Source organism: uncultured Aquimarina sp. (genome assembly GCF_947492115.1).
Classification (GTDB): domain Bacteria; phylum Bacteroidota; class Bacteroidia; order Flavobacteriales; family Flavobacteriaceae; genus Aquimarina.
In genome coordinates this window covers 576,715-692,057 of the sequence record NZ_CANLMM010000001.1, presented here as the reverse complement: position 1 = coordinate 692,057, position 115,343 = coordinate 576,715, and the positions used below count along the sequence as shown (strand labels likewise).

The window sequence follows — 115,343 nt, the reverse complement described above, 5'->3', positions numbered from 1 at the left end:
AATAGGCATAGACCTTCTCAAGAAAGTTGGTTTGGGAGATCGTTTTCATCATTATCCATCACAACTTTCGGGTGGCGAACAGCAACGAGTAGCGTTAGCTAGAGCTTTTTCCACATCGCCATCTATATTATTTGCAGATGAACCTACTGGGAATCTAGATGAAGAAACTGGAGAGAAAGTAATAAAATTACTTTTTGAACTTAATAAAGAGGCTGGTACTACTTTAGTTATTATTTCTCATGATCTAGATCTGGCAAATAGAACTCAACAAATTTTGCGATTAAAAGGAGGAAAGATTATTAGCAACGAGAAAACAGCATCCTAATGAATAGAGAAAATATATATTCTAAAGCAGGAGTTTTGTGGTTGTTTAAAATGGCTTGGAGAGACGGAAGAGCAAGTATTTCTAGGTTATTATTGTTTATGGCTTCAATTATCTTGGGAATTGCTGCGGTGGTATCAATACAATTATTTAGTACCAATCTAAAGCAAAATATTCAAGGGCAATCGAAATCTTTGTTAGGGGCTGATTATATCATTGATAGTCGACAACAACCGAATGAAAAGGTAAAGGCCATCATCGATTCATTAGTGCCCGATGCTTATGAGGTTAATTTCCCGTCCATGGCGGCATTTCCTAAAAATGGAGCGGCTAAATTAGTTCGTGTGCGGGGAATGGAAGGTAGTTTTCCATTTTATGGAGATTTAGAAACAACACCAGAAAATGCCGCTACCACGTACCAACAAAAAGGAGGCGCTCTTGTAGATGCTACAGTATTATTACAATATGATCTTAAAGCAGGAGATTCTATCAAATTAGGAGTAGTTACATTTCCAATTATTGGAGCTATCAATTCAATGCCAGGTAGTTCTGGAATCGGAACAAGCGTAGCGCCAACAGTTTTGATTCCCTATAGATTCGTAGAGAAAACAGAATTATTACAGGTAGGAAGCAGAAAAGAATATCAATACTTTTTTGTAGATCCAGACAAAGATCTGGACGAATTAGAAAAAGTTTTAGATCCCATTTTAGATGATGAAAATGCAGATTTGGATACGCATACGAGTAGTAGTAGGCAGATTGGTCGTAGCTATGATAATTTAGGTAGATTCCTAAATCTAGCCGCTTTTATTGCATTATTGCTGGGTTGTATTGGTATTGCTAGTTCAGTTCATATTTATATCAAAGAAAAATTAACTGATGTAGCTGTACTAAAATGTATTGGAGCGAGCAGAAAACAGAGTTTTTTGATTTACTTGATACAAATTGCAGTAATGGGATTGATAGGAGGGCTCGTAGGGACAATAATAGGGATTGGTTTGCAGTATGCATTACCAGCATTATTACAAGAGTTTTTGCCATTTGATATTGAAATTACCACAGCGCCTCAACCGATTATCATGGGATTATTGCTGGGAATGTTTATGTCCGTATTATTTGCGCTCTTACCATTATTAGGTACATGGTATGTATCACCATTAGAAGTGTTACGAGTATCTGAAAAACCAGCGGTAAAATCTCGAAAAACCAGAATAGTTGCTTTTGGAGCGATCATTATATTCGTTTTGCTTTTTGGTATTTGGATTTTTGGAGATCTCAAATTTGCAGCTGCTTTTGTAATGGGTGTTTTTGTAACCTTTGCTATTCTAGCAGGTATTTCTGTATTATTCATAAAAGCTATAAAGCGTTATTTTCCATCTTCTTGGGGATTCACGGCCAGAACAAGCTTATTAAATCTTTTTAGACCTAATAATCAAACAATGGTTTTGATTTTAGCGATAGGGTTAGGAACATTTTTAATTAGTACGCTGTATTTTACCAAAGATATTTTATTAGCTAAAACTCAACTAGACAACAGTGCAGATCAGGCAAATCTTATTTTGGTAGATATACAACCAGAACAACGTGAAGCGGCTATAAATACCCTAAAAGATAATAACTCTGAAGTTTTAAATAATCTTTCGATCGTTACGATGCGAATGCAAAAGATTAAAGGAATAGCAACTAATGATATTCGGAAAGATACTACATCCACTATCAGAGAATGGGTTTTAAATCATGAGTTTCGAACTACCTTTCGGGATTCGTTAATAGCTTCTGAAACTGTGGTAGAAGGAGAATGGATAAAAGAAATTGAATCAGGTGAAGATGTTATGATATCTATTTCCGAAGGTTTGGCTAAAGATGCTCAAATAGGATTAGGTGATAAGGTTGTATTTAATATTCAGGGAGTCCTTATGGAAACGATTGTTGGTAGCATTAGAAAAGTTGATTGGACCCGACTACAACTAAATTTCATGGTCGTTTTTCCGAAAGGAGTCTTAGAACAAGCTCCACAGTTTCATGTATTAACGACCTACGTACCAGACACTAATAAGTCCGCTTCATTACAACAACAGTTGGTTAGTAAATTTCCGAATGTAACAGTGTTTGATCTCAGACAAATTTATACAGTGATTGAGGATATTTTACAAAAAATCTCTTGGGTCATTAATTTTATGGCATTTTTTAGCATTCTTACAGGGTTGATCGTACTAATTGGTTCTGTGCGGACCAGTAAATACCAACGTATTAAGGAAAGTGTATTATTACGTACACTAGGTGCTAAAAGTAGACAAATACTTCGTATCACTGCTTTAGAATATCTGTATTTAGGAATACTCGGTAGTTTAGCTGGGATCCTATTATCGCTAATTAGTAGTCAACTATTAGCTACTTTATTGTTCGAAGAACCCTTTGTACCTTCAGGAATTCCATTTATGATCTTTTTACCAGCAATCGTATTAGTAGTATTAGCTATTGGATTGAGCAATATAAGAAGTGTACTCCAAAGTCCACCATTAGCAGTATTACGAAAAGTTGGATAATTTTTATTTTGAAAACCAAAACCGACTATGAAAACATATCTTTTTTCAATAATTATATTTCTAATTAGTTTTAATATGATTGCCCAAGATAAATTGCAAAAGGATATAGATTTTGACGGAGTAGAAGATACTGTTTATATTGATTCTGATAAATCCACGATTGTATGTCTGTTATCGAGTATGCAATTTGAAAAAATAGAAAGTAAACCAATTGACATCTTAAATGAACAATCTTTTATAAAAGATGCAAGAAATGGATTTTACTTCGAAAATCATTGGATGCGTTCGGGTCATTCTAACCAATTTAGATTTGATAAAAAAACTAAAAGAATAAGATTGATCGGAATGAGTAGATATTCCTTTGGAAATGCTGCTAATGATGGAAGTGGTGAGTCTAGTGTTAATCTATTAACAAGTGATTATATAGGCAATTGGCATTATTATGATATGACAGCCAATAACAACGAAGGAGAACTCGTTAAAATTCCTTCGATAAAAACAAAAATGTACTTTGACAAAATATATCTAGAAGACTTTAATGATGAAGTGTATTTTGGATTTGGAGATCAATGTTCGGAGTTGTATTATCAACATAGAGAAAAGTTAAAAAAACAACGAGAATAAATATGTCTTATAACTATAATTGATTTACTGTGTCTTAAAGGAATATGAATAACTATACACCGCAAATATTAGAATATCAAGTTATAGATGGTGTGAAAACCAAGGTTAGAGAGTCCCGCTCTAACCTGGGAGATGCTTTATATCTAAATGATTCCTTAAGACTACATGCTAGTGGTAGAGAAATTAATCTTCATAATATTCATAGTGATGATCTTTGGGAGCAACCCATCATTTGTCCTGGTATTCCAAACAAAGCTTGGCAATCTAAAAACCGTATTCTTTTAACAACGAATACCAAACATTTTCATGCATGGGGATATTTAGGCCCTGCAATTATCATTGATATGGATTCAGGTAAAATTATAAGACAAATAAAAGGAAGTGAAGGAAAACCATTGTCCAATGGTATGTTTATTATTGGTTTAGAAGGTTATGGAATCTTCAAGTCATGGCTTTATAACCAGAATGGTGAGAAGGTACAAAAATGGAATAGTTATGGTCATTACGTAGTAGATGAATCCGATAATATTCGAGTAATTGAACAGGATCGGTCTATTCCAACACAATCTCATGTAGTGAAACTTCATATGGATGGATCCATTGAAAAAGGTGCTAAACTAACAACCTATGATGCTTCAGAACCTATTCTTATGCCAAATAATGACATCATTTTCGAAAACTCTGGCATTTTAAGAATTGTAGATTCAGATGTAAAAGAAATTACAAGATATCAACTCTTAAATATTGATCATGATAGGGCTTGGTTATTTACCAGTAATATTAAATTAATTGGCAAGAATCATTTATTAGTAAATATTTTCGAAAGAAGTAATGGAAATTCTTCACCAATCAGCTATAAAACGCATCAATGGTTGCTAAAACTAAAGTAAGTAGAAGAATTTCAAAATGGTTTAAATTGAAATGAGTAAAGAATTAGAACTATTACGAATTGAATTAAATAAATATCATCCTGAATTACTTCAGTTAGAAAAGAATTCACTTATACCAGATCCAGAACCAATGTTTTCAGAACTTAATCTTTTATTTGAAGATGATGAAAGAAGTTGTGTTATAATGCGATATGGTTATGAGAAAAAATATCGATGTGTTTTCGAATGGGATGATTGTACTATTTTCGAAATACTCAGTGACGATATAAAAAAGCTTGGAGAAATTCTTTTAAGTTGGGTATATAAAAAATCATTACCTTCTAAAATGAAAATTCAGTTCCCTGAAATAGCGTTTAGTATAGTTGCTGAATATTATGAAAAGGGAGAAGGAGTAAAAGGTGAATTTATTGAGAGTTGGAATTTGATGGAGAAATATTATGGTGATTTTTCTGATAGTTGGAGCGAAAAAGGGCAAGACGCTTTAAGATTAATTAAAGAAATGCGAAAATTAGGACTCGATCAAGAACTAAGGGCAGGACAATCTTTATGGTTTTTTATTTTGTCAAGATCTAGAAGACATGGCTTACAAAAATATACTCCATATATAGAAATTGCATTTATAGGTAATAATCAAATGGCTGTAAAATCTTATCTTAATGGTAAAGAAAAGAGAAAACAGTGTGAAGTAACCTATAAAGAATATCTTCAAAAAGAAGTAAAAGAATTATTAGCTAAAAAAATTCAGTAAATAACTATTTTAACATCTATACCATCAATTAATATATAAAACATTGAAAGCACAAAACACTATTACTTTGATTATAATTCTCATAGTGAGTATATCCTGTGGTAAGGATCAAAATAAGTTCTTTGAAAACGTTGATGTATCTTATAAAATAGAGGGTGATAATTGTTATGATAAATTGATCGCATCTATAAATGGAGAAGAAAGAACGTTGATTGATTATTCAGAAAAACTGAAGCTTACTATTGCTTTAATAGATGATTTTAATAACGATGGTAATTTAGATGTCCTATTAGAAAATGTAAAAGGGTGCGAAAATTCACAAAACGGATATTATTCAATAAACACACAAGGAAATTCATATTTTATATTTAGCACGAACGGTAAAGATTTTTTCAGAACTAAAGAAGTTGGGAATGATTGGGGAGGAGTAAAAATTGAAAAAATTAACGAGATATTACATTTTACTATTGATAGCACAGAACAGCATTTTTATAAAGATAAAGGAGATATACCAGAAACGGATATCGAAAATGTTTATGCATTAAATGATTATTCTTTACAACTAAAATCAACCAGATTTATTAAAAACAGGAATCCTAAAGAAGAAAATAACCAACACAGGGTTTTTGCTAAAAATGGATTAATCATTAGAGATAGTCCCAATGGAGAGCCTATTGGAAAGCTAGATTTTGGACAAATAATCACTGTAGATCGAAATACCAACATAGAATTGTCTTTAGAAGATGATGACTATCGTATTGATGGGAACTGGTATCAAATAACATACAATGGTCAAGTTGGATATGTTTTTAGTGGTTTTTTGATCAATACAGATTACTGTTGCTCTTTGTTTATGGACTGGGCGGATATTAATATCGGAGAAGAAGGTATTCTATTTAGAGTACACGGACAATGTTATATTTCGTATCCAATTAAAATTTTAAATAATAATCAAATAGAACTCATTTGGTCCCCTTCGGTTGATTGTAAGTTTTCCTCGGGATTGTGGGAAGATTATGGTGCCGATAGATCTCCAGAAATAGGGAAACCTTTTGCTAAATATACTTATAAGAATAATAAATTATTCGTAGAATATTATTATCCTGATTGGGTCAAAAAATATAGTAACTCAGAAATTTTCAGGAGTTCTTATGATATTAATTATCACTATTTAAATGGCAATTAATGATATCATTTTAAAGCTAATCAATTCGATATAAACTGTGGTAAATAATCTAAAAATCATAAAAGAATATTACCAACCAATTCAACCAGCAGTATCGGTTAATGATGATCAAATAAGTTATCAAGAAATCATGCCAAATAAAGGAATTGAAGATTTTGTTTATTGTTTCTGGCAGCTAAAGACTAAAAAAAAGCTACATCAAGATTATTTATATCGTGTGGTTTCTGATGGATGTATTGATATATTCTTTGACCATAAAGATCCAGAAGAAAACTTTGTAATGGGATTTTGCAGAAAGTATACACAGTTCCCAATCGGAAAAGAGTTTGATTATATCGGAATCCGTTTTTTACCATCTATGTTTTCAGTTTTATTTGATATAGATGCTAAAACTTTAAGTAATCAATCTCAAGAGCTTCATAGGGTTTTACCAGAATTTTCTCAATGGATTGATAAGACTATCCAATCTTCTCATTCATTCGAAATTATTATAGAAGCTCTTAATGAAAGAATTTTAAACTATCTACAAACTAGAGATATCCATTTTGATCAACGTTTCCTAAATGCGCTACATCTAATTTTTCAAAAAAGGGGATTTCTGGATACCGAAAAAGATTTGAATGTAGGCCTAAGTTCTAGACAATTACGCAGAATATTTAACTTTTATATAGGCACAACCGCTAAATCATTCAGTAATGTGGTTAGATTCCAGCATATCTTAAATGCAAAACCTTCTAAACAAAGTTTGAAAGAGAACAAATTGTATTTCGATCTAGGGTTTTTTGATCAGGCACATTTTATTAAAAATTTCAAAACATTTTATGGCGTAACTCCTTCAGAAGCATTTTCTTAAGGTTGTCCGATTTTTACAATGCAAGGTTTTGCTGCAGACCTAAATTTGTTGCAACATAATTATTAACGATGAAATTACTATTATCAACCGCATTGCTTCTAATGGTAAGTTGGACAAATGCACAAAAAGGAAACAATATGAAACTTAACGCTGGAATAATCACTGAAAAATTACAAGAAACGAAAACATTTTATACCGAAGTATTGGATTTTGGAGTAAGCTTTGAAAATGATTTTTACCTTTTACTTCATACTCCAAATCAATCTGCAGAAATAAGCTTTCTACAACCAAATCATCCGAGTCAAAAACCTATTTTTCAAACAGCATTTAATGGGAAAGGCGTTTATATAACGATTGAAGTTGAAAATGTCGATAAGGTATATAAACAATTGATTTCTAAAGAAGTACACATGGAAATTGACATTAGAGACGAACCATGGGGTGATAGGCATTTTGCAATCAAAGATCCAAATGGAATAGGAGTAGATATAGTAACCTATACAAAACCGGAATAATTGCATTATAGTTTATACATCTAAAAATTAAATCAGTTTGGAGCCTATCCAAACTGATTTTTTATTACAAAAAATCTATATTGTAATTTTATATGTATTACTATTCAAAAAAGATAATGACCAAGTACGTTATAATATTATTTTTATGTGCAAGCAGCTTTCAAGGTGTAGCTCAAGAAATTAACACAAATACCCAAAAAGAAGATACTATCATTTTTCCGGAAAAGTGCTTGGGAATATGGGAAGGAGTAATGAATATTTATCATAAAGGTCATTTAAGGGATAGTGTAAACGTAAGATTTACAGCTTCCAAGACAGCTAAAAAAGGAATTTATATATGGAAAACAGAGTATCTTTCATCCAAAAAACCAATGGTAAAAGATTATAAATTAGTGGTCGATGATATCAATGAAGGTCGTTATCTACTAGACGAAGGAGACGGTATCCAATTAACAGAATATGTTGTAGGCAATAAAATGCGTAGTTTATTTAAAGTAGAAGATATCTATTTAACATCAACTACAGAAGTAATAGGTAACCAACTAATTTTTGAAGTTACTTCTGGAAAAGAAATAGGAGAGGTGAAAGGTATTAAAAACTATTCTTTTATCAACGTACAACGTATGGTATTACATAAAATTGAATAGATAAGTTTAGATACAGAAAAAACAATAACTAACAATTGATTTAATTATAACCATTTACATGAAAGGGGAACTAAAGGGATTACTAAAAGAGATTATTTCCATTACCATTGGTATTTTAATTGCACTGTACATCAATAATTGGAATGAAGATAGAAAAGACAGCAATTATATTGAAAATATTTCAGCATCTATTCATCAGGAACTATCCGAAACTAGAGAGGATATTGATAAAAAAATAGTTCAACAACGAATGCTAATAGATACCCTTAACTTCTACCGAAAAGATGATCAAATGTCATTAGACAAAGTTATTAGTAAAGCAAAAGGGATATTCATTCCATCGATAAGAATCAATTCTTGGAAAGCTATTGCCAATTCTAAAATTGAATTAATGGACTATAGCACGGTTTCTACTTTAGCCGATATAGAAGAACAAAAAGAATTATTAAAAATAAAATCTGAAAAATTGCTGGATTATCTTTTTGCCAACTATCGAAAAACTGGAGAAGAACAAAAGGAATTTATGCAAATACTGATGTCTGAAATTATAAGTACCGAAACCTTTTTAAAACAATCGATTGATGAAATTATAAAAGAGGATAAAAGTTTGGAAAAATGATAATAAAAATTCAATATCTTATAAAGTTAAAGACTTTTAATTAATATAGTGTTTGTAAAGTTTAAAAATGAATTTGATTTTAAAACATATAATTTTCGGACTTCTAACATTTGGATTGATTGGTTGCAATTCAAATGAGAAGAAGAGTCAATCAAGTGAATCCCTAACTTATCCCGATATCAAAATTATTGGAGCAATGAGAAATGTGATGTGGAAGGGAGAATTAAGTGGTAAAATTGACCTTGATACAATTGCTAATAAAACTGGACTTTATGGAATTGGACCTGAAAGTCATTTGATTGGTGAATTACTTATTAACAATGGAATGAGTTATGTTTCTAAGGTTAACTCTGATTCAACAATGAATGTTATAAATACTTACAAAGTTTCCGCCCCATTTTTTGTATACGGGAATGTAACAGAATGGAAAGAATTTGAATTACCGTCGAATATAAAAACAATTAAACATTTAGAACAATTTATTTTTGATCTGACAGCTAGTTTTAAAAAACCTTTCGTTTTTAAATTAATAGGACGAACTTCTAAAGCTATTATTCATATTCAGAACTTACCGGAAAACACTAAAGTTACTTCACCAAAAGAAGCTCATCAGGGTCAAACTAATTACGAACTAACTAATGAAGAGGTGGAAATTGTGGGTTTCTTTTCAACCGAACATAAAGGAGTTTTTACACATCATGATACATTTTTACACATGCACCTGATAACAAAAGATGAAAGTAAAATGGGGCATTTAGATGAATTAGAAATTGAAAAAATGAAATTGTATCTACCAAAAAAATAAAATTTATCAAAAAATAATAAATAATGCGTTTAAAATATCATTTTAATCTTCCTCCAGAAAGTGATGTTATTTTGCGTAATAGAACGATTACCACATATTATGCTCAGTTATATCAAAGAGAACCTTCTTTGTATAAATGGGCAGGCATGGCTGCATTTGCTTCTTTTCATATTGGTGAAAAATTAAAGATTTGGGATTGGGAAGCGACTCCTATCAAAACTCTTTCTGAAACCTGTAAAAAGAAAAATAAATCTTTGGAAGATGATTTTCAGATCATTAGAATCATTAATAATAAAATATTTTCAGAAATAGGAACTGCATTATTAACATTTAGTCAAATGGAATACCAAGTATTTCGTAATCAGCTGGTCTTAGAACGAAAAAATGAACTTATTATAGAATCTTTTGATAAATTACAAGAGGCTAGAATAAAGATGCAAAATGATACTGTTGATCAAGAAACTCATGATTTAGTTTGGGAAGCAAATTTGCAAATATTATGGCATGAACAATACAAGGTAGTGCAACCATTATTTGATAAATTGAGTTTGGTTTTTTCTGGAGCAATGTCAATCATCGCAAGTTTTGATTATCGTATTCATCATAAACAAACGAATTGGAGATTAGCTTCTAGGTTTATTTTATTTATGTTTTCTAAAGGCTTTAAAGTTCTTTTACATAATGGAATACTACCCGATGTTACCAATATTAAACATCGATGGTTCTGGATATCTTCAGATTTATTTGTGAAATGGAAATCTGCTGAAAGCAACAAACAACTTATTACCGAAGAGATGCAAATATTATCTTCTTTAGAGCTTCGAAAACTTGACATTCTAACACACATCCATCAGAAAAATACATGATTTTGAGTACCCCAAATAACTAAAAAGAATTAAGGTTATTGGACTTATAAAACTTCACCAGAACAAAATAAAAAGTTTATCCAATTGGTCAATCATCTAAAAACAAGAGTCACAACTTAGTAACACTAAACTGAAAACGTAACAAATCCATAAGTAACTCGTCGACAGAATAAACGAGAAATTATGGGTTTCAATAGGTTTCAGAAATTAGGAGGAATTTGTGCAATAATACTTGGTATTATTTATATAGTAGCTTTTATAATCTATGGCGCAGTGCTAGAATTTCCAGATGCTGATGCGATTGCAATAGAAAAATTAAAGTTCTTATCTGATAATTACCATATCCTTTTTATTATCAATTTTATTAGTTATGTCTTATTTGGAATGCTATTAGCTGTATTAGTAGTTTCCACACATCAGCGTATAAAGGATCATTTTCCTAATTTTTCACAATTAACCTCAGTTTTTGGGATCATCTGGGTGGGATTGGTGATTGCGAGTGGTATGATTTCTAATATTGGTCTCGATTCAGTTATTACTTTAGGAAATACTGAACCAGAAAAGGCAATGTCAATATGGTCAAGCATAAGTATCGTTTCAGAAGGTCTTGGTGGTGGTAATGAGATAGTAGGAGGGATCTGGGTATTATTATTAAGTTTTTTGGGATCTAAAAAAGAAATATTTTCTAAACCTGTAAACATTCAAGGTTTTATAGTAGGGTTAGCGGGTGTTTTAACGGTAATTCCGGTAGATATATTTAAAGAAATCTTTGGTCTTAGTCAGATTATATGGTTTATAAGTATTGGTGTTTTTATGATACGTAAACCGTTGGAAGATTATAAGATTAGAACGAAAACCATTAAATAACTAAACTACTAAATCTCAATCGTTCTTCTGATTATAATTTTTATGATATGCCCTGATAACAAAAACTATCCAAATCAAAAAAATAGTGGTGACGATTATTGAATATATAATTACAGGATCCATTAGGGATTGTTTTTAAAATAGTTAAGAAAACCTAAGATGGTAGGAGCCCATAAACCTATAAATATAGCTTCCTGTTTTCTACCAGCACTAAAAGAATAATGTGACAAACAAATAACAAATATCACCGTTAGTAGCATTATCACATTCATTACACCTACCTTTTTTATAAAATTTTTGATCATGCTTGGATATCGTATTAAACCTTCTGGAAATAACTAACTAAAAAACACAATTTGTTTAAACTTTAGTTAAATTAGTTAAACAAATATACAATACGAATTATCTTTATAAAAATTTTCTAACCAAAAAATTACCTGTTAATACCACTAAAACAAATACAATGAATTTCATTACTAAAATAAAAACCAAATCCAAAGTATCTCAAAACAAAGGAAATACAAGTACTTCATCTATTTATGATATCAAGATAAATAGTCTAGAAGGTAAGGAAATTAATCTTGCTGATTTTAAAGGAAAAAAGATATTGTTTGTGAATGTTGCTTCTAAATGTGGATTTACAGGACAATATAAAGATTTACAAAAATTATACGATACATATCAGGATACATTGATGATTATTGCTTCGCCATGTAATCAATTCGGAAAACAAGAACCTGGAGATGCTTCTCAAATTCAATCGTTTTGTGAACGAAATTATGGAGTAACCTTTTTAGTTACTGAAAAAATTGATGTTAAAGGAACAAATCAACATAAGTTATATGAATGGCTTACTAACAAGGATTTAAATGGTAAGAAAAACTCTAGTGTAAAATGGAATTTTCAGAAGTATTTAGTAGATGAAGAAGGTGAATTTATTGATTTCTATTTTTCCATTACAAAACCTATGAGTTCATCTATCACTAAACATTTATAGAGATTATTAATAACATTTTGAACTTATAAAATGAGAGTTGTCAATTAAGTTTTAATATTTTGTTTAATATTTTTAACTAAAGTTTAAACAAAAATATAACAATTGATGCAATTACTTGATTACCTTTGAAATAAAACGTTAATTATGAAAAAACTTATTATCACAACATGTTTGTTCGGAGGGCTTTTAATTTTTGCATCATTCACTCATTTTTCAACCGAAAATACGTCTGAATATGCTACTAAAACAACTCCGACAGAGAAGGTAACTAAAGAAAAGAAACCAACTATTGTTGGTGTAGCAGCATCAAATGAGAATTTCACCACCCTAGTTGCAGCAGTAAAAGCCGCAAACTTGGTAGAAACTTTAAAAGGAGATGGACCGTTTACAGTATTTGCTCCTGTTAACGATGCTTTTGCAAAACTGCCTGATGGAACAGTAGATGGTTTGTTAAAACCAGAAAGTAAGAAAACATTAACCGCTATTTTAACGTATCATGTAGTTTCTGGAAAATTTGTAGCTGCTGATGTAATCAAAGCGATTAAAGATGGTAACGGTTCTTTTTCAATAACTACTGTCCAAGGAAATAAATTGGTAGCTTCTTTAGAAGGTGACGCTGTTGTTCTTACGGATGCAAAGGGAGGAACATCAAAAGTTGTTCTTACAGACGTAGAAGCTGCGAATGGAGTTATACACGCTATTGATACAGTAGTAATGCCATAAGGAATAGAACCATATCCTTAGAATCTAGTTAGATTCTGATATTATTTAAAGAGATCCTCGTAGTTTATAAACTATGAGGATTTTTTTAATAAGTTACAAATCAGTCAAAATCAATCGTGTTTTCAGACTATAATTAATGAATAGAGTAATGAATATGTAGACAAAGAGGAATTGAATCAGATTGCAATTACTTAAATAAAGTTTTTAGGTTGTTTTTATATACTTTGCCAATCGGTATTACAAAATCTCTTATTAAAATTCTATTTCCTTCAATTTCATTAATATGCTTTTTGGCTACGATAAAAGACTTGTGGGTTTGCAAGAATGCATTTGTAGGTAGTAAGTTTAGCATATCAGATATCTTTTCCCGTACCTGAATTTCATTCGTTGCTGTAACCACTTTGATATAGTTACCAGTAGCTTCAATAAATAAAATATCTTCGGTTTTTACCTGTATTAGTTTTTTATTATATCGCAGAAATAAGCTTTCGTCCTCTTTTTTAATGTTTGGAGTAGGAGCAATGCTTTCTTCCTTTTTAACTTCGATCTTATTAATGGCCTTGATAAAACGTTCGAAACTAAAGGGTTTTAAGAGGTAATCTACTATATTAAGTTCATAACCTTCTACAGCGTATTCCTGATAAGCAGTAGTTACAATTATATTTGGAGGATGTTTTAATGTCTTTAAGAATTCGAATCCTTTGAGTTTAGGCATATTTAAATCTAAGAAGATGACATCTATTTTATGCTTCGTAAGACATTCCATGGCTTCTATAGCATCATAACAATGCTGTACAAAGATAAGATTCGGCAATGAATCACAATATCCTTTTATAATATCATGAGCAATATGTTCATCATCCACTATAATATACTTCATTATATCTCTAATCTAAGTTTTGCAGTGTAAATATCGTGATTAATTGAATTCGTTAATTCATGTTTTTTAGGATACGCTAAGGTTAGTCTTCTGGTAAGATTTTGTAATCCAATACCTTTTTCTCCTTTTATTTCTTCATCAAAATTATTTTCAATTTCAAATACGATACTACTTTGTTTTGATGTAATGGAAATATTCGCAAATGCATTCGTACGTAATACTTCTAATCCATGTTTAAAAGCATTTTCTACCAAAATGATAAATAACAAAGGCATGATTTTAAGTTCTTCATTATCAATATCCACTTCAAAATTTATTGTTATATCCTTATGATAGCGCATCTTATGCAATTCTATATAGTTATATATAAAATCAATTTCTTGCTGTAGACTCACATATTCTTTTTGTCCTTCGTAGATACTATAACGCATCATATCTGATAACTTCAGAATAAGTGTTTTTGCCTTTTCACTGTCTTTATCTACTAATCCGTACAAATTGTTCAACATATTAAAGAAAAAATGAGGATTTACCTGAGATTGCAGGTGCATAAGCTCCGTTTTCTTCTTCTCATTTTTTAGGTTAATTAAAAACTTGATGTTAACAAATAGCCAATGAAAAACAGCAATACAGACTGCTACAAAATATAAGAAAAGGAATTCTATAAATCCTTCTAGCTTTCCAAACGAATCATTAAAAAAGACAATAATCAACCCTATAAAGACCAATAAGATTCTAATTACTCGAATAGAAAACACCTTTTTTATGGATGACCATTTAAAATTCATACTTCAATATTACCTAAATAAAGTACTGCTTGCAAATTAGTTGGCAAACGTATCAAAAATGTATCCGAACTAATGAAATAGTGAGACAAACGTCTCTTATCACGACTAAGGTTACGTACACAACATTCCATCATGAATACATCCCAATTTCTTTTTCGGGAAATGGATCACTACTAAGTTTGTCTATATCAATCTAAAAAACGAACAGTTATGCAACTGATAATCGATAACATTAGTAAAACCTATGATAATGGTGTACAAGCATTACAAGGTATATCATTAAAAATTCCAAAAGGAATGTTTGGTTTATTAGGACCAAACGGAGCAGGAAAGTCTACCTTAATGAGAACCATTGCTACCTTACAAGATGCGGATAGTGGTCATATCTTTTTTAATGATTTGAACATTTATAAGGATAAGAATGCGATTCGGAAAGTACTAGGATACTTACCACAACAATTTGGAGTATATCCAAAAATGTCGGCAGAAATACTACTTAATCATCTTGCTGTGTTAAAAGGGATCACCAACAAAAAAAAACGTAAAGAAGTTGTACATGTACTTTTGGATAGAACGAACTTGTATGAAGTTAGAAAACAGAATCTTGGTGGATTTTCTGGTGGAATGAAACAACGTTTTGGTATTGCTCAAGCACTTTTGAATAATCCAAAATTATTGATTGTAGATGAACCCACAGCTGGACTAGATCCAAAAGAACGTAATCGGTTTTACAATCTTCTTAGTGAAATAGCGGAAAATACCGTCGTTATATTATCTACCCATATTGTGGATGATATTAAGGAGTTATGTCACCAGATGGCCATCATCAATAGAGGAGAAGTGATCTTAAAAGGAAACCCATTAGAACTTATTGAACAAGTACAAGGAAAGGTTTATCAGAAAACTATTGATAGATCAGAATTCAAATTGTACAAAAGCCAATATCAGGTGATAAATGAAACCTTTTTTATGGGTAAACCTGTTGTTCAGATTATGAGTAATTCAAATCCGGGTAATGGATTTGAGCCTATAGACGCAGGTCTAGAAGAAGTGTATTTCTCACAAATCAATCAATCAAAATAGTATACTATGTGGTACGAAATATTCAAATTCGAATTAAAATATAGAATGCAACGCCCAGAAACCTATGTGTTTTTCGGATTTCTATTATTATTTTCCATAGTTGGTGTAGATTTTATTTTCCAAGGTGTAGAAACAGGTTTAATGAAAATGAATGCACCAATGATCATAGCAAAAACTATGGGTGCTATAACAGGTATTTTTATGATTATGGTATCCATGATTATGGGGGTTCCTGTACTGCGAGATTATCAGTATCATACCGAAGCTTTATTATTTACAAATCCGATTAAAAAATTGGATTATCTGTTAGGTAGATTTTTAGGCTCTTTATCTGTTTTACTATTCATATTTACAGGTGTATTAATCGGGATGATGATTGGTTCACAGATGCCTTGGCATAAAGAAGAAGAGATGCTAGCATTTCAGATCCTTCCTTACATTCAATCATTTGTAGTTATTGTAATACCCACTTTGTTTTTTGGTGCAGCTACATTTTTTGTTACCGGAATGCTTAGTAAAAAAATGCTGGTAGTGTATACCCAAGGGATTGTTGTGTTTGTATTGTTTTTGCTTACAAAAGCAATTAAAAATGAATATGTACAAGGTTTATTAGATCCTTTTTCTCTTACCACATTAACTCAGTACGCTAAAGAATATTCAGTTTCAGAACTCAATTCACTAGCCATTACGTTTAACGGAATATTATTACATAATAAATTGTTATGGATGGTTTTAGGAATTGGGATTTTAAGTTATGGATATTATAAATTTTCCTTTAGCTCTCTCACCAAGAAACCAAAAAGAATATTGAAAAAAACAGTTAAAAAGAGCAAAAATTACACAAATACTAGCCTTTTGATGCCAAATATGAGTATACACTTAGATTTTAGAGCACAGCTCATACAGCTGTACGAACTTTCTAAATTCTATATTCTTTCGTTAGTAAAGGAAACTTCGTTTTGGGCAATTGTATTGTGTGGTATGATCATAATCATGATCAATTCCGTGAATTTAGGTACTGTTTATGAAGTAAATAGTTATCCCGAGACACATTTTATCATTGCAGAATTGCAAGAAATGTCTATGTACTTTTTTATCATCATTTTATTATTCTATTCAGGTGAATTAATTTGGAAAGAAAGAAACAATAAACAATATCTCCTTAATGATGCCACACCAATTTCTGATGTAATTACGTTAGCCAGCAAGTTTATCGCATTACAAAGTATTTATGTTATCTTAATGCTAAGCTTAATAGGTATAGGTATTTTGTTTCAAGCATTTAGCGGGTATTACAAATTCGAATTAGAAGTTTATTTTTCAGGTTTTTTTATAGAAATATATCCGTTTTTTATGCTATACACATTCGTTACTTTTTTCTTTCAGGTAATTAGCAAAAATAAGTATCTGGGGATCTTTTTAACCTTAATCTTTTTTCTCTTAACTATTGGATTAGAAGTATTTGGTATCACTCATAGTTTATTCAAGTTTGGTGGTAAACCATTGGGTACATATTCTGTAATGAACGGGTATGGACATTTCCTAAAACCGTATGTATGGGTGAAAGCGTATTGGATCGTATTTGGTGTTATTATTTTTGTGATCAGTACTTTATTACTAAATAGAGGAGTGGCTATCTCGCTACCTAGTCGTATAAAAACTATCAGCAAGCGAATTACAAAACCAATCAAGTACACGAGTATGGCACTTTTATTGGTCTTTTTTATGTTAGGAGGTTATATTTTCTATAACACCAATATTCTAAATATCTATTGGACAGCTAATCAGCAACAAGCCTTTAGAGTAGAATATGAAAAAACACTAAAACCATTCGAATACATTCCGCAACCAAAGATTACAGCAGTTGATTTAAACGTGGAATTATATCCAGAAAACAGAAGTTATGAGATCAACGGAACCTATACGTTACAAAACACTACAAAAGAACCTATTCATGAAGTTCATATTCAGAAATTAATTGCATCGCATGTATCTTTAGATACCATTTCTTTTCAAGGTGGTGCCATTGCTAATACAGCATATCAAAAATTTGAATATACGATCTATACCTTGTCGAAACCTTTAGCGCCTTCAGATTCTATAGAAATGAAATTCACACAGTCTTTTGCTCCAAAAGGATTCGAAGAAGATCATTCAGATACTCAAATAGTACATAATGGAACTTTTTTTAACAATAGTATATTACCAACATTAGGCTATCATAAAAAGTATGAGTTGCGAGATCATGACGTACGCGAAGAATTTGGATTAGCTACTAAGACATCCAAAGCGGAAATTAGTGATACAAAAGAATTGGTGAATGCTCGTTCTGGGAGCGATTCTGATAGAATAGTATTACAAGTTCGTATTGGAACAAGCAAGGATCAAACGGCTATTGCACCAGGAAATCTAATGAAACAATGGAAAGAGGATGAGAGAAACTATTTTATGTATCAAACAGAACAACCAATTATCAATTTTTATGCTATTACCTCTGCAAAATATGAAGTTATAAAAGATCAATGGACATCTACAGAAACAACGACAAAACCAGTGGATTTAGAAATCTATTATGATAAGAATCACTTTTATAATTTAGATAGAATGATGAGCGCCATGAAAACCTCATTAAGTTATTTTAGTAAACACTTTAGTCCGTATCAATATGCGCAATTACGTATTATGGAGTTTCCTCGGTATGCTGAGTTTGCTCAATCTTTTCCCGGTACGGTTCCTTTTTCTGAAGGAATAGGATTTGTATTAGACATAGATGATAAAACGGATGTAGACATGGCGTTTTATGTGACTGCACATGAAGTAGCGCATCAATGGTTTGGGATGCAAATAGAAGCGGCTAATGTACAAGGACAGAATTTTGTATTAGAAACATTATCTCAATATGCCGCGCTTATGGTGTTACAGCAGCAGTATCCCAAGGAAAAAGTAACTCAATTTTTAGCATTACAAGAAGAATTGTATCATGAGAAACAACGGAAAGCTATTTCCGAACCATCACTTGCATTGGTGACGAACGAAGATTTTGTGTATTATCATAAAGGAGCTTTGGCCATGTACAAATTGCAACAAGAAGTGGGAGAGGAGTCAGTAAATCTAGCATTACATCGGTTTATCGCTGATTGGAATACCCATAATGGAAATATAAAGACCAAGACTAGTAGATATGCTACTTCACAAGATGTGTTAGACTACTTCAGAATGGTTACTCCAAAGGACAAACAGTATCTAATCCATGAACTATTTGAAACTACTAAAAATGTAAATGAGCTTCAATGAATATCAAAAGAGTAATTGATTATAGAACGTTATTTACAAAGCTACAACTTATTGTTTTGTAGATAACGTTTTAAATCTTCTCTATAAGTACTACCAACAGGTATATCATTAGATCCAATAGCAACACTCTTACCGTTATACTGTTTTATTTTGTCTAAGGGCACAATGTATGACTTGTGAATTCGTATAAAATTATACGGTTCTAGCGTATGCTCGATAGATTTTAAAGTTTTTAAAGCCAAGCAATAGGTGTTACCTGTAACAAGCTTCGCATAGTCCTTTAAGCCTTGGATGTAATCAATTTCGTGTATGAATACTTTAATAAAATCATCACCATCCTTTACAAAAAAAGAAGGTGCTAATCTATCTTGAATTGATATGTTTTTTAAATTTTCAAAACGAGAAATAGTCTTCGAAAATCGCTCAAAAGAAATAGGTTTCAATAGATAATCTAAAGCATTTAAATCAAAACTCTCTACAGCATATTCACTGAAAGAAGTAGTCATTACATAGGTTGTGGCATTTTGAGTAAGCTTTATTAATTCCATTCCAGAGATTTCGGGCATCGCAATATCCGTAAAAACAATATCTACTTGATCATTAAGCTTCAGATATTGAAAAGCACTAACAGCATCTGTAAATGTTTTGACGATTTCAAAGTTTGAAAAACGTTCTAAATAATATACAATCACATCAATAGCTAATTGTTCATCATCAATTATTACAGCTTTATATATCATGTAATATAATTTTAAGTTCTGCCTTAAATACTGTTTCAGTCTTGCTTATGGTTAACCAAGCATTCTTAGGATACAAAAGTTTTAATCTGTTTTTTAAATTCTCCAGACCTTTTCCTTTTCGCTGTGTTTCCTGAAAATGTTGTTTTTTAAATACACTATTTTCCACGGAGAATAATAGTTCATTCTCATCTAAAACTAATTTTATGTGTACGTAAGCATTTTTTACATTGGTATAAAATCCATGTTTGAATGCATTTTCTACAAGTGTAATTAATAAAAATGGCTCTATAAATAGTGGTTGCGATGTATCATTAGTAAGAGTAAATAGGATATTAGCGTCCTTGCCAAAACGTATCTTTTCGATTGCAATATATTGGTGTATAAAATCTATTTCTTTGCTTAAACTAACTTTTTCAGGATGTGATTCATCTGTCATATAACGCATCATACTCGATAGTTTTAAGATATACTCAGATGTTTCATGACTATTTTTTAGGGATAAACTGTACAAAGAATTAAATGCATTGAATAAAAAATGAGGATGTAATTGATTTCGTAAGAGTTGTTTTTTAGCTAGATGTAACTCCTTCTCCAGAGTTTTATATTTCGTTAGTGTTTCTAATTGATGAACGAAGTAAAAGAGTAAATAAAATAATAAGGATCTACCTAAGAAACTGGTAAAGTAGTCATAGATCTTTTCAAATCGATGTATGTTATAAATTCGATATTCCTTCAATGATGCTAATGCTACAAGAATAACTATAAAAAACACTACATATACAGTCTTTTTCCATAAACTTTCTATTTGTAGCACGTAGTGGTACAATATAAATGCAATCAAAACACATATAAAATTCTCTATCGCATCGCTAGTAAAGAAAAACAATATATTATTAGGCAAAAAGTAGTAGGCAGTTCTCAGTAACTGAAACGTAATAAAAGATGTCAATCCAACATAAAAAATACGTTGAATCGTTTGTATAGTTTTATTTGAAAGTTGTGCCATAATACATAAAAACTAAATCAAAGTAAATATATAAAAACGAATATCAGTTAAATAGAGTAGAAGCGAAGGGTTGTCGATTATAAAGCCATACTTGTCGATTTCATTTATAAACTCCTGCACGTGTAGCTAGTTTTGATACTATGATTCACTTAAAATATTGAAAAATGAAACACTACACACTATTCTTATTAGTTAGTTTTTACACATTAATATGTACTGCACAAAATTTACAGTTAGAAAAAGCTTCTCCTTTTACTGCTGTTATTTGGGAAGAAGATCATCCTATCGTAAAATTTGAAGGAAACTGGTACAAACTAGTACAAATAGAGGATTATAAAACCGATGAGATCCTATCTTTTTGCAAACAACAGTATAGCAGCAAATGGAAAAAACGTTTTTCTGAAGATCTGGTAGAAGTCCTAAAGTCCTGGGGAGTACAACCTATGGTTAAAGTGAAACTATTATTAGCTAACAAATCTAATGAAATCAAAGAGTTTGTTGGAACTTACACGTATGAAAACAGACAAAAAGTATTGCGATATAATCGAGATCGTCCTAAACAATTAAAAACCATAAAAACATCTCATGCAATTGACGATATTGATACATTTTATAAGATTCTTAAAGAACGTTCTTCCTATATACATCTATCAGATTATAACTATCATCTTGCTATAGAATCACTCAGAACTAAGATTGCTACTAGTAAAACGGATATTGATATCAATTATTTGACTCACGAACTGGCCAAAATACTAGCAACATTAGGAGATCGACATTCTTATGTGATTAATGAGGCTTTTGATATAAAAGATGTTCCCGATCATACACTACAATTACCATTTTCTTTGGCTGTTTTACAACAAAAAGTGGTGGCTTTAAAACTAATGAAGAAGTCTTCCAATTATACCTACCTATATCCCAACTATCCTTACTTAAAAGCTATTAATGATATACCTATATATAAGATAATAGATTCTTTTGCATATCGATCAAAAAAGGCACCCAAAGAGGCAAAACTAAGTCTAGGATCGTTACAAATTCAACAACTTGGAAAGTTATATTTCAGAAACAACCTATCATTACCAAAACAAACCCGAATAATATTTTCTGATGGTATTAAGGATACCACAGTAGTTGTAAAACTACAGAATACAGTTCATAAGTATGTTTCAAAACTTACCCAAAAAAACAAATCAATCTTAAAAGAAATTAAAAAAGGGAACTATAACAGTGTATCAAAAATCATTGAAGGTCATATAGCGTATATCAAAATTCCACAAATGCGGTCTTTTAAAGATACAGAAGGTTTTAAAGGGTATTTGGATAAGACGTTTAAAGCAATGCAAAACACAAAAGCCATGATCATCGATCTACGTCATAATCCAGGCGGAACCAGAGATATCATACAATTGGCCGCTAATTATCTGATTCCAAAATCCAAATCACCTTGGGTAGCTAACGTTGCATATTTGAGAACCAATCATAAAGATTCTACACACAAATCAATGACTAATCGATATTTATACACTTACGAAGCAGTAACTAAAACCGATAAAAAAGCGATTACAGAATTTAATGAGCAATTTTCATTACTACATACCTTTGATAAAACAGCTTTTAGTAACCCACATTATATGGTCTTACATGCAGGAGATCATCCATATACCAAACCTGTTTATATCTTGGTGGATGAATATACTTTTAGCGCAGCATCGGTATTTACAAGTGTTTTTAAGGGTTTACCAAACGTAAAAATAGTAGGAGTGACTACCGATGGCTCTAGTGGTAATTCCAAAAAGTTTACACTAAAACATTCCGATATCAAATTTAAAATTTCTACGATGTTATCATTTCAGCGAAATGGAAAAACATTAGATGGTAATGGAACCAAACCCGATATCGTCATAGAAAGAAACGAAAAGCAAGTATTAGAAGGAGAAGATTATCAGTTACAAACACTCATCGAAATGATTAATTTTCAGGTTACAAAAGATGATTAATATAAATACATATCGTGTACTTCATCATAAATACCAATAACAGAATTCAAATAACATTACAACCACAGGTATCACCATTCAAAAATAGAATACGACATTTCAACATATTCTCGTTTCATTATTACATACGTTCTAAGATATTTATGCTTAGTAAAAAACTAACAATGGTTCTTTTTTTAGTTTGTGTGCTATTCAAATAATTACGTTATTCGTGTATGTATGGTATCCAAGAAAAGAAAACTAGATGTTAGCACCTTTGAATTTGAATGTGTTTTAGAAAACACTCGTTTGTTTCCCTGCTTCAAAAAAAGGATATGTCTTTATTAAATTAGCATCTATGCCATTATTCAATAAACAGAAACGTATACAATATTTAGGATTTGATGATGTTCGATCTTGCCTGATTGGTATTGCTATCATAAGTTTTATCACCAATTATCTTTTTAACACTACACCAGAACGTAATACATTCGATCTAATATTTATTGGTTATGCAGTTAATGTGTTCTTTACTATTTGCTATTGGCTGTTGATACGTAACATCTTAATCTTTTTGAGAAAAAAATATCCCGATTTTAAAGATGATAAAAAGCGTATTAGTATTCTCTTCCTATCCGTAGTCTGTACTGTAGTTATTGTGGATTATGTAGGAGGTGAATTAACATCTCGTGTTATTAGGTTATTTGGATACTATTCTAATCATCGTGTAGAATTAAAAGTGCTAATTCCCATTATGATTATTACCATTATGGTCATGGCGATTTATGAGGCTATTTACCTCTATAATCGATTAAAAAGGTCTATACGAGAAGAAGAACAAGCCAAACAAGTAATGATTCAGGCACAATTGGATACATTAAGAAACCAAGCTCGTCCTCATTTCTTATTCAATAGTTTAAACACATTGCGAGATATTATCGATCAAGATTCTAAAGAAGATGCTAAGGGTTTTGTAGATAATCTATCAGATGTGTACCGTTTTATTATTGAATCTGGTAATTCTAACATCATATCGCTAGAAAAAGAACTAAAATTTGCTAAAGCTTATATTCATATACAATCCGAAAGATTTGGAGAAAACTTGCAAGTACACTGGGATATTCCAGAAGACAAGCTTTCGATTATGATTGTACCTATGAGTTTACAGTTATTACTAGAAAATGCAATCAAACACAATGTAGTTTCCAGATCCAAGCCATTGATTATAAACGTATCCGTAGAAGAAGATAGGTTAGTGGTACGTAATAAAATCCAGGTCAAGTCTACCCAAACTCCATCTACAAAAATTGGATTAAAGAATATTGAAAAGCGATATCAATTAATAGCTGACAAAACACCTATCATTACGAATGATGGTGAGCATTTTGTAGTTACATTACCCTTATTAAATGCATCAAATCAAAAGAAAAATCATGAAAATAGTAATCGTTGAAGATGAGCCACGTGCAGCACGTCAATTGGAAAATTTATTACACAAAACTACTTTTGATTTTGAAATACTGACTGTTATTGATTCTGTTGAAGATTCTGTTTCTTGGTTTCAAAAAAATATGTCTCCAGATTTAGTATTTATGGATATTCAACTAGCAGATGGTTTAAGTTTTGAGATTTTTCAGAAAACAGAAGTGACAGCACCTATTATTTTTACTACAGCTTTTGATCAATATGCTATTCAGGCGTTTAAAGTAAATAGCATTGATTATTTGCTCAAACCCATCAAGCAGAATGATTTAGACGCTGCGCTTCATAAATTCTCAAGATCCCAAAGCCCATCAAATCCTATTGAAGCCAATATTCTGAAAGAGTTACTGAGCAGTATGCAAACACCGCAAGAAAGATCGGGAATATTGGTGAAGGAGGGAAGTGGTTTTGTACAAATACGCATTTCTGAGCTTTTATATATGTATTCACAAGATAGTATCACTTTTGGTATTACCCATAACAAAAGATACATCATAGATGAAACGATGGACCAATTATTTGATTCTTTAGATCATGCTAAGTTTTACAGAATCAATAGAGGTCAAATCATTTCCAAAATAGCCATTCAAAAAATAGAACCTTATTTTAACCATCGTGTAAAGCTAAGTATATCAAATCCTCGTGATCAGGAATTCATTGTAAGCAGACAAAAAACAAGCGATTTTAAAGATTGGATGAACAAATAGAATATTGGTGACGTTTCAACCAACAATAACTACGTTTCAACATAAACTACTACTATATAGGATAGATTAGAACCATATTTGTGATGTAATTAATAATCAATCACTGAACGAATTCAGTTAAAAAAATGTCATCATGAAAAAAGTACTCATTATTATCCAATTACTATGCTGTTTACAATTATCAGCACAGCAAACAAGTGCGAAGCAATGGCAAGAAGACTTACGATTTCTTCAAAACACTATTCATAAAGACTATTCTTTTCTTTTTGTAAAAACGACCAAAGAAGATTTTGATACAAAGGTTGAAACATTATATAAAGAAATTCCCAACTTACAAGAACATGAAATCCGAGTAGGATTGTCTCGTATCGTATCTTCTTTTAAATATGGTCATACGCAGATTCCTTATGGTACAGTAACTAAGAGTGGAATTCTACCTATTAATATATATGATTTCAATGATGGAATTTATATTGAAGGGGTTCAAAAACAGTATAAAGAAGTATTAGGAGCAAAAATATTGAAGATAGGAGAGACGCCTATAGAAAAAGCAATAGAACTGGTATATCCAGTAGTTCCAGTAGAAAATGAGCAATATTTTAAAGCCTATGGAGTGCGATTTTTACTATCTGCAGAAGTATTACATGCGCAAGGAGTAATCCCTACATTATCTAATAAAGTGACATTAACACTTGAAAAAAATGGAAAAGTATTTACGCATGAGTTTACTACTATCGATAGAAAAGATAAACCAAGAACTTTTAATTTTACACTACCAACAGAAGATTGGCTTACTGCTAGAAACACTGATACAACACCTCTATATTTAAAAAATTTAGATGATAAAAAATATGATTTTGAATATTTAGAAGATAAAAAGACTTTGTATGTAAGACAAAGTTCAGTATTTAATGATCCCAAAGAAACCTTAGCACAATTCTACAAGCGCCTGTTTGAGTTTATTGATGCAAATAACGTGGAAAAATTAGTGTATGATGTACGTTTAAATGGTGGCGGGAACAATTACAACAATCTACCATTAATTAAAGGGTTAATGGCTAGACCAAATCTTAATAAAAAAGGAAACTTCTATTTCATCATTGGTCGCGATACATTTTCCGCTTGTCAGAATTTAACCAATGAAATTACCAGGTATACAGAAGCAATTTTAGTAGGAGAACCTACTGCAGAAAACATTAACTTTTATGGTGATGCTAGAGCTGTACAATTACCAAATAGCAAGATCAATGCATATATATCCTATTTATGGTGGCAAGATTATCCTGCTTTAGAAAATAAAGATGCGACAGTACCAAGTATTCCTGTTACCATGAGTTATAACGATTACGTACAGAACAAAGATGTAGTGTTAGAAGCTGCGTTGAACTTTAATGCAGAAGGTTTCCAGCCAAAACCTATGGAGTACATCACACAGTTATATATCACTGGGCAAGGAGCAAAATTAGCACAAGTATTACCACAAATGGTACAAGATCCACGATACGCTTTCTGCGATTTTGAAACTGAATTAAATAAAAAAGGAAACATTTTATTAGAAAGTGGTCGCATGCCAGAAGTTCAAGGATCGATACAGGTATTTTCTATGATTATGCAAATGTACCCTAATTCTGCTATGACATATAAAAACTTGGGTAGAGCATATTTAAAGGTTGGAGATACTAAAAAAGCAACCGAATTACTGAACAAAGCAATCACATTAGACACTGATGGCGAACATGCTAAAGCAGCCAAAAAAACACTCTTAACTATTTCTAATTAAGGAAGAGATTATCTAAAAAATAACATATCTCTGTCAAACTAAGCTTGTCGAAGTTTTTAATCAAATAATTTTAATTTGTCTTCGACAGGCTCAGACTGACAAACAGAAGTTTTAAATAATTTTTAGACTTCTTTTTAATGATTATTACAAAAAAAATCGTTACACTAAATGCTTATTAAAAAAGGCTATAGTACGTTCCCAAGATAAATTCGCTGCTTTTTTATCGTATCGTGGAGTCGTATTATTATGAAAACCATGATTTGCATTTGCATACATATGTGCTTTATACGGTATATTATGCTCCTTTAATACTTTCTCATAATCAGGCCATCCGGCATTTACTCTTTTATCCAATTCAGCATATTGCAATAATAAGGGAGCTTTTATTTTTTTAGCATCTTCAGCACTTGGTTGTCTACCGTAGTATGGAACGGCAGCTTTTAGTTCTGGCAGTCGAACAGCCATCATATTAGAAATCCATCCACCAAAACAGAATCCAACCACACCAACATTTCCATTGCAATCTTCATGATTTTTTAGATATTCATAGGCGGCGATAAAATCTTCTAACATCTCATTACGATCTCTTTTTTTCTGAAGCGCACGTCCATCATCATCATTTCCAGGATATCCTCCAAGTGGTGATAAGGCGTCTGGTGCCAGAGAAATAAATTTTTCTTTTGCAGCACGTCTTCCCACATCTTCTATATAAGGATTTAGTCCTCTATTTTCATGAACAACAATAACACCTGGCAACTTAGTTTCATGATTTTTTGGCTTCGATAAAAGCCCTTTTATAGTACCTCCACCTTTAGAAGAATCATACCTAATAAAGTTAGAATCAATTGTTGGATCCTTAGGGTTTACGAGTAGTGTATCTATATAATTAGGAGATACAAAACTTAATAAAGAGGAAACTGTAACACCACCCACTGCATATGCGGATAATTTTTCTATAAACTGTTTTCTATTAAGACCGTTGTGCGCATAATCATCATATAAGTCAAAAACTTCTTGTTGAATGTCTTCTTTTTTTAATTTTTCCATAAAAAGAGATGGTTTAGTTAGAACAAGAGGAAATTACATCTTTTATGATCAAATTTTATTAAGATTTCCCTAAAATGAAAATAGTGTTATGTTTTGGCTAAAGTGTAGCACATACGTACTATTTTTTTATTCCAACTACCAAAGTGTGATGAATCTATCTATTTTGTATGCCAAGATCATGATTTAAGTAGGAAACTGGTTGTAAACATTAGACTTTTACGGCATATTAATATTAAAAAAGTCGAAATGAAAAAGTACATCTTAGTAGTAGCCATGTTGCTAACAATTCAGTTTACAAATGCGCAATCTAAAATAGATGAAGATCGGAATACATCAGTTATCAGTTTAGTTATTCTTAATGATAACGGAGATGTTTTAATAAAAAAAGCAACAATTGGTTGGATAACCATAGGTGCATTTTATGAGAAAAGACACACGATCAATGAGGTAATCGATAGTATCTCTAATAAATATGGAGTGTCTATATTAAAACCAAACCTCAAAGGTGTTTTTACCTATAAATATGACTTTAATAATTCGTTAAGCGTACGACAGGTGTATGTGGCTAAATCTACTACGAATGATTTACCAACAAATAAAAATGTAGAATTCCGTTGGGCTCCAAAAGAAGAGGCTATAGAAAAATTTAAAAGTACTATTCCATCTTTAGGTGAAATGATAGCACAAGTTATTGAGTATCCGGAAGTAGTTTGGGGTGGATCTTTTTTAATAAAAAAGGAAAACGAGAAAAAGACTTCTATGATAACAGAGAATTTTTATCCGATAAGCGATGCTTCCACATACAGAGAATCATCATATGATCCTGCAGTAGTAAAAGCACTTCAAAAATATATGGAAGGTAGTTCTTATAACAAAAAAGAAATACTATTAAGTGCTTTTGCAGACAATGCAGTGTTATATCTAACAAATAGGGAAGGGGATTTCAAAAGATACACTCCAATCGAGTACGCTGGTTTCTTTAAAAATGCCGAAAAAGGAAAGTTCAATGGGAGAGAAGCTAAAATTTTAGATATTAAGGTTACAAAAGAAATAGCTACCGCAAAAGTTGAAATCGCAGGACCTAACAGAGCGTGGGTTTATATTGATTTATTCCTGCTTAAAAAGTTTAAAAACGATTGGAAAATTATTAGTAAAACGGCGGCAAGGGTTGATGATATAAATTAAAGAAATACATTATTTTTGTTGTATACAACGTATAGACCCTGAAAATTTGTTAGAGAAAAGACGACAATTACCACAACAAGAATCTATAGATACAGATTATTTCATTTACTGTTTAGAAGCAGTGAATGATATAGAAACGCACGAAATTACCGAAGCTCAAAAAAAATTAGAACAATTGACTTCCCAATATGGAGTGGCTAGTATTTATAAAACCTGTGATACTATTGAAGGTTTAGAGGATAGCTTAAATACATTGGTTATGGATGATCATCATTTTACAAATTATGAAATCATCTACTTGGTCATTACAGGTGAAGCCAATAGTATTTGTTTGAATGATTACTATTATAGTTTACAGGAGATTGCAGAAATTTTTGAAGGGAAATTGCAAGGAAAGATTTTACATTTTTCCAATGCTAAAGTGCTTGATTTAGATGAAGAAGAAGCACAGTATTTTTTGGATATCACGGGTGCAAGAGGGGTTTCTGGCTATGGCCATGAATTTAATGGTATAACGAGTTCAAATCTTGACATAGCATTCTTTAACCTATTTAAAGAAGATGATAATATGTTGGATGTGGTAGAAGAGTTGCATCAAAGACATTACAAAATCTGTAAACTACTTGATTTTAGATTGTATTATTAACTAAGATTTCACTCCTTTTCTATTTTACATAATATAAACGCTGAAAACCCCGTATTTGAAAAATAAGGAGGGGTAATGCAGAAATAAGTAAGTAATTAAGTTTTTACATATTTTAATCAATGGAGTAAACAAAAAGGTGCTTAAATTTTCATTAATAATCTATGAAAATATATTTTAATCGGTTTAAATACTTATTTTTTATATTTTTGGATAAAATTAACAAATGAAAAACAATATTTTTCTTACTATAATTTTTATTTCTGCTTTTAGTTATTCTCAAGAGATAAATTTTGTAGCGCATACCATAATCGATGCGAGTACTAAGACAGATCGAGCTAGTTCTATAAGTACTGCAGATTTTGATGGAGATGGTGATTTAGATGTGCTAGGTTCTTCGTATTGGGATGATAAAATTTTTTGGTACCAAAATGAAGGAGATGAACAACTTAGCAAACAACAACTAATAACTGATCAGGCCAATGGTGTAAGAAATGCAGTTCCTGTTGATATTGATAATGACGGTGATATAGATATAGTAGCGTCTTTACAATTAGATAATAAAGTGGTTTTGTATAAAAATATAGATGGTGAGAATTTTGAAGAACAAGCTTTAAGTTTAAGCCAAGAACAAATATTTGTTGTATATAGTGTTGATTTAGATAATGACAATGATTATGACTTAGTTTTTGGCTCTCCTGGCGAAGTTTCTTGGTCAGAAAACATAGATGGCGCTGGAAACTTTTCTGAAAAAAAAATTATTTCTGCTGGAGGATTTGTGAGAAGTGCAATTTTCTTCGCAGACATAGATGGTGATACCTATATTGATATTATTGAGTCTACATCAGGTTTTTCAAGTACTGTTAAATGGTATAGAAATAATTCTGATTTAAAAGAATTCGATAGCTCGATTGTTATTAACGCTGATGCCAGAGGTGTCTCTTCTTTATACATGGACGATATAGATAATGATGGTGATAATGACCTTATTTTAACTTCGGTTATTGATTATGAAATTATTTGGTATGAAAACCTGGATGGAATGGGAAATTTTTCGGGTCAAAACGTAATATCTTCAGATTTTGTAAATGCTGGAACTGTGAGACTTGATGATATTGATGGTGATAATGATCTTGATGTTGTAGCAGGTTCAGAATCCAGTTCAAAATTAGCTTGGTTTGAGAATGTGGATGGAAATGGAAACTTTAGTATTAAACATGAGGTTACAAATAGGTCTGTAAGGGTGCGATCTATATTTTCTGCAGATTTTGATGAAGACAATGACTTAGATCTTTTTTATGCTTCCTATGAGGATTCAAACCTAATTTGGCATGAAAATCTAAATGGAAACGGAGATTTTGGTCCGGAAATAATGATAAGTCGTGATGCTGAGAATGTAAAATCTGTATTTACAGTCGATATTGATGGAGATGGTGATAATGATGTGATTTCAGGCTCAAATGATCAACGAATTGCATGGTATGAAAATTTAGACGGTGATGGATCTTTTGGATTGCAAAAGGTTATTATCTCGGGATTACAAACAGTAAATTTTGTACATGCCGAGGATATAGATGCTGATGGTGATTACGACATCATAGCAGAAATTGCAGGATACCCAGGAAATAAGATTATATGGTTAGAAAATTTAGATGGGAAAGGAAATTTCAGTCAAGAAAAAACTATTGAAGAAGGTATAGAGGCTGTGATCAATATTTCAGTAAGTGATTTGGACAACGATAGTGATTTTGATATAATTGTTTCTTCATCTCAGGAGAAGATAATAGCTTGGTATGAAAACACAGATGGAAAGGGGAATTTTAGTTCTAGGCAAGTCATACTAAGTGATATAAATCGACCACTAGCAATGAGTATCTGTGATATTAACAATGATAGTCATCTAGATATAGTTTATGGGAATAATCTTTATGATAACGATGGATTTTATTGGATTAAAAATCAGGGTGGAGCAGATAGTTTTGAAGAACCTTCTAAAATTTCACGTTTTGCAGATCATACGAATTATGTGATATGCTCAGATATTGATAATGATGGTGATTTTGATGTATTTGGAGTAGCACCCAATATATTATTGTATAAAAATGTAGATGGTAATGGTAGTTTTGGCTTCAAAATTAATGTATCCAGCTTTGCCAACGTAGAGCAGGTCATCAGTGTTGATGTTGATTTGGATGGAGATTTGGATGTTGTAGAGAGCAGTACAAGAGATGATAGGATTGCTTGGTATGAGAATTTGGATGGTACAGGTGAAAATATGAGTGATGTAAAATTAATTTTAGGAGACATCGATTTTATAACATCTATGGCTACTAGTGATATTGATAATGATGGTGATATGGATTTTGTTATTTCTTCACAATATGAAGATAAGATTTATTGGATTGAGAATAAAGCTGAAGAAACTACCTTGTCAGTAGATCAATATCAATATGATACTATTAGTCTATTTCCTATCCCTACTAACGAAATGGTAAGTATAATTAACCCTAATAAATTAGAAATAGATAAGGCCGTAATTTATTCTTTAGACGGGACGGTAGTTTTAGAACAAAATCAAAAACTTTCTTCTATAAATGTAAGTAGACTTCCTAAAGGTATGTATGTAGTGAAAATTCACTCAGGCAACAATAAAATGGTTAAAAAGATTATCAAAATGTAACATCACGAGAATTACGATAGCATTCTTGAGCTCATCTAAAACGATATTTTATCAAATACACGTTTTCTATTTTACATAATATAAACGCTCAGAATCGCGTATTTAAAAAATTATGGGCGATGGTACAGAATATGGTCTAGTTTTTTAACTGTTTTTAACAAACTTTAAATCAATAGTTTACGGTAATGAGTTATAGCCACACAGCAAATTACGTATAAGCACAAGATAATTTAGATAAGTTGTGTATTTGTAGCTACTAATAATAAACTGACGTATTATAATACACCTATAAATACTCTAAAATCGAACCATTTCTATTTTACATAATATAAATGCTGAGAATGGCGTATTTGAGAAAATATGTAGGATAGTACAGAATATGGTCTAATTTTTTAGTTGTTTTTAATCTGCTTTAAATCAATTGTTTACGGTAATAAATTATAGCCACACAGAAAATTACGTATTTGGAGATTTTTGTACGATTGTACAGTATACACGATTTATAAGCTTCCAGATATTTTAGATAAGTATTGTATAATAGCTATAGATGTTGATTGTTGAGAAATGGACTAGCATTCTTGAGTACAAAAATTTAAAATAAAATGTCACGAAAAATCACGTATTTGAAAATTTCTGGAGGATTGTACAGAATATTGGATTTATAAGCTTCGAGATATTTTAAATAATAAGAAGTTTTACTTTGTTACTACGATTGTGGCGGGCGTGACGCAAAACGACTTTGACATAATATCTGTCGATATAATACGCTGGCGCGTAGTTATATCTGATATTATATCAAATACGTGGTATTCGCCGTTTTGCTTCAATAAATACATTTGTACTATAATTTATGTTATGTAAAATAGAATATTTTGAGTATTCTGGCCTATTATGATTCTTCACTTTTATTTCTCTTTATGTGTATCACAATTTTTAATTACACATGTATTAATGACTATATACTATTTTATTCAGCACTTCTATAAACTATAAACGATTATTAAAATCTAGCTCATTTATGTTAAATATTATTTGTAATACTGTTAATTAATTGATATCTAATACCATATATAGTAATTTCAATTTAGTTATTGAACCACCCTGTTTTTATAAGCCGAAACTTATTACTAACAATTCAATAACAACATGAGAAAAACAAACTCTAAAACCGAAGTTTTAGGTCGGATAATTTCCCGCCTAAGAAAAATTGCTGCACCTTTACTAATATGTGTAGCACTGATGTATCCTTATCTTCAAACACTCTTTTCACACGGAACGGTTACCAGTCCGCCTAGTCGTGTTTGGATATGTTTTCAAGAAAATCCTGAAAGTCCAGATTCTCCCGCATGTATCGATGCCGTTGCTATGTACGGTACGCAAGCGCTATATGATTGGAATGAAGTGGCGCGTATGGATGCAAATGGTATGCACCAAGCGATTATTGCAGATGGAAATCTTGCCAGCGCCGGTCGACCAGACAAATATGGCGGACTAGATCAAGTACGTGACGATTGGATCGCTACACCAGTAACTCCTGGTCCATTTACCGTTACCTGGACAAACTCGGCACCACACCAAACCCTATATTTTGATGTGTATATTACCAAAGCCGATTGGACTCCAGATCAACCACTTACCTGGGATAGTTTAGAACTTTTAGTACGTACTGGTCCCAGACCAGCTTCTGCCATTGATGATATTGATGTGGTACTTCCGGCAAGAACTGGAAAACACGTTATCTATAGTATTTGGCAACGATCACTTAGTGAAGAAGCTTTTTATTCTACCAGTGATGTAGATTTTGGTCAATCCACAGAGCCACAACCTCCTGTAGCAGCATTTACTAGTGATAATGGTCGATGTGGTGGTCCAAATGTTACCTTTGATGCTAGTGATTCCTATGATCCTAATGGTGATACACTTACATATTCTTGGGATTTTGGCGATGGTACTACTGCTCAAGGTGTTAATGTTTCTCATGTCTATGAGAATTTGGATGTTGCCACGGTTACACTTACGGTTAGTGATGGTGTTTTTAGCAGTGGTACCGTACAAACCATTGATTTAGTGGTTGATACCAATTGTGAAGAAGTTATTTGTCCGTTTGATACACCAAGAGCCACTCCTCTACCTTCTATAAATAATTCATATTCAAATATTTATGTATTTGGAGAAGGCGGTCCTGATTTAGATAACATCGGTAACTGTTCTATCAATTGGGATTTAGGAAATAATGGTTTATACCAATTCTCCCTAAGTACTAATAATGGTGTTCCGAACTGGTATAACGATCTAATTCCGGTATCAACGCAAAACTTTAATGCACCAGAACCACTAATTACTATTACAGGTTCTAGCTTTGTAGGATTAGATGGTAGTTATTATGTAACCTTAGATGGAGAGAATCTGGTACTTGTGTCTACCACTGGAGATTTTACCGTTTATTGTAGTAATTCTGATACCGCACCATCTTGTAGTGATACTACTGATCCTGGTAATATAGCTCCAATTGCAAGTCTTACTGCTACGCCAAGTACAGGAGTTACTCCATTAGATGTGGTATTGGACGCTTCGGGATCTACTGATGCTGATAATGATACACTTACCTATAGTATTGATTATGGAGATGGTACAATAGGTACAGAAGCGATATCCACACATACATATACCACAGGAGATTATATCGCTACGGTTACAGTAAGTGATGGAAATGGCGGAACCGATTCTGCTTCGGTAAATATTACCGTTACAGAAGATATTATTATAGATCCGCCAAATGGAGACTGTACGTTTGGAACACCTACAGATACTCCTCTAGTAAGTATCAATACATCTTATGAAAATGTATATGTATTAGGAACCGGTGGTCCTAATGTAGATAATATCACCTTATTTACACTTAATTGGGATTTAGCTAATAATGGTTTGTATCAATTTTCTTTTAATCTGGATATCGCACCATGGTATATAGATTTTTCAGATGCTACACAAAACTTCAATGGTACAGCACCACAAATCACATTGGTAAATACAGGTATTCCTGGATTGGATGGAGATTACTTGGTAACTAACGATGAACGTAACTTTGTACTGGTAGCGAAGGATTATTCGATATATTTCAGCAATTCGACCACAGCTCCCGATTGTACTACTGCTATAAATAGAGAGAATGATGCAGAAAATGCGTTCTTCGAATTATTTCCAAATCCGGCAACAGGAAGTGTTTTCATTAAAAATACTACAGATCTAAAAGATAGTATCATTACCATTTCTGATCTTAGTGGAAAACGATTACAATCTGTAACAGTACCTAACAATACTACTGAAATGAGAATTGATATTTCTGGAATTACTTCAGGATTATATCTGGTCCATATATTAGATCGTTCTGGTAATAAACGTAGTGTAAAACTGGTGATAAATGAATAGTATATTCTAATAACTTTATATAGCATTAAAGAAACAACCTTCTAGATTTTAGAAGGTTGTTTCTTTAATACAATTTAATCCACTTTTTCAAAACTATTGACTCCTCCAAGAGACATATATTTTATTTCTCCATTTTCATTTTCTACAAAACCCATCGTTCGCATACCATCGGTACTTTTAAACATTAAATAATCCACTTCTTCATAAGTTCGATTCATAATGGTAAATGTTCCATCATTATTTAAAACTAGTTCTTCTTGATTGGGTTTCCAACCACTTTCGCAGCTATGACAATGTGTTGTCCATATATAATGTCCCACTAATCTATTGAGATCAGTTTTTCGTTTTATAGATTCTGGTATAAAGGTTTGTTCATTCTTTTCTTTTGAAAACGTTGCTAAAATTAGGTCCATCACTGCATAACGCAATCGAGTTCCTTCATGATGATGTATTACAAAAACCCCCAGTTTTTCTTCCGGAATCATTGCCATATATGAAGCGTAGCCCAACATATCTCCTCCATGACTAATAGTTCTAAATCCATGCGCATCTTCTTCATAAAATCCATATGCAAATGCCTCAACGGTATCGTGAACTCTTAATTCAGCAGATTTCATTTTTTGAGATAAATTAGTACTCAAAATTCTTTGATCACCTAGAATACCATCGTTTAAATGCATATTTAGATACTTTCCCATATCTGCAACCGTACTATTAATTTCTGAAGCTGGATAGGTATGATAAAACTCCCAAGGTTGTGGTAGATTCACTCCATTTCGATATTCATATCCCCACGAAGCATACTGTTCTACCTGATCATTCAAAAACATAGATGTCATATGCATTCCTAAAGGTTCCCAAATGTGTTTTTTCATATATGTATCTAATTTTTGACCACTGACATCTTCTACTAATAGTCCTGCTAGTGCAATTCCAAAAGAAGAATAACTAGAAATAACACCTGGTTCTCGAACGCGAACAAGTCTATTTTTAAGAAAATCTGCTAGCGGAATGGATTGATTTTCTCGATACACTACTCTACCTCTTAATTCATCAAAACCAGCACTATGATTCAACAAATGTGCTGATGTTACTGATGTATTATAGGTATTGGGAACTTTTACAGATTTTAAATATTGGTTCACATCTGCATAAAGATCTACCTTTTTTTGATCTATTAATTGTAATAAAGCGGTTGCAGTAAAGGTTTTTGTAACAGACCCAATCCGAAATATGGTAGAATCTGGATCTACACGTCGTACATCTCCTCCTAAACTGGCATATCCATATCCTTTCTTCAATAGTGTTTTTCCATCTTTTACTATGATAAAAGCAGCTCCAGGAATATGCTCCTCTTCCATAGTTGTTTGCATCAATGAATCTAAGCTATTTTCAAGTTTTTTATAATCAATTTGCTGAGATTTCGAAGTATAAATAATACCAATACAAAGGAAACAAAGTATATAACATCTAACCATAGGATTCAGTTCTATTTATAAGGTACAAACGTATAGGATTTATGAATGATTTTCCATTCACCTTTTACTTTTAGTAACATCATATAATCGGTATATAACCTCTTCCCTTTTGGGAAATCTATTTCTACTTTGGCCATTGCGGCATTATTAACCACATCTATAGAAATAATCTTTCCGATACGGTTTCGTTTTTCTCCTTCTTTAAAATATCCGATATACTTTTTACCAGAAGTAATACTTAAGGTATCATTAGCTATTGAATATAAATTCAAGTCTTTATGAAATGCTTTATTAATTCTTTCTGGAGAACCATCAGCTGTTCCTTCAATATAATGTAGTAAAGTTTCTGTAATTTGTTCTTTATCAGATTGTGCAAAAGAAATGGTAACAGTAAATAGTGCTACCACTAAAATAAATAAATGTTTCATCGTTCGTTTTTTATATTGATTTGTATAGCTAAACTATAGGATAGCCTTATCAATCAAGTAAAAAACAAGCTCGTTATTCTACGGAATTATAAATCCGAAGAAAATAAATCACGAATTCAACGACTTTTTGTATTGCGAGGGTGTCATTCCCTCCTGCTTTTTAAAAGCAGTATAAAATGTAGAATTGGATTTAAAACCACACTCACTGCCAATAGCTTCTAGTGTTAATAGAGAATTGGTTCGTATCAATTGGGTAGCAGTTTGTATACGATACTGATTAACATAACTAGAAAAACTAAGTCCCAAATTATCATTCAGATATTGTGATAGTTCATGAGGTTTGATCTGCAATTGTGCTGCTACTTCCGGTAGTTTTAAATTAGGATTTCGATGCAATTCTTGTTCACTAAACAAAATACTCAGTTGGTTTGCAATCGAAGATGCCTTTTTAGTATCAATCTTTCTATTTGCATATTTTACCACAGGTGTTAGAAATGTGAGCGTACTTTTTCTTCTTTTGATAATCCAAATAACCAAAGTGATATAAAATGTAAAAGAAAATGACAATGCCCCTACAATGTACGATGTATAGGTCGTGGTATTATATGCTAACCAAATAATAAACCCACCAGTAACGATATTGAGTATCCAAAAATCTAAGGTGTTGATGGATTTTGTTTTGCTCCAAAGCTTACTAAACACATGGCGCGCTTGATATATTGCTGCTATAGTATAAATCGTCCATTGCGTAAACAAAATGGTACCGAAAATTCTGGGAGGACTCCTCCACCATAAATATCTATGCGATCGATAGGGATATTGAATGCTGATTACCACCATAAAAACAAGTACCGGCACTACATGAAATAACCAGTTCCATCGATGTACTTTGTTAGGATTGATGGCTATTTTGGTATATAAATACAGAAAAGGACCTATTAAAAAACAAGCAGTAAGACCAATACTAACAAATGTAGATGAAGTACCAGGATAAAAAGTAAGAAATACTGATTTGGTAACTCGTACACTAATTACAAAGAGGAGTGCTGCTAAAAAATACGTGGCTCTACTCCTATTCTTTATGAGAAAACCAAAATACAGACTTAAAAAAAGTCCGTTAAAAGCACCTAATGCACTGAAAAAGAATAATAAGTTTTTACTGAATTCCAAACGCTTGCTAGTTTATTTATCCGTTATAATTGGTTATTTCTATCTGCTTAAAATCCATAACAATGCTAATATTACTAAGCAAATAGGCAAAATAATTTTCGTCATCCAATCGTGATATTGTTTCTGTTCCTTTAAAAATTCCCGTTTTGTTTTATCATATTCACTCTTCATTTTTCTTTTAAGATTGCCATCTATTCTTTTATTAAGTTCGAGCAAAAGCTTATCAGAATTTTTTATTGCAAAAGTGTTAACTCTATAATTTTTATCATTCGAAAAAAACCAGATCTCCTTACCCGTTTTATAAGAATAATTGCTTGCATCATTTTGAGTAGTAATAAACTTCATACCAGCATCTGATATTGATTTCCACTCTATGTTTTTCTTCCTTCTTAGTAATGGATATATTAGAATAAGATACTCCTTTGTTATGGTAATTGTACAAAGGATTAGTATATGATAAGCTATTAAACCACCAAAAAAAATGGCTCCCAAAGGAAATACTATAGCCCAATTAATTCCTGACTCTTGGGTATTGATTAGTATAGTAATCCCCATTTCAACAAAAAAAAGACATCCAATTATCATCATTACTAGATGAAAAGAAGACAATTGACTTTTATAAATAATTATTGAATTCATATGGAACGAGCATCAATTTTGTGAGTTTAAGCATACATATTAGATGCAAAAACATGATAACAAATGTAAGATAAGAAATGAAAAATGAATGTACTTATCAAGAATCCATAAAAAAGATGCTCCGAATAATACGGAGCATCATTTCTATATGCATAATATTTTGTGATATCATCTTATAAAGTGAAAAATTCACTCTAATAGACGATTCAATCTATATTGATTTATCGAACGATCAATTTCTGAGTACTTTGCTCCTCTCCTTTCGATATGACTTTTACCACATAAATTCCTGATCCTAAGCCAATACTACTTGCTGATAAGTTTTGCGTACCTGTTTGTAGTTTGGCTTCATATTGTATCTGACCTAACATCGTATAGATACGTACTAGCATTTCTTCTTCTGTTTTAGAATTCACATTCATGGTTATGGAGAATTGATCATTCACAGGATTTGGTGCTATTTTAAGTGTATGAACATCTTCAGGCTCATTACCCAATACAGGTGATTTTGTAGCCAATCCAGCAATAAGTTCTTGTGCTGATAACGAGCTACCACAAGATCCTTCGTATATTCTAACATTAGAAAAAACTGAGTTATTTCCAGAACCACTATCATTGTCATTAATAAACACCAAACGGTCCATAACTCCTGTATAGAAATTCCCAACAGGAATCGTATAGGTTACAGTACCCGAGCTGTAATTATCAAAATTAGTAACTCCATAATTCTGTGTTCCATGGACTTTGAAATAACGTGAAGAAGTTAAGGTATTGTTGTTTTCAAAACCAACTGCATGAATCTCTCCTTGCGACGTACTACTAAAGCTAAATTCGATTACCGTATTTGCAGTTACTGTATAATCTAATGGAATAAATTTCCATGTATTGTTCGTTAAAGATAAAGCATCTCCTCCATTGGTAATGGCAAAGTTTCCGTCTGCATCCTGATTAGAGAATCCGGAAATAGCAAAATCATTGAAGTTTAAAGCCGTACAATCAGGATCTGGAGTACCACTACCATCCTGAATACTAATAGCATCAATAGCAATATCACTTTGCCAACCACTAGTACCATCACCTGTAACCACATTATAACGCAGTTGTACACTCGCTTCTCCTGCATAAGCAGAAAGATTTACATTGGCAGCATTCCAAGTATTTCCTTGATCACCAGACTGATTAAAAACGGCTGTCCAACTTCCAGTATTATCGGTTCTTGCTTCTACTGTTAAAGTATTGATAGCACTTCCAAACATGTGATACTGAAATGTAAGCGTAGGATTAGAAACACTGCTAAAGTCTAAACATGGAGAGTTTAAAATAGCTCTTTTATTTGGATATCCTGTTCCGTTACCTGATGCTTCTACGTATAGATAAAAGTTTCCATCTGCTCCTGTAGATGGACCTGTACCATTAGAAGGTGTTCCTCCCGAATCTCTTGTCCAGTTAAGATCATCGTTAGTGGATTGCGACCATTGTCCGATACTGGTTTCAAAACTTTCGTTAAAGGGAAATGAGGATACTGTAGCAGTACAGATATCTGGTGGTGGCGGTGTACTATCAATCGCACCATCGATATCAAATCTAGAAAAGAAATTCCAAACTTCCTGAGAAGTATTGATATTTCCGCCATTCCAGCTATGTCCTTTTCCTTGTACCCGAATAAATTCTGCCGTAACACCATTATCACCATTATCCCAGATAGAACGTGTAGTACCACCACCTAATTGGATAACATCTGGTGTCGTATCTGCATTATTTACAGAAGCCCAATATTCCATAACATCTTGTATCGGTTCATTAGTACTATTTCCATTAATAGAAATTACATTATCATTGGTTCCTGTAATTTGTAAAACTGCCGTAGGATGTTGCGGTTGACATTGGTTATTATCGATCCATCTTCTAGTCATACTACCCGCTACAGAAGCTACTGCAGCTATTCTTGGGCTTAGCTCACAAGCTAATCGATAACTAAAAAATCCTCCATTAGAAAATCCTGTAGCATAAATACGTTTTTCATTGATATTATAATCTTCAATAATTTTATCTATTAATGCATCCGAAAATCCAAGATCATCCTCGTTTCCACCAAAATTATTATTAATAGCCCATCCAGAGAAAAAGCCTCCTAATCCTTGTGGAGTAACAAATAGAAACTGATTGTCTTCTGCTAATTGTCTAAAATCACTCTGATTATACTGCGTATCTATGTTGTTGGTAAACCCATGAAAGTTTAAAATTAGAGGTGCGGGCTTACTAGGATCATAACTGGCAGGTACATACAAACGATATTGTCTTGTACGTCCGTCATTTTGTAAGGTTGCATTGATTACCTGCTGTGCAGTAGTACCAATGGTGGTCAGTAGCATAAATACTACCAACCAATAGTTCTTTTTAATAAAGCTTAGTTGAGTTTTCATTTTTTAGGTTTTAAATAAATGAGTTGTGTTAAATAGTTACCATATATTATGCATGAATAATAAATTGGTTTGATGCTGCAAATATACTTACTCAAATAAGTATTTATCAATTTTTTATATAAAATATTACAATATTCTCAATTTTGTTATGCTAAAAATAACAGTATGATAATTCTTACTTAGATTTCAACCATTTTCCTACAGTAGTCTTGACTGTAGTAGTTCTACATTTTAGTAATCAAATAATATGATGATGAAATTCTGTGTAGACTATTCTTGGTAGAATTTCCCAATGATTTTATATTCGCGCCATGTGGATGTATTTAGGGCTTTTGGCCGCACTTTTTTTAGGATTACATAATTTATGTAAAAAACATGCTGTACAAGGAAATGAAGTATTTCCAGTACTTTTGGGAACTATAGGATCTGGTTTTCTGGCATTACTTCCCTTTTTTATAGGATCTGTATACTATCCCGAATACACTAAAGAAATTGGGTTTTATATTGATCAAATCCCTGCAAGCACCCACGGTTTTATTTTTATAAAGTCCATGATTATGGCTGCATCTTGGGTACTGGCCTATCAGGCATTAAAACATCTACCGATTACCATCGTAACACCGATACGTTCTGCAGGTCCATTTTTTACATTTATAGGAGCCATCTTAATTTATCAGGAAAAACCTAACTTTTTGCAATGGATTGGTTTCTTTCTTATCATCTTTTCGGTAATTCTATATTCAAAAATCGGTAAAAAAGAAGGTATCAACTTCAAAAAAAACAAATGGATTTTTGCCATCATTGGTGCTACCTTTTTAGGAGCTTCTAGCGGATTATATGATAAGTTTTTAATACAACAACTTGCACTAACTCCACAGACCTTGCAATTCTGGTTTTGTTTTTATACTGTGTTGATTTTATTAGTGATCTTATCATTTACTTGGTTTGGTAATGCCGAAAAAAGGAAACAATTTACCTGGAGATGGACTATTGTAGCAGTTGGAGTGTTACTACAGGCAGCAGATTATTTTTATTTCAAAGCTTTACAAGATCCAGAAGCACTTATCATGCTATTATCTGCTATTAAACGAAGTCAAATACTGATCGCCGTTGTCATCGGAGGACTCGTTTTTAAGGAAAAAAATAAACGTAAAAAACTGGTTCCATTATTTGGTATCATGCTAGGGGTGTTTTTAATTTTGTATTCTTAAAACATACAGCTTTTATAATCCAACTCACTTTATGAAGAACAAAGTATTATTACTCTTAATGGTTTCAGTTTTTTGTTACGCTTGTAACACATCTACTGAATCTTATGAGCGTTTTTTTATACCCAAGGGAGCTTCTAATCAAGGGATCATTAATAAATATTATATTCACAACTACCCGAAGGATAATCAAACAGTAAAAACTACTTTAGATTATTCTGTCGTTAAGAAGATAAATGATAGTGTTTATGAGCAAATAAACTATAATCCAGCTTTTACGACTTCATCCATCCGTGAATTTAGTATACTAAATGATAAACTTAAGGAGCTGAGTCATGAACGATATTATTCGAGAGATACCTTAGTAGCAGCGTATGAGAATACTTCTGAAAACTATTTTTTAACTTTTGGAAAAGAAACTGCTACTTATAACGCCAAATTAAAAACCAAAAGCGAGAATTATATTACTGTTCATCAAACCACTAAATTTATAAAAGATACTACCATAGCTTCTAAACCTGCTAAAATTGTAGAACAAAACATAGCCAATACCCTTGTTTTTGGTACTAAACCAAAGGATACAATGCATTTTCATTATCGAAATATTTATGTTCAGGATTTAGGCCTCTACTCTTCTACCCTAACTACAGAAAAAAATCGATTAGAACGTGTATTGGTAGAACAAATATCACCAGACGCATTCGAAGAACTATCAGATCATGATATCAAACGAGTAGGATATATTGATTTTGATGACACTGTAGATAAAAACTTAGATTTTAATTTATGCTCCGACCATAAGTCAATTTTCGATTATTATAATGGTAGGAATGATCGAGCTGGATTTATCGGTGGTAAAGGAAACTTAAAAAGGCTCGTTACTAAACAATTAGACACGACGAAACTTAAAAATGAATCAGGATATTTAACCTACCGATTTGTTATTAATTGTAAAGGAGAAGCAGGAAAGTATGTCACCAATGAAGCAGATTTTGATTACAATGAAAAAGAGTTTGATGTGGAGACCAAAACTCATTTATACAAGATTCTTTCTTCAGTAGAAAAGTGGAAACCTTGTATTATCCGAAATCAGCCTGTAGACTCATATTTCTACATAACTTTTATACTAAAAAATGGAAAGATTGAAGATATTTTACCTTAGTTGTTGTTTTGGGGTATTGTTATTTGGCTCATGCACAAACGACCACACTTTATATAAGAAAGAATTTGATAAAACAACTTCTCAAAAATACGCCAGACAATTCATTGAAGGATTGCATGGTCAATATTATCAAGGTTCTCCAGAGGAACATTTTTTAATTCAGGAAGCGATCGCTTTAGATCCTAATTTTTCGGATCCGCATCGAGAAATGGGTGCTCCTAGAGTAAAAAGAGGGATTAATACGGAAACCATGAAGAAATACGCAAAAGCGGTGGAATTAGATCCTAAGAGCTGGCAAGGATATAGAGGATATTTGTATTTGTATTTTTATCGGGATTATGATAATGCGATTAAGGATTTTGATGAGTTAGATGCACTTACTCCCAATTTTGTAGATTATCCTCAATCAGAGAACATTGACTTTATGCGTGGTGTTGCTTATATGATGAAAAAAGAACACGCTAAGGCACAAGAATATTTTAAGAAGTTTTTTGATCATGAAGCTAAAGACATTAATTATATAGAAAGCAGAGCTTTTATGTATTATGGAATTACCTATTTTCAAACCGGTGATTTCCAGAAGGCATTAGAAAAATTTGACTTAGGTATACAAATGAATAAAAATGCAGATTTATTCTATTGGAAGGCTAAAGCTTTAGTGAAATTAAAACATCCTAAAACAACAATTCGGGAGTTATTAGCAACTTCTAAAGAATTATTAGCACAAGGATCTAACAGCCGAAGACCTTACGTAGAAGAGTTTTATCAAACTTATATTGAAGATATTGAAGAATTAGAAGCTAGCTTGTAATCTACCTTAATTTACGACCAAACTTTTTTCTTTGTCATTTTCTGATACCACACCTCTATATCGGATTGAAGTACGGTGGCTACTATTAATATTGATACTTGTAGTCCAATTGGGAAACATCGTCATCGTAACTCGATAGGATTCTCTATTATTTTTTACCGTAAATTTGATAAGATGTCTTTGTTTTTTCTCGTCTTTAATCACTTCATATTTATCAGGAATGCCTTCGAATTCGATTCCACCTTCATTACGTGTATATTGTCCTGGTAATTGACGCTCACCATAAAATGGTAAATTCATGGATATACTATCACCGTATATCTTTACAAAATTAGGGTTACCAATAAGACTTATTCCATTTACAGTACTTCCAGGAGGTATTAAACCACTATTAGCAATCGTATTTAGACTCGTAGTTGCCAAAGGATACATCCACTCTGATTCTATAGTAAATGATTTTTTAGCTATTAACGCTTCTAATGCTTCACTTTGAGCAGTAGGAGCTACTATACTTTTCGTGCTATTACAACTGAGAAGGACTCCTCCTGTGACTAATAAGAATCCTGCAATTTTTACCAACCTATTCATTTGACTATCTTTTAGTTACTTCAAATTTCCTAATGTAAATTACAAAATTTGAACCAAAAATAATGTCATTTAACAGATCTTAACCATCTATTCGGTTTTCAATTTTGCCTAAAATATCTCTAGAACTCGTTAAATGTTGATCCAATAACGGTCTCAGATTTCCATATACCAACATATAATGTATCGCTAATCGCGCATGATATGTATCACTAATAAAATACTCATACATTTTTGGATTTTCCAATCTACCAAACAACAAATCTCCAATCCAAGGGTGATTATACTTTAGAAAATCCATATTATCAGTTACATCTTCCCCTATTCTTTTGTGAGTTTCTTTTAATAAAACATCAAAAGTATTATGATGTGCCAAAATCTGTATAACCAAGCTATCCGTCTCCGTACTACTACTCTCAAATTTTTCTAATAATCGAATACCTTTTTGTTGCAATTCGAAAGGGTTATAACTCAAAACCAATCCCATAGCTCTAGGAGTATCTTTATACATATCGATCGTTACCGTATCACTTAGAAATTGATCGAACATCGCTTTTCTCGTATCCAATAACTGCAAAGCATTATGTACTTTAAGCGTATCGAGTTTTAAATCTTCCTGATAGGTTACAAAAACATTTTTTAAATGATTTTTTGTTTTTCTAACCTCATTAGCATTGTTAATACTTACTGCAATTAAAATACCAATAACTACCAAAATAATCTCACCTATTGCGTACAGCAAGTATTTCCGTATTCCTTTGCCCTTCATAAGATTTTTCCGTTGTGCATTGAACAATTTCATCATTCTAAATATACAATAAATAAAAAATCAAGATACTTATACTTTTCATGGCACAATAAATATTAGTTAAATCAAGGAGAAGTCTATTGATGAGCTTATGAAATGAGCTATTTTTGCCGAATGCAATTTAAAAACCTCCAACAGTTAGAATTTATTGTACTCATGGCATCATTGATGTCTATTGTAGCTTTGGCCATAGATGCTTTGCTTCCTGCTTTGGATATTATTGGAATTGATATTGGCACCACAGAATTAGCAGATAACCAATTGCTTATCACAATGATATTTCTTGGACTAGGTATTGGTCCTTTGATTTTCGGTCCAATTTCGGATGCTATTGGAAGAAAACCTGTGGTTTTTATGGGGTTCCTGCTATTTATCATTGCTAGTTTTATCTGTATAAGTGCTACTAGTTTAACTATGATGGTAATAGGTAGAATATTGCAAGGTGTTGGACTTTCTGCACCTAGAACTATCGCAATAGCAATGATTAGAGATACATATAGCGGAGATTACATGGCTCGTATTATGTCATTTATTACCGTAGTCTTTATTCTTGTTCCAATTGTAGCACCAGCTATAGGAAAAGGGATTCTTGATCATTATGATTGGAAAGCTATCTTTTACATACAGCTTGTTTTTAGTGTATTAGTTTCTTTTTGGTTTTGGAAAAGACAAAAGGAAACACTGATGGTTTCTAAACGAATAAAATTTACTCCTTATATATTTATAGATGGAACTAGAGAATTGGTGAAATACAAAAACACTATGGGATATACTTTTATATCTGGACTTATTGTAGGGTCTTTTTTAGTATATCTAAGTAGTTCCCAACAGATCTTTGAACAGCAATACAATCTAAAGAATGAATTCCCATATATCTTCGCATTATTAGCGATCTCTATTGGTACCGCCACTTTTTTGAATGGTACTTTAGTACTTAAATACGGAATGGAGCGATTAGTTTCTATTTCTTTATTTGCATTTTTTGGGATATCGTTACTCTATATTCTTTTATATCATGGAAATACAAATCCAAACGTAGTCATCTTACTGATCTTTTTTGGATTACAATTTTTCTCAATAGGGTTTTTGTTTGGAAATCTTAGAGCATTAGCCATGGAACCTGTGGGTCACATTGCCGGAATTGGTGCTGCGATTACGGGGTTTATAAGCACAATAATGGCAGTACCTATAAGTACTTTTATAGGTAGATATATTGAAGACACAGCATTACCGCTGTTTTTGGGATTTTTGATTTGCGCTGGCATTTCGATAGGTATTCTTATATACCTTAAAACTTCTTCTAAAGACAAAGTAGTCACTTCTTAATCTTATTGATTTTTATCGCGTGACTCCTTCTTTTCAGGAACAGAAAGCTCTCCATTACCTGCTATTGCAAATTGATCTCTTTTTGATCCGTATCCAAAATTTGATGATCTACGATACTTGTTCTGAAAATCCGCAAATTTTCTCTTTGACCAGGATCTTTTTTTCTTTTGATTCTCCATATGCATGATAATTTTGGTATGATTACCTGATTGATACTTAATTTCTTATCTAAAGTTATAGGATTTTGAAGAATAATTAAAAAACCTTAACATCAAATTATAATTATTCCCCAAATTATTAAACAATTTTAATCGTTGCATTGTTAAAGCAGTTGGAATGATTATTGTTTATTTATATCTTGAAAACTAAAATATTACTATGAAAACCTTTTTCTGTTCTATCTTTTTTTTAAGCCTCTCTATTTCATTGATTTATGGTCAATTCACACCACCTCCTGGTGATATTACCAATCGTTCTGATGGATATACTGGACATGAAGATGCCTTAATTAATGATGTTATCAAACTTGAATTTGATAAAAAGAATACAAAAATTACTTTTGATTTTGTTTCAGAAGAGACAAGTGGATCTATTGGAGGATTAGATTTTAAAATTTCATTTAATCCACAAGATACGGATAACGCCTATTTTAAAGGTACTGCATTGGTAAACACTCTAGAAACTGGTAATTTCTTAAGAGATGGGCATTTGATGTGGGAAAAGTTCTTTTACAAAAAGAAATACCCAAAAATTGCTTTTGAAAGCAAGGAAGTAGTGCACTTTGGTAATAATAATTATAAGGTAATAGGTGACCTTACCATTAAAGGTATTACTAAAGAAGTAATCATCAACTTTGATCTGGATATTACTAAAAACCTTTTAGGTAAAACTACAATTTACACTAGTGATTTTGGAGTTAATATCCATGATGAAAGGGAAAAGAATAAACTAAACATAGTATTCGATTTCCCTATTTTAAATTAATATAAAACTAGATAGCATCTAAAAGTGATGCTATTTTTTCTATATATGTATTGTGTGAGCTTTCGCTAATCTTTCTGAAGATTTTAGAAATTCGTTATTAACGATATTCATTTCTGTTAAACGTGTGATTTTTATTTTTTCTTCACGTTTTGTATTCCTTTTTTGCAATAATGAGTTCATCATGTTACTTAATTTTTACTTTAATTTTCCCTGACGCGAAGTTAAGAACAAATCACCAAAAAAATAAGGGTATAAATACGGTTTTTAACGGGGGTTTTATACCCTTTGTAGATTTTGTTATATTAAATCTGCATGGATCTCATCACTTCCATGGAAAAAGGCTCAATCATAAGAAGAGCCCTTTTAAATATTTCTTCAATAAAAAGGCAGTGGACTGCCTTATAATTTGTTTCCGTAAATATCTAATTCTATAACATTTTTACCTAGTTTTTTAATCTCATCAAATTGAGTTGCCTTATCTCCTACAACTAAATAAATCATTTCACTTTCTGAAATATACTTTGATATAATTGATTTAAAGTCTTCGGTAGACATATCAACTAATTCTTTTTGATTATTCTCTATAAAAGATGGATCTTTATCATATTTACTCATTTCTCTTAAAATACCCAGTTTATCATTTAATCCTTCGAAAGCTCTAGTGTTACTTTTCAAAATTTTTGTTTTTGTAATTTCTGAGGCATTATCATCAAAGTTTTCCCCATAATTAACTATCATTTCTTGGATTATTTTCAAAGATGGAAGCGTAGCGTTAGACCTAACACTAGTTGAAACAATAAATGGACTAATATCTTTTGATGACCTAATAAATGAATATGCTCCATATGTATATCCTTTCTCAATCCGTAAAGTTTGAAACAATTTCCCACTTGAACCTCCTCCTAAAATTTCATTTGCATATTCTAAGTTATTGAACTCTTCGCTTAAACCAGATAAAACCAAATTACCAATCAAAATAACAGATTGTTTTGAATTAGGAATATCAATGAAATATAATTGATCTTCTTTTTTATTTGGTGAAACTTGAAAACTCGGAATTTCTACTTCTTCAGTATTCCATTTAGAATCCAAAGATGATAAAGCTATTCCAACATCTTTTTTATTAACATCTCCTACTACATGAAAAATAGCATTTTTCGATGACAATTTATTGTAGTGCTGTTTTACATCATCTAAGGATATATTTTCAACAGTCTCTAAAGTGCCAGAGTTAGGTATTCCAAAAATATGTTTATCTCCATATATTAGCTTATCAAAATTAAAATAAGCTATCGATCTTGGATTAGCTTCTTGGCCTTTTAAATTAGTTTTTAAGGCTTGTTTTAAACGGTCAAATTCCTTTTCATCCCAACGAGGTTCTAAAATTATTTCTTCAACAAGAGATAATGTCTCTTTAAAATTTTTGGCTAAACATGATCCTGTAATTATGATTTCTTCATCATTACTATGCATATAGATTGATGCTCCCAAAAGACCAATAGCTTCTTCCAGTTGAGCTGGTGTTCTAGTTGCAGTACCTTCCATCATCAAACTCGCCATCAAACTAGAAATCCCTGCTTTATCTAATGGATCTAATAAATGCCCTCCTGCGATAGTAAGATCAAAATTAACCAGAGGGAGTTCGTTATTTTCTATTCCGAATACTTCAATTCCATTATCCATTTCACTGGTCCAAACTATTGGAGATTTGAATAATGGTAATTCTCCAAAATCAGGTTCACTACGATCATAGGTAGATGGGGTTTTTTCATAAACAGCCTCCTCACCTTGTCCAACTTCTTCATTCGCTACATCATTTTTTACCTCTTCAATCCAAACAGTTGCCTTTTCTGAATCAGAAACAGACAACTCTAATTGATCCTTTGGAATAAAACTGGTCATTACATAATTTTTATTTTTTATGTAAGTATTATATACTCTCATTACATCTTCTCTAGTTACAGCATTTGTTAACTTTACTGTTTTACTTATATATCCAGGATCACCATTAAACTCATTGTCTTGAACTAATTGAAATGCCTTATTTAAAACAGTACTTACTCCTTGATACAATCCAGTTTCAACTTCAGCCTTAATTCTTTTTAATTCATTGTCTTCAAAACCATTTTTCTCAAACCTAGCTAAACTTTCATCTATAGCTTTTTTTACACTATCCAAATCCTTGCCAGCATTCGCTCGGACTCTAAAAGTGAATTCACCAGCTAATTCATAAGATCGTTGGTATCCTGAGGCATTAGGAGCTAATTTCTTCTCTTCAACTAGAACTTTATAAAAAGGAGATTTTTTGCTTCCCGTAAGTAATTGTCCAAGAATATTTAATGCGTAAACGTCTTTATGATAATCTTGTACAGTTGGAAATACCATTCTTAGTTCAGGTAATTTAGCGAAATTATCTTCAAAATATAATGATTTACTCCTCTGCAAAGTAACTGGCATTGGTTCTAAAGGTGTAACATCAGGCCCTCTTTTTATTTCTCCAAACCATTTTTTAACTAATTTTTTAGTATCCTCAATGTCTATATCTCCTGCGATCACTAAAGAACCGTTATTCGCTCCATAATATTTGTGATAAAACTCTTTTACATCTTCTAAAGTCGCAGATTGTAAATCAGGTAAAGAACCTATAACAGTCCAACTATATGGATGTCCCTTTGGATATAAATTTTTTCTTATAACTTCGTCTGTGTAACCATAAGGAGCATTATCTACACGTTCGCGCTTTTCATTTTTAACTACTTGTTTTTCTCTTTCCAATGCCGCTTCTGTTACAGTATTTATCATATATCCATACCGATCAGAATCAATCCATAAGATTTTTTCGAATGCATCTTTCGGAACTACTTCGTAATAAACAGTTCCATCTGTCCAAGTTCCACCATTTCTTTGTCCTCCCCATTCAGGAATCAATTTCCTGTTCGCACCAACCGGAGTATTTTCGGAATCATTAAAAGACATATGTTCAAAAAAGTGTGCAAAACCAGTTTTTCCTAATTTTTCTCTATTAGAACCTACATGCATCATTGTTGCTACAGCTATAATAGGATCACTATGATCTTCATGGAGAATAACTTCAAGACCATTATCCAAGGTGAATTTTTCGTAATCAATCGTAAAATCTGAAGTGTCCGATTGTGTAGAGGCTATTTCGCTATTAGACTTTGAGCAAGATAATAACGCTAGACTTATCAATATAAAAACAAAGGTTCTTTTATAGAATAACATAAAGTGAGTATATATTTTGATTAATGAATTATTTTTTCCAAAAATATAAAAACAAAGATCATTTTATTTCATAAATCCACGGCATATGAAGAAAACAAACCGTGACTGGAAAAGGAAACTTTTATATCAGATTGCAAATTATTAATGTATATCAAAGGAATTCTAAAATCATTTTTTTTGATTGTAATTTTTTCGGAATTCAACCCCTTGGTTTTTGAAATATAATCTAAAAGGTGTTTTTTGTACGTTAGCGATTCGTTGGTAAATACTTTTGCATTTATAACTTTTGGATGTATAAAGGCAACGGAATGAATATATTCTGATGTTATCGTTGTTTTGGTTTTATATTGCATTCCCTTAATAATCACTGAAGTTTCAGAACATTCAAAATCCCAAGGATTATAGATAGGAGCCTTTAAAAATTGTCTTTGATACGCTTTATATGTAGCTTCTTTCATACTCCATAATTCCCATACCGCTAAATCGGGATCAAGAGCATCCCAGATTCTATCTTGTTCTGATATTGTAAAAATCTTTTGCAACCAACCTTTTCTTCTCCAATTACTTTGGGTCGCGGCTAAGGCAAGATCAACAATATCATTTCCTATCATTTAGCTGCTAATTTATCCTGAATTACCTCTATAGAGGCTTTTACCGTAAGCATCTTATCCATACCATCATTATCAATTTCGATATTAAACTCATCTTCCACATCCAAAATAACATCTACAAGATTAGCGGAATTAATCTCTAAATCTTCAATAAAATTAGTTTCTTCAGAAAGATTTGCTAACCCATCTTCATTCTGAACATAGGGTTCGATAATGGTTTTTAACTTAGATAATAATTCTTCTTTTGTCATGAATGGTTTTATTATGAATATTTTTTAAAGATAATACAAGCATTTACATCACCAAATCCAAAACTGGCTTTTGCTGCAATATTCATTGGTTTTGATACCGTTTTAGTAGGAATTCTTGTAGGATCTACTAAAACCTCGATTTCTGGATGTAAATCTTCGCAATTTATATTTCCAAAAACAAAGTCTTCATATACTTGAAGTACAGTAGCCACACTTTCAATACTCCCTGAAGCAGCAAGACAATGTCCTACCAAACTTTTTAAAGAATTGATAAACGGAAAGTCCTTCTCTCTTCTATTTAATGCTTCACACCAATTCATAATTTCGGTAGCATCTTTAGTGGTAGCTGTAAGATGACCATTAATCAAGTCAATATCATCTGCATGAATATTAGCATTGATGACTGCCTGTTGAATACACTGCTGTACTGCTTTGCTGTTTGGAGCAGTCATACTGCCTCCATTTCGCTGTCCACCACTATTGATATGTCCTCCAAGAATTTCTGCATAAATGGTAGCTCCTCTATTTTGTGCGCTTTCCAAACTCTCTACTACTAACGCTCCTGCTCCACTTCCTGGCACAAAGCCACTTGCTGAGGCACTCATAGGTCTAGATGCTTCTGTAGGATTCTCATTGTATTTATGAGGCAGAATTCTCATCGCATCAAAGCCTCCCCAAACATAAGGACCACTATCACTGGTGCTTCCTGCTAATATAATTTCCGCTTTTCCAGATATAATTCGTTCATACGCCATTAAAATAGCTTCCGTTCCCGTACTACAAGCAGAAGAATTAGTCGTAGTAATGTTTCCACAACCGATCATACCACCTAAAAAAGCACTAATACCACTGGCCATAGTTTGTATGACTGTCGTACTCCCTAATCGTCGTACTTTACCTTCATCTACTTTATAAATCGCATCTCTAAATTTATCAACACCTAAAATACCGGTTCCAAAAATTACACCTGCATCCCAAATTGGATCATCTTCTTTGTCATTTAGAGATAAACCGGCATTTTTCCAAGCATCTATACCCGCTATTACTCCATATTCCAATCCTGAAGCATTCAATCCTCTTAATTGTATAGAGTTAAAGTAATTATTTAAGTAATCCTTTTTACACAATGGTTTTCCAGCAATTTGACATGAAAAATTTAGTTCCTTTAGGTTGTCTATATGTCGTATTCCAGAAACACCATTCTTTAAAGACCTATTAAATTCTGAAACGTTCGTTCCATTTGGTGAAACTACACCTAAACCTGTAATTACAACTCTTTTCTTCATAAAGAAACTGGTTTCATCATTCCAGAGATACTTCCTTTTGCCACAAGTTTATTCTCGGCATTAAACATTTGTACCGTACATTTTAATTTGTTAAATCTAAAATAATCCTTTTTAGAAACCACAAATACCTTTTCACCCGGAAGTACTGGTTTATAAAAGTCAATAGTATTACTACTCATAGCAACTCCCATTGCGTCTTCAGAAATAGTTTCTTTAAATAGATATATTCCCAAACAAACAACTCCTATCTGAGCCATAATTTCGGTAAGGATTACTCCTGGTGTTACAGGATACTCCTTAAAGTGTCCTTTATAGAAATATTCATCTTTTTTTAATGTATAGTACCCTTCTATTCCATCTTCGTGTACTTTACTAAGCTCATCCACAAATAAAAATGGAGATTGATACGGTAGTTTTTCTATGATTTGTTCTGCAGTCAAAAGATATAGTTTTAAAATGCACAGTTATTAGGCAATGGTTCTTCTGATGCTAATTGATTTGCAAAAGACGCATCTAATGTATCCTGAGTAAAGCCATTAGCTATGCTACCCTTATAAACTATAGTACCATATCCGTTATTATTCATATGAGCTCGAACATATACTATTTGATCCGGTGTTATTGCTACAGGTCCTCCGGATCTAGTAAATGGTTGTTCATTTACGTGACTATGGGCCAAAATCCTTCTATATACTAATGTTCCATCTTCTGAAATCACTTCCCACCAATCTGCATATTGGTTACACCCTAGATCTGGACTTATAATTTCTACGCTAAATGTATAACTACCCGCCTCTCCTGTTACAGTTACATTAGTTACATCAGCATTTTGAGGTTCTGGAGTTGGATCATCTATATTTGAGCGAACATCATCACCAGAACAGGCTGATGCTGTAAAGGTGATGAATAAAATATATAAACAGACATTTTTCATTTTAAATTTCTTTACGTTTCTAATTATATACAATCATGATCTTATTACCATTCCAATAATACTCTTTGCGCAGAAAAACCAGGGCCAAAGCTTAGCATAAGACCTGTTTCTCCAGACGCAGGTTTTCTATCCATAAATCGTTCTAAAACATATAATACTGTAGCACTACTCATATTTCCATACTGTTTTAGTACTTCTTTGGTATCATCGATGTTTTTGCCTAAATCCCCGAAAAGGGTTTCTACCGTTTGGACGATCTTTTTGCCTCCTGGATGAAAAATTAAATGATCAACCTCTTCAATTGACTTATCATATTTCTTAAGAAAAGGATGTATAATATCTGGAAAGTGGGTTGCTATCTTCTCTGGAACTTCCTTGTCTAATACCATTTGTAAACCATGATTAGTCAATTTAAAACCCATCATAGAGGTCGCGTCATAAAAATGATACATTTCATCTGCGATAATATTTGGTCCTTCGGCATCTTCTTCTGAAGAAAGTAACACACATGCTGCTCCATCACCAAAAATAGCAGAACTTACGATATTTACCATACTAAAATCAGTATGTTGAAAGGTTGCTGTTGGTGATTCTACAGCGATTACTGCAGCTCTTTTATTAGGATTAGCTTTTAAAAAGTTTCTCGCATAGATAATACCAGAAACTCCAGCTGCACATCCCATTTCTGTAACAGGCAACCTAACAATATCTTGCCTCAGATTTAATGTATTTATTAAATATGCATCTAGAGAAGGTATCATAATACCTGTACAACTCACTGTGATAATGTAATCTAAGGAAGTAGGATCCCAACTTGCCTTATCTAACGCTTTTTTAAGAGCAGACTCCCCTAGTTTCTTTATTTCTCGGATATAGATATCATTCTTTTCTTCGAATGAGGTAGCAGTAAAGACTTCTTCAATACTCATAATTCCATATCGTTTATCAACAGCGGCATTTTCGAAAATCTTAAGCACTTTACGCTTAAATCTATCTTCCTGTCCTGTTAACCATTGAGACACATATGGTAAAATCTCTTTCGTTTCTCTAACATACGCTGGTAATTGCTTAGCGACTGATGTTATTTTTACGTTCAATATTCCCTTTTTTACTGATTAATAATCCATCGGTATCGAAAGGCCCATTTCCAATCTAATCGATGCTGTTTTAAACCAAGATCCTTGGCAAAACGAAGTAATTCCCTTCTTTTAAAACCTCTTTTTATTGATACCAAACCATCATTTTTTGCTATATATCCTTTTATAAAGAAAAAACTAAATAGCTTAAATAAATAATAAGACAACCGAGTTCTATGGATATCATTAATAATAACTGCTTCAGAGGCTAACTCCAGTCCTTTACTAATTACTTTCTTAATATCCTTATCTGTAAAATGATGTAATGTCAGTGTGCAAATAATAATATCGCAAGAAAATTCTCCTTTATTCAAGGTTAATATATCTTCTTTGTAATATTTAATATCTGTATTAGAACCACTTAAATTTCTTGCTTGTAATAGACATTTATCATGATTATCCACACCAATTAATCTGGCATTTATATCATTCTTTTTTAAGATGTTAGCCAACTTCCTTAACATTTCTCCATCACCACAACCAAGATCCATTATAACATACTCCTTTGATGGTATATTCTTCTTTTTAATAATCTCTAATACTGCATCTATAGTGATAGCATTACCACCTAACATTTTATTTACTTTAGCGATATCCTCCAAAGCTACAGAAAGATCTTTTTCATTAACTTCTGGATTATCCATAAGCTCTGGTTCATTACTTCTATATGTAAGATCTATGAGCATACCAATGGTTTTCCATGTGTTTGTTTGATAATTTCTGGTACTATAGCAGGAATGGTTTTAGCTACTTTTTGAGCTATTTGCTGAAATCCGTTATGCAATAATACCTTTTGTAGTACTCTTCCAGCATACAATCTTTTAGAAAATGCTTTATTCCATTCTTTGGCATACATTAGTTCCATCTCTTGTCTGCTATACTGTTTAGAGACATTATTTGCTACAAACAAGTCACATAAAATCTTTGCACTTTGGATTGCCATAGCCATTCCGTTACCGCACAATGGATGAATCAACCCAGCAGCATCTCCAATCATAAAGACACCTTGTTCTAAAGGCTTTTTGGGATCAAAATTAATTTGACTTATTGTTATATGTTTTCTAAAGAGCATTTCAGAATTTTCAAAAAAGTCCTTCAAATAGGGATTCTTATAAAGAATATTTTTTTCAAAACTCACTATGTCTTTATACTTTTTAAAACTTTCATAATTCACTAAATAGCAGGCATTCACAGCATTATTTTCCACTACCGACAAACCACAATAACCACCTTCAAAATTATGTAACGCTACAGTATCTGAATCAAATTTTGAACCATAATGTGCTTTTACTGCCAACCATGGAGATTTTCTTTGACTGAAATCACGATGTAAATTTTTATCTAATATTGATCGTTTTCCATAAGCTCCTATTACATAATCCGTATAGAATATTCCATTATTAGAAGTATGAACAAGAAATGTGTCTCTTTGAAAATCTACATTTATTACCTGATCATTTATAAGTTGAACTCCTAATTTTTTAGCAGTTATCCATAAATGATGATCCAAACGATATCTACTTACTCCAAAACCTCCTAAAGGCAATTTACTTTTAATCAATTTCCCGTTTTTGGTAGATATCTGTAACTGTGAAATGCCAACTATATCTAGATCTTTCAATTTAATACCTAAAAAATCCAAATACGGAACGACTTCATTAGAAATGTATTCTCCACATACTTTGTGCTTAGGATAGGTTTCTTTCTCAATTAAAGTAACGGGTATTTGCATCTTAGCTAAGTGAATAGCGCTCGTTAATCCAGCCAAACCGCCTCCTATAATTACTATGTGTGAATTATGAATCATTGATTGAAGATACACAAATTTTGAGCATAAAAAAATCCCGAACTATCAGTCGGGATTTATTATTCTAGATTACAATATGTTACTCTTTTATTTGAGCAACAGCTTGTCTACGTAGCTCTTCATTAGGTGAAATTGTTACTTCTACTCTTCTGTTTTTTGATTTACCTTCTACTGTAGTGTTATCATATTTGGGTTGAGATTCACCATAGTATCTTACTGTAAATCGTTGTTCATCAATCCCTTGTTCTACTAAGTATTCTTTTACCGAATGTGCTCGATGTTTTGATAACACAAAATTAGATTCTTCTTTACCTACGTTATCCGTATGTCCTTCTATTAAGATATTAGAATATGGATATTCTTTTAAGATGCTAGCTAATTTATGGATTGTTTCCTTGGATGATGTATTCAAATCATGCTTATTTGTTTCGAAGTAAACACCACTTTCTTCGTCAAACACGATATTAATATCCTCTTCTACTCGTTGTACCACTACACTAGGCATTTCTTCTTCAATTTTTTTAGCTTGTTGATCCATTTGATTTCCAATAATACCTCCTACGGTAGCTCCGACCATACCTCCTATTACAGCTCCTAGCTCAGTATCATCGACTTGGTTACCGATTACTCCTCCAATCACTGCTCCACCAGCAGCACCAATTAATCCTCCTATTTCAGAGTTTTTCATAGTTTTACAACTTCCAAAAACTAAAATAAATAAAAATAGAAAGCTGATTTTTTTTGTGTGTTTGATCATCTGTGATTTCATTATGTGAGTTTTATATTTGTTGGTAATAATTAATTCTATAGCTTCTGAAAATTGAGCTTTACAGTAAATTTCTGACCATCTACAATCATATCATACGTCCAAACCATATTAGTTCCGTCAAGCTCGTATAATTGCATTCGATACCCTTTATTGTTTATAGTACTTTTCATTTTACTATCTACAGGTTTTAGTAAAATACTATGCGTATATCCTTGTAATTCATTTGGAATGGACCAAATAAAATTGAAAACTCCTTTTTTAAGACAAGTCGATCCCGATAAGGAATAGCTACCTGTATGATTATTAGCTATAAACTCCCAGTTAGTATCTTCGAGACAGGATAAAGGAATGTTATCAAGAATACTTATTTCATAAGTTCCCTTGCTATCTGTTTCATAATTGATAGTTTTTAAGATCCATACACCATTCATCGAAATCTTAGTAGTTCTTATAAATTTAGTTGTAGAACCACAGCTTGATAGTAGTATTGCAAATAGTATAAAACGAAGTGTTTTCAAAGTAAAGGTTTAAAGAGTTTATGTGAATAAAATACCCTACAAATATCCTCTTATAATACTCTTTAAACTACATCATATATGGTGAAAATTACATCACGGAATACAGTGTAAGAAAAGGTTTATAAAGAAAAATCCCTAACAAATACTTGTTAGGGATTCTCTTTATCTAGTGTAAAAAGTACTAGTCTACTTTCTGTTTAGCGTCTTCAATCATTTTGTCATTGGCCATTACTCCAAATTCTACTCTTCTATTCTTCGCTCTTCCTTCGGCCGTTGAGTTATCATATTTAGGTAAGGTTTCTCCATGATAATAGGTTGTTAACCTTGTTTTACTAATTCCCTGAGAAATTAGGTAGTTTGTTACCGCATAGGCACGCTTTTTAGATAATTCTAAATTATAAGCATCATCACCAGAACTATCTGTATGTCCATCTACAATAATGTTTGTATCCGGATATTCTTTAAAAATACCTATTAATTTATTTAGGTTCTCCTTAGATTTTGTATTGATATCTGATTTATTAGTATCAAAATAAACTCCACTAGTTTCATCAAATATAATATCAATACCTTCTCCTACTCTAGTAACTTCTGCTCCTGGAATTTCTTCTTCTATTTTCTGAGCTTGTTTATCCATCTGCTTTCCGATTACTCCACCGGCTACACCTCCAACAACACCACCAATAATAGCTCCTAGAACGGAGTTCTCCTTATTACCAACATTATTACCTATTACTCCACCGAGTACTGCTCCAGTAGTTGTCCCGATAACGGCACCTTTCTGGGTGTTATTTGCATTTTGCACAGCATCACAACTACTTAAAATAATAAGCGTGGTTAATGCAATTGCAGTTAATTTTAAATTTGCTTTTATCATTGCTTTATGATTTGAGTTATTGTATTTTATTAAAGTCCATTGTAATAACAAATGGTTTTCCTTCTAGACTTACTGTCTGTGTCCAAGTCATGGTAGTGGCATCCAAATGCTTAAGCGTCATTCGATAGCCTTTGTTATTGTTTGTGCTTTTTTTCTTTTCATCAATTGGCTTGAATAAAAAACTATATTCACCATTTTCTGAAGGTTCTGGAATTGTAAACCTGAAATTTCTCGCCCCTGTAGATGTACATTGATTTTCATTTACAGTATACATCCCAGTATTATTATTTGGGATAAACTTCCAAATTCCACCTGTTAAACATTCTGCAGAAGCATCATTGTATAGCGTAACCTCAAAAACTCCAGAACGATCATATGATATCTTATCAAGTGACCATTCTCCTTTTAATGTTTTTTTGGCAGCAATTATCGTTTTCTGGCTTGCAGAACATGAAGCCAGAAGTACAACCGTGAGAATTAAAATTATTTTCTTCATCAATTTTATATTTACTTAAAGTTTGGTTTATTGGTTACATAAATTCAAATATCATAACACCTCAGATATTTTGATCATTTTAAAACATGAAAATTTGATATTATTCGATAAAAATCCCGAATCCTAGATGAACTAATATTAGTATTGTTATTTAGTTAAATAACGATATAAATAGGTTAATATTTTTTCTTAAGACATTTTTAAAAACAACTTAAAATATTTGTTAAGTGTCTGTAATAAGAATACTGCAAATGTAACTTAGCTTATAAATTGATACGTCCTCAAATGAAAGAATGTTTAGTTCGTATGCTAACTATTATTTCTCATTTCGAGGGACTCTGAATAAAAGAAATACTCCAATAACAAAGAATATAATAAAAAATAGAATTGAATATCGTACACTCCCGGTTACTTGTGCCACAAGTCCATAAGAAAACATTCCTATAACAATTCCAATTTTTTCGGAAACATCATAAAAACTAAAATAAGAAGCAGTATCTACTGCATTTTCTGGTAATAATTTAGAATATGTAGATCTTGATAACGCTTGTATTCCACCCATTATTAATCCTACTATTGCAGCAGCTACATAGAATTGACCAGGCGTAGTGATCGTATACGCGTATACACATATGATGATCCATATAATATTTATAACAATTAATGTTTTTATATTCCCGTATTTACCAGAAGCTTTAGAAGTAAGAAAAGCCCCTGCAATTGCTACCAACTGAATTAGAAGGATACTAATAATAAGTCCTGTTGTTGCATCTTGCTCTCCCCAATCCAATTCTTCTATTCCGAAATAGGTAGCTATTAACATTATCGTCTGAACAGCCATGCTATAAACAAAAAATGCAAATAAATAGCGTTTAAGTTTTATGTTATCTTTTAGTGCTCGCCAAATAGATTTTAGTTCTTTAAAACCATTAAATAATATATCTTTTGACAACTTATCCTTTTTGTTTCCTTTTGGGAGATAGTAGTACGTATACTGACTAAACCCTATCCACCATACTCCAACCATTAAAAAGGATAACCTTGTAGGTAATCCTTCATTTTCAAAACCAAACCAATCATATTTTAATATCATGATCAGGTTAATTATTAGGAGAATAACACTTCCTATATACCCTAAAGAATATCCTTTAGCACTTATAGCATCCTGTTGTTCTGGGAACGCTATATCTGGCAAATATGAGTTATAAAAAACAATACTTCCCCAAAAACCTATTAATGCTAATAGATAGCACAATAAACCAAAAAATAAATTCTCTAGGGAGAACCAATATAATCCAATACAAGAAAGTGCCCCTAAATAACAAAAGAACTTTAAAAAATTCTTTTTATTCCCTACATAGTCAGCAATACCAGAAAGAAAAGGACTTATAAATGATACAATTAGAAATGCTAACGCTGTTACATAACTAATAAGTGAATCATTATTAAAGTCTACACCCAAAAAAGTAACAGTATCACTAATGATATTATCATCATTATCACGTACGATTGTAAGTGCTCCCCAAAAAATTGGAAATACTGCAGATGAAATTGTTAAGTTGTATACAGAATTTGCCCAATCATAAAAAGCCCAGGCATTTAGTAATTTTTTATGTCCTTTTGGTAAACTATTTCCCATGTGCGAAAATTAAAAAAGCTGCTCTGGTTTGTCCAGAACAGCTTCTAAAATAGTTATTATCTTTTTAAGAAAGGATATTTTACAATTATTTAAAACTGGTAACCCCAAATTTTCTAGCTTCGGCCTTTGCAGCAGGAGCCCAAGCTGTAAGATTAGCAATTCTTGTATCGTTAGATGGATGTGTACTCATAAACTCTGGTGGTGCTTGTCCACCACTATTAGCTTTCATACGCTTCCATAATTCTGCAGCTTCGTCAGGATTATATCCTGCTATTGCCATTAAAGTTAATCCGATTTTATCAGCTTCTGTTTCATGACTTCTACTAAACGGAAGCATTACTCCGAATTGGCTTCCCAAACCAAAGGCTTGACCTACAATTTGTTGGGTTTGTTCATTCTGACCACTTACAGCCACAGCAGTCCCTACAGCAGCTATTTGCTGTAATTGACCTGCACTCATACGTTGTTGCCCGTGATTAGCAATTGCATGTACTACTTCATGCCCCATAATAGCTGCAACTCCTGTTTCGGTTTTTGCAATTGGTAAAATTCCTGTATAAAATGCTATTTTACCTCCTGGCATTGCCCATGCATTCACAGCATCATCTTCAATAAGAGCATACTCCCATTTATAATCCTTTAAATATCCCTGATGTCCATTAGCATTAAGCCATCTCTCCGCAGCAGTAGCAATTTTTTGCCCTACACGTTTGATCATTTCTGAATCTGAAGTACCATTTACCACTTTACTTTCTCCTAATACCTGATTATACTGAGCAAAAGCTGCAGGCAAAATCTGGGAGTTAGGTACCAAAGCTAACGTTTGTTTACCAGTAAATGGATTCGTTGCACACGAAAGGAAAAGAGCTATAGATCCTAATGCAACTATTACTTTTCTTTTTTTCATAATAAGTAAGGATAGATATAATTTTTGTAATATAAAATTACAAAATTCAATACACCCATTAGAATAAAAAGCTATCTAATTATACACAAAACTCTATATAAGACTATAAATTCCGATAAACTACTTATTCCGCAATAATATGAAGTTCTGTAAAGTCTTTAGGAACAACAATAGAGTTCTTATTAAACTTAAGATCACTTAGAGATACTTCTACATTATCTATTTCGATTTTTCCTATAGTAAAAGGTAACGCGATGAATTCTATATTCATATTTTCATATTCTGTAACATACGTTCCATTCTTATGTTGCTGAATAATGATTTCATTCTCTTTACCAGTAAAAGAAAAACTTCGTAAACTATATCTTCCTTTGGTATAATCATACCCATCTTGTGCGTCTTCATATACCTTAGAAACCTCTTTATTTCCTAGCTTAAAATATACTTCTAGTTTTAATTCTTCTATTTTCTTTTCTCCAACATATTGTTGAATTGGATATTTCGGAATAATTGCTCCTTCTTTTACAAACAAAGGAATTGTATCTAAATCAGCATCTACCCATTGTTCCATTCCTCCTTTTACATATTCACGCGTCCAATAGTTATACCAGTTTCCTCGCGGAATATACAGCCTTCTTCCTTTGGCATTTGGTTCTTGTACTGGGCATACTAAAATTTGATTTCCAAAAACAAATTCATCCGTTCTATAATGTGTTTGTGGATCCGTTTGATCATAAAGCACCAAGGATTTCAACATTGGAATTCCTTCTTCAGCGTATTCCCAGAACATTGTATATAAATACGGTAGTAATTGATATCTTAATTCTACATATTTTCTAGTAACATCAATCACTTCTTCTCCAAATGTCCAAGGTTCCTGATTACCATGGTCACCAGAGGAATGTGTTCTACAAAAAGGATGAAAAACTCCAAGTTGTATCCAGCGAGCATACAGCTCTCCGGTAGGATGTTCTGCAAAACCACCGATATCACTACCTGTAAAAGACATACCACTCATGCTCATACGTTGTGCTTGGATATTAGCAATCCAAAGATGTTCCCAAGTAGCTACATTATCACCAGTCCATGATGAAGTGTATCGTTGAGCTCCTGAATATGCTGATCTCGTAATAACGAAAGGCCTTTTTGGGTATGCAAAACGTTTAATTCCTTCATAAGTAGCTCTGGCCATCTGAGTACCATAAATGTTATGAGCTTTTCTATGGCTACATGGATTACCATCATAAAAATGACGAACATCATCGGGGAATGTCTTTCCTGGAACCTCCATAACAGCAGGTTCATTCATGTCATTCCAAACTCCTTTAATTCCTATTTCATCAATTAATTCTTTAAAGAGACCTGCCCACCATTCTCTTACTTCTGGGTTGGTAAAATCTGGAAAATAACATTCTCCTGGCCAAACTTTCCCTCTCATGTAAGGGCCATCGGCACGTTTACAGAAATAATCATTTTCCATAGCCTCCTGATATACCCAATATTGATCATCTATTTTAATCCCTGGATCAATTATAACAATAGTTTTGTATCCATCTTCCGCTAATTCATCTACCATGCGTTTTGGATCGGGAAAATATTCTTTATTCCAGGTAAAACATCTGAATCCATCCATGTAATCGATATCCAGATAGATAGCATCACAAGGGATTCTGAGTTCTCTAAATTTATTAGTAATCTCTTTTACTTTACTTTCGGGGTAATAACTCCATTTACACTGGTGATATCCCAAAGCCCATAAAGGTGGTAATTCTGGTTTACCAGTTAGATCTGTATATCGTGTTATTACATCCTGCATGTTTGGACCATAGAAGAAATAATAATTCATTTCTCCTCCATGTGCCCAAAAACTCGTTACATTACGACGTTCGTTACAGAAATCGAAGAAAGTTTTAAATGAATTATCGAAAAATATTCCATACGCTCTATCTTCATACATTCCTATATAAAAAGGAACACTTTTATATAACGGATCTTGATCCTTACCAAATGCATACTGATCTGTAGCCCAATTTTCTATTCGCTTCCCTTTTAAATTTAGATGCATTGGTTTATCTCCTAAACCATAGTAACATTCACCTTGAGGAGCGGATTTACTCATCTTCACAATATTACCTCCATACTCATAGCTTTGCTCCCAGTGAAAACCCCAATCGTCTTTGCAAATCACATTACCTTCTCTATCGCTTATGGTAACCTGAATATTTGATTTAGCAATTTTGATAATTACCTTTTTGGTAACAATATTATAAGAATCGTCTAATTCTTCTACAGCCAATTCACTATAGCCTCTAACACCTTTTTCACTGATAGCATAAGAAAAATCTTTCTCAAAATTATTATCCGTAGCATATCTGAAACGAATAACACTACCGCGTAAAATCGTAACTTGTAGAATTACTCCATTTTCGGTTGTAAAATTTATCTTATCTACATTTTGAGAAAAAGAGACAATCTTTCCTGGAAATAGATTTCCTTTTATTTCTAATTCGGTATTAGTAATCATAGCTTAGTTGGTTTCTTTGCTGTATTAGTATTGTAAAAAAACAATATCTATCGCAATAATTAAATTGTTTTATCGAGTATTTATCAAGAATATTTTACGAAAACGTTTGAAACAATATTCTGTTAACAATTGTTTAATATTGAAACTCAAACATCTATTCTAGTTATCAAATTTATATACTACAGCTCCTAAAGGTGGAATTGTAATTTCCGCAGAATAATCTCGGTAATGCCAGTCTTTTGATTCTATTTTTATTTTTGACGCTTTAAAATTTCCTGTTCCTCCATATTTGGTATCGTCGCTATTAAAAATTTGCTTTAAAGTACCTTTCATAGATATACCAATACGATAATCTTTTCTAGGAACTGGAGTAAAATTACAGGCTATAACTAATGCCTCTTTATCATTATGGCCTTTTCTAACATAGGTAATTACAGAATTTTCATGATCATCATAGCTAATCCACTCAAAACCATCCGCATCAAACTGTTTTTCATATAACGCTGGATTTTCTTTATATAATTTATTTAGATCGGTAATAAGGTTTTGAACACCAGAATGATAATCATATTGTAATAAGTGCCAGTCTAAACTACCCTGAAAATTCCATTCGTCATGCTGTCCAAATTCTGCCCCCATAAATAGCAAATTGGTTCCGGGATGCGTAAACATATAGCTATATAGGAGCCTTAGGTTTGCAAATTTTTGCCATTCGTCACCAGGCATTCTACCAATAATGCTCCTTTTTCCATATACAACTTCATCATGTGATAATGGAAGCAAGAAATTTTCGGTAAAGGCATAGGTCATACTAAAGGTTAGATCATTCTGATGATGTCTTCTATGAATTGGCTCTTTACCCATATACAACAATGTATCATGCATCCAACCCATCATCCATTTCATGCCAAATCCTAGCCCACCCACAAAAGTTGGTTTGGATACCATTGGAAATGAGGTAGATTCTTCTGCTATGGTTTGTACATCTGGAAAACTTCTATAAACCTCTTGATTTAATTCTTTCATGAAATCAATCGCCTCTAGGTTTTCTCTTCCACCAAATATATTTGGCTCCCATTCTCCATCTTCTCTGGAATAATCAAGAAATAACATAGAAGCCACTGCATCTACACGTAATCCATCTGCATGATATTGATCTAACCAAAATATAGCATTACTTATCAAAAAGCTTTTTACTTCATTTCGTCCGTAATTAAATATCAGACTTTTCCAATCTGGATGATATCCTTTTCTTCTGTCAGGATGTTCATATAAACAAGATCCGTCGAAAAAACCTAAACCGTGACCATCTTCTGGAAAATGTGATGGTACCCAATCTAATAGGATCCCAATGTCATTTTGATGTAGTTTATCTACTAATAGTTTGAACTCTTCAGGATATCCAAATCTAGATGTTGGAGCAAAATAACCTGTAAGCTGATATCCCCAAGACGGATCATAAGGATACTCCATGATAGGCATTAACTCTACATGAGTAAAATTCATTTTTTTCACGTAGGCAACTAATTCATCCGCCAATTCGTAGTATGACAAGGATCTATCTTCTTCTATTTTTCTTTTCCAAGAACCTAAATGAACCTCATAAACAGAAAAAGGAGCATCGATTGCATTGTTCTTTTTCCGTTTTTTCATCCATTCAGAATCTTTCCAGTCATATGAATCTTCCCAAACTACTGATGCTGTTTTAGGAGGATGCTCATATCTACGTGCATAAGGGTCTGCCTTCTCGGTAATCACACCATTATGATGAGAATGAATTTTATATTTATAAATATTTCCTTTTCCAACTTCTGGAATAAAACCTTCCCAAATTCCTGAGGCATCCCAACGAACATTGAGTTGATGTTCATTTTCATTCCAAAAATTAAAATCTCCAATGACAGATACGGATTTAGCTGAAGGGGCCCATACAGAAAAATAAGTTCCCTTTACACCATTCAACGTTATGATATGAGAACCAAATTTTTCATATAACCTGAAGTGCTTTCCAAGTTTAAAAAGATCTATATCAAATTCAGAAAATAAACTATGTACTATAACTTTACTCATAAAAGGTAATCATGATATGAGTGCATATCATATTTAGCTAAATAGAATTTCTATTTAGTAGGTTATTAAATTTTGAAATTATCTGGGATGATAGTCCCTTTTCTAAATACTACTATACCATCTTTGATAACAAATCGATCATCTTCGGTATCTTTTAAATGTGAACCTCCATTTACAATCACGTTATTACCAATTCTACAGTCCTTATCTATAATTGCATTATTGATGTTGCAATTTTCACCCACACCAATAAAAGGTCTATTTTCTTTGGAATCAGTTTCTAATTCTTCCAGATCTTGATATCGATCACTACCGATCATATAGGTGTTTTTAATCACTGTATTTTTACCAATTCTCGATCGAATTCCGATTACAGACTGTTCAATTTCTTTTGCTTGTATCAGACATCCTTCAGCAATCATTGCTTTATCTAAGCGTGTACCAGATATTTTTGACGGTGGTAGAATTCGCGGTCTGGTAAGTATATTACGCTCATTATCGAATAAATCAAACTTTGGAATGTCATTGGCCAACTCTATATTAGCTTCAAAAAAGGAAGCAATAGTACCTATATCTGTCCAATATCCTTCATATTGATACGCCAATACTTTATGTGTATCTATAGATTGTGGAATAATCTCTTTTCCGAAATCGATTCTCGATGGATCTGATAGAAGTTCTACCAATAATTGCCTGTTAAATATATAAATCCCCATAGAAGCAAGGTACTCACGCCCTTCATTTTTCATCTCATCACTTACTTCTGATTCCCAACCAGGCAATTTATCCGTACTTGGCTTTTCTGTAAACGAGCTAATAAAACTCTCATTATCAGTTTTTAATATACCAAAACTAGTAGCATCCTTAGCGTTAACGGGTAAGGTAGCAATAGAAATATCAGCACCCTTTTCGATATGCGCAGAAATCATTTCATTAAAATCCATTTGATATAATTGATCTCCTGATAGAATCAGCGCGTACTCAAAATCATGATTTAAAAAATGATGCATAGATTGCCTTACTGCATCTGCTGTACCTTGAAACCACGTTTTATTATCTGGTGTTTGCTCTGCAGCCAATACATCTACAAAAGCTTGGCTAAAAGAACTGAATATATAGGTGTTTTTAATATGACTATTTAATGATGCAGAATTAAACTGAGTTAAAACAAACATCCTTTTGATATCGGAATGTATACAATTGGTTATAGGAATATCAACTAAGCGGTATTTACCGGCTATAGAAACCGCAGGTTTTGATCTACTTTCCGTTAAGGGAGATAATCTGGTTCCCTGTCCTCCTCCAAGGATAATCGCAAGGACTTTTTTGTTAATCATTGTGGTTATTTTAAAGATTTATATAATTCTATGTATTTGCTCGCTGAATTATTCCAAGAATGATCAATTTTTACAATCTCTTTTTGTTTCTCTCTATAGTATTTTTGATTCTCGTAAAATTCAACTCCCCTTTTAATTGAATTATACACATCCTGAACATTTACTTGGTCATGACAGATCCCAAAACCGTCATCACCAATATCGATAATCGTATCCTTAAGTCCTCCAATTCTTCTAACAATCGGAATAAGTCCATATCGTAAGGCATACATTTGATTTAAACCACAAGGTTCTACGCGCGAAGGCATTAATAAAAAGTCTGCTCCTGCATAAATGATATGAGAAAGCTTCTCATCATATCCAATATAGGTGTTATACGAATCAGGAAATTCTTCTTTTACACTTCTCAGTCTATTTTCTACTTGGTGATCACCAGATCCCAATATCAAAATATTCACATCTAAATTACGAAGTGTTTCTAAACATATATCTGGTAAAAGATCAGCACCTTTTTCATACACTAATCTTCCTATAAAAGCAAATAACGGTTTCTCTGCATCCAATCCAAACTCATCACATAACCATTTTTTATTCGCTTTTCTACCAGAAACAATATTCTTATCTCCATAATTTTTTATAATCATTGGGTCCGTTTCTGTATTCCAGATCGTATGATCGATACCATTTAAGATACCAACACATTTATCTTTTTCATGATGCAAAAGACCTTCTAATCCGTTTGCTTTTGATTGTAATTCCTCCATATAACTAGGAGAAACTGTAGTTACTCTCCAAGCACATTTAATTGCTGTAGCTAATGGATTAATACATTGATCCCAATCCAACAACCCTATATTATGCAGATCAAATTGCGGAATATAATCTAATTTATCATAGGAAAACCAACCTTGATACTGTGCATTATGGATGGTGAGAACTGTAGGGATATCTATTAATTCCTGAAAGTCGGGAACTTGAGATACCAAAAAAGGAATCAATCCAGTATGGTGATCATGACAATGAATAACATCAGGTTTTATCTCTTGATTACGAAGCCAAATGAGTATGGCTAATTGAAAAGCAATGAATCTTTCCGTGTCATCATCATAACTGTATACATTTGGACGGAATAATAACTCTTTCTGATATACTAGATATATCTGAAAACCAAATTCTAATGATATTACCTTCTTAATGGTAAAATCATAATGATGTATTCCTAAATTGATTGTTTCGGAAAAGACATCTTCACAAACAAGCTGATGTACCTTATCATTATCGTAATATGGTAGTATTACTTCAGTATTACAATCTAGTTCATTTAAATATTTAGGAAGCGAACCCACCACATCTCCAAGACCACCGACTTTTGCTAAAGGGTAACATTCTAAACTAGTATAAAGTACTTTCATTACTTACTCTTTTCTACTTCTAAAATTATGAAATAGGTCTATTGTTAATAACTTCGATAAGGAGTTTAAATCTATAAAAATCCTGAAAACATTTACCTATAAAAACTTTAAAAAGAATAAGATTTAATAGTAATTTAATAATTATTTAGTGTATTAATTCGCTATTTTATAATAATATGATAATCTTTGAAAATGTGGTGATGGTTAACAACTATTTTTTATTATTTATTAATTGACCGCAAGCCTTTTTTGACAATATACTTAGTCTCTTTAGTCTTGGATTCTGTTTCCCATTGATTGCAGATCTTTGTAACCCATTTTGGTTGTGTTTTACTTGCATCATTTAACCAATTTCCTATTGCATCTCTTACATATTTTGAAGGATCCGATTTTAATGGTTCCAAAACACTTAAAGCTTTTTCTGGAGATTCTTTAAGTTCATCGATTTTTTTCGTCCATACTCCAATAGGTCTTATCGTTTCTACCGCATATCTTCTAATATTCTCATCAGAATTTTTAACCCAATTGGATAATATCATAATAGATTGATCTAAATCCTGAATAATATATTCTTTGGTTGCAAAAATGGCTACTTCTCTTACTCCAAAATGACGATCTGCAGCAAATGGTTTGATCGTATGTAATCTTTCTGTTATAGACATATCAGTCGCCCCATAATACTGCGCCGCCCAACATCTGGGTATATCTGAAATATGATTTGAAAGATAATTTATAATACCTGGATCATTGGTGAGCTGCATAAATGTAGCTCCAATAACCTTGGTATTAGAATTTGCTGTTGGTTTCTTTTGATTAGATACAGCTTCATAAAAACTATCATACCAATTTGATTTATCTAATTCTTCTAATACTAGTTTTAATAAATGTAATTGATCAACTGCTAACCATTCGATCAAATTTGCTGTTTCTATTAAACCTTTATTTAAATACTCCAGAACTTCTGGGTTAAGATCTTTAGTACTTCTCGCTCCTTTTCTTTGTAAAATATGTTCAGGAATCATTCTACTGGTAATCTGTGAAATTGGTTTTAATTCTGCTAACATGGTTGTGTGGTTTAAAGATATGGTTATTATTCGAATTGGTTAAAAACATCTAAATGATACATTTGCATAGTTTCTGGTTTGATAATTTCGAATATTGCAACAGCTTTAGGGTTTTTCATAATATCTTCGGATGCTTTTTTTGCAGCATTAGCATCTCTCCAATATAACAGATCAATAAATTTTCCATCTTCATTACTTGCGGTAGTTCTATCTATAAAACCATCATATAGTTTTATGATATCATTTAAAGAGGTCAAGGCTTCTTTGGCTTGTTTTGTAGAATACTCTGGATTGACTTCAAAGAGCACTACTTCCATGGTGTACGGTTTGTTTTTCATAAGGTGTTGGTTTTGACTAAATATACTTGCGCAGCATAAAAACAGACTAAGCATAACAGTGTGAATTAAGTGATACATGTTTTAATTTTTATCAAAACTAAATACCACATATGACAACCTTATGTCAGTAGGATTACTAGTGTTCTCTATATTTTTTAAAATAATCTTCTAGAGTGAATAATTTTGGAGGAAATATCTCTGAAGTTTCTATAAGATTTACAATACGATCCGTTCGGAATTCTCGATAATCATTACGTAATCTACAGAAAGCAATCATTACCCAAATAGTATTAGTAAAATATACCCCTAAAGGCTCTACAGTTCTTTTTGTAAATTCTTGAGAAGCCGCAGTGTACTGAATTTCTAAAACCCTTAAATCTGTAATCGCTTGTTGTATTACCGATAAATAGGTGCTTTCTGGTGATTTCCTAAAAGGCGGACTTACAATCCTTTGTTCTAGTAATTCTAATTTTTCCTTTTGCGAAGTGTTTAAAATTGCTTTTACTTTTTCTACCACTTCATTATAATCCGCGATTAAAGATGCATCATTATTAGTCTCTATAATCTTAGCAGCTGTGATTAAAGCATTCGCCTCTTTTTCTGTAAACATAATGGGCGGTAATGAATATCCATCTACTAAGTAATATCCCGTTCCTGCTTCAGCGCCAATAGGCACTCCTGCATCGGACAAGGCTAGCATGTCTCTATAAATAGTACGTATACTTACATCAAATTTATCCGCTAAATCAGCAGCTTGCACTATTTTTTTGGATTGTAGTTTTACTAAAATCGCAGTTAATCGATGTAATCTTTTCATTATGAAACTTATTCTGGAGTTTCACCTTCTTCATCAGAAGAGTGTTCAATTTCACTAAGATCTGTCGTAGTATCCATAATATAAGCAACTTCTGCATTGGCAGCTTCCTCTATTTGTTCTGGAGTTAACTCATCTTCATTCGTACTCTTATCGCGGATCATTCCACCGGTCATAATCAAACTTGTTCCTATTATTACAAATAACAAAATACCAGGTTCAAATCCAGGGATAATAGCTTCTGCTGGAATTGCATAAAATAATAAAACAGTTATTAAACCTCTGGGAGCAATAAACAACTGTGGTGATATATCTTTACCTACAAATATTCTCAATAGTACATATCGTATTGCGTAAATGGATATAATTATCAATATGCTTATCAGCGCTACTTTCAAATTTAACAGCGAAGATAATGTTATTGTAATTCCAAAAATTACGAAAAACAATGTTCTTACCACAAAGGCTGTTTCTGCGGTAATTACATGTAGCTCATGATATATAGCCTTGGCCTTTTCATAGTCTAGGAGGTTTTCCAATTTCCACTGAAAAAACAGTTTCATATTGGCTATAACCAATCCAAAAATTAGAATGATAATAAGCGATGATAAATGCATCTTCTTTCCTAATCCATATAATAACAATAGTACTGCAATCAATAAGAACAGTTTTACCTGACTCTTAATTTTTTGAAAAATTAAAATGATACCGTAACTAGCTATCAACGAAATGATGATGGTAAGGATTAGGTTAAATGCAAAACCTGCCACGCCCGCATCCTCGGCAGGATTTAACTTTCCTGTTAAGAAATAGAACATCATGATTCCCAGAATATCCGAAAATGTACTTTCATATACATGAAATTCTTTTTTTGCTTCTGATAATCCCGCAACACTAGGAATTATAATCGCACTAGATAAAATAGACAATGGTGTAGCGTATAACAATGCAGATTGCATTGTCATACCGTCAATTAACGCTTTTAAAACAACAGCCGCAACATAAGCCGAAGCCACTAAACCTATTAAGGCAATAGCTAAGGATTTTAAAATAGGAACCAATTTTTCCCGTTTTAATTTTAATTCCAAAGCAGCTTCTAAAACGATCATTATTAGCCCAATAATTCCTAAAACTTCTAACATTGGAAAGAAATTAAAAGAACCTTCACCAAATGCTTTGATCGCATACTGGATAACAACTCCCAATATAATAAGCATTAAAACTGCCGGTATTTTGGTTTTTTTTGCTATTCCATTAAAAATAAAAGATAAAATAAGTACTAAAGATACTTCTATAATCAGGTTATAAGAAGAAAAAATTTCCATTGGTTGGTTTAGGTTGTTTAAGATTGCTTCGGAAAAGATAGTAAAATAATTTCACCTACTTCACGTACTATTTTTTTAAAGAATGACTTAATAAATTTTTAACGTATTACCTATCCTAAAAAGTGTATTTTACCAAAACTATTCGCAAAAAATAAAGCAAATGTCTAATCAAGGATTGATAATTGAAGAACGTAGCCGTGATATTGGTGATTTTCTAGTAGGAAGATTAATACCATTTAGAAAAAAAAGAATGGTTGGTCCTTTTATATTTATTGATCATATGGGTCCTACTATTATTAAAAACGGAAAATATATGGATGTTGATCAACATCCACATATCGGATTATCAACGTTAACGTATTTACTAGACGGCGAAATTATGCATAAGGATAGTATTGGTACGAACCAGCGTATTTCTCCTGGCTCGGTAAATTGGATGGTTGCCGGAAAAGGTGTAACTCATACCGAAAGAACTCCAGATGATATGAGAGATGGTACAGAGTTTTTAGCACATGGATATCAAATTTGGGTTGCATTACCTAAACACCTGGAAGAAATAGAACCAGAATTTCATCATATAGATAAAAAAGAACTTCCTTATTGGAATGACCATGATACAGAATTTAGATTAATTGCAGGAAAAGGATATGGAAAACAATCTCCGCTACCAGTGCATTCAGAACTTTTTATGATTGAAATAAAAAGTACAGAACGATATGAGCTGCAAATAAAAGGTGAATTAAAAGGTGAAATAGGGATTTGTATAGTAGAAGGTGAAATAGGTGCTTGTGATTCCATTATTGGAAAAGGAAATATGCTAGTGTCCAAAATTGAAGACACCTGCTCTATAGTATTAGAACCGCACACCCATGTTTTATTATTTGGTGGTGAGCCGTTTCCTGAAGAAAGGCATATTTACTGGAATTTTGTTTCTTCGAGTAAAGATCGATTAGAAGAAGCAAAAGAAAAATGGAGAAACAAACAATTCCCAAAAGTCAATGGTGATGATACTTATGTAGTTATGCCAGAATAAATAACTAACCTGCAGCTAATTCGCGTCTTATATCTTTCAAGCTTTTGTTGGTGTTTACCAATTCTAAAATGATTTCTTTACGAAATTCATCTAGATCATCATAGTCATAGTATTTTGCCCATTTGTGATCTTCCAAAAGCGTTTTAATCTGTTTTATTAGTTTACGGGTTGCATCTACAGGTCTTATTATAGCTATTTGATCATAATCAGGATTGTCCTTGTGCTTGTAACTAACAGTTTTGGTTTCGAAATTAACAGATACATAGTAGGCATCAACATCCTCACTCAGGTTTTCTCTAAAGTCTGTCCAATCGGCGTAACCTAATCTAAGGTCATCAATTTCTACAGGTATTTCGGATACTAATCGCCAGTTACATTTAGCAGCTCTTCCCCAATGATTCGACAATCGATAAACACCGTTTGTAGTATAATAATAGGTACTACCTGATTCACTGCGATAATGTGGTTTTCTCCTAGATATTTCTCTTAATCGAACTCCTCTAAAAACACAGTATGTATTCTTAAAAAAGTTATTTCTGGTAAATTTCTTTACTTTCGCTACTTGTTCTTCCAATGACTTTAATTTTTCCGAGAGCAAAGAAATTATTTTTTGAGAAGAAAAGAAAAACAAGTTTTTAACAGCATATTGTTAGAAAATTAAATACTCATTTCTAAATATGTTAATTCATGCAGGGTTATTTTTTTTACCAAAAATTAAAAACATACAATAACCGGCTACATTTCCTATAAAAATCCCAATATAATGTGGTACAGCGAAAAAAGCTTCATACCACCAACCTATTCTTTTTCCGAATTTTCTAGTACACGCTCTTCCTATATAAGACATTCTCCACCAATGGATTGTTTTTTTTCCATCACGACCATCACGATATACTTCTTTGCCTGTTGTATATACACATCTTAAGTGTCCTCGTAAACTGCATTGATCTACAATTGCAAATTCTCCCATTGAATTCTTTTGCTTTTCAATTTTGTTTCCCATCTGGTAAAAATTTTATTTCAAAATATCAATTTATTTTCCATAAGTAGCGAAATACTCCAGATCACTTTTATATTGTGAAGATCCTAACTCTTGTCTATCAAGAAAAGACCATATCTCTTCACTTTTCATTTGATCCACTTTCTCATTAGCAAATAGATCTGGAAAAAGAATCATCAATTTGTTCTGAATGTAAGCCGTAAACTTTATCAGATCCTTACAATATACGGATACATTGTCAAAACCATTTTCTTTTTTAAATCGATGTACCAATCTTCCACCTTGGCATATTTCCATAATAGGACAACTAAGACATTTTGAATTTAATTTTGTTGTACTATCCTCAAAATACAATTTCCCTAGTGGTGATTTTTTAATATCCGAAAAATTATGAGTATTAATATTCATACCTGTTTTCGTAAAGCCATGCCCGCATGCTTTTAAAGAATCAATTGCTTCAATTTCTCCGTTAGTCTCGATTACCAATACTGTAGATTCATTATTAGTATGCTCCGTAGTTCCTAAAAGTCGATTTATTAAACCAGCAAACATGGGTATCTGATATCTTTCTGAATCTTCTATCCAAAGATCAAATAGTTGAATCAACCAATCTGCCATAATCGTTTTTGTTTTATCGAAAGGAAATGTATCATGTGTAAAATCAGGAATTAAAAAGTTAACCGAATTTACATTCATATCTTTAAAACTATTATAAATGTATTGAGGATCCTCTTCTACATTGATTACACATACTGTGTCAGCGTATCCTATATGTTCTTTTAGTATTTGGACTGATTTAAAAACACGATCATAACTTCCTTTTCCTTTATGATCTTTTCGATACATATCATGAGCTTTTTTTGTCCCATCTACACTAACACTAGGATAAATATTTAATTCTCTAAACAAAGAACACCACGATTTATCGATCAAAACTCCGTTCGTTTGTATATCATATTTAAAGATTACGTCGGATAGTTGTTGATTTAATTTGTTTGCCTTTTTAATAAAATAACTGTAAAACTTTTTATCTATCAATAAAGGTTCTCCTCCATGAAAGATAAATGAAAACTCTTTCTTTTTATATTTAAGGATATATTGTTTTGTTTTATCCAAAATTTCATCAACTAGCTCATAGGACATGAATTTTGGTTGCTGTTTATATGTAGTATCACCAAGATTATACATAAAACAATAGGAGCAATTAAGATTACATCTGCTTGCTACTTTTAGAATTAGCGCATCGAATTTCATAAAGATATTTTAATTAGAATCAATAGGTGCGAAAAATGTACTAAGCGAAGCATAGTGATGAAAATGTACAAGTTTACTATACTCCGCCTAGTTATACGTAGATTGAAAAACCTACAGTAAGTTCTTAATACGAAACCATATCGTATATACTATCGGTGATGTGCAGGTGTTTCTATAGCTGTTGCCACACAACGTCCTAATGTTTCTGACCAAACTTGACCTTCTGCACATCTTCTACCGCCACTGGTTGGGTAATAGATGATATCTGGTATATTATTTTCTGCACCTCCAAGAATTGCTTTCATGTTTTGAAGTTCTTTTGAAGAAAATTTATCCAAGCCCTTGCGTATTAAAAATACTTTTTTCATTGTATTGAATGTTTAGATTTTGCCTACTCTATATGATTTTCGGCGGCCTCATGATTAGTGTGTGCCCACGCGCGCAAATGGACATTACAACATTAAATACACAAAGGATGATTTTGTTACCCTTCTTCGGGAAAAATATTTTATTTGATATAGTAATTTGAATTGATATTGAGGAAGATATAAGTATATAAAAAGAACAATTTAAATATCAAATAGATTATACTACGCCTAAATATACCCAATATCCATTTTCCTTAATAAACTTAGAATTTTCATGAATACACTGTAATGATCCATTTTCGAAGTAAAATGCTTTGAATTCGACCGTACCTTCTGAATCATTTTGAAGACCTTCTTTTGTATTCAAAACTTCCAACTTTACCCATTGAACAGATTTAGCCCATTTTACTGTAGATTTCTTTTCTCTAGCAGAAGGACGTGTTGTACTATGATGACTATGTTGCAAATAATCTCCATTTGCAACGACAAAAGCACTATAACGAGATCGCATTAAAGATTCTGCAGTTAGAGCATTAGTTATATCTAAATGAATTTTATGACAACAAGCCTTGAATGAATCCAACTTTCCGCAATAACAGTTATTCATTCTTTATGAGTTTTCTTTAGATTGGTTTACTCTATTTACAATTTCTTTTAACCTTGCAACCCTCAATTCTTTCTCTTTTCGCAATTTGTTCTTTTTGCGATCCATGAGTTTTTTATGCTTTGCTTTATTGAGAGTATTTTTTGCTTTTCCCTTTTTAGGCATTATTTGAAGGTTTATGTTGCAAAAATAACAAAAGCATTTCTAAAGATTAAATTAAACAAAAGAGCGTTCAATTATCATAAAATAAACTGAATTACAACTATTTACTAGTAATAAATGGGGAATTTTTAATTTTTTACACTTTTTTATTTGATTTATTACGGTTTTTCCGTAGTTTAGTCTTGCCTTAAATCTTTAAAACCATTGCTTATGCATAAAACTACTCTTGAGAAGCGATTTAATTCGCAAAATTTAGCAGAAAAATATCGTCATGTTTGGAACAAAGGTATTCACCTTTTTTCGATCAATGATGCCAATAGAGACTTCTATTACAGTGTTTTTTACATTGACTTTCTATTCGCGGAAATTATATATAACAAATTAAATGGTGAAATAATCACTATTAAAAGTTTTACAGATAAAGCAAAACTAATGTATTACCTAAGAGAAGATTTTAGTTAGCCATATATTATTATTGAGTATATGAATGCAGTAATCTTAGTTTAGTTTCTAGATTAGAACATTTTGCCCCAACAATTGTCGAAGTCTGATTTTTAAGTGATTAAATGATTAGTTAATTAGTTAGTTAGTTCACCAAACGCTCTGTATTTCATATGCTCATTAATAATGAGATAAAAACATTTATCCAAAACTATTGTAACATATAACTCAACTATTATATACATCGTCGTAAATACCCAAGAAACGTTCATGATACTGATACAAAAGTTCATGAGCGTTTTGCTTTTTAATAGAAGTAAATCCTATTTCTTTTTAATCATGAATTATTTGGATTTATAGAACATATTCAGAACTAGTCCAGTAATCACCATAACCGTTCCTAGTACGCTAAGAATTGGATAATTATCTCCAAAAATAAATACTCCAGCAATCATGGTAAATATTACTTCCATATATTTCAGAGAAACAACTTTATTAGTCGCTTGTGATTGAAATGCTTTTGTCATAAAAAGCTGTCCAAAATAACCAAAGACTCCTAAACTTAATAACAATGCCCACTCTGCTCCTTGAGGTGTTTTAGTCCATTGAAATATGGATAATATCCCGCCCAAAACCGTAGATATCCACATAAAATAATTAACAATAACTACTGGATGATCTCTTAAACCGATTTTATTTATTAATACATAAACAAAACCACTAAACAAGGCGGATAAAACAATTAATAATAATCCGAAAGAATTAATCTCTGTATCAAAACCTTTTATAATTAAAACACCACTAAAAGCAATTAAAAAGAAAAGCCATTGAATATGCTTTACTTTTTCCTTTAAAAATAAGACGGCCAATAAAGTTGCAAAAATTGGAGAAAGATATCTTAAAGATACTGCTGATCCTATTTTAAGATATTCTACAGACATAAAAAAAAGTCCCATAGATGTTACTCCTGCTAATCCACGTAGTATCAACCATTTTTTCTGATTCCCTAATATAGGAATCTTGTGATGTAGCAAAAAAGGCATTGTAAAAAACAATGTTCCTATAGATCTAAAAAAAACTAATTGATACGCACTAAAACCTTCTAAATACTTAACGAGCAGATTCATTACAGTAAATGAAATTGTGCTAAGAATCATAAAATAAATTGCCTTCTTCAAATATTCTCCACTTTAAAAATTTGAAACTATTTTTTATCTGGTTTTAGAGTTCAAATATAGAATTAGTTCATAGATAATCCTTTAAAACATAAATGCATTATTCTTAAAAAATGGATCTTAAATAAGAAGAGTTATAATTTTATGGAGCGGTTTTTGTATAATTAATAATAAGAAAAACAATGATTTTATATATTTTGAGTTATTAATAAAACCGGTTAAAAGTTGATATTAGATTATTTTTATTAATTTTAACTACTATTTAAGTCCCTCAAATCCCTATGAAGAACGTACTCCTACTGTTGGTATTACTTGCCAATCAGTGTATTTACAGTCAAGTATACACTATTCAAGACGCAGGTGAAAAATTCCCTATTTCTTATGCGACAATTTCATTTGGTAATGGAAATGGACTCTTTGCGGATGAAGACGGAGTATTTGAGTTTTCAAAAAAACGATACAAGGATATTGATTCTATCTATATTTCTGCTTTAGGGTATAAAGAAAAAGGAATTAGCACAAAAAATTTACCGAAAATAATAGAGTTAACACCAGACGTAGCACAATTACAAGAAGTTGTAGTAAAAGCCGAAAATTTAGGTAGATATAAAACAAAAAGGAAAGGATCCAAAATACACGACGATTATTTTAAATGTTGGTTACCTACAGTAGAATCTGAAATTGCGGTGTTCTTTCGACGAGATCCGTTAAAATCAACTAAAATTGCATCCGTTTACTTACCCGTAATGATGGAATCTTCTAGAGGATCTTCTGGTAGGAAGCAAGCATTCTCTACCTTGTTTAAAATGCAATTTTATAGGAATGATAATGGGTTTCCAGGAAAACGATTAGCAGGTGATGATATTATTTTTAGAATCACTAATGATGATAAAACGAATTTCGAACTTGATATTTTAGAACATAAAGTTTTTATTCCCAAAAATGGTGTTTTTGTTTCTATTCAAGTTTTGGGTTACACCGATAAAAATGGAAAACTACAGCATACTAAAAAATATCATGAAGTCGAAACTCGTAAAGGTATCGTAAAAGTGTCCACTACATTTAGGCCTTTGCTACCGTTTACCAATAAAATTGAAGATAATATCACATTCACAAGGAGAATATTTTTTAAAAATAGAACTTGGCAACGGTTTGATGAGAAATACAGCGAAAATAATATGCTCATTCAAAAAGGATTTATGAACTATGGAATGGGCTTAAAAATGCATGTATATGAAAAATAAACCTTATTTTACTTAGTCTAGAAAAGATCTCTTTTTATTGTATTGTACGGCTACTTCCATGGATTTTTTCTGAATGGTTTTATGCTCTGTAAAATCTACAGCGTCTTCGATATTCAGGAAATTATGTTGAGCACCCAAATTATCCGTAAAACCTGATCTTTTCAAAAAATCACGAACAGGTCCAATTGTTCCAGAAATTAGTAATTGTATTCCTTGATCTTGTAAATAACGATGAACATCTTCTAGTATATGCAGCCCTGTACTGTCTATATCATGAATATTAGTACTATCCAAAATCAAAAATTCTGGCGATTCGTCTCTTTTCTTTATCTGTTGAATCATCGCTTCCTTAAAATAACTCGTATTGGCAAAATACAATTGATCATCGAATCTTATAATCAAGTATTTCGAAGATCTTTTAGCATCCGGAAATCTTTTAATATTTCTATAATAATTAGTATTCGGGATATTTACTAATTCTGCAATATGCGGTCTAGAACTATAATACTGTAAGAAAATATATGACAAAATAACACCAATAAAGATCCCCTTCTCTACTCCAAAAACAAGTGTTCCTAGAAAGGTAATAAACATAACTATAAATTCTCTTCTTCTTAATTTGAGAAGGTACTTTGCTTCAGAAATATTGATTAAACCAAATACAGAAACTAATATGATCGAAGCTAAAACCGCTTTGGGAATGTAATAGAAAAAAGAAGTTAGAAACAATAAAGAAATTACTACCATAAAGGCGGTAATTATAGACGAAACTGTAGTTTTTCCGCCTGCTTCGTCATTAATAGCAGATCTACTATAACTTCCTGATGATGGAATCGCTTGAAAAAAAGCACCTATCACCTTAGCAATACCTAAGGCTAATAATTCTTGATTAGGATTTACGGTATGATCACGATTTTTCATCTCCAGTGATTTTGCGATCCCTATGCTTCCTACGTATCCAATAAATGTAACCGTCAAAACAGAAGGAATCAAAGCAATCATAGAATCATAATTCATATCAGGAATACTAAAAGAAGGCAGTCCTTTGGGCACATCCTCAATAACTGAAAGTCCTAAATTTTGTAAATCAAAAATTATTGTAATAACCGTTGTAACCACCAAGACAAATAAAGCTCCCGGAAAAGATCTTTTCCATTTCTTAAGAACTAACATCACAAAAATAGATCCTAAACACATTCCTAATGTAATAAAGTTCACGGAAGAAATATGTTGCACTGCATACCATAAGGATTGATGCACATAATCAAAATTAGGAATTTTGATACCCAACGACTCACCAAGCTGTGATATGATAATAATAATGGCTGCTGCAGAAATAAATCCAGAAATCACGGGTTGGGAAATAAGATTTACTAAAAACCCCATTCGCAATAAACTCAATATTATTTGTAATAAACCGATTAACAAACCTGAGAAAATTACCAAATTGGTAAACTCATCTGTAAAAGGAGTCGCTATCTGGCTCACTCCGCTCATTACTAATATTGCTGTTACCGCAACAGGACCAATACTTAACTGTCTGGAGGTTCCAAATAATGCATAGACAATCAATGGAATAAGACAGGCATATAATCCAAAAATTGGAGGAGTTCCCATTAACAATGCGTATGCAATCGCCTGCGGAATAAGAATAACTCCTACCGTAACCCCTGCTACTACATCAGCACCAAAAGTGCCCTTTTTATAGCCTTTAACTGCTTCTGAAATTGGAAGTATTTTGTGGATATTTTTAACGTCTATTTTGGTTTTTGTTTGCTACTGTAAATCTACAACAGTTTACGATTTTATGCCAATTGATTTTAAAAAAGCAATTATATTTTATGGTTTTATTTATTTTTGAAGTGTAATAAAAACTAATGAACGATACATTACTTTTAATTATTCTAGCATTGATTGGCTTCTTTGCCGGAGTTATTAACACCATTGCGGGAGGAGGATCTTTACTTACATTACCAATGCTTATTTTTATGGGGTTACCACCTGCAGTAGCAAACGGAACCAACCGCATTGGTATTTTTATACAAAGTATTACATCCGTTGCTGGATTTAAAAGCAAAGGAATAAAACCTTCTATTTTAAGTGTTTATTTGGGTATATCTGCATTAATCGGATCTTTAATAGGTGCAAAAATTGCGATTGATATCAAAGGTGAAACGTTTAATAGAATATTGGCGATTATTATGCTAATCGTAGTTCTATTTATGGTTTTTAAGCCCAAAGTTGATCTTGCCAATATTGCTGAACGCACCCAAGGAAAGTATAAGTTGCTATCCATAGTAGTTTTTTTTATCATCGGCATTTATGGAGGTTTCATTCAAGCAGGAGTTGGGATATTCATTCTTTTAGCATTAACCTCTATTAACCGCTTAAACCTTGTAAGTTCAAATGCCGTAAAAGCATTAGTCGTTTTTATCTACACTATTGGCGCACTAGCAATTTTTGCTCTTAATGATCAAATCGATTATTTATATGGTCTTGTCCTAGCATTGGGAAATGCTTCTGGTGGTTGGATTGGAAGTAGATGGTCTGTTAAAAAAGGGGACGGTATTGTAAAGGTATTTTTAGTGGTGATGGTTATTGCCATGGCAATTAAATTATGGATAGATAGTTAATCTTACATTAAAATGTTTTCGATTCTATGCTCATTTTATACCTTGTTGAGATAACTAAACCTTAAAAGTTTATGAAATACTATATAACACATCCCCTATTATTAGTTTTCACTATATTTCTTTTTAGTTGCAATTCTAATACCAAAGAAAAAAATAAAGATAATAACGTTCCTACTGATGTTGCTGAGAATAATACTAAACCAATTTCTGATTTGAAAATTATTCCTATTCAACATGCTACTACGGTTCTGGAATACAAGGAGCACACCATTTATATTGATCCTACTGGTGGTCTTAACGCATTCAAAAATCAAAAAGAACCTACAATTGTATTAATTACGGATATTCATGGAGATCATATGAATATTGAAACCTTAGATAGCTTGGATTTATCTAAATCTAAAATTGTAGTGCCACAAGCAGTAGCGGAGAAGCTTCCTGCAAATTATACCAAACATCTGTTGATTCTAAATAATGGTGAAACAACAGAGGTAAATGGTATTTCTATTGAAGCTATACCAATGTATAATTTAAGAGAAGAAGCTCTAAAGTTTCATAATAAAGGAAGAGGAAATGGTTACGTTATTACATTGGGTGGAGAAAGACTATATTTTTCTGGTGATACCGAAGATATTCCTGAGATGAGAGCTCTAAAAAATATTGACAAAGCTTTTGTTTGTATGAACCTTCCTTACACCATGACAGTAGAAAGTGCTGCAGATGCGGTTTTAACTTTTAAACCAAAACAAATATATCCCTATCATTATAGAGGAACTCAAGGTTTAAGCGACGTATCAAAATTCAAAGAAATTGTAAATACTGGTAATAAAGAAATAGAAGTAGTTCAATTAGATTGGTATCCCGATATAAAGTAAATACTCTTAGGAATTAATTATTGCTTTTTAACCCTAACTGCATTTAATCCTTTTAGTCCCATTTCTAATTCAAAAGTAACTTTATCTCCTTCTCTTACTTCTTGCATTAGACCGTTGACATGAACAAAATATTTCTCTTGTGATTCTTGTTCTGTTATAAAACCATAACCTTTAGATTCATTAAAAAAAGCTACTCTACCCTTTTTTATTGGATCCTCTTCTACATGCTCTTTTTTAGGAATCGCTATTTCTATATTTTCAGCCTTTATCTTTTTCTTCTTGGAAAGATCTGGAGGCGTATCAGAAAGATGTCCATTTTCATCGACGTAAGCAATCATATTATCAAAACCACTACCCTTTTTCGAATTTGCTCTACGTTCTTCCTTCTTTTTTTGTTTTTCCTCTCGTTTTTTTAACTTCTTTTTTTCTTTTTCAATCTTACTAAAAGTCTGTTGTGATCTACCCATATCATTTTTTTAAAGTATTTTACAAGTCATCGAAATACTTAACAGAAAATTATACAAGGGTTAATGACATCACCTAATAATTGGTCTCATTAGCGGTAGAAACGACGAAGTATAAAATTTATAATTATACTTATAAGCTTACAAAGATATACTATACACATGAATTAAAGGTTATTCTAAAGAATTAAAACCATATTTTTTAATAAACAATGTTTTTCTTATCGTTCTCTAAAGCGATGTATTTCTGTACTGGACAACATTCTACTTGTAAATGCAGGACATCTTCTTAATGCTGCTCTAGTTTCTGAACTTCTTTGCAAATCTGATGATCTATCTCCATATAGATGCACTGCAGGAGACATGCTACTATAACATATAAAATACATATATGCATTACAAAGAGCTTCTAATCTTCCTGGATTCCTAGATACTCTGGTATTAGATAATGTTTCTCTATCCGCTGCGGAGAAATAGCGATAACTAATTTTACCCGAATGGGTCATCACATGACCAATTTCATGCATTAGAGTTGGTATTATTCGGAGATTTTGATTTCTCCATAATGCGCCATAGGTTATTATTATACCATCACGCTCATCAAAAAAATCAGTAGTACGGTCATCATAAATTGGATTTAAACCACCAGTATATCTTTCAGAATTTCCTCTTCCTGCAGAATTTGAAAATATAATACCTTCTGGTTTTCGTTGTTTTAGCCACCTTAAATGACCAGAAGGAATTAAATCCAAGGTATTTTCTACAATAGAAACATCCGACAATCGAACACGATAAATATTGATATTAACATGATTTCTAGAGGTATACATTATATTAACCAAATCTTCATTAGAAATACTCTGGTAATAGCCTCTAACAGGATCACTTTCCCAATTTTCTAGTAGATTAGGACCAAAATAATTCGGTTCTTGGTTTCTTCTTCTTCCTGAAGCATACCCTCCAACTATAATATCTTGCCGGTAAGGCTGTCCAATAAATTGAATTGACATAATAACAACTATTTAAAAATAATAAATCACATCTGATTATTAATTAGTTATAAAATGTTTATAAAAGTAAACATGATCGCTTTAAACATTCTATAATCATAACTACATTTGATGCTAGTAATTAAAAATATTTTATCTGCTATAGGTATTTGTTTCACCACTATCTCTATGAATAACCACAAGCACTTTAAAATTTATAAACCATACGGATATCTTAGTCAGTTTGTAAATAATGGTCAAAAACAAAATTCAAAACGATTATTAGGTGAATTATACGATTTCCCGTCGGGTAGTATGTCTATTGGTAGGTTAGATGAAAAATCAGAAGGGCTTTTATTAATTACTACCGATGGTAAAATAAGCAACTATATATGCAGTAGTGGTATTGAAAAAGAATATTATGCGCAAGTAGATGGTGCTATTACAGATGAAGCCATTGCAGCATTACAGAATGGAGTAGAAATTGGTTTCGATGGAAAAAAATATATGACTAATCCCTGTAAAGCTTTTAAAATAAAATCAGTTCCTAATTTTCCAGAAAGATCAAAAAAAATACGAGATGATCGACACGGGCCAACTAGCTGGATATCCATTATATTACAAGAAGGTAAATTTCGACAAGTTAGAAAAATGACATCCGCTGTTGGTTTCCCTACATTGCGTCTAGTTAGAGTTCGAATAGGAAGTATTCATTTAAATCAAATGGGTATTGGTGAGATCATAGAAATAGACACATCTACCATCACATCTGATTAATTTATATTATACACGTATAACTTTGAAACCTTTGTATATTTTATTCATTTAATAGTCGTTGAAACTCTTCCAAAAATAGTCCAACATGGTATCCATCCATTAGAGCATGGTTTACATGTACAGAAATTGGCAAACTAATCTTATCATTTTCTTTAGTATATTTCCCAAAAGAAATTTTTGGGACACTATCTCTGTATGTAAAATGTCTTGCATGAGAGATACTACTAAAATTGTACCAAGGAATTGAAGAAATATGTAAGCTATCTAGTCTTTTGGCATCATCATTATGACGTAATCCTATTGAATTCTTTACTGCTTCTATTTCTTTTTGCCCATTGTGAACAAATACTTTAAAATCAGAATGATATTCTATAAAAGAAAAACCAAAAGTATGATCTTCTCTTCCAATCGTAGAAGAAGCATGTACTTGATCATACTCATATACTTCTCCATCTTCGATTCTATATCTAAAAGGTTTTATGTTGTTGGCTGCCTTTACCGCTTTATGTAAGTAATACAAAAAATAAGAATAATTATGATCTTTTACCGTTTGATAACCTTTTGAAAAATCAATATTAGATACAATTCCAAAAAAAGGCTCATCGAAACCATTAAAGAAGTCAAAGTGTTCTTTTCTGTTCCAAGTAGAAAGATCTAATTTTGTTTTTGTCATTACAAATAGTGTAGTAATTCTTTAGAATGCGTTAAACTTTTAAAATTAGGGTGATCAATGGTTCCATTATGAACTTCGTGCGCCCAAGTTGTATGAAAAGGAATATGGAAAGCATGCGCTCCTATATTTAACACTGGTAAAATATCAGACTTAAGAGAATTACCTACCATTAAAAATTCCGACTTGTCAATATCTAAGTGATCTACCAATTTCTGATATTGTTTTTCAGTCTTATCGGATACAATTTCTATATGATGAAAATACTTTTCCAAACCTGATTTTATCAACTTTCGTTCTTGGTCAAGTAAATCCCCTTTAGTAGCCATTACTAAACGATATTTCTTTGATAAATATTCTAAAGTTTCTTCAATACCTTCAATTAATTCCACTGGTTCTTGCAACATTTTTTTTCCTCTTTCTATGAGTGTTTCAACCAGTGAAATATCCATGTTCCCATTCGTTATTCTGATAGCAGCCTCGATTAACGAAAGTGTAAACGGCTTAATACCATATCCATACAAACCAAGGTTTTGCATTTCTATCTCAAAGAGTAATTTATTTGCTTCTTCCTTTGGAAGATGTGCTGACACTAATTCGCAAAAATCCTCTTCTGCCTTTCGAAAAAAGGTTTCATTTACCCATAAGGTATCATCGGCATCAAACGCAATTACTTTTATATTACTTAACATTTGGTATTATAATATTGAATTAAAGGTTCCAGAGACTCTATTCTATCTCCAAAATAACCATCATCAATTTTCGAAATTACATCAGGACAATCACCAAAATATTCTTTCAATTGATTTCTAATTTTCTTGAATTTTAATCTTGATCGGACCTGAGTAACTTCCGCTTCTCCTTCTTTACATATAAAATAAATAGAATAAACGGACACTGCATCAGTTCCAAAAGCACTAGATCCCGATTCCCTCGAAATATAATAGCATTCAACTTTTCCAGATATTGCTTTTGTTAGTCGTAGTGTTCTATCTGTGCCTTTTAACTGCTTTAAAACATACAAACCTTTATCATACTCCTTTCTACTTTCAAAATTTAAGACCGTTTTTAAATGTTTGTATTTATACGTCTTCTTTTCGTTGGACTCAGCATTTCTAAAAATAAGTCTATTTAAATCCCAAACAACTACTTTTCCTCTTATTTCTGTACCATCTTTAAAAACTAAAAGATGAGGATATTCTTCTTGTGCAGAAATTTCTAAGGAGAATAATACAAATAGAACTACACCTAAAATTCGTTTAATCATAAACGTCTATTATCTAACAAGCTTTTTATACTTAATACGTTTTGGCATTAGATCACCTCCTAAACGTTTCTTCTTATTCTCTTCATAATCAGAGAAACTTCCTTCGAAGAAGTATACTTGTGAATCCCCTTCGAAAGCTAAAATATGAGTACATATACGATCTAAAAACCAACGATCGTGAGAAATAACAACTGCACATCCTGCAAAGTTCTCCAAACCTTCCTCAAGAGCTCTTAATGTATTAACATCAAGGTCGTTAGTAGGCTCATCTAAAAGTAGCACATTACCTTCTTCTTTTAAGGTCATTGCTAGATGTAGCCTATTTCGTTCTCCACCAGAAAGTGTAGAAACTTTCTTATTTTGCTCACTACCTCCAAAATTAAATCGACTTAGGTAAGCTCTAGAGTTCACTTCTCTTCCTCCCATCATTACTAAATCCTGTTCGTCACTAAAGTTTTGCCAAATAGATTTTTCAGGATCTATATTCGCATGTGATTGATCAACATAAGCAAGTTTAGCGGTTTCTCCTACACTAAAAGTTCCTTTATCAGGAGTTTCTTCTCCCATGATCATTCTAAAAATAGTAGTTTTACCAGCACCATTAGGACCTATAATACCAACAATTCCCGCTTGTGGTAATTTAAAATTAAGATCTTCATACAACAGTTTATCTCCATAGGCTTTACTAATTCCTGTTGCCTCAATCACATTAGTTCCTAATCTAGGCCCGTTAGGGATATAAATCTCTAATTTTTCGTCAAGCTGCTTTTGATCTTGACTCATTAATTTATCGTAATTCTTTAAACGCGCTTTTTGTTTGGTTTGCCTTCCTTTTGTTCCCTGACGTACCCACTCTAACTCACGTTCTAATGTTTTCTGTCGTTTAGAAGCCGACTTACTTTCTTGCGCAAGACGTTTTGATTTTTGATCCAACCAAGATGAGTAATTCCCTTTCCATGGAATACCTTCTCCTCTATCCAATTCTAAAATCCAACCTGCCACATTATCTAGGAAATATCTATCGTGAGTAACTGCAATAACAGTACCTTTATATTGTGCCAAATGATGTTCTAACCAATGAACAGATTCTGCATCTAAGTGGTTGGTAGGTTCGTCTAAAAGCAATACATCTGGTTCTTTTAGTAATAATCGACATAGTGCTACCCTTCTTCGTTCTCCACCTGATAATACTTCGATTTTCTTATCTGGTTCTGGAGTTCTTAGGGCATCCATCGCAATCTCTAGTTTGGTATCAAGTTCCCATCCGTTTCCTGCATCAATTTTATCCTGTAGTACAGCTTGACGATCCATTAGCTTTTGCATTTTGTCAGCATCACTATACACTTCTTCAAGACCAAACATATCATTGATCTTATTATATTCATCCAACACAGCAACCATTTCTGCAGCACCTTCTTTTACTACCTCTAATACGGTTTTATTTGGATCTAATTGTGGTTCTTGTTCTAGATAGCCTACAGAATAATCTGAAGAAAACACAACATCACCTTGATAATTTTTATCAATTCCAGCAATAATTTTTAATAGTGTAGATTTTCCCGAACCGTTCAATCCAAGAATACCAATCTTTGCACCATAGAAAAAACTTAGATAAATATTTTTTAAAACTGGAGTATTTGCGCTTTTATACGTTTTTGTAACTCCAGACATAGAAAAGATAATTTTTTTATCGTCTGACATAAGCCCTAAATTTTAAGAATACTATTGTTATATATTTTGCGTCGAGAAAAGAATGTTAAACTCTACCTTTTAAAGCATTAAAAACCCAAGCATTAGCAAGAAATCCTACTCCAACTGCAGCAAATCCCCATCCAGAAACATGACGATACCTAAATGCACCTAATGCGATTAATCCTAATCCTACTATAACCATTATAAAGGTAGCCCAAGCTAATACCGTATTTTTATTCATTCCCATAAATCACAAGTTATTTAGTTAAATAGTTTTGATCTCTAAAATCAAAAACAGCATACAAATATCGTCAATTTATCATCAAAAAATAGCTTTTTTACAACTTCTTGACTTCTGTAATCATCTTATTCTTTGGTAAACAAACACTTATGTATTCTTACTAATTAAAATAGGGGCTTATAAAATCATAAACCCCTACTTTTTATATATAATCAAGAGATTTTCTAGCTTGAAGGTCCGCTATCTACAACTGATTCTATTACGGATTCTATAGAATTAGTAATATTTTCAAATAAATCATACCCTGTTAAACTTTCAATAGTATCGACTGAAGTTCTAAACTGAGTCCAATCACTAGTAATTCCCTGATCATTGGGTACATTTATAGCGATAACTCTGGTTGATGTTGTTACGCGATTGATGTCATTTGTCCCATTTGGTAATATCAATGCTACTTTCCAAAAGGAGTCAGGAACGGTTATGTTACCTCCATCTATAGCTGTAGCAAAACCATTTCCACCAATACCACCACTACCAGCAACTCCAGCAATGATATGAACCTCATTACCATCCAACGTTAACGATCTTAAATAGCTTTCAAAATTTGCCCAACTTTTACGATTATTGTCTGGTGCCTGAGGAGCAATATTACTCATGTAATAAGTATTTTCATTAGAATCTTCTGAGCCATTTCTATCAGCAGATGGACATAAATGCCCTCTATCAAAACCTGAATTTGTATAGTCACTAGATGTTGCTCTAAAAAAACTACTTGGTAAATCATTGTCTCTTTTAAAACAGTTGCATCTAGGAGTATCACCTGTCCAAGCACTACTTAAATGCCAACTTACCCAATTAGCCGTTCCGGTGCTATTATTATAGGATAACGAAAAGTCTGGTTTAGAAAGGTAATAATTGGTTGAACTTGTGCCCGCATCAGAAGGATTTCCAAAAGTTATATTACTATCTATACCTGGACTAGATCCGCTATTGGTATCGGTAATAATTTCAACATTATCAATATTGATTCTATTAGATCCTCCCGAAAGTTTTTGTATTCCATATCGTACACTTGAAGTTTCATTAACATCAAAAGAAACCGTATTTAATGTTGTCGAATTTGTGGTAATTGTACTTCCTACGTAATACCAAGAACCACCATTATCATATGAAGCAATTAGTCTCCAAGTAGAATCACCATCATTACCATACTTGGCATGACGAATTCTAATAGTTTCTGCACCATTATCCATATTAAAGGACATGATGGCATAACCCGTATTTCGAATTCTAACAGACTTAGATTGATATTTTCGATCATTAGACAAACCACCTAATAACGCATCGCTTAAGTACCAATCCCCTGATGAAAGACTAACGCTGGCACCAGCATAACTAGATTTAGAACCAGATTCATAGGTTTCTATAAAACCCTCTTGTGTTTTAAAATGAAAGCTATAATCGTGTGGGCCTTCATTATCGTACAAAAAAGTTCCTGCTTTGAATTCTCCAATTATTGTATTGGAGACATTTTGTATTTCCGCATTATAATTATCATCGTCTATGTTACAACTTGTAAAAAAAATAGCACATGATAATATCCATAAAGTAGGATTTGCTTTCAATAATTTCATAATTGATTCAGATTAATAGTTAATATATTGTTATACAGTGGATTAAAATATCCATAAAACTACCTGTATACTGTTAAGTATCTGATAATCAAATGTTAGCAAACTGTTACGGAAATGTTATAGACTCTTAATATTGGAGATAATTAATTAACATTTTAGAAACTTTTTTGAAATGATTCTAAGCAGTTTTTGGTTTTATTATTAATGATTTAAAAACTCATTGATTTTTGTATTTTCGTGCAAACAATACACACAAATGGATTTAAACTTCAATAAAAACGAAGACCACAATAAACTGTTAGTATCTGCCTTGCGTCAAAAGCTTGCAAAGGTTAAATTAGGTGGTGGAGAAAAAAGAATTGAAAAATTACACGCCAAAGGAAAAATGACGGCAAGAGAAAGAATCGAATATCTATTAGATGATGATTCTAAAGCTATAGAAATTGGTGCTTTTGCTGGTGATGAAATGTATCCTGAACATGGAGGTTGCCCAAGTGGCGGTGTAGTTATTAAAATAGGTCATATTAGTGGTAAACAATGTATAGTGGTAGCTAATGATGCTACCGTTAAAGCTGGTGCATGGTTTCCAATAACTGGAAAGAAAAACCTAAGAGCACAAGAAATTGCAATTGAAAACAGATTACCAATTATCTATCTTGTAGATAGTGCTGGTGTTTATCTACCTATGCAGGATGAAATTTTTCCGGATAAGGAACATTTTGGTAGAATTTTTAGAAACAACGCTGTAATGAGCAGTATGGGAATTACTCAAATATCTGCAGTAATGGGAAGTTGTGTTGCTGGAGGAGCCTATCTACCTATAATGAGTGACGAAGCTCTAATCGTAGATAAAACAGGAAGTATTTTCTTGGCTGGTAGCTATCTAGTAAAAGCAGCAATAGGAGAAAGTATAGACAATGAAACCTTAGGTGGTGCTACTACGCATTGCGAAATTTCTGGTGTAACAGACTATAAATCAAAAGACGATAAGGATGCTTTGGACACCATTAAGAATATAGTTTCTAAAATAGGAGATTTTGAAAAAGCAGGATACAATCGAGTACCATCTGTAAAACCTAAAATGAATCCTGAAGAGATCTACGGAATTCTGCCGAAAGCTAGAAATGAGCAGTATGATATGATGGAAATTATTCATCGTTTGGTTGATGATTCTGATTTTGAAGAATATAAGTCCGGATATGGACAAACTATAATTACGGGGTATGCTCGTATAGATGGATGGGCAGTTGGAATCGTGGCAAATCAGCGTAAAGTTGTAAAAAACAAAAAGGGAGAAATGCAATTCGGAGGTGTTATTTATTCTGATTCTGCAGATAAAGCTACCCGTTTTATTGCCAATTGTAACCAAAAAAAGATTCCGTTAGTTTTTCTACAAGATGTAACTGGTTTTATGGTGGGCAGTAAAAGTGAGCATGGTGGTATTATAAAAGACGGTGCCAAAATGGTAAACGCAGTAAGTAACAGTGTAGTTCCTAAATTTACAGTTGTTGTTGGAAATTCTTATGGTGCAGGAAATTATGCTATGTGTGGAAAAGCTTATGATCCAAGACTTATTTGTGCTTGGCCGAGTGCTGAATTAGCTGTAATGGGAGGTGCGCAAGCAGCCAAAGTTTTATTACAAATAGAGACTGCATCTCTTAAAAAGAAAGGTGAGGAACTTTCTGATGAGGATGAAAAAGCATTATTTGATAAGATTAAAGCACGCTATGATAAGCAGATTTCGCCATATTATGCAGCAGCGAGAATCTGGACTGATGCTATTATTGATCCTTTAGAAACAAGAAAATGGATTTCTATGGGTATTGAAGCTGCCGATCACGCTCCAATAGAAAAACCTTTTAATCTTGGTGTAATACAGGTGTAATCCTATAATTTTTGTAAAAAAAAGGGATTTCAATTGTATTGAAGTCTCTTTTTTTTATCTAATGGTAATTTATGACCAATTGTAATAAATAAAAAATAGTTTCGTTTTGAACATAATAACTCAAAAAAAATATCAATAATGAACAAAGTATTTTTAAATTTAAAAGTAGTTCTTGTTGCGGTTATGGTCGGACTATTTGTGGTAAGTTGTAGCGACGATGATAGCAATAACACCTCTGCTGTAGACATTACTCAGGAAGATGTAATGAAAAGCTTGGAGGTAGAGAAAATATCTAACTTCATAGATGACATGACGTTGGATAATATTTCTATGAATAGATCTAGTAGCGAAATTTCTTCAAAAATTGGGAAACCAGGATGTGCAGATTTTAGTATTACAGATACTGGGTATACACTTACATTTACAGACTGTACAAATGAAGATGGCGAAACGATTAGCGGTGCTATCAATGTTTCTGTGGTAATGGAAAACAATACCGTGACTACAACTATTACATTTGATAACTTAAGTTATGCAGGTAATTCTGTAAATGGAAGTAAAAGCACTACCTATTCTATAGATACGGATGCTGGTAATTTCGTGTATGCGGTTACATCCGACTTATCTATTACTTTAGCCGATGGAACTACAGCTTCTGAACAAGGAACTAAAACATATACTATAAATGGATTCGGATCGGGTGACGCTTCATATACGATTGGAGGAAGCTGGATTGTAACCTTAGGTAGTGATAGTTACTCTTTAGCTACGGACCCTACATTAGCAGGAACTTTTAGTTGTGGATATATTACTAGTGGTACCTTAGTAATGACTAAAAATGCGTTAAGTGCCTCTATTGATTACGGAGATGGTACTTGTGATAATAAAGCAACGGTAACATATCCTGACGGAACAACAGAAGAAATAGAGTTATAAAGATTTTATAACCTCATAAAAAGAAATCCCTAAGAAGTATATATTTCTTAGGGATTTTTTATTCATAGAAGTCTTAAGCTATATGTATCAGTGTTTTATGTTTAACCAAACAAAAGCAAATTTATAAATTTGATGTTGCTTTCCTTTTAACTTATAGTATTTGAAGATAGTTTTATACCCGTATTCAAGCCGGCAGAAACACAAATCGTTTATTAACAATTTATATGAAACTATCATGAAAAATATTTTCAAAAAGCTTCTTTTATTATTATTACTAGTAGGTGCAATTAGTTGTCAACCAGAAGAAGATCAATTATTAGAGGAAAATTTAACTTTAGAAGAACAATTAGAGCTACAATCATCAGAAAAGAATAATGCCGACTTTAGAATTGTATGTTCTATAGAGGGAATTCCTCCAGGTTATGTAGTGGAAGAGTATTTAACTTTAGGAAACTGCCCTAATTATAATTTATTTTTAGGTAGATATAATGCTGCTTTTGTATCACGAGATGGAACACCAAAAATTTCTCGAGCGGGAGCTGGATGTGATGACAATTATTGTATTTGGATTGTGGGTAGTAATTTTGAAGATAACGCATACGTCGATATTAGAACTACCACAGGTTCAAACATTATCGGAACTTATAGAGGTAGTGATCGCGTACAGTATGTAAATGCACAAGGCCAAGATGTAATCACTTTGCGTCTTCGATCACAATTGGAGCGAAACGAATTTGCAAGTAGAGGATTGAGGATTTGGGTTGTAAATCCTGAAGCTGCGAAATGGGCGGATGGAAGAACCGTAAGAAGACCTGGTGGAAACGGAAATGGAGATGATGGTGGTCCTGGAGATGACTGCAACCCTATTTGTCCATAAGTAATAATTATTGTCTTATGAATTATAAGACATTTTAATCACTAAGAATTGTAATTATATCTTATCGTTAATGAAGAGCGAGATGATTTCACTATTATCTCGCTCTTTTGCGATAATTATTGCCTTTTTGGTATAGTGATTAGCTCAGTTTGTCTCTTATTTACATATCTAAAACCTTTGGATCCCCAAAAGCCTGCTTCCTCCAACATAATACGAATATCCTTATTCCATTCTGGAATCGTCACAGTAGTATTTAATTCTATCGCATATACTGTATTCTCGAATAAAGGATAATCACCGTTTACGGGAACTCCTCCTTGTGAATCCCACATTCCTAAAGTAGTACCCGAAGAGTGTCCGTACAATCCTAAAGGGTGTGTATAAATAGCAGGTTTAAGACCTTCTGCTTTACCTTCTGCTAAAGATTCTAATAAAATCTCATTTCCTGTTTTACCTGTTTTAAAATTGCCTGTAAAAATATCTTGAACCCGATTACCATCGGCGAAAGCTTTTTTCAAATATTCTGGTGGTCCCATTTCTCCATTCTTAAGAATATATGCATGCTGCTGGCAATCAGTATTCAATCTAAGGTAGGTAATCCCAAAATCACAATGAATAAGATCTCCTTGTTTTATGATTTTATCATTTGGTCGATTTGAAAAAGAAACGATATGATTTTCTAACGGCTCATCCATTCGTTGTATATCTACTGTAGGATGAAACCAGGTTTCTAATCCCATATCGGTAACTTTTTGTCTTAACCACCATACTACATCATCTGTAGTAGTAGTACCTGGCTTTACCACTTCGGTACTAAAAGCTTCAGCGATAATATCATGTGTGATTTGTACTAATTCTTTATAGATTTCCATTTCCTGTTCGGTTCTGGTTTCTATCCAAGCAATTGCTAATTTTTCTGCTGAAGTAACCTTTGATTTATACGTTTCTGGAAGCACTTCCATAAACTCTTCATAATCAGTCTTTACAATACCATCAACAATACCAAAATGCGTAGAATAATTTACCCCAATATTTTCTGGTTTTCTTTTTTCGATAATATCTACCAATGCCTTCCACTGATCAGGCTGTTTTTCTTTGTCCCAAGCGGAATCAATGTATTTTCCAACATTATATCTGGCTACAGCCAATTGTTCTATGGTATTCTTTTCCTTATCTCTGTAAAAAACTAAAATGGTTCTACGTCTGGCATTTAGCCATTTAGCAGGTAACATCGTTTTTAATACTGGATCTTCATTATATTCTCTGGAAATTAAAATCCACATGTCAAAACCAGTTCTATCCATTAATTCGGGCAATAATGTATTAAAGCGATCAGCAAGTACCTGATCTATTACCTCTGCTCTATCTCTTTCGGGAAGAATCTGTGCTTGTATGTCATGTAAAAAAATAAGTAAAAGTAAGATGGGTAGTTTTTTCATTTGTGTGATTTATTAAGCAGGAATAAAAATATTATAAAAAAAAGACACCCACAACGCTTTGCAGATGTCTCTATAAAAAAGTATTTAGTTCTTATTTGTTAATTTATAGTAAATGAAGCAAATATTTGATTTTTATTTATTGTATCTAGGTTTATTAAATACGATTGCAATTTCTGATTTTTTGTTCCGAATTGGGTATAAACCTTTACTTTTAGAAATTTAGGGTATTTTTTATTGGGTGTTTGACTTTCTGGAACAGTTAGGTTTAAAAACCATTTACCACTTTTTAACTCAGATAATAGATATTCATCAGACAGAAATCCTTGATTAATTTCATTATTGATTGTTTTTCCATTGGTTTCTTTCGTATGACTAAGCGTAAAGAAGTGTTTTTCGGGATTAATATATTGTATTTCAAATTCCGTCTGAGGATGAGACCATTCCGTTACTACTCTTAATTTATATTTTGGCAATAGAAAATTAGATTTTTTCACTTTCTTTAAATCCCAAGTTTGATTTCTATTAGCAAGAAGACTTTTAAAATCATTATTAATTTGACTTTTAATACCTTCAAAAGATTTGACTTGATGAATCTTAGTTGTAGACATTTTTTGAAAAAGATCTACCGAGTTTTGATACTTTTTACTATCAAAATAATTGTTCGCCAAGTCCAAATAATTCTGTGAATCCTTCGGTGAAATTTCTAAAATCCTTTGATAAATTTTTTCTCCATATTCTAGCAAGCCATGCTTTTCTAAATGAAACGCTAATACTCTCAATACCGAAGTGTCTTCTGGAAACAATTCTAACAGATTCGATATAACTCTAAAAGCTTTTTTTTGATCATTGTTATCAAAAAAATAAGACGACGATTCTATAAAATAACTTACATTATCTTTATTTACATTTAGACGGCTGACATAATGATTATAAGAATCATCAATTGATTCAAATTTTTCAAGCATTAAATAAAAATTGGAAGGTTGTTTTTTTGTAATATTTAATGGTGAAGTAAAACTTTTATATACTATATCATTACTTTCATTTGATTCTTTATCCTTTTCCTTTAGTTTTAGAGAAGCCATTTTTGTTGTAATTAAGACAACACCATTATTCCCTAGAGAACCATATCTATTAGTCGCAGCTAGTCCTTTTAGTACTGTAATATCCGCTATAATATTAGGATCAATAAAATTCATATCTACTTTGGTTTCCAAATCGACTCCGCTTCTAGATAACTGTACTCCGTCTACTATAAAAACAGGATGATTTGTTAGAAGAAAGGAGCTGAATCCTCGAATTATCATCTGTCCTGCATCATTATTATTTCCCATTCTTACTCCAGCAAATTCACCAGCCATAGACTCTCCTAGTGTCCTATTTGCTTCTGTTATATCATCTGAGGTAATATTGTTTACTGCATAACCAAGAGACCTTCTACTTACTCTACGATCACCAATTAGAACCATTTCCATGCCAGCTTCTGACTTTGATTTAATAATAACTGGATCCAAATCAGTGACATTCCTAGTTAAGGTTACGTCTATATAGTTATCAATTTCAGTAATAACTTCTGCAGTTTTCATATTAGTATAACTATACACTAATACATCTCCTTTTTTAACAAGAATCTTATAATTTCCTAATTGATCTGTAATTGTACTTTTGTTTTTACCCTTAATTGTGATATAAACATCTTGAAGTGGATTACCTTCTGTATTACTTACTCGACCTTCTATAAGATTCTCTTCTGACTTTTTATCCTTATCACTAACAAAAATAAGTTTTGGCATAATTCTATTCTCCTTTATTGCAGCAATAGATTTTTTAATATCATGTTCCAATAAATTCACATAATATCCTTTATTGTAATATGCCGTTTCGTGTAAAAACTTTTTATTAATTCTTTGAACACTACTAATTGTTATAATTCTAGGAGTATAAAGTTTACTTTTTATGCTTCCCAAATTGTTTCTACCATCTGTAAAAAACAATAAAAAATCTTCTGTACCTCCAATGTCCACCAAACTAAAGTCTGAAGCTCCATCATATTTGACTTCTCTTATGGTTTTGTATAATAGACTTTTATCAGATGACGACATAGTAAATTGTTTATCAGATGTCCTCGAGGTATTAAAAGTAACTAACCTAATATTAGACTTTGGATAAGATTTCAAAAAAGTATCAAGAAATTTCAACTCTTTGTCAATGTCTTTATTTGTTAATGACAGGGAAGCATCCCAATATATTACAATACTCTTTTCATTAAAATTGTTAGCTAATAATGTATTGTAAAAAAACAGTGAGCAAAGAAATAAACTCGTAATGATTATTCTATTTTTCATTGAATTTCTATTTTAAAGGAACTTACTAATTATTAATAACATTAATATATAAAATGTTACGTCTATAATAAAAGAACACTCACAATGTATTGCGAGTGTTAGTAGTAAAAATTCGGTTAAATTTTTATTACAATGTTTGATGGCTGTTCATCAATCGTACGAACTCTGCACGATATCCTTGCGGATCACTTGATTTATTCTCCTTAGCTAATGTAATAATATCGTTAATATCATCATTTACAAGATATTTAGATTTACGTATTTTCATTCCAAACCATGCAACAGAAGCGGCAAAATTAAAATCTTTTGAAACCTCTTTGTTATTTGTATTTAAGATATGCACCAGTTCAATACTTTTCTTTTCTTGTGGTCTTTTATATCTAAACTTTACAGTTAATAGTTCATCTCCAAAATCTTTGTTATTCTTGGTATCTGTATACTTTAATTCTGGAATATACTTTAGAAACTTACTTTTTACTCCCACAGGAATCACTTCGTATAATGCTGTTACGGTATGCCCACTCCCTAATTCACCAGCATCTTTAGTATCATCAACAAAATCTTCATCTTGTAGCATTCTATTTTCATAGCCAATTAATCGATATGCTTGCACTTTTGATGGATTGAATTCAACTTGAATTTTTATATCTTTAGCTATCGTATATAACGTACCTCCAAACTCTTTTCCTAAGATTCTCTGTGCTTCTTGCATTGTATCTATATAGGCATGATTTCCATTTCCTTTATCAGCTAAAGTCTCTACTTTGCTGTCTTTATAATTCCCCATTCCAAAACCTAGACAAGTAAGAAACACTCCTGATTTTCGCTTTTCTTCAATTAATGTTTTCATATCCTTATCACTACTCATCCCCACATTAAAATCACCATCTGTTGCCAAAACAACTCTATTATTACCATCCTTTATAAAATTCTCTTGAGCTATTTTATATGCAAGTTCTATACCTGCTCCACCTGCTGTAGAACCTCCTGCTTCTAAATTATTTAATGCTTGGTTAATTTCGCTCTTATTAGCTCCAGATGTTGGTTTTAATACCATTCCGGCAGCACCTGCATACACCACAATAGAAACTTTGTCTTTTTCTCTTAATTGATTTACCAATAATTTAAAAGCTCTTTTCAGCAATGGTAACTTTTTTGGAGAATCCATAGAACCAGAAACATCTAGCAAAAAAACTAAATTAGAGGCAGGAATCTGATCCTGTGGCACTTCTTTTCCTTTTAAACCAATCTTAACCAGTTTTGTATCAGTATTCCAAGGAGTATTTCCATATTCGGTATGAATAGCAAAAGGATGATCACCTGTGGGTTGTTTATAATCATAATCAAAATAGTTAATCATCTCTTCTATTTTAACAGCATCTGCAGGTATTTGTTGACCATTATTAATCATTCTTCTAACATTACTATATGAAGCTTTATCTACATCTATAGAAAAGGTAGATAATGGTGACATCGTAACTTTTTCAAAATTATTCTCCACTATCTCTTTATAAGATTCATTATTTTCAATCTTATAGTTTCCTTTATGTGTAGTAATTATAATACAACCATGCTTAGCTTTTGATCCATAAAGTGATTTTGCTTTTTTATCTTTTAAAATGTTTATGCCAGAAATATTATTAGGATTAATATTTTGAATCTTAGCCACATCTTTTTGAGCTACAGGAACACCATCGACTATATATAATGGTTGCTTTGTCGATAAATTACTACTTGCGCCTCTTATTCTTACAGAATTATTTGCTCCTGAATTACCAGCTAATTGTCTACCAATTTGTTTTCTTCTATTTTTCCGACGGTTTTTTCTTCTTTTAGAGCTACGTTTAGAAACAGACTCTGCAGAAATTGTAGAAACAGAATATCCGAGAATCTTGCGTTGTCTTTTAACTGCTTGGGCAGTTATAACGACTTCCTCTAATACTGCTTCATCTGCCATCATAACAACATCGATAACAGAAACTCCTTTTTCTACTTTTATCTTTTTAGTAGTATATCCTACGAATGAAAATTCTAATACGTCATTTAATTTTGCTTTTATAGCATAATTTCCATCAAAGTCCGTGTTGGTTCCCGTTGCAGTTCCAAAAATTATAACATTTACACCGGGAAGAGGATCTCCAGTGTTTTGATCAGTTACAGTACCTGTTATCGTAACTTCTTGTGCATATGAAATTCCTATTGTTAGGAAAAACATCATAAAATAGTGTAGTGCTTTCATAATTGATTAATTTCTTGATTATGAAATAAAACTACTTTCTTAGCTTATTTCTAACAAACTATATTGAGGGAAGTGTTCTTTTTGAATAGGGAATAGATATCATCGCTTAGGATAATTTATGGGTAATCAATTCCAGAGTTTTAGAACGTTGGACCTTACCATTATCAGTTTCTATGAACTGCGATAGGAAGAATATTTCTTTAGGAGTTTCATATCTGGTTAAAATTTCTAAATGCTTCATAGCATCTTCTAGAGTTTCCTTAACTCCCTTATCATAATCACGTTCAATAACCAATACGAGTTTTTCCCCTAATTGATCATCTGGGATTCCAGAAATAAAAAATCGATGCCCTATTAATAGTTGAAGTTTAGTTTCTATTTCTTCTGGATATAATTTAATTCCACCACTATTAATTACATTATCAAATCTACCTTTCCAAAGAAATTTTTTATAGGTTTTTAATTCTACAACGTCATTTGTAATTATCGTTTCCTCATTAAGCTGTGGCGCTTTTATAACTAAACAATTACGATCATCTTTTGCTAATGTAATATTGGGTAATGCTTTAAAATACTTAGCATCTTTTTTATCCTTCTTTTTTGGATTTACTCTTCTCGCAGCGATATGCGTAATAGTTTCTGTCATTCCATAGGTTTCAAAAATCTTTGTTTTGACACCTTGAAGTAGTTCCTTAAGGTTTTCAGGAACAGTACCTCCACCCACAATCAATTTTTTAATAAGATGCAAGCGATTGATAGAGTTATCTAATTGTAAAGGAACCATTGCGCAAAAATCGTATTGCTTGTATACAGTATCCAAAGGGTTCGTTTTAGGTGGTACCAAATCAATCTTCCATCCTAACACCATTGCTCTAACCAACATCATTTTTCCTGCTATATAGGTTGCTGGTAAACATAATAAAGCAGTGGTTCCTTCTTTAACTTTAAAAAAAGATCCTGTGGCTAAAGCACTATTAACCATATGCTGTTTAAAAATTTTGATCTTCTTAGGCTTACCAGTAGAACCAGAGGTTTGTACAACAATATGATCTTTTTCATTTAGCCAATCCAAAAGAAAATTACCTACCTCCTGCTCGTAAAACTCTCCTTCTTTAATGAAATTATAGGCAATACGTTGCAATCCCGAATTATCGAGATATTGCTTATTAATACTGAAGTTTTCATGTATCTTAGGAATAGAAAAAGGCTCTTCTGTTTGCATACCCAAATTTCAATTTTCTTACATAGCTATGAGTTATCTTTACGTAAATTGTGTATTATCATTTTGTTATTATTGTTCTAATACTATATCAGACTTTATTTTTCCAAACAATTTTTCTTTCCATCCAGACCATTTATATTTTTTAGCCATAATAAAAATAATAAGAGGATATTGAACTAATATTGGTAAAATTATGTCTAATCCTGCAGACGGTTCAGAAGTGTCAATAAAAAGTGCATCTGTCTGTAAGGCACTCCAATCTGTAGTTACTAAAATCGCTGCTAGTATATTATTAGCTGCATGAAATCCCAATGCTAATTCCATACCATCATCCATCAATGTCATAACACCCAATAACAAACCTGTACCAATATAAAAAACCATCATTACATTGCCTAATTTGGCAACCTCTGGATTTAAACCATGTAATAAACCAAAAACAACCGAAGTAAATAATAAAGGAAACCATCTATTTTTGGTGATAACTCCAAGTCCTTGCATAAGATACCCTCTAAATAAATACTCTTCGAAACTCGTTTGTAATGGTAACAATAAAACTGAAACTAAAAACAATATCAGAAAAGGAACAGCTTTAAAATTCCAAGTATAAATCTCAGATTCCGTAAAATAACTAATCAAAAACAATATTGAACTCATACCAACAACCAAGAAAAAGGAAAAACGTATTCTACTCCAATCCGTTTTATTTCTTGAAGTTGTTAATTCTCGTATAGTTTGTCTATTCAGAAATTTAGCAGCAAAAAGTAATGCTAATAGTCCCATAGCAAAACTGAATATCATTAATACTAAAAATAGATTTTTATCTATTCCTAATTCCACAAAATTATTTTGCGCCGCTGCTTCGAATTCTTGTAAACTATCTACTTTCATAAAAGCGGCTACAATAAGTGGTATAACTCCTATAACTTGCCAACCAATAAAGATTATGAATAAACCAATTAAATAATTCCACCATTCATTTTTTGGTTTTAATGCTTGTTCTATATACATATAAATTCAATTTTATTATAAATATGGCACTGACCACTGATTATTTGTGGAGTACATCAATGTGCCTTTTTCTACTAGCAAAGGCGATGCTATATTGTTGGTATATAAACTACCCGTTCCAAGACCTTGCGGCATACTATTGTTCAAAGTATGGGTAAATTGGGCTATAGCGTTTAACCCAATGTTACTTTCTAATGCACTAGTAATCCACCACCCAATATTTAACTCGTCAGCAATATCAATCCACTCCTGTGTACCTTTAAACCCTCCAATCAAACTCGGTTTTAAGATGATAAACTGTGGTTGTATAGTTAGTAGTAATTTCCTTTTTTCTGTTACATCAAATACTCCAATTAATTCCTCATCTAAGGCTATTGGTAAAGGTGTATCATTACAAAGATCTTTCATCATCTCGTACTGCCCCTGCTTTATGGGTTGTTCTATGCTATGAAGATCATGGACACTAAGTCTTTTTAACTTATCTAACGCTTCATCAGGAGAAAAAGCACCATTTGCATCCACTCTAAGTTCAATTACTTCTTTCGAAAACTGAGATCGTATATAGGCTAATAGATCTAGTTCAGCATCAAAATCAATTGCTCCTATTTTCATTTTAATACAATCAAATCCTTGATCTAATTTTTCTACAATCTGATCTTTCATAAACTTCTTCTCTCCCATCCAAATGAGTCCATTAATTGGAATAGCATCATTCCCATTTACAAATTGAGATGGAAACAAATTGAATCCATCGGCACTTTCTAATGATTTAAATGCCATTTCTACACCAAATTGTATGCTTGGAAACTCTTTTAACTCATAATACAAAAAGTTTACTCCTAAATGAATATTATCACATGTCCATTTTAATTTCTCTTCATAATCCGGACGATCATCAATACTAAGAGTTCTTAATATTCCACATTCTCCTATTCCCTTTTTCCCATCTGCAGAAATAACAATAAACCAGGTTTCTTTTGTTTTTAGAATTCCTCTAGAAGTACCACTAGGTCTTTTAAATTCTAGAATATGTTTATGATAGGTAGCTTTCATTACAACTCTATACTCTTTCCAATATCCAATAAAACTAGGTCTTTATTTTTATCCGAAAACTTCTGTTTTGCTTCTTTATGATCAATTTCTATATATCCAAAAGTATCATAATGTACTCCTAATACCTTATCACACTCCACAAAATCACTCGCTATAATGGCTTCATCAATACCCATAGTAAAATTATCACCTATTGGAAGTATTGCGAGATCTAACTTCGTAAAAAGAGGTATCAACTTCATATCCATGGTTAATGCTGTATCACCAGCTATATAAATACTCTTCCCTTCACCTTCAATTACAAATCCTCCAGGTTGTCCTCCATAGGTTCCATCTGGAAAACTACTGGTATGAATAGCATTTACGTACTTTACTTTTCCAAAATCAAAATTCCAACTACCACCATGGTTCATTGGATGAACTTCAATACCCTTCTCTTGATAATACATCGCAATTTCATAATTAGAAATAATTATTGCCGAACTATTTTTTGCTATTGCCTCAGCGTCTAATGTATGATCTTGATGTGCATGAGTTAATAGGATATAATCAACTTTTATATCTCTAATATCAATTTTATCTTTGGATAAGGGATTTCCAGAAATAAAAGGATCTACCAGTACTTTATTTTTTCCAATTTCTAGTAATAATGTATTCTGCCCATAAAAGGTAATCTTCATCGTGTAAGGTTTTAAATTAAGAATGGAAAGTTAAAAAATCTGACCAATACTAAATAATATCGATAATAAAAATGTAGATAAAGCTACTTTCTTTAATTCTGGATCCAGTTCTTTAGTATCTTCAGTTTTTATAACTTTAAAAAAATGAATTATCAAAGGAATAAAAGCAATAAGAAAAAGTAAATCAAAGTAGCTATCATAAGTGTTGACAATAAAAACTATCATAGAACACAAAGCAATAATAAGCAATAAGTAATGATACTTTTTAGCAGCAGAAACACCTAGTTTAACTACTAAGGTATTTTTACCAGCTTTTTTATCACTATCATGATCTCTTAAATTATTTAAATTTAATACTGCTGAACTTAACATTCCAATAGTAATCGCCGGAAAGATAATTAGCCAATTTAATTGTTTTGTAAACAAAAAGTAACATCCTATAACACTCACCAAACCAAAAAATATAAACACAAACACATCTCCTAACCCGCGGTAGCCATAAGCAGTTTTACCCATTGTGTATTTAATTGCTGCAATGATCGCTGCTACTCCCAATAAGAAAAAGAAAACTGAATATAGGAAATACGTTTGTCCAAAAGATTGATAAATAAGACAAATGGCCAAACACAAAGTTACAATAGCTGTAATCACAATTCCTCTAAACATTTCTTTTTTGGTAATAGCACCACTTTGCAAAGCTCTTTGCGGACCAACTCTATCTTCATTATCCGTTCCTTTTACACCATCTCCATAATCATTGGCAAAATTGGATAGAATTTGTAATCCCAAAGTAGTAACTATCGCTAGCCAAAAAATAGATGTCTCTGAGAAATACAAAAGCTTTCCACCGAAACCTTCAGAATATTCTAAAGAAGATTTCGTGTTAACTTTTAGATTATTGAACATAGAAGAACCTACAATGATACCCGATATGGATAAAGGTAAGGTTCTGAGTCTAGCTGCAGAGATCCACGCTTTTAAATTAGCCATTACAATAAAATTATGGTCAAAGGAACAGTATTTTAATTTCAAAAAAAAATAAAAAATTATTCTATGAATTATTTAAATTAGCGATATGCCGATTTCGATACCTTTAGAGTTTCCTGCGTTTAACATTTATAGTACTCCATTATTGGTTCTAGTGTTACAGGCATTTCTTTTTGCTTCCCTTTTATTGCAAAGATACTTTAAGCATAAGTACATATCTGCACTATTTTTAGCGTTGCTGATTTTTATTACCGGCTATCATAGAACTACTTATACTATAGGTTTTATGGATTGGTATGATACCTATCGAAATACAAAAATCAACTATTGGTTAATCGCTTTATCTCTGGCTATAGGTCCTTTACTCTATTTTTATGTAAAATCAATTACCACATCTGGTTTTAGGTTTGTTAAAAAAGACTTAATTCATTTTATTCCGGTTTCTATTTACGTTTTATATAAAATAGTCATATTTATTTATGACACTTCGCAACCAGGATTCTCGGAAACTCAAAACGGATATTTAAAAATAGTGTTAGATGAAAAATATGTAAGTCCATTAATTGGAATTGTAGAAAATCTTCAAATGTTATTATACTTGGCTTTTACTATTCAATTATACTATGTATATCGAAAGAAAATACAACACTTTTTTTCTAACACCTATGCGCTGGAGCTTAACTGGATTCGAAACTTTCTTTTCATCTATTCCTTCTTGTTTTTATATAGTGTTTTTCAAGGAGTAATAGACTCCGTTATAACAGATCTTCATTGGACCCAAAGATGGTGGTATCATTTTTTTACAGCGTTAGCAATCATATATATAGGTATAAAAGGATACTTTACGGATACCAATAAATTAAATAATCTTAATTTTTCTGTATCGGTAAAACAATCTTCTGTTGAAGAAAGTAAGACAGAGTTAAGCAACGAAATTATTCATAATAAGAAAAGAATTGAAGAGTTTATGAATGATCAACAGCCTTTTCTTAATCCAGATCTCAATTTAACAGAACTATCCAAAATGTTACGTATTCCTGCAGCAATGGTATCTGAAACCATTAACGCGGGTTTTGAAAAGAACTTCAATGATTTTATAAATTCTTATAGAGTTAAAGCTGTGCAGGACATGATTCACCAAGGAAGACAAGAACAACTGTCGCTACTTGGAATCGCTTATGAGTGTGGGTTTAATAGCAAAGCTACATTCAATCGAGTTTTTAAAAAACTCACGAACGTTTCCCCTTCTCAATACGTAGCATTGCAAAACAAATCCTAGAAGTCTATCATTTTTATGGAATTCGCAATTCTTTGTACTCGTTTTTTTTAAGGCATTTTTATAGATTAGCATCTTAAACTCTTATTTATTACGATAGTTCCATCATTTAAATTATGGAATACAAAAACAAACACATGAAACATTTATCAACTGCTATTCTTCTAATTTGCCTGAGCATATTTGTCTCGTGCAAAGAGGAAACTAAAACACCAAAAGAGATAATCCAAACGAAAGAAACAAAAGAAGTTACACCTGTAACTACTGACAAAATTCCTTTTATATGGGAAGGAGCAAATGTATATTTCTTACTTGCTGATAGATTTAATAATGGAGATACTAGTAACGATGAGGTTCTTGATAGAACAAAAGAAACAGCGGTATTACGAGGTTTTGAAGGAGGTGATATTAAAGGAATCATACAAAAAATTGAAGAAGGATATTTTGCTAATCTCGGTATCAATGCACTTTGGGTAAATCCGTTAGTGGAACAAATACACGACAGTGTTGATGAAGGTACTGGAAATACCTACCCTTTTCATGGATATTGGGCTAAAGACTGGACAAGAATAGATCCCAACTTTGGAACTTATGATGACTTAAAAAAACTTGTTGAAGTTGCGCATAAAAATGGAATTAGAATTCTAATGGATGTTGTAATTAACCATACAGGTCCTGTTACAGAAAAAGATCCCGTTTGGTCCGATGATTGGGTAAGAACTGGACCTCAATGTTCTTACAAAGATTATGAAACAGCTGTAAAATGTACATTGGTAGCTAATCTCCCAGATGTAAAAACTGAAAGTGATGAAGAAGTAAAGTTACCAGAACCTTTACTAAAAAAATGGAAAGAAGAAGGACGTTTGGAAAGTGAAATGGATGAACTTGAAATCTTTTTTGCTAAAACTGGCCTTAAAAAAACTCCTAAAAATTATATTATCAAGTGGTTAACAGATTACGTTAGAGAATTAGGTATTGATGGGTATCGTGTAGATACAGTAAAACATGTAGAAGAAGGCGTTTGGGCTGTACTGGCGGAACAAGCTAAACTTGCATTTGCCGAATGGAAAAAGAATAATCCCGAAAAAGTATTAGATAATAACGAATTCTACGTTTTAGGAGAATTATATGGATATGGAATTGACGGTAAACGTTTTTATGATTTTGGTGACCGCAAAGTTGATTATTATGCCAATGGTTTTGACAACCTTATTAATTTTCAATTTAAATATGATGCTAAGAAATTAGACTACGAGAAATTGTATAGTAAATATAGTGCTGCGCTTCATACTGGATTAATTGGAAAAAGTGTGATGAATTATATCAGCTCTCATGATGACGGAGATCCCTTTGATAAAGAAAGAAAAAAGACTTTTGAATCAGCTACTAAGCTTTTATTAACACCTGGAATTTCGCAAGTTTACTACGGTGACGAAACAGCGAGATCATTAATCATAGAAGGAACTGAAGGTGATGCCACTTTAAGATCAAAGATGAATTGGGAAGATTTGGAAAATGAAGACACTAAATTACTTCTTAAACATTGGCAAAAACTTGGTAATTTTAGAAAGAATCATCCATCTATTGGTGCTGGAAAACATAAAATGATCAACGAATCACCATATGTTTTTTCCAGAACTTATAACAAAGATAATATTGTTGACAAAGTAGTAGTTGGATTAAATCAGAGAAAAGGAACTAAAACCCTTAAAGTAGATACTATTTTTAAGGATGGAACAACCGTTATTGACACCTATTCTGGAACAGAAACCACTGTAAGAGATGGAAATGTAACTATAAACTCTGATTATGAAATTGTATTATTAGAAGCCATGAAATAGGCAGTAATAGTAACGACTCACTTAAATAGGACGGCTCAAATCATGATTTGAGCCGTCCTATTTTGTTTTGGGGCGTAGTACTAAGAAACGATTCAGACATTTGAACCATCAAACAATCTAAAAATCGTTTCAGTCATGAAAACAGTGATCAAAAGAATTATCCAACCTATTACAATGAAGCATTGGTCAGCAGATTTATTATTTGCCTTTCCAAGAATTGTATGTGGTTATTTTTTAGCAGTAAATTTTGGTGGAAGTAAATTTGGAGTTCCTTGGAGTCCTGAAGGTTCTCCCGATCTAAGATTCCTAGAAGTTGTAGAGTGGTTTCCAAAAGACATAGCAGAATACGGAGGCGTATTTGCAATGTTTCCAGTATTCTTCGCATGGATGGGTGCAGCAAGTGAAGCCATTGGTGGCGTTTTTTTATCTCTTGGTTTTAAAACAAGAATAGCATCATTCTTTATCATTTGTACGATGTTAGTAGCAATTATCTTCCAAAAATGGGATCAAGGACTATGGGGTATGTTGCCTGCCATGGGATTCCTGTGGATTGGGATTTATAATCTCATTTTAGGATCAGGAAGATTTGGAATTGACTATGTATTAACTAAGAAGTGGTCATTTAAAACTAATAATAAATTAACACAAAATTTCATTTAAAAAAATAATGTCATGAGAAATATCACACATTTAATTGTTCTATTCATAAGTATTACAGCAGTGGCACAAATAAGAGGTAACAAAGAAATTGTTACTAAAACTTATAACGTTAATAACATTACGAAGGTAAAAATTAACTTTTACGCACAAGTAATTATAGACCAATCGAAAGAAGAAAGCATTACAATAACTACAGACTCTAATTTATTAGAATACATTGATAAAGAAGTAATAAACGGCACTTTACATTTGGATCAAAAAGAATGGATATCTCCATCAGAAAATGCAAAAATAGTAATTGGCGCTCCTAATCTAAGAGTTGTAGAAAGTGGAACTCATGATATAACCAGAATCATAAATCTAAATAATGATTACATACAGATTTTAGCACCTATTGGTAAAATATTTCTAGAAGGAAAAACAAAAGAATTACGAATTGGTGCAGAAATGGCTTCAGTTAATGCATCTAATTTAATAGCAGAAAATGCACGTATTGATATTTGGAGCCGTGGCAGTGCCAAAGTACGAGTAATGGAAGAATTAACAACAAATTTGAATAAAAATGCAAAATTGGAGGTTTTGAATACTCCTAAAAAAATAAAAGGAGATATAAAAGGAATAGCTTCAAAAACTAAAAAAATCAAAAATCCTAATGCTAAGTTTATCAAATTTAAAATAAAAAATAACTCAATTACCAGAAATCAATTCTATGTTGTTGGGCCAAAACCTGATGGATCAAGATTTAGTTATGGTTTTCCTATGATGCCACAAGCAACTAGAAAGGAAAACTGGACTGTCGGAACTAAAGTATATAAAGTGAGTACTTTAGGAAAACGTAGGCTATTAATTACTATAAAACCTGAAAATGAAAATACTACAGTAGCATTATTTTAATAGATATGTCCTAAAAAGAACTTACCTCCTGTATTCAAGGAGGTAAGTGTTGGGGAAAACAAAAAAAGTAAGGGAAAAATTGTAATTGGAATACTTTTCAAAGATAAAGAGGATTAAGGAATTATGGTTACGGTTTAACCTCAAACTTTAGCTGGAATACAAGCATTACGTAAAATTATTCCAAATAAACGATTATTTATCAGCTTATTAAGGGGAAAATTCCTCTAATTATTAATTTTACTTTTTTTTAATTTATTTTTTTTGGCCTAAAAAATAAATTTATTGTTTTAAAAGATTTTAAAGAAGTATATAAAGAGTTAAATTTGCCGAAATCATTTTTTTAAAACCCTACTAATTATATAATCCTTGGAAAATAAAAAGGCACTCAAATTAATTGACAAGATTCTGGTCGATATTGAAACATCTGGAATAAATACGGACACATTAATAGAAGATCTTAAGGATTTAAGGTCTTATGCACTAGAACAGCAAGTACCTTTAGTGGTTAAAGTATTAAGACTTACTTACGAACATATAGAAGAAAATGATAGTTTCTTAATACCAATCCCAGATGATGATCCAATAGAAGATACTGAGGTTGCACCAGAAAACAATAGTGAAGTAGATCCTGTAGAGAGTTTAATGTATTTAATTTCTTTATTAAAAGATATTAAGAACAAAATGAATATCATGGATTTATCTGATTATAGAGATGCCCTGAACGCATTCTAAAGATCACTTTACTTAATAATATTAAAAAAAAAGACTTTGATTATCAAGGTCTTTTTTCATTGATACAAAACAATAAATCCTTCAAAACAAAGTTTATTTAATTCTTGTAATAATAATAACAAATTGACGACAAAATTTATGATTTTATAAACGTCTAAGAATCATTAAAATATTATTTTTGTTGCCTTGTGGAAAAATTGTTATGAAAATGAATCCCCGATCTGTTAAAAAAACACGATTACAATTATTACATCAGTATTATAGCTATACTGGTTTTTATAAGTTTTTAGGAACTAGCCTTAAAAAAGCCTTACCTCCTATTCTATTGTTCATTGCTGGACTATTAATTATTAATTATTTCGTAATTAATATTAATGACTTATTGATCTATGTAACAGAAAACTACGCGGATTATATTGTTTTTAGTGTATTTTTCGCTTCAGAATCCCTTTTAGGACTTATTCCACCAGAAATTTTTATTGCTTGGAGTGATAAAGCTGCAAGTCCTATTTTATATCTATCTATATTGGCTTTACTATCCTATCTTGGAGGTGTTATATCTTATTTTATAGGAAAGGCAATCACCAAAATACCAGCAGTACACGAATACTTAGAAGTAAAAATGGCAAAACACATAAAAAATACTCGAAAATGGGGAGGTTTTTTAATTGTAGTGGGTGCATTGTTACCAATTCCATTTTCCATTACCAGTATAGCCGCTGGTATGATTAGATATTCTTTCGTAAGTTATCTTTTATTTGGATTACTTCGATTTGTACGATTTTATTTGTATGCGCTAGCTATTTTTAATTTAGTGTAGATATATAGCTCTCGTTTTTATTTCTAAAAATGCAAGATCTAACAAGATTCTTTTACAAGCTCCTCGTAGAAAATAATGTTTCTAAACAACTGGCCGAGTATCTTAATGTAATTATAGGAATCTTAGTTTTACTACTAGTTGTTTTTATACTTGATCGAATTATTCATAAAGTAGTATTAAGTTTATTTAGAAAGTATGCTTCTAAATCCAAAAATACCTTTGATGATTATTTGGTAAAAAACAAAACTTTTGATTACCTATCTCATATCATACCGCTATCGATATGTGTTTGGGTAATACCAAAGTTATTTATAGCATTTCCAGTTGCCGAATATTATTTAGAAGTAATATTTGATATTTTGGTAATCGGATTAACCATCTGGATTGTAAGAAGTATCTTAAGAACATTCCGTGATTTTTTAAAATCTTTAAACTCCTTTAAAGATAAGCCGATAGATAGCTATGTACAGATTTTTATGATCATCGTCTGGGCTATTGGCAGTATCTTTATGTTTTCTTCTCTTACTGGAAAATCTATTTGGACTTTTCTTACTGCACTAGGAGCAATGTCTGCGGTAATTCTTTTAATTTTTAAAGATAGTATTCTTGGTTTTGTAGCCAGTATACAAGTTGCAGTAAATGATACAGTGAGAATTGGAGATTGGATTACTATGGATAAATACGGTGCCGATGGTGATGTAATCGAAATTAATTTATCTTCTGTGAAAGTGCAGAACTTTGACAAAACTATTACCACTATACCCACCTATCATCTTACTTCGGAATCGTTTAGAAATTGGCGAGGAATGATGGATTCTGGAGGAAGAAGAATAAAAAGAGCCATTTTAATTAAAGCTTCTAGTATTCGATTCTTATCCGAATCTGATATTATCGAACTTCAAAAAATTTCATTAATCGAAGAGTATATAAGAGCATCACAAGAAAATATAACCAATTACAATACAGAAAAACAGATCAACAAAGATATTTTAATCAATGGTCGTAATTTATCCAATATGGGATTGTTTAGAAAATATGTAGAGTTATATCTACAAAATCATCCTTATGTAAATAATGAAATGACCATTATGAGTCGTCAACTAGCACCTACACCTTATGGAACTCCATTAGAGATTTATGCGTTTAGTAATGATAAAGAATGGAAAAACTATGAAAAAATAGTAGCCGACATCTTTGATCATTTGCTTTCTGCGATTACTTATTTCCATTTAGAGGTTTTTGAGCTAGATTTCCCAAATAAAAATTGACTTTTTCTCTGAGCAATCTGTTATGAACCTTACCTTTGCGGATATTATAAACTAAGTATTTGCATATGACTACTATTTTCAGACTTATAAGTTATTTAGAAGGAATTTCTTATCTACTTATTTTGTTTGTTACCATGCCGTTAAAATATTTATTTGCTTCTCCTGAGCCCAATAAAGTGATTGGTATGGCACACGGATTTTTATTTTTATTGTATATCGTTTTTGCTTTCCTGATTAAACCGGAAAAAAAATGGAATAATAAAACGCTAATTATTGTTCTCTTATGTTCCATTATACCATTTGGAACCTTTTGGATGGATAAAAAATATCTTTCTAAAAAT

At 32.0% G+C, this 115,343-nt stretch carries 107 protein-coding genes (3 of these 107 cut by a window edge); 47 read left to right on the top strand and 60 right to left on the bottom strand.

What is annotated here, in order from left to right; all coding sequences use genetic code 11:
* From Q1A73_RS03155 to Q1A73_RS03085, 15 genes are all read left to right on the top strand, one after another.
* A protein-coding gene (locus tag Q1A73_RS03155; RefSeq protein ID WP_299601441.1) for an ABC transporter ATP-binding protein crosses the window boundary here: on the top strand, nt 1–325 show its 3' portion. It extends 362 nt beyond the left edge of the window; only the last 325 of its 687 coding nucleotides appear in the window; its start codon lies beyond the left edge, outside the window; its stop codon occupies nt 323–325.
* Nucleotides 325–2,868 (top strand): FtsX-like permease family protein, encoded by a 2,544-nt coding sequence (locus Q1A73_RS03150; protein ID WP_299601440.1) that lies wholly within the window; start codon nt 325–327, stop codon nt 2,866–2,868. Before Q1A73_RS03155 ends, Q1A73_RS03150 begins: the two co-directional genes overlap by 1 nt.
* A 27-nt stretch (nt 2,869–2,895) precedes the next feature.
* Nucleotides 2,896–3,492: a hypothetical protein gene (locus tag Q1A73_RS03145; protein ID WP_299601438.1), complete on the top strand. Its 597-nt coding sequence runs from the start codon at nt 2,896–2,898 to the stop codon at nt 3,490–3,492.
* Nucleotides 3,493–3,536: 44 nt separating this feature from the next.
* Nucleotides 3,537–4,382: a hypothetical protein gene (locus Q1A73_RS03140; protein ID WP_299601436.1), complete on the top strand. Its 846-nt coding sequence runs from the start codon at nt 3,537–3,539 to the stop codon at nt 4,380–4,382.
* Nucleotides 4,383–4,413: 31 nt separating this feature from the next.
* A complete protein-coding gene (locus Q1A73_RS03135) occupies nt 4,414–5,130 on the top strand; it encodes a hypothetical protein (RefSeq protein ID WP_299601435.1) in 717 nt (238 codons plus the stop codon).
* A 43-nt stretch (nt 5,131–5,173) separates the two neighbouring features.
* On the top strand, nt 5,174–6,316 hold the full coding sequence (locus Q1A73_RS03130; protein WP_299601433.1) for an SH3 domain-containing protein: 1,143 nt from the start codon (nt 5,174–5,176) through the stop codon (nt 6,314–6,316).
* 37 nt (nt 6,317–6,353) lie between these two features.
* On the top strand, nt 6,354–7,169 hold the full coding sequence (locus tag Q1A73_RS03125) for a helix-turn-helix domain-containing protein (protein ID WP_299601431.1): 816 nt from the start codon (nt 6,354–6,356) through the stop codon (nt 7,167–7,169).
* Between the two features lie 137 nt (nt 7,170–7,306).
* Complete coding sequence (locus Q1A73_RS03120) at nt 7,307–7,684, top strand: VOC family protein (protein WP_299602597.1); 378 nt, start codon at nt 7,307–7,309, stop codon at nt 7,682–7,684.
* Between the two features lie 116 nt (nt 7,685–7,800).
* Nucleotides 7,801–8,331, top strand: a complete 531-nt coding sequence (locus Q1A73_RS03115) for a hypothetical protein (protein WP_299601428.1) — start codon at nt 7,801–7,803, stop codon at nt 8,329–8,331.
* 58 nt (nt 8,332–8,389) lie between these two features.
* The gene (locus Q1A73_RS03110) at nt 8,390–8,950 is read left to right on the top strand and encodes a hypothetical protein (RefSeq protein WP_299601425.1); all 561 of its coding nucleotides are present in this window, start codon (nt 8,390–8,392) and stop codon (nt 8,948–8,950) included.
* A gap of 67 nt (nt 8,951–9,017) precedes the next feature.
* Nucleotides 9,018–9,755: an acetolactate decarboxylase gene (locus Q1A73_RS03105; RefSeq protein ID WP_299601423.1), complete on the top strand. Its 738-nt coding sequence runs from the start codon at nt 9,018–9,020 to the stop codon at nt 9,753–9,755.
* Between the two features lie 23 nt (nt 9,756–9,778).
* A complete protein-coding gene (locus Q1A73_RS03100; RefSeq protein ID WP_299601420.1) occupies nt 9,779–10,621 on the top strand; it encodes a hypothetical protein in 843 nt (280 codons plus the stop codon).
* A gap of 183 nt (nt 10,622–10,804) precedes the next feature.
* Nucleotides 10,805–11,488, top strand: a complete 684-nt coding sequence (locus tag Q1A73_RS03095) for a hypothetical protein (protein WP_299601417.1) — start codon at nt 10,805–10,807, stop codon at nt 11,486–11,488.
* Nucleotides 11,489–11,951: 463 nt separating this feature from the next.
* Entirely contained in the window at nt 11,952–12,485 is a 534-nt protein-coding gene (locus Q1A73_RS03090; protein WP_299601414.1) for a glutathione peroxidase, read from the top strand.
* Between the two features lie 144 nt (nt 12,486–12,629).
* Complete coding sequence (locus Q1A73_RS03085; RefSeq protein ID WP_299601412.1) at nt 12,630–13,208, top strand: fasciclin domain-containing protein; 579 nt, start codon at nt 12,630–12,632, stop codon at nt 13,206–13,208.
* Between the two features lie 187 nt (nt 13,209–13,395).
* Here Q1A73_RS03085 and Q1A73_RS03080 read toward each other — a convergent pair whose 3' ends face one another.
* Nucleotides 13,396–14,088: a LytTR family DNA-binding domain-containing protein gene (locus Q1A73_RS03080; RefSeq protein ID WP_366141414.1), complete on the bottom strand. Its 693-nt coding sequence runs from the start codon at nt 14,086–14,088 to the stop codon at nt 13,396–13,398.
* Nucleotides 14,088–14,876 carry a histidine kinase gene (locus Q1A73_RS03075; protein WP_299601410.1) on the bottom strand — a complete coding sequence of 263 codons (789 nt, stop codon included), beginning with the start codon at nt 14,874–14,876 and terminating at the stop codon, nt 14,088–14,090. Before Q1A73_RS03075 ends, Q1A73_RS03080 begins: the two co-directional genes overlap by 1 nt.
* Before the next feature lie 210 nt (nt 14,877–15,086).
* Here Q1A73_RS03075 and Q1A73_RS03070 point away from each other — a divergent pair, with 210 nt between their 5' ends.
* Nucleotides 15,087–15,959 (top strand): ABC transporter ATP-binding protein, encoded by an 873-nt coding sequence (locus Q1A73_RS03070; RefSeq protein WP_299601408.1) that lies wholly within the window; start codon nt 15,087–15,089, stop codon nt 15,957–15,959.
* A gap of 6 nt (nt 15,960–15,965) precedes the next feature.
* Nucleotides 15,966–19,253 (top strand): M1 family aminopeptidase, encoded by a 3,288-nt coding sequence (locus Q1A73_RS03065; RefSeq protein WP_299601406.1) that lies wholly within the window; start codon nt 15,966–15,968, stop codon nt 19,251–19,253.
* Nucleotides 19,254–19,294: 41 nt separating this feature from the next.
* On the opposite strand, the gene Q1A73_RS03060 is transcribed toward Q1A73_RS03065, so the two are convergent.
* Both Q1A73_RS03060 and Q1A73_RS03055 read right to left on the bottom strand, forming a co-directional pair.
* Complete coding sequence (locus tag Q1A73_RS03060) at nt 19,295–19,993, bottom strand: LytTR family DNA-binding domain-containing protein (protein ID WP_299601405.1); 699 nt, start codon at nt 19,991–19,993, stop codon at nt 19,295–19,297.
* Nucleotides 19,983–20,999 (bottom strand): histidine kinase, encoded by a 1,017-nt coding sequence (locus Q1A73_RS03055; RefSeq protein ID WP_299601403.1) that lies wholly within the window; start codon nt 20,997–20,999, stop codon nt 19,983–19,985. Before Q1A73_RS03055 ends, Q1A73_RS03060 begins: the two co-directional genes overlap by 11 nt.
* A gap of 164 nt (nt 21,000–21,163) precedes the next feature.
* On the opposite strand from Q1A73_RS03055, the gene Q1A73_RS03050 reads away from it, so the two are divergent.
* From Q1A73_RS03050 to Q1A73_RS03035, 4 genes are all read left to right on the top strand, one after another.
* The gene (locus Q1A73_RS03050) at nt 21,164–23,002 is read left to right on the top strand and encodes a S41 family peptidase (RefSeq protein ID WP_299601402.1); all 1,839 of its coding nucleotides are present in this window, start codon (nt 21,164–21,166) and stop codon (nt 23,000–23,002) included.
* A 337-nt stretch (nt 23,003–23,339) separates the two neighbouring features.
* Nucleotides 23,340–24,434 (top strand): histidine kinase, encoded by a 1,095-nt coding sequence (locus Q1A73_RS03045; RefSeq protein ID WP_299601399.1) that lies wholly within the window; start codon nt 23,340–23,342, stop codon nt 24,432–24,434.
* On the top strand, nt 24,415–25,170 hold the full coding sequence (locus Q1A73_RS03040; protein ID WP_299601397.1) for a LytTR family DNA-binding domain-containing protein: 756 nt from the start codon (nt 24,415–24,417) through the stop codon (nt 25,168–25,170). Before Q1A73_RS03045 ends, Q1A73_RS03040 begins: the two co-directional genes overlap by 20 nt.
* Nucleotides 25,171–25,303: 133 nt before the next feature.
* Nucleotides 25,304–26,950 carry a tetratricopeptide repeat protein gene (locus Q1A73_RS03035; RefSeq protein ID WP_299601395.1) on the top strand — a complete coding sequence of 549 codons (1,647 nt, stop codon included), beginning with the start codon at nt 25,304–25,306 and terminating at the stop codon, nt 26,948–26,950.
* Nucleotides 26,951–27,109: 159 nt separating this feature from the next.
* On the opposite strand, the gene Q1A73_RS03030 is transcribed toward Q1A73_RS03035, so the two are convergent.
* Complete coding sequence (locus tag Q1A73_RS03030; protein ID WP_299601393.1) at nt 27,110–27,997, bottom strand: dienelactone hydrolase family protein; 888 nt, start codon at nt 27,995–27,997, stop codon at nt 27,110–27,112.
* A gap of 246 nt (nt 27,998–28,243) precedes the next feature.
* Here Q1A73_RS03030 and Q1A73_RS03025 point away from each other — a divergent pair, with 246 nt between their 5' ends.
* From Q1A73_RS03025 to Q1A73_RS03010, 4 genes are all read left to right on the top strand, one after another.
* Entirely contained in the window at nt 28,244–29,182 is a 939-nt protein-coding gene (locus Q1A73_RS03025) for a nuclear transport factor 2 family protein (RefSeq protein ID WP_299601390.1), read from the top strand.
* A gap of 46 nt (nt 29,183–29,228) precedes the next feature.
* Nucleotides 29,229–29,828, top strand: coding sequence for a DUF6642 family protein (locus tag Q1A73_RS03020; protein WP_299601388.1), 600 nt, complete (start codon nt 29,229–29,231; stop codon nt 29,826–29,828).
* A gap of 223 nt (nt 29,829–30,051) precedes the next feature.
* Nucleotides 30,052–32,505: a T9SS type A sorting domain-containing protein gene (locus Q1A73_RS03015; protein ID WP_299601386.1), complete on the top strand. Its 2,454-nt coding sequence runs from the start codon at nt 30,052–30,054 to the stop codon at nt 32,503–32,505.
* 1,146 nt (nt 32,506–33,651) lie between these two features.
* Nucleotides 33,652–35,934: a lytic polysaccharide monooxygenase gene (locus Q1A73_RS03010; protein WP_299601384.1), complete on the top strand. Its 2,283-nt coding sequence runs from the start codon at nt 33,652–33,654 to the stop codon at nt 35,932–35,934.
* 74 nt (nt 35,935–36,008) lie between these two features.
* Here the strand turns inward: Q1A73_RS03010 and Q1A73_RS03005 are convergent, their stop codons facing one another.
* From Q1A73_RS03005 to Q1A73_RS02985, 5 genes are all read right to left on the bottom strand, one after another.
* Nucleotides 36,009–37,307: a serine hydrolase domain-containing protein gene (locus tag Q1A73_RS03005; protein ID WP_299601382.1), complete on the bottom strand. Its 1,299-nt coding sequence runs from the start codon at nt 37,305–37,307 to the stop codon at nt 36,009–36,011.
* A gap of 116 nt (nt 37,308–37,423) precedes the next feature.
* On the bottom strand, nt 37,424–37,840 hold the full coding sequence (locus tag Q1A73_RS03000) for a nuclear transport factor 2 family protein (RefSeq protein WP_299601381.1): 417 nt from the start codon (nt 37,838–37,840) through the stop codon (nt 37,424–37,426).
* Nucleotides 37,841–37,948: 108 nt separating this feature from the next.
* On the bottom strand, nt 37,949–39,010 hold the full coding sequence (locus Q1A73_RS02995) for a helix-turn-helix transcriptional regulator (RefSeq protein ID WP_299601378.1): 1,062 nt from the start codon (nt 39,008–39,010) through the stop codon (nt 37,949–37,951).
* 39 nt (nt 39,011–39,049) lie between these two features.
* Complete coding sequence (locus tag Q1A73_RS02990; RefSeq protein ID WP_299601376.1) at nt 39,050–39,649, bottom strand: hypothetical protein; 600 nt, start codon at nt 39,647–39,649, stop codon at nt 39,050–39,052.
* A 221-nt stretch (nt 39,650–39,870) separates the two neighbouring features.
* Complete coding sequence (locus Q1A73_RS02985) at nt 39,871–42,072, bottom strand: T9SS type A sorting domain-containing protein (RefSeq protein WP_299601374.1); 2,202 nt, start codon at nt 42,070–42,072, stop codon at nt 39,871–39,873.
* Nucleotides 42,073–42,383: 311 nt separating this feature from the next.
* Here Q1A73_RS02985 and Q1A73_RS02980 point away from each other — a divergent pair, with 311 nt between their 5' ends.
* Genes Q1A73_RS02980 through Q1A73_RS02970 form a run of 3 tightly spaced genes read left to right on the top strand, consistent with a single transcriptional unit; the run spans nt 42,384 to nt 45,253 of the window.
* On the top strand, nt 42,384–43,283 hold the full coding sequence (locus Q1A73_RS02980; protein ID WP_299601372.1) for a DMT family transporter: 900 nt from the start codon (nt 42,384–42,386) through the stop codon (nt 43,281–43,283).
* A 31-nt stretch (nt 43,284–43,314) separates the two neighbouring features.
* Nucleotides 43,315–44,442 (top strand): hypothetical protein, encoded by a 1,128-nt coding sequence (locus tag Q1A73_RS02975; RefSeq protein WP_299601370.1) that lies wholly within the window; start codon nt 43,315–43,317, stop codon nt 44,440–44,442.
* Nucleotides 44,423–45,253 (top strand): hypothetical protein, encoded by an 831-nt coding sequence (locus tag Q1A73_RS02970; RefSeq protein WP_299601368.1) that lies wholly within the window; start codon nt 44,423–44,425, stop codon nt 45,251–45,253. Before Q1A73_RS02975 ends, Q1A73_RS02970 begins: the two co-directional genes overlap by 20 nt.
* A 6-nt stretch (nt 45,254–45,259) precedes the next feature.
* Here the strand turns inward: Q1A73_RS02970 and Q1A73_RS02965 are convergent, their stop codons facing one another.
* Complete coding sequence (locus tag Q1A73_RS02965) at nt 45,260–45,841, bottom strand: DUF4251 domain-containing protein (protein ID WP_299601365.1); 582 nt, start codon at nt 45,839–45,841, stop codon at nt 45,260–45,262.
* A gap of 79 nt (nt 45,842–45,920) precedes the next feature.
* Nucleotides 45,921–46,607: a DUF6090 family protein gene (locus Q1A73_RS02960; protein ID WP_299601363.1), complete on the bottom strand. Its 687-nt coding sequence runs from the start codon at nt 46,605–46,607 to the stop codon at nt 45,921–45,923.
* 153 nt (nt 46,608–46,760) lie between these two features.
* On the opposite strand from Q1A73_RS02960, the gene Q1A73_RS02955 reads away from it, so the two are divergent.
* The gene (locus Q1A73_RS02955; RefSeq protein ID WP_299601361.1) at nt 46,761–47,972 is read left to right on the top strand and encodes a multidrug effflux MFS transporter; all 1,212 of its coding nucleotides are present in this window, start codon (nt 46,761–46,763) and stop codon (nt 47,970–47,972) included.
* Between the two features lie 2 nt (nt 47,973–47,974).
* On the opposite strand, the gene Q1A73_RS02950 is transcribed toward Q1A73_RS02955, so the two are convergent.
* Complete coding sequence (locus Q1A73_RS02950; protein ID WP_299601359.1) at nt 47,975–48,151, bottom strand: hypothetical protein; 177 nt, start codon at nt 48,149–48,151, stop codon at nt 47,975–47,977.
* A 199-nt stretch (nt 48,152–48,350) separates the two neighbouring features.
* Between Q1A73_RS02950 and Q1A73_RS02945 the strand changes: the two genes are divergently transcribed.
* Nucleotides 48,351–48,956 carry a YceI family protein gene (locus Q1A73_RS02945; protein ID WP_299601357.1) on the top strand — a complete coding sequence of 202 codons (606 nt, stop codon included), beginning with the start codon at nt 48,351–48,353 and terminating at the stop codon, nt 48,954–48,956.
* A 399-nt stretch (nt 48,957–49,355) separates the two neighbouring features.
* Here the strand turns inward: Q1A73_RS02945 and Q1A73_RS02940 are convergent, their stop codons facing one another.
* From Q1A73_RS02940 to Q1A73_RS02830, 23 genes are all read right to left on the bottom strand, one after another.
* A complete protein-coding gene (locus Q1A73_RS02940; RefSeq protein ID WP_299601356.1) occupies nt 49,356–52,199 on the bottom strand; it encodes a pitrilysin family protein in 2,844 nt (947 codons plus the stop codon).
* A gap of 68 nt (nt 52,200–52,267) precedes the next feature.
* Nucleotides 52,268–52,810 (bottom strand): 4'-phosphopantetheinyl transferase superfamily protein, encoded by a 543-nt coding sequence (locus Q1A73_RS02935; protein WP_299601354.1) that lies wholly within the window; start codon nt 52,808–52,810, stop codon nt 52,268–52,270.
* Nucleotides 52,807–53,061 carry a phosphopantetheine-binding protein gene (locus Q1A73_RS02930; protein WP_299601352.1) on the bottom strand — a complete coding sequence of 85 codons (255 nt, stop codon included), beginning with the start codon at nt 53,059–53,061 and terminating at the stop codon, nt 52,807–52,809. The genes Q1A73_RS02935 and Q1A73_RS02930 overlap by 4 nt, the downstream gene beginning before the upstream one ends.
* A gap of 11 nt (nt 53,062–53,072) precedes the next feature.
* Entirely contained in the window at nt 53,073–54,347 is a 1,275-nt protein-coding gene (locus Q1A73_RS02925) for a beta-ketoacyl-[acyl-carrier-protein] synthase family protein (protein WP_299601349.1), read from the bottom strand.
* Complete coding sequence (locus Q1A73_RS02920; RefSeq protein ID WP_299601346.1) at nt 54,344–54,787, bottom strand: 3-hydroxyacyl-ACP dehydratase FabZ family protein; 444 nt, start codon at nt 54,785–54,787, stop codon at nt 54,344–54,346. The genes Q1A73_RS02925 and Q1A73_RS02920 overlap by 4 nt, the downstream gene beginning before the upstream one ends.
* 11 nt (nt 54,788–54,798) lie before the next feature.
* Entirely contained in the window at nt 54,799–55,281 is a 483-nt protein-coding gene (locus tag Q1A73_RS02915; RefSeq protein ID WP_299601344.1) for a hypothetical protein, read from the bottom strand.
* Between the two features lie 44 nt (nt 55,282–55,325).
* A complete protein-coding gene (locus Q1A73_RS02910) occupies nt 55,326–56,378 on the bottom strand; it encodes a type III polyketide synthase (RefSeq protein ID WP_299601342.1) in 1,053 nt (350 codons plus the stop codon).
* A gap of 11 nt (nt 56,379–56,389) precedes the next feature.
* The gene (locus tag Q1A73_RS02905) at nt 56,390–57,103 is read right to left on the bottom strand and encodes a methyltransferase domain-containing protein (protein WP_299601340.1); all 714 of its coding nucleotides are present in this window, start codon (nt 57,101–57,103) and stop codon (nt 56,390–56,392) included.
* Nucleotides 57,094–58,224, bottom strand: a complete 1,131-nt coding sequence (locus Q1A73_RS02900) for an NAD(P)/FAD-dependent oxidoreductase (RefSeq protein WP_299601338.1) — start codon at nt 58,222–58,224, stop codon at nt 57,094–57,096. The genes Q1A73_RS02905 and Q1A73_RS02900 overlap by 10 nt, the downstream gene beginning before the upstream one ends.
* Before the next feature lie 79 nt (nt 58,225–58,303).
* Nucleotides 58,304–58,912, bottom strand: a complete 609-nt coding sequence (locus tag Q1A73_RS02895; RefSeq protein ID WP_299601336.1) for an OmpA family protein — start codon at nt 58,910–58,912, stop codon at nt 58,304–58,306.
* A 116-nt stretch (nt 58,913–59,028) separates the two neighbouring features.
* Complete coding sequence (locus Q1A73_RS02890; RefSeq protein WP_299601333.1) at nt 59,029–59,511, bottom strand: lipocalin family protein; 483 nt, start codon at nt 59,509–59,511, stop codon at nt 59,029–59,031.
* Nucleotides 59,512–59,692: 181 nt separating this feature from the next.
* The gene (locus Q1A73_RS02885) at nt 59,693–60,388 is read right to left on the bottom strand and encodes an OmpA family protein (RefSeq protein ID WP_299601332.1); all 696 of its coding nucleotides are present in this window, start codon (nt 60,386–60,388) and stop codon (nt 59,693–59,695) included.
* 16 nt (nt 60,389–60,404) lie between these two features.
* Nucleotides 60,405–60,884: a lipocalin family protein gene (locus Q1A73_RS02880; RefSeq protein WP_299601330.1), complete on the bottom strand. Its 480-nt coding sequence runs from the start codon at nt 60,882–60,884 to the stop codon at nt 60,405–60,407.
* Between the two features lie 316 nt (nt 60,885–61,200).
* Complete coding sequence (locus Q1A73_RS02875) at nt 61,201–62,523, bottom strand: MFS transporter (RefSeq protein ID WP_299601328.1); 1,323 nt, start codon at nt 62,521–62,523, stop codon at nt 61,201–61,203.
* Nucleotides 62,524–62,608: 85 nt separating this feature from the next.
* Nucleotides 62,609–63,430, bottom strand: a complete 822-nt coding sequence (locus tag Q1A73_RS02870) for a M48 family metallopeptidase (RefSeq protein ID WP_299601325.1) — start codon at nt 63,428–63,430, stop codon at nt 62,609–62,611.
* Between the two features lie 124 nt (nt 63,431–63,554).
* The gene (locus tag Q1A73_RS02865; RefSeq protein ID WP_299601323.1) at nt 63,555–65,954 is read right to left on the bottom strand and encodes a glycoside hydrolase family 31 protein; all 2,400 of its coding nucleotides are present in this window, start codon (nt 65,952–65,954) and stop codon (nt 63,555–63,557) included.
* A 159-nt stretch (nt 65,955–66,113) separates the two neighbouring features.
* Complete coding sequence (gene glgB / locus Q1A73_RS02860) at nt 66,114–68,024, bottom strand: 1,4-alpha-glucan branching protein GlgB (RefSeq protein ID WP_299601321.1); 1,911 nt, start codon at nt 68,022–68,024, stop codon at nt 66,114–66,116.
* A 65-nt stretch (nt 68,025–68,089) separates the two neighbouring features.
* A complete protein-coding gene (locus tag Q1A73_RS02855) occupies nt 68,090–69,361 on the bottom strand; it encodes a glucose-1-phosphate adenylyltransferase (RefSeq protein ID WP_299601319.1) in 1,272 nt (423 codons plus the stop codon).
* Between the two features lie 5 nt (nt 69,362–69,366).
* The gene (locus Q1A73_RS02850) at nt 69,367–70,773 is read right to left on the bottom strand and encodes a glycogen synthase (protein ID WP_299601317.1); all 1,407 of its coding nucleotides are present in this window, start codon (nt 70,771–70,773) and stop codon (nt 69,367–69,369) included.
* 221 nt (nt 70,774–70,994) lie between these two features.
* Nucleotides 70,995–71,837, bottom strand: a complete 843-nt coding sequence (locus Q1A73_RS02845) for a DNA alkylation repair protein (protein WP_299601315.1) — start codon at nt 71,835–71,837, stop codon at nt 70,995–70,997.
* Nucleotides 71,838–71,863: 26 nt separating this feature from the next.
* Entirely contained in the window at nt 71,864–72,175 is a 312-nt protein-coding gene (locus tag Q1A73_RS02840) for a hypothetical protein (protein ID WP_299601313.1), read from the bottom strand.
* A gap of 136 nt (nt 72,176–72,311) precedes the next feature.
* A complete protein-coding gene (locus Q1A73_RS02835) occupies nt 72,312–72,992 on the bottom strand; it encodes a YafY family protein (RefSeq protein WP_299601311.1) in 681 nt (226 codons plus the stop codon).
* Nucleotides 72,993–73,000: 8 nt separating this feature from the next.
* Nucleotides 73,001–74,314, bottom strand: coding sequence for a cation:proton antiporter (locus Q1A73_RS02830; RefSeq protein ID WP_299601309.1), 1,314 nt, complete (start codon nt 74,312–74,314; stop codon nt 73,001–73,003).
* Nucleotides 74,315–74,474: 160 nt separating this feature from the next.
* On the opposite strand from Q1A73_RS02830, the gene Q1A73_RS02825 reads away from it, so the two are divergent.
* The gene (locus tag Q1A73_RS02825; RefSeq protein WP_299601307.1) at nt 74,475–75,347 is read left to right on the top strand and encodes a pirin family protein; all 873 of its coding nucleotides are present in this window, start codon (nt 74,475–74,477) and stop codon (nt 75,345–75,347) included.
* A 4-nt stretch (nt 75,348–75,351) separates the two neighbouring features.
* Here the strand turns inward: Q1A73_RS02825 and Q1A73_RS02820 are convergent, their stop codons facing one another.
* From Q1A73_RS02820 to Q1A73_RS02800, 5 genes are all read right to left on the bottom strand, one after another.
* The gene (locus tag Q1A73_RS02820) at nt 75,352–75,945 is read right to left on the bottom strand and encodes a hypothetical protein (RefSeq protein WP_299601305.1); all 594 of its coding nucleotides are present in this window, start codon (nt 75,943–75,945) and stop codon (nt 75,352–75,354) included.
* An 87-nt stretch (nt 75,946–76,032) separates the two neighbouring features.
* Nucleotides 76,033–76,350, bottom strand: coding sequence for a hypothetical protein (locus Q1A73_RS02815; RefSeq protein ID WP_299601304.1), 318 nt, complete (start codon nt 76,348–76,350; stop codon nt 76,033–76,035).
* 30 nt (nt 76,351–76,380) lie between these two features.
* Nucleotides 76,381–77,601, bottom strand: coding sequence for a radical SAM protein (locus Q1A73_RS02810; protein WP_299601302.1), 1,221 nt, complete (start codon nt 77,599–77,601; stop codon nt 76,381–76,383).
* A gap of 149 nt (nt 77,602–77,750) precedes the next feature.
* Nucleotides 77,751–77,969, bottom strand: a complete 219-nt coding sequence (locus Q1A73_RS02805) for a hypothetical protein (RefSeq protein ID WP_299601299.1) — start codon at nt 77,967–77,969, stop codon at nt 77,751–77,753.
* Between the two features lie 217 nt (nt 77,970–78,186).
* The gene (locus Q1A73_RS02800; RefSeq protein WP_299601297.1) at nt 78,187–78,576 is read right to left on the bottom strand and encodes a YchJ family metal-binding protein; all 390 of its coding nucleotides are present in this window, start codon (nt 78,574–78,576) and stop codon (nt 78,187–78,189) included.
* Between the two features lie 369 nt (nt 78,577–78,945).
* On the opposite strand from Q1A73_RS02800, the gene Q1A73_RS02795 reads away from it, so the two are divergent.
* Nucleotides 78,946–79,197, top strand: a complete 252-nt coding sequence (locus Q1A73_RS02795; protein WP_299601296.1) for a hypothetical protein — start codon at nt 78,946–78,948, stop codon at nt 79,195–79,197.
* Between the two features lie 323 nt (nt 79,198–79,520).
* On the opposite strand, the gene Q1A73_RS02790 is transcribed toward Q1A73_RS02795, so the two are convergent.
* Nucleotides 79,521–80,354 carry a DMT family transporter gene (locus tag Q1A73_RS02790; protein WP_299601295.1) on the bottom strand — a complete coding sequence of 278 codons (834 nt, stop codon included), beginning with the start codon at nt 80,352–80,354 and terminating at the stop codon, nt 79,521–79,523.
* 278 nt (nt 80,355–80,632) lie between these two features.
* Here Q1A73_RS02790 and Q1A73_RS02785 point away from each other — a divergent pair, with 278 nt between their 5' ends.
* On the top strand, nt 80,633–81,595 hold the full coding sequence (locus tag Q1A73_RS02785; RefSeq protein WP_299601293.1) for a hypothetical protein: 963 nt from the start codon (nt 80,633–80,635) through the stop codon (nt 81,593–81,595).
* A gap of 12 nt (nt 81,596–81,607) precedes the next feature.
* Here the strand turns inward: Q1A73_RS02785 and sulP are convergent, their stop codons facing one another.
* Nucleotides 81,608–83,323, bottom strand: coding sequence for a sulfate permease (sulP, locus tag Q1A73_RS02780; protein ID WP_299602591.1), 1,716 nt, complete (start codon nt 83,321–83,323; stop codon nt 81,608–81,610).
* Between the two features lie 149 nt (nt 83,324–83,472).
* Here sulP and Q1A73_RS02775 point away from each other — a divergent pair, with 149 nt between their 5' ends.
* Both Q1A73_RS02775 and Q1A73_RS02770 read left to right on the top strand, forming a co-directional pair.
* Entirely contained in the window at nt 83,473–84,228 is a 756-nt protein-coding gene (locus Q1A73_RS02775) for a sulfite exporter TauE/SafE family protein (protein ID WP_299601291.1), read from the top strand.
* Between the two features lie 71 nt (nt 84,229–84,299).
* On the top strand, nt 84,300–85,103 hold the full coding sequence (locus tag Q1A73_RS02770) for an MBL fold metallo-hydrolase (protein WP_299601288.1): 804 nt from the start codon (nt 84,300–84,302) through the stop codon (nt 85,101–85,103).
* Nucleotides 85,104–85,120: 17 nt separating this feature from the next.
* Here Q1A73_RS02770 and Q1A73_RS02765 read toward each other — a convergent pair whose 3' ends face one another.
* Complete coding sequence (locus Q1A73_RS02765) at nt 85,121–85,570, bottom strand: cold-shock protein (protein WP_299601285.1); 450 nt, start codon at nt 85,568–85,570, stop codon at nt 85,121–85,123.
* Nucleotides 85,571–85,788: 218 nt separating this feature from the next.
* Nucleotides 85,789–86,577, bottom strand: coding sequence for a hypothetical protein (locus tag Q1A73_RS02760; RefSeq protein ID WP_299601283.1), 789 nt, complete (start codon nt 86,575–86,577; stop codon nt 85,789–85,791).
* A 168-nt stretch (nt 86,578–86,745) separates the two neighbouring features.
* On the opposite strand from Q1A73_RS02760, the gene Q1A73_RS02755 reads away from it, so the two are divergent.
* Nucleotides 86,746–87,333, top strand: a complete 588-nt coding sequence (locus Q1A73_RS02755; RefSeq protein ID WP_299602589.1) for a pseudouridine synthase — start codon at nt 86,746–86,748, stop codon at nt 87,331–87,333.
* A gap of 40 nt (nt 87,334–87,373) precedes the next feature.
* Here Q1A73_RS02755 and Q1A73_RS02750 read toward each other — a convergent pair whose 3' ends face one another.
* The 6 genes from Q1A73_RS02750 to Q1A73_RS02725 form a co-directional block, all read right to left on the bottom strand.
* Nucleotides 87,374–88,006, bottom strand: a complete 633-nt coding sequence (locus tag Q1A73_RS02750) for a chloramphenicol acetyltransferase (protein WP_299601280.1) — start codon at nt 88,004–88,006, stop codon at nt 87,374–87,376.
* A complete protein-coding gene (locus Q1A73_RS02745; RefSeq protein ID WP_299601277.1) occupies nt 88,006–88,695 on the bottom strand; it encodes an HAD family hydrolase in 690 nt (229 codons plus the stop codon). Before Q1A73_RS02745 ends, Q1A73_RS02750 begins: the two co-directional genes overlap by 1 nt.
* Nucleotides 88,689–89,270 (bottom strand): hypothetical protein, encoded by a 582-nt coding sequence (locus tag Q1A73_RS02740; RefSeq protein ID WP_299601274.1) that lies wholly within the window; start codon nt 89,268–89,270, stop codon nt 88,689–88,691. Before Q1A73_RS02740 ends, Q1A73_RS02745 begins: the two co-directional genes overlap by 7 nt.
* Before the next feature lie 9 nt (nt 89,271–89,279).
* Nucleotides 89,280–90,971: an energy-dependent translational throttle protein EttA gene (ettA, locus tag Q1A73_RS02735; RefSeq protein WP_299601271.1), complete on the bottom strand. Its 1,692-nt coding sequence runs from the start codon at nt 90,969–90,971 to the stop codon at nt 89,280–89,282.
* Between the two features lie 55 nt (nt 90,972–91,026).
* Nucleotides 91,027–91,209, bottom strand: coding sequence for a CAL67264 family membrane protein (locus tag Q1A73_RS02730; RefSeq protein WP_299601269.1), 183 nt, complete (start codon nt 91,207–91,209; stop codon nt 91,027–91,029).
* Between the two features lie 218 nt (nt 91,210–91,427).
* Complete coding sequence (locus Q1A73_RS02725) at nt 91,428–92,837, bottom strand: DNA/RNA non-specific endonuclease (protein ID WP_299601268.1); 1,410 nt, start codon at nt 92,835–92,837, stop codon at nt 91,428–91,430.
* 256 nt (nt 92,838–93,093) lie between these two features.
* Here Q1A73_RS02725 and Q1A73_RS02720 point away from each other — a divergent pair, with 256 nt between their 5' ends.
* The 3 genes from Q1A73_RS02720 (at nt 93,094) to Q1A73_RS02710 (ending at nt 96,535) form a co-directional block, all read left to right on the top strand.
* Entirely contained in the window at nt 93,094–94,722 is a 1,629-nt protein-coding gene (locus Q1A73_RS02720; RefSeq protein WP_299601266.1) for a carboxyl transferase domain-containing protein, read from the top strand.
* Between the two features lie 138 nt (nt 94,723–94,860).
* Nucleotides 94,861–95,658 carry a hypothetical protein gene (locus Q1A73_RS02715; RefSeq protein WP_299601264.1) on the top strand — a complete coding sequence of 266 codons (798 nt, stop codon included), beginning with the start codon at nt 94,861–94,863 and terminating at the stop codon, nt 95,656–95,658.
* A gap of 235 nt (nt 95,659–95,893) precedes the next feature.
* A complete protein-coding gene (locus Q1A73_RS02710) occupies nt 95,894–96,535 on the top strand; it encodes a hypothetical protein (protein ID WP_299601263.1) in 642 nt (213 codons plus the stop codon).
* Between the two features lie 116 nt (nt 96,536–96,651).
* On the opposite strand, the gene Q1A73_RS02705 is transcribed toward Q1A73_RS02710, so the two are convergent.
* From Q1A73_RS02705 to menA, 8 genes are all read right to left on the bottom strand, one after another.
* Complete coding sequence (locus Q1A73_RS02705) at nt 96,652–97,974, bottom strand: M24 family metallopeptidase (protein WP_299601260.1); 1,323 nt, start codon at nt 97,972–97,974, stop codon at nt 96,652–96,654.
* Between the two features lie 98 nt (nt 97,975–98,072).
* The gene (locus Q1A73_RS02700) at nt 98,073–100,319 is read right to left on the bottom strand and encodes a TonB-dependent receptor plug domain-containing protein (protein WP_299601257.1); all 2,247 of its coding nucleotides are present in this window, start codon (nt 100,317–100,319) and stop codon (nt 98,073–98,075) included.
* Nucleotides 100,320–100,446: 127 nt separating this feature from the next.
* The gene (locus Q1A73_RS02695) at nt 100,447–102,558 is read right to left on the bottom strand and encodes a von Willebrand factor type A domain-containing protein (RefSeq protein ID WP_299601255.1); all 2,112 of its coding nucleotides are present in this window, start codon (nt 102,556–102,558) and stop codon (nt 100,447–100,449) included.
* Nucleotides 102,559–102,664: 106 nt separating this feature from the next.
* Nucleotides 102,665–103,780: an AMP-binding protein gene (locus tag Q1A73_RS02690; protein WP_299601254.1), complete on the bottom strand. Its 1,116-nt coding sequence runs from the start codon at nt 103,778–103,780 to the stop codon at nt 102,665–102,667.
* A gap of 69 nt (nt 103,781–103,849) precedes the next feature.
* Entirely contained in the window at nt 103,850–104,791 is a 942-nt protein-coding gene (locus Q1A73_RS02685) for a CPBP family intramembrane glutamic endopeptidase (RefSeq protein WP_299601253.1), read from the bottom strand.
* A 15-nt stretch (nt 104,792–104,806) separates the two neighbouring features.
* Nucleotides 104,807–105,844 (bottom strand): o-succinylbenzoate synthase, encoded by a 1,038-nt coding sequence (locus Q1A73_RS02680; RefSeq protein ID WP_299601251.1) that lies wholly within the window; start codon nt 105,842–105,844, stop codon nt 104,807–104,809.
* Nucleotides 105,844–106,524, bottom strand: coding sequence for a metal-dependent hydrolase (locus Q1A73_RS02675; protein WP_299601249.1), 681 nt, complete (start codon nt 106,522–106,524; stop codon nt 105,844–105,846). The genes Q1A73_RS02680 and Q1A73_RS02675 overlap by 1 nt, the downstream gene beginning before the upstream one ends.
* A 30-nt stretch (nt 106,525–106,554) precedes the next feature.
* Nucleotides 106,555–107,514, bottom strand: a complete 960-nt coding sequence (gene menA / locus Q1A73_RS02670; RefSeq protein WP_299601247.1) for a 1,4-dihydroxy-2-naphthoate octaprenyltransferase — start codon at nt 107,512–107,514, stop codon at nt 106,555–106,557.
* An 85-nt stretch (nt 107,515–107,599) separates the two neighbouring features.
* Here menA and Q1A73_RS02665 point away from each other — a divergent pair, with 85 nt between their 5' ends.
* The 8 genes from Q1A73_RS02665 to Q1A73_RS02630 form a co-directional block, all read left to right on the top strand.
* The gene (locus Q1A73_RS02665) at nt 107,600–108,790 is read left to right on the top strand and encodes a helix-turn-helix domain-containing protein (RefSeq protein WP_299601246.1); all 1,191 of its coding nucleotides are present in this window, start codon (nt 107,600–107,602) and stop codon (nt 108,788–108,790) included.
* Between the two features lie 134 nt (nt 108,791–108,924).
* Nucleotides 108,925–110,628: an alpha-amylase family glycosyl hydrolase gene (locus tag Q1A73_RS02660; protein WP_299601245.1), complete on the top strand. Its 1,704-nt coding sequence runs from the start codon at nt 108,925–108,927 to the stop codon at nt 110,626–110,628.
* A gap of 135 nt (nt 110,629–110,763) precedes the next feature.
* On the top strand, nt 110,764–111,288 hold the full coding sequence (locus tag Q1A73_RS02655; protein WP_299601243.1) for a DoxX family protein: 525 nt from the start codon (nt 110,764–110,766) through the stop codon (nt 111,286–111,288).
* A gap of 12 nt (nt 111,289–111,300) precedes the next feature.
* Nucleotides 111,301–112,182 (top strand): DUF2807 domain-containing protein, encoded by an 882-nt coding sequence (locus Q1A73_RS02650; RefSeq protein ID WP_299601241.1) that lies wholly within the window; start codon nt 111,301–111,303, stop codon nt 112,180–112,182.
* 366 nt (nt 112,183–112,548) lie between these two features.
* Nucleotides 112,549–112,914 carry a hypothetical protein gene (locus Q1A73_RS02645; RefSeq protein WP_299601240.1) on the top strand — a complete coding sequence of 122 codons (366 nt, stop codon included), beginning with the start codon at nt 112,549–112,551 and terminating at the stop codon, nt 112,912–112,914.
* A 202-nt stretch (nt 112,915–113,116) separates the two neighbouring features.
* Entirely contained in the window at nt 113,117–113,734 is a 618-nt protein-coding gene (locus Q1A73_RS02640) for a VTT domain-containing protein (protein ID WP_299601238.1), read from the top strand.
* 29 nt (nt 113,735–113,763) lie between these two features.
* Nucleotides 113,764–115,002 (top strand): mechanosensitive ion channel domain-containing protein, encoded by a 1,239-nt coding sequence (locus tag Q1A73_RS02635; protein ID WP_299601236.1) that lies wholly within the window; start codon nt 113,764–113,766, stop codon nt 115,000–115,002.
* 65 nt (nt 115,003–115,067) lie between these two features.
* Nucleotides 115,068–115,343, top strand: partial view of a DUF3817 domain-containing protein gene (locus Q1A73_RS02630; RefSeq protein ID WP_299601234.1) — the 5' portion only. 3 nt of this gene lie beyond the right edge of the window; 276 of the gene's 279 nt are visible here — the first part of the coding sequence; the start codon lies at nt 115,068–115,070; the stop codon falls past the right edge of the window.
* Nucleotides 115,336–115,343: the 3' portion of a hypothetical protein gene (locus Q1A73_RS02625; RefSeq protein ID WP_299601233.1), read on the bottom strand. 544 nt of this gene lie beyond the right edge of the window; 8 of the gene's 552 nt are visible here — the last part of the coding sequence; its start codon lies off the right edge, out of view; it ends in the stop codon at nt 115,336–115,338. The genes Q1A73_RS02630 and Q1A73_RS02625 overlap by 11 nt on opposite strands.

What these genes read in the sequence shown, in the direction of transcription:
- Q1A73_RS02960 (WP_299601363.1), bottom strand. Translation starts at nt 46,607, where the DNA reads ATGAAGGGCAAAGGAATACGGAAATACTTGCTGTACGCAATAGGTGAG.
- Q1A73_RS02915 (WP_299601344.1), bottom strand. Translation starts at nt 55,281, where the DNA reads ATGAAAAATGTCTGTTTATATATTTTATTCATCACCTTTACAGCATCA.
- Q1A73_RS02955 (WP_299601361.1), top strand. Translation starts at nt 46,761, where the DNA reads ATGCAATTTAAAAACCTCCAACAGTTAGAATTTATTGTACTCATGGCA.
- Q1A73_RS02680 (WP_299601251.1), bottom strand. Translation starts at nt 105,844, where the DNA reads ATGAAAGCTACCTATCATAAACATATTCTAGAATTTAAAAGACCTAGT.
- Q1A73_RS03120 (WP_299602597.1), top strand. Translation starts at nt 7,307, where the DNA reads ATGAAACTTAACGCTGGAATAATCACTGAAAAATTACAAGAAACGAAA.
- Q1A73_RS02975 (WP_299601370.1), top strand. Translation starts at nt 43,315, where the DNA reads ATGAAGAACAAAGTATTATTACTCTTAATGGTTTCAGTTTTTTGTTAC.
- Q1A73_RS02705 (WP_299601260.1), bottom strand. Translation starts at nt 97,974, where the DNA reads ATGAAAAAACTACCCATCTTACTTTTACTTATTTTTTTACATGACATA.
- Q1A73_RS02775 (WP_299601291.1), top strand. Translation starts at nt 83,473, where the DNA reads ATGAACGATACATTACTTTTAATTATTCTAGCATTGATTGGCTTCTTT.
- Q1A73_RS02685 (WP_299601253.1), bottom strand. Translation starts at nt 104,791, where the DNA reads ATGTATATAGAACAAGCATTAAAACCAAAAAATGAATGGTGGAATTAT.
- Q1A73_RS03140 (WP_299601436.1), top strand. Translation starts at nt 3,537, where the DNA reads ATGAATAACTATACACCGCAAATATTAGAATATCAAGTTATAGATGGT.
- Q1A73_RS02985 (WP_299601374.1), bottom strand. Translation starts at nt 42,072, where the DNA reads ATGAAAACTCAACTAAGCTTTATTAAAAAGAACTATTGGTTGGTAGTA.
- Q1A73_RS02800 (WP_299601297.1), bottom strand. Translation starts at nt 78,576, where the DNA reads ATGAATAACTGTTATTGCGGAAAGTTGGATTCATTCAAGGCTTGTTGT.
- Q1A73_RS02665 (WP_299601246.1), top strand. Translation starts at nt 107,600, where the DNA reads ATGCCGATTTCGATACCTTTAGAGTTTCCTGCGTTTAACATTTATAGT.
- Q1A73_RS03115 (WP_299601428.1), top strand. Translation starts at nt 7,801, where the DNA reads ATGACCAAGTACGTTATAATATTATTTTTATGTGCAAGCAGCTTTCAA.
- ettA (WP_299601271.1), bottom strand. Translation starts at nt 90,971, where the DNA reads ATGTCAGACGATAAAAAAATTATCTTTTCTATGTCTGGAGTTACAAAA.
- Q1A73_RS03150 (WP_299601440.1), top strand. Translation starts at nt 325, where the DNA reads ATGAATAGAGAAAATATATATTCTAAAGCAGGAGTTTTGTGGTTGTTT.
- Q1A73_RS02750 (WP_299601280.1), bottom strand. Translation starts at nt 88,006, where the DNA reads ATGACAAAAACAAAATTAGATCTTTCTACTTGGAACAGAAAAGAACAC.
- Q1A73_RS02830 (WP_299601309.1), bottom strand. Translation starts at nt 74,314, where the DNA reads ATGGAAATTTTTTCTTCTTATAACCTGATTATAGAAGTATCTTTAGTA.
- Q1A73_RS02760 (WP_299601283.1), bottom strand. Translation starts at nt 86,577, where the DNA reads ATGTCAATTCAATTTATTGGACAGCCTTACCGGCAAGATATTATAGTT.
- Q1A73_RS03105 (WP_299601423.1), top strand. Translation starts at nt 9,018, where the DNA reads ATGAATTTGATTTTAAAACATATAATTTTCGGACTTCTAACATTTGGA.
- Q1A73_RS02725 (WP_299601268.1), bottom strand. Translation starts at nt 92,837, where the DNA reads ATGAAATTATTGAAAGCAAATCCTACTTTATGGATATTATCATGTGCT.
- Q1A73_RS03005 (WP_299601382.1), bottom strand. Translation starts at nt 37,307, where the DNA reads ATGCAAACAACTATGGAAGAGGAGCATATTCCTGGAGCTGCTTTTATC.
- Q1A73_RS02965 (WP_299601365.1), bottom strand. Translation starts at nt 45,841, where the DNA reads ATGAATAGGTTGGTAAAAATTGCAGGATTCTTATTAGTCACAGGAGGA.
- Q1A73_RS02655 (WP_299601243.1), top strand. Translation starts at nt 110,764, where the DNA reads ATGAAAACAGTGATCAAAAGAATTATCCAACCTATTACAATGAAGCAT.
- Q1A73_RS03030 (WP_299601393.1), bottom strand. Translation starts at nt 27,997, where the DNA reads ATGGAAAAATTAAAAAAAGAAGACATTCAACAAGAAGTTTTTGACTTA.
- Q1A73_RS02710 (WP_299601263.1), top strand. Translation starts at nt 95,894, where the DNA reads ATGAAAAATATTTTCAAAAAGCTTCTTTTATTATTATTACTAGTAGGT.
- Q1A73_RS02900 (WP_299601338.1), bottom strand. Translation starts at nt 58,224, where the DNA reads ATGATTCATAATTCACACATAGTAATTATAGGAGGCGGTTTGGCTGGA.
- Q1A73_RS03050 (WP_299601402.1), top strand. Translation starts at nt 21,164, where the DNA reads ATGAAACACTACACACTATTCTTATTAGTTAGTTTTTACACATTAATA.
- Q1A73_RS03135 (WP_299601435.1), top strand. Translation starts at nt 4,414, where the DNA reads ATGAGTAAAGAATTAGAACTATTACGAATTGAATTAAATAAATATCAT.
- glgB (WP_299601321.1), bottom strand. Translation starts at nt 68,024, where the DNA reads ATGAGTAAAGTTATAGTACATAGTTTATTTTCTGAATTTGATATAGAT.
- Q1A73_RS02935 (WP_299601354.1), bottom strand. Translation starts at nt 52,810, where the DNA reads ATGATAGGAAATGATATTGTTGATCTTGCCTTAGCCGCGACCCAAAGT.
- Q1A73_RS02980 (WP_299601372.1), top strand. Translation starts at nt 42,384, where the DNA reads ATGTGGATGTATTTAGGGCTTTTGGCCGCACTTTTTTTAGGATTACAT.
- Q1A73_RS02755 (WP_299602589.1), top strand. Translation starts at nt 86,746, where the DNA reads ATGAATAACCACAAGCACTTTAAAATTTATAAACCATACGGATATCTT.
- Q1A73_RS02785 (WP_299601293.1), top strand. Translation starts at nt 80,633, where the DNA reads ATGAAGAACGTACTCCTACTGTTGGTATTACTTGCCAATCAGTGTATT.
- Q1A73_RS02675 (WP_299601249.1), bottom strand. Translation starts at nt 106,524, where the DNA reads ATGAAGATTACCTTTTATGGGCAGAATACATTATTACTAGAAATTGGA.
- Q1A73_RS02745 (WP_299601277.1), bottom strand. Translation starts at nt 88,695, where the DNA reads ATGTTAAGTAATATAAAAGTAATTGCGTTTGATGCCGATGATACCTTA.
- Q1A73_RS02700 (WP_299601257.1), bottom strand. Translation starts at nt 100,319, where the DNA reads ATGAAAAATAGAATAATCATTACGAGTTTATTTCTTTGCTCACTGTTT.
- Q1A73_RS02690 (WP_299601254.1), bottom strand. Translation starts at nt 103,780, where the DNA reads ATGCAAACAGAAGAGCCTTTTTCTATTCCTAAGATACATGAAAACTTC.
- Q1A73_RS02795 (WP_299601296.1), top strand. Translation starts at nt 78,946, where the DNA reads ATGCATAAAACTACTCTTGAGAAGCGATTTAATTCGCAAAATTTAGCA.
- Q1A73_RS02640 (WP_299601238.1), top strand. Translation starts at nt 113,117, where the DNA reads ATGAAAATGAATCCCCGATCTGTTAAAAAAACACGATTACAATTATTA.
- Q1A73_RS02740 (WP_299601274.1), bottom strand. Translation starts at nt 89,270, where the DNA reads ATGATTAAACGAATTTTAGGTGTAGTTCTATTTGTATTATTCTCCTTA.
- Q1A73_RS02695 (WP_299601255.1), bottom strand. Translation starts at nt 102,558, where the DNA reads ATGAAAGCACTACACTATTTTATGATGTTTTTCCTAACAATAGGAATT.
- Q1A73_RS02845 (WP_299601315.1), bottom strand. Translation starts at nt 71,837, where the DNA reads ATGTTAGCAGAATTAAAACCAATTTCACAGATTACCAGTAGAATGATT.
- Q1A73_RS02835 (WP_299601311.1), bottom strand. Translation starts at nt 72,992, where the DNA reads ATGAAAAGATTACATCGATTAACTGCGATTTTAGTAAAACTACAATCC.
- Q1A73_RS02990 (WP_299601376.1), bottom strand. Translation starts at nt 39,649, where the DNA reads ATGAATTCAATAATTATTTATAAAAGTCAATTGTCTTCTTTTCATCTA.
- Q1A73_RS03065 (WP_299601406.1), top strand. Translation starts at nt 15,966, where the DNA reads ATGTGGTACGAAATATTCAAATTCGAATTAAAATATAGAATGCAACGC.
- Q1A73_RS03035 (WP_299601395.1), top strand. Translation starts at nt 25,304, where the DNA reads ATGAAAAAAGTACTCATTATTATCCAATTACTATGCTGTTTACAATTA.
- Q1A73_RS02810 (WP_299601302.1), bottom strand. Translation starts at nt 77,601, where the DNA reads ATGAAATTCGATGCGCTAATTCTAAAAGTAGCAAGCAGATGTAATCTT.
- Q1A73_RS03060 (WP_299601405.1), bottom strand. Translation starts at nt 19,993, where the DNA reads ATGATATATAAAGCTGTAATAATTGATGATGAACAATTAGCTATTGAT.
- Q1A73_RS02715 (WP_299601264.1), top strand. Translation starts at nt 94,861, where the DNA reads ATGAACAAAGTATTTTTAAATTTAAAAGTAGTTCTTGTTGCGGTTATG.
- Q1A73_RS02825 (WP_299601307.1), top strand. Translation starts at nt 74,475, where the DNA reads ATGTCTAATCAAGGATTGATAATTGAAGAACGTAGCCGTGATATTGGT.
- Q1A73_RS02635 (WP_299601236.1), top strand. Translation starts at nt 113,764, where the DNA reads ATGCAAGATCTAACAAGATTCTTTTACAAGCTCCTCGTAGAAAATAAT.
- Q1A73_RS03045 (WP_299601399.1), top strand. Translation starts at nt 23,340, where the DNA reads ATGCCATTATTCAATAAACAGAAACGTATACAATATTTAGGATTTGAT.
- Q1A73_RS02880 (WP_299601330.1), bottom strand. Translation starts at nt 60,884, where the DNA reads ATGAAGAAAATAATTTTAATTCTCACGGTTGTACTTCTGGCTTCATGT.
- Q1A73_RS03015 (WP_299601386.1), top strand. Translation starts at nt 30,052, where the DNA reads ATGAAAAACAATATTTTTCTTACTATAATTTTTATTTCTGCTTTTAGT.
- Q1A73_RS02940 (WP_299601356.1), bottom strand. Translation starts at nt 52,199, where the DNA reads ATGTTATTCTATAAAAGAACCTTTGTTTTTATATTGATAAGTCTAGCG.
- Q1A73_RS03090 (WP_299601414.1), top strand. Translation starts at nt 11,952, where the DNA reads ATGAATTTCATTACTAAAATAAAAACCAAATCCAAAGTATCTCAAAAC.
- menA (WP_299601247.1), bottom strand. Translation starts at nt 107,514, where the DNA reads ATGGCTAATTTAAAAGCGTGGATCTCTGCAGCTAGACTCAGAACCTTA.
- Q1A73_RS03025 (WP_299601390.1), top strand. Translation starts at nt 28,244, where the DNA reads ATGAAAAAGTACATCTTAGTAGTAGCCATGTTGCTAACAATTCAGTTT.
- Q1A73_RS03055 (WP_299601403.1), bottom strand. Translation starts at nt 20,999, where the DNA reads ATGGCACAACTTTCAAATAAAACTATACAAACGATTCAACGTATTTTT.
- Q1A73_RS02950 (WP_299601359.1), bottom strand. Translation starts at nt 48,151, where the DNA reads ATGGAGAATCAAAAGAAAAAAAGATCCTGGTCAAAGAGAAAATTTGCG.
- Q1A73_RS03075 (WP_299601410.1), bottom strand. Translation starts at nt 14,876, where the DNA reads ATGAATTTTAAATGGTCATCCATAAAAAAGGTGTTTTCTATTCGAGTA.
- Q1A73_RS02895 (WP_299601336.1), bottom strand. Translation starts at nt 58,912, where the DNA reads ATGAAAAACTCTGAAATAGGAGGATTAATTGGTGCTGCTGGTGGAGCA.
- Q1A73_RS02905 (WP_299601340.1), bottom strand. Translation starts at nt 57,103, where the DNA reads ATGCTCATAGATCTTACATATAGAAGTAATGAACCAGAGCTTATGGAT.
- Q1A73_RS02850 (WP_299601317.1), bottom strand. Translation starts at nt 70,773, where the DNA reads ATGAAAGTACTTTATACTAGTTTAGAATGTTACCCTTTAGCAAAAGTC.
- Q1A73_RS03000 (WP_299601381.1), bottom strand. Translation starts at nt 37,840, where the DNA reads ATGAAACATTTATTTATTTTAGTGGTAGCACTATTTACTGTTACCATT.
- Q1A73_RS02660 (WP_299601245.1), top strand. Translation starts at nt 108,925, where the DNA reads ATGAAACATTTATCAACTGCTATTCTTCTAATTTGCCTGAGCATATTT.
- Q1A73_RS03145 (WP_299601438.1), top strand. Translation starts at nt 2,896, where the DNA reads ATGAAAACATATCTTTTTTCAATAATTATATTTCTAATTAGTTTTAAT.
- Q1A73_RS02865 (WP_299601323.1), bottom strand. Translation starts at nt 65,954, where the DNA reads ATGATTACTAATACCGAATTAGAAATAAAAGGAAATCTATTTCCAGGA.
- Q1A73_RS03095 (WP_299601417.1), top strand. Translation starts at nt 10,805, where the DNA reads ATGGGTTTCAATAGGTTTCAGAAATTAGGAGGAATTTGTGCAATAATA.
- Q1A73_RS02855 (WP_299601319.1), bottom strand. Translation starts at nt 69,361, where the DNA reads ATGATTAACAAAAAAGTCCTTGCGATTATCCTTGGAGGAGGACAGGGA.
- Q1A73_RS02765 (WP_299601285.1), bottom strand. Translation starts at nt 85,570, where the DNA reads ATGGGTAGATCACAACAGACTTTTAGTAAGATTGAAAAAGAAAAAAAG.
- Q1A73_RS02930 (WP_299601352.1), bottom strand. Translation starts at nt 53,061, where the DNA reads ATGACAAAAGAAGAATTATTATCTAAGTTAAAAACCATTATCGAACCC.
- Q1A73_RS02720 (WP_299601266.1), top strand. Translation starts at nt 93,094, where the DNA reads ATGGATTTAAACTTCAATAAAAACGAAGACCACAATAAACTGTTAGTA.
- Q1A73_RS03070 (WP_299601408.1), top strand. Translation starts at nt 15,087, where the DNA reads ATGCAACTGATAATCGATAACATTAGTAAAACCTATGATAATGGTGTA.
- Q1A73_RS03010 (WP_299601384.1), top strand. Translation starts at nt 33,652, where the DNA reads ATGAGAAAAACAAACTCTAAAACCGAAGTTTTAGGTCGGATAATTTCC.
- Q1A73_RS03080 (WP_366141414.1), bottom strand. Translation starts at nt 14,088, where the DNA reads ATGAAGTATATTATAGTGGATGATGAACATATTGCTCATGATATTATA.
- Q1A73_RS02730 (WP_299601269.1), bottom strand. Translation starts at nt 91,209, where the DNA reads ATGGGAATGAATAAAAATACGGTATTAGCTTGGGCTACCTTTATAATG.
- Q1A73_RS02945 (WP_299601357.1), top strand. Translation starts at nt 48,351, where the DNA reads ATGAAAACCTTTTTCTGTTCTATCTTTTTTTTAAGCCTCTCTATTTCA.
- Q1A73_RS02885 (WP_299601332.1), bottom strand. Translation starts at nt 60,388, where the DNA reads ATGATAAAAGCAAATTTAAAATTAACTGCAATTGCATTAACCACGCTT.
- Q1A73_RS02925 (WP_299601349.1), bottom strand. Translation starts at nt 54,347, where the DNA reads ATGAAGAAAAGAGTTGTAATTACAGGTTTAGGTGTAGTTTCACCAAAT.
- Q1A73_RS02650 (WP_299601241.1), top strand. Translation starts at nt 111,301, where the DNA reads ATGAGAAATATCACACATTTAATTGTTCTATTCATAAGTATTACAGCA.
- Q1A73_RS03040 (WP_299601397.1), top strand. Translation starts at nt 24,415, where the DNA reads ATGAAAATAGTAATCGTTGAAGATGAGCCACGTGCAGCACGTCAATTG.
- Q1A73_RS02815 (WP_299601304.1), bottom strand. Translation starts at nt 76,350, where the DNA reads ATGGGAAACAAAATTGAAAAGCAAAAGAATTCAATGGGAGAATTTGCA.
- Q1A73_RS03100 (WP_299601420.1), top strand. Translation starts at nt 9,779, where the DNA reads ATGCGTTTAAAATATCATTTTAATCTTCCTCCAGAAAGTGATGTTATT.
- Q1A73_RS02870 (WP_299601325.1), bottom strand. Translation starts at nt 63,430, where the DNA reads ATGAAAAAAAGAAAAGTAATAGTTGCATTAGGATCTATAGCTCTTTTC.
- Q1A73_RS02840 (WP_299601313.1), bottom strand. Translation starts at nt 72,175, where the DNA reads ATGAAAAACAAACCGTACACCATGGAAGTAGTGCTCTTTGAAGTCAAT.
- Q1A73_RS03110 (WP_299601425.1), top strand. Translation starts at nt 8,390, where the DNA reads ATGAAAGGGGAACTAAAGGGATTACTAAAAGAGATTATTTCCATTACC.
- Q1A73_RS03085 (WP_299601412.1), top strand. Translation starts at nt 12,630, where the DNA reads ATGAAAAAACTTATTATCACAACATGTTTGTTCGGAGGGCTTTTAATT.
- Q1A73_RS02875 (WP_299601328.1), bottom strand. Translation starts at nt 62,523, where the DNA reads ATGGGAAATAGTTTACCAAAAGGACATAAAAAATTACTAAATGCCTGG.
- Q1A73_RS02770 (WP_299601288.1), top strand. Translation starts at nt 84,300, where the DNA reads ATGAAATACTATATAACACATCCCCTATTATTAGTTTTCACTATATTT.
- Q1A73_RS02805 (WP_299601299.1), bottom strand. Translation starts at nt 77,969, where the DNA reads ATGAAAAAAGTATTTTTAATACGCAAGGGCTTGGATAAATTTTCTTCA.